The following is a 115,343-nucleotide window of genomic DNA, read 5'->3' on the forward strand; positions in this document are numbered from 1 at the left end:
GGTGCAAAACCTGCAACAGATTCTGCAAACAAAGACCTACCATACCCTGCAATTTACGGTATTGGTGACAGCTTAATCTATTTCATCGATGTATTCGGTGATAAAGGCTCTATCTTCGAAAATGACTTTGAAGATTTAGCTGAGCAAAATATTGTTGAAGATAAAGGTTTCCTTCGCATTGACCACCTAACAAACAATGTTTACAAAGGTACAATGGAAACATGGGCTAACTTCTATAAAGGCGTATTTGGCTTTGAAGAAGTGCGTTACTTTGACATCAAAGGTCAAAAAACTGCACTACTTTCATACGCGCTTAAGTCGCCTTGTGGAACTTTCTCAATTCCTATTAACGAAGGTAAAGACGACAACAACAACCAGATCGATGAGTACCTAGATGAGTACAATGGTCCGGGTGTACAGCACCTTGCGTTCTTAACAAACGACCTTGTTGGTTCTCTAGACAAACTAGACAAAACAAACATCGCGACGTTAGATATTGTTGATCACTACTACGATACAATTTTCGACCGTGTTCCTTGGGTTGCTGAAGATAAGCAAAAGATCAAAGAGCACCAGATCTTAGTAGATAGCCAAAGCGAAAACTGTTACTTACTACAGATCTTCACTAAGAACCTATTCGGTCCTATCTTCATTGAGATGATCCAACGTGTAGATGACGGTGGTTTCGGTGAAGGTAACTTCCAGGCTCTATTTGAGTCAATCGAACGTGACCAAGAGCGTCGTGGTGTGATTTAATCACTTACCAGTTAAGACAAAATAAAAAGCAGCTTTCCTAAGCTGCTTTTGCTATTTAAACTTGGCCATATTCTGGCGAAAGCACAAATTAAAATGCATAGTCATATGCAGTTTGTATAAAAAAGGAAAGACCATGTCTTTTATCAATGAAACACACGATATAAATTTAAAAAGCTGGGTAGTAAGCGCAAACCAAGCAGGTACTGATTTCCCTATTCAAAACTTACCTTTTGCGTCATTTCGTCGTAAAGGAAGCAGCGAAGAGTTCCGCGGCGGTGTGGCAATTGGCGACCAAGTATTAGATCTTGGTGCGGTTGCTGCTGCAAATATCTTTGACGGTGTTGCGCAAGAAGCGGCTGAAGCTGCAAACGCACAAGCGCTTAATGAATTTATGGGCCTTGGTAAAGCACATTGGTCAGGTCTGCGCCTTGCACTTTCTCGTGCACTGCGTGAAGGCTCTGAGCACCAAAGTACGCTGGAAAGTGCACTTGTAGCACAAAATGATGTTGAATATGCATTACCATGTCACATCGGTGACTACACTGATTTCTATACTTCAATCTATCACGCGACTGCAGTAGGTAGTTTGTTCCGTCCAGATAACCCGCTTCTTCCTAACTATAAGTGGGTGCCAATCGGTTACCACGGTCGTGCATCATCTATCGATGTTTCTGGTCAAACTTTCCCTCGTCCAAAAGGTCAAACTAAAGCGCCTGACGCAGAAGCGCCGTCATTTGGTCCATGTAAGCGCCTTGACTATGAGTTAGAGCTGGGTATTTATCTAGGTAAAGGGAACGAGCTTGGCGATGCAATTGGTATTGAAGATGCAGAAGATCACGTATTTGGTTTCTGTCTATTCAATGACTGGTCAGCACGTGATTTGCAAGCTTGGGAATACCAGCCGCTAGGTCCATTCCTTGCTAAAAACTTTGCTTCAACTGTATCCCCTTGGATTGTTACAACAGAAGCGCTTGCACCTTACCGCACTGCATGGCATCGCGATGAGAACGACCCTCAACCTATGAGCTACCTTGAGTCTACGCAAAACCGTGAAGCAGGTGCATTTGACATTCAAATGGATGTACTTATCGAAACTGATAAGATGCGCAGCGAGAACGCAGCACCGAGCAAGGTATCTGAGTCTAGCTTTAAGCACAGCTACTGGACAGTTGCACAAATGGTCACTCACCACACGGTGAATGGCTGTAACTTCTTACCAGGTGACATGTTAGGTTCTGGCACGCAATCAGGTCCTGAGCATGAAGAAGCAGGTTCATTACTTGAGCTATCTCGCGGTGGTAAAGAGTCAATCACGTTAAGCAACGGCGAAGAGCGTAAGTTCCTTGAAGATGGTGACAAGGTTATCATGCGCGGCTGGTGTGAAGCAGACGGCTTCAACCGTATTGGCTTCGGCTCTGTGGAAGGCACGGTACTTCCTGCAAAATAATTGAATAGTATAATTCTATTTAAATCAAAGGCGTGCATAAACACGCCTTTTTTTTGTATTTTTATACTGGCTTTTTGTATAAAAATTGTTAGAGTTAAGCGTTATCTAAATTTTTGAGTGTTATGTTAAGCGTTATCAAAAGCCTAATAGTTCAGCTATTTCAACCTAAACAACTTATGTTGCGTCAAAACGGCAGAGTGTCACTGTTGACTGTGCCAACTTGGCTACAAATCACTTTGACAATAAGTGTTTTTGCAACTTTAATTTGGCTTGGCTTTGCAACAGCTCAATATTTCAAACAAAAACAAGGCATATCACAATTAAATAATTCAGTTGCCTTACGAGAGCAAGATTGGCAATCACAAAAAGCCGCATTAGAAGCCAAGCTCGCGCAACAAAATACTCGTATAGCGCAGCTAGATGCTCAACACGCTGTTTTGAATGAACTGATGGCTTCATTGCCAAGTACAATCACTGAAGAAGCGATTGCTGAACCTGAAGTTCAAGCAGAGCAAACCGATAACGAGCGCCCTATCGAAGCAGAGCATACCCATGAAAGTGACTTTCATCATCACGCTGTAGAGCTTGATGACGCTCAAACCAAATTGCTTAATCAACTACACGGACTGATTGCTAGACGTAATCAAGTCTTAATTGCCAGTATGCAAGAGGCTGGGATTCAAGCTCAGACGTCAACGCAAGCACAAGGTGGTCCGTATCATCAAGTGCAAAGCAACTTATTACCACAAGCCTATTTAAAGGCAATTGATAGCTCAGTGAAGCTTAACCAGCTAGAGAATTTAGTTCAAACACTCCCAAAAAGTATGCCAGTAAAAGAAGACAAATATTATATCTCTAGTGCATTTGGTTACAGAAAAGACCCAATCACGGGTAGGCGTGCTTATCACAAAGGGGTTGATTTGGCTGGCTGGCATAAAACTCAGATAATAGCCCCTGCGGATGGCAAGGTCACCAGAGCTGGAAAGAATGGCGGCTATGGTAAGTTTATAGAAATTCAACACGCTAACGGTGTCACTACACGCTATGGCCATTTACACACGATCAAAGTTAAAAAAGGTCAGCTTATTAAACAGTCTGATGTTATCGCTTTGATGGGCAGCACAGGAAGAAGTACTAGTACACACTTGCACTATGAGGTATTACAGGATAAAAAGCATATTAACCCTGTTAAACTTGCAAGAGTACTGGAACGTGTTCAATAAACTTAAAAACAATAAATCCACTGCGTTATACGTAGCAATGATCTCCCCCAACACCCAAGTTATTGGTGATATCAAATGTGACGGTGAAATCCAAGTCGATGGCACGATCACTGGCAACTTAGAAGTTGAGCACTTAGTGATTGGTGAGCACGGTATTATCGAGGGCAATATTACTGCCACTCAAGTTGAAGTCAAAGGGACTGTGAATGGTTGTATAACAGCCCAACAGGTACGTTTAGAGCCTTCAGCTAGAGTCCATGGCGACATCGTCCATGATACGCTCAGTATCGAAGCTGGCGCGCATATTGAAGGCCAGTTAAAGCACAACACTGACCTATCAAATGTCACCCCTATCGAACAGCAAGAGCAAGCTTAGCTTTTTTCCGTAATATACATCGTGATGTCGGCGTGAAATACTTTTACGCCTTCACTGTTGAACAACTCGACTGGCACGATGAGGTCTTCTTTGTCCCTCCACTGACGAGGCATGGGAATTTGTGCCTGCGCTTTTAAATCCGAGTCCGCTTTTTTCAAATATTGAACCGTCATTCCTTTAGGGATCCACCTATGCGTATGGTTTGGCACCGTAGCGTCAGTCACTACACCTGCACATAATTCCGCAAGGTTGCATTGCGCAATCGCGTGCACAGTCCCTATGTGGTTGTGAACAGCTCGACGATTAGGCATTTCGGCACAGATCCGACCGCTACTTAGGTGCGTTACTTTCGGTTTGATAGTCGCAAAGTAAGGCGCTCTTTTGCATATTGCTTTACTGAATAGCCAATTACCAAAAGGGAGCCACTTGAATTTTTTATACGTTTTTAATAGTGAGCTAGCCATACACTATCCTGATGATTGTTTTTAGCCAAACTAACACATCAGACCAGTTAAAACTAGCGTAAAAATTGACAGTAAATACTTTTGACTTACTCGCTTTGAAAGTCACTGACTTTAAGTCTGTACGTTTTGCTCCTGACAATTTTAATCATTCGAATAAAATATTTTCCAATTTCGGCGTTTTGTCCTGTCTTTTTGCTATCTGCACAATACAATAGCGTCGAAAAGGAGACACCATGCAACACCGTACCAGCAAATCTTTAATTTTTATTCTCGCCCTGCTTGTCATTTTTTGCCCGCTAGGCATTGATTTATACCTGCCTGCCTTTGTCGACATGCAAAATGCCTTGGTCGTTAGTGAGGCTAAAATTCAGCAAACTGTCAGTGTTTACATGCTGGCTGTAGGCCTTGGGCAATTAATTGCTGGCCCGCTTGCAGATAAATACGGCCGAAAACCCATTGCAATCTTTGGTATTGCTCTGTTTATCGCGGGTGCTATTTTGGCAACACTCGCACAAACGTGGGAATGGGTCATGATGGCTCGCGTATTACAGGGCCTAGGCGCTTGTGCCACATTCGTTAGCGCGTTTGCCATTGTCAGAGATAGTTTTGGCCATAAAGGCAGTGGTCAAATGATCACTTACCTCAATGGTATTGTTTGCTTTATCCCTGCGCTCGCGCCCATTTTGGGCGCTTGGTTAACAGTCGAATTTGGCTGGCGAAGTAACTTCTTGTTTTTAAGCGTCTTTGCCGTAATCGGCTTAATGGTGATATTTGTGATGTTTAAAGAAACCAAGCCCGAAGACTCTATTTATCAAGGACACATATTAGATTTTCGCCGTTTCACGCCAATGTTGAGTAGCTCAAAGTTTATGTTTAATGCCTCCATCACCATGGTATGCATGTCTGCGATGTTAGTTTTCGTCGTCGGTGCGCCGGGTTGGATCATGTCTCATTTGAGCAAACCGATGTCTGACTTTACCCTGTGGTTTGCCATCAATGCCGCCATTAGTATCGTATCGAGCTTTATTGCACCACAATTCATTAAGCGTAACAGTCGCAGAGCTCTGCAGTTTGGACTGACACTATTCTGCGGCGCGGGTGTTATTACCTTTGCCTTGCCTCAGACAGATGTCATCACTTACATGCTCCCCATGTATATCGCATCTATAGGGTTTGCCTTTACTCTGGGTGCAGCTGCTGGTAACGCACTTGCAGAATTTCCAAAGCAAGCGGGTACAGCCTCTGCACTGATAGGGTTAATGCAAATGAGTGGCGCCGGCTTACTCGCTGTCGCAACACAACCTCTGGGTTTGATTGCTCCTTGGCAGCTGGCATTACACTTGATTATGGCAATGCCGTTTTTATTACTTTTGTTTTCAAAGTATCGTCATACATTGCACAGCGCGGCTTAATATAAATAACCAAAATAAGTCGTAAAATTGTCACATAGCAGAGGCATACTGTACCTCAATAGCTTACAGGCTGTTGTTTAGAAGACTTTTGACTTCTTTTAGCATTGTTTAGATTGATAGACTCAAGATCCCCCAACCTTGTTATGCGGGCTTAATAACCCGCATAGTTTTTATAAATTACAATAAAACATTTTCAAACTTTTCTTAACACATTAAACTAGCCCCGAAGTTAAAAAAAGAACAACTCCCTATGCTGAACCCCGAATACTTAATTTCTTTCGCTGTAGCAAGCCTTGTTATTGCTGTTGCCCCTGGCCCATCAAATGCATTTTTAATGGCGCAAACCTTCACCAATGGAAAAAGTGCTGGTTTGCAAAGCGCGCTTGGCTTCGCATTAGGTGGAGTAGTACATACTTTATTCGCGGTTATCGGCCTCTCCGCTATTTTGAAGGCTTCAGAGACGGCTTACAGCACAGTACAATACTTGGGTGCCGCTTATCTCGCTTATTTAGGCATTATGACACTCAAAGATACTCTGGCGAGTCAGTCGTCAAACGACCAACAAGATGAACAGGTAGATACCACTAAACCGAATAAAAATGTCACCTTTCAAGCAATGATGACCGAAGTGCTCAATCCTAAAGTTGCGCTATTTTTCATTGCGTTTATTCCTCAATTTGTTGATACCTCTTTGGATGCCTCAACCACATTACAACTGGCTATATTTGGCCTCCTCTACCCCATATTGGCTTTTCCAATCGATTGTGCTTATGTATATGGAGGAGATAAAATTGCAGGGTATTTTCGGGCCCACCCACAAGCACCGATATGGATAGACCGAATATCGGGTGCCATATTTATAGCTCTGGCGATAAACCTCTTGTTATAGAAGGACTTGCTAATGGAACATAAACTATCAATGATTCCCGCTCAAAAACACATCGCGTTAGTCGCACACGATGGTAAAAAACAAGCAATGGTTGATTGGTGCGCCAATCATGTAAATATACTGAGCGGGCACAGCTTATCTGCAACAGGAACAACAGGTAATTTGATAGAAGCTAAAACTGGCTTAGAAATTACAAAATTACTCAGTGGTCCAATGGGAGGAGATCAGCAACTCGGCGCAAAAATTGCTGAACAGCGTGTAGATATGCTGATTTTCTTTTGGGACCCGCTCTCATCTCAGCCACATGACCCAGACGTGAAGGCCTTGCTTCGCCTAGCCGCAGTTTGGAATATACCCGTCGCGTGTAATGAAGCGACCGCCGATATGCTAATGACATCAACTTTTATGGATAGCGAGTTGCCAAGACAACAACCCGACTATAAAGCTTACTTACAAAACCGACTTAGTTAACGATATATACGCTCAGCCCACTTTGTGAGGCCTGCGGTGACACTACCAAAGTTATCACCATTCAACATAGGGATTTCTCCTAAGGCTTCACGTAAAGCTTGTTTTAAGAGAGGTGACTGGGCGCTGCCGCCGGTCAAATAAATGGTGTCAGGCTGCGCGCCAGCATCAATAATCGCTTGCTGAGCTAAATGTGTAATTTGCGATAAACTCGATTGTACAGATTCTTCAAGCTGGGTAACGTTGAGAGATTGAGATAAATGTGTTTCAAGAAAAGACAGATCTGAGCAGTGTTCAACTTGTGTGCTGAGCGCTATTTTTGCCAACTCTGCCTGTCTAACAAATTGATGCGTCATTTTATTTTTATGTATAACTTGTAAGCGAGCCAGTTTTTGGGCCTCTTTCACATCTCGCTGCATTGTTACCAACTCTCTCCCAAAAGCACTACTATAAAAGTCGCTTTGCATTTGAATGTCATTGATTTTGCATGCTTGCCAAAATATTTGATGAGGTAAAGGCAGACCTGACTTAAATTCACTGCCTAAGCCACATATCGGCATCAGTTGATGAAACGCTAAGGCAATATCTAAATCATTTCCACCAATTCGCTTACCTGTGTGCGCGAGGAAGTCATTACTGCGGTCGAGTGCGCCTCTAAAACTAGGACCCATTTGTACAAACGAGCAATCACTGGTCCCGCCTCCAATGTCCACAACTAATACTTTTTGGTCCTGCTGTAAATTAGATTCAAAATCAATACCAGCAGCGAGCGGCTCGAACAAAAATTCGACCTCCTTAAAGCCAGCTCGCTTTGCCGCCGTACTCAAAATCTCTAATGCTTGACGGTTACTCTCATCTCCGCCCACAGCTTGGAAGTTAACCGGTCGGCCAATCACTGTATGAGTCAGTGTTTTTCCTAAGTGGAGCTCTGCACGGCGCTTTAACTCAATGATCATCGCACTGGCAATATCTTCAAAAAATGAGATTTGCTCTGGTTTCAGGCCAATGGCACCAAAGAAAGATTTAGGAGATTTAACAAAATACCCTTCCTCAGGCATTGAAATATATTCTTCAATCGCCTCTTGTCCAACGAAGACGCCACTTTCAGTGCTCTCTAAATCCAGATCATGTCGAGCAAATTGCGCACTTTTAAGAATGCCCGCTCTCGTTTGACGATACGCGTTTTGCGCATTTGTATCTAGCGTTTTGGCAACCGTATCGGATATCAGTGAATTGTGAAGTGCGTATAATGTCGAAGGTAGATAGTGCTTACCTTGTTCCAATGGCACCAAGTTCACCTTGTTTTGCTGCAATACACCCATTGCACAATTTGAACTACCATAATCAAAACCGACAACCATTGCGACCTCACAACTGTTAGGAAAAAGGCCGCGAAATGTAGCATAGCCCGCAAATAATTTAAAGAGGCATTAAGTGGCTCTTTACTGCAGCGACTCCCTTATTCTCAAAAAGCTTGCAAATCTAGGCTTACCGTATTTGGTCTTACCTTGGTATTGAAAAGTGATGGTACTGCCTATCGGGGGCGGAGCCTGTCGCTGCATATCACTAAAACCCGTGCCAATATTAAACGTTACACCGGATGGCATGCGGACTTTGATTGCCCCCATCATCCCCTCATATTTGCCCTTTCCCGGTAAGTGTGCAATAACAACCGCTTCGGCATCAAATTTAGGCTTATACTTCAAGATTCGCGCCGTTCGGCCATTTGAGTGCATGGCATGCTTCTCATGCAACATCACTCCTTCTCCACCGCGTGCTAACACGCTCTGATAAAATGCGTCCAGCTCCAACTTATTATTAAATTGCAACTGCTCAACAGCCTTGACGTGCATACTAGGTAACTCATCAATCAACTTTCTATACGATTGATATCGATTTTCAAAAGACTGTTTGTCATCTGGGGCATCAAATACAAGATATTGTACTTGCAACCAGTTTTCATGATCGGGGACTTTTCGACGAATTAGACTACTCACAAAAGCAAAATTGTTATACCCGGCCCAAAGCTCTCCATCTAGCCAGCGATTGGGCAATACAGCCGTAAACCAAAAAGGCGCATGAATGATGTTGCCTTTGCGGGTTTTGAGATGTTTACCATCCCAAATTGCCCTCACACCGTCATATTTCTCACTGACTAAGTAACGGTGGACGGGTTGTTGTTGAGCGTAGACTTTGGCTAGCTGAACATCTGGTGCTTGTTTAGCGAAAAGAGGGGTCGTTATAAACGCGACAATGATGGCAATAGGCCAAATGATAGGTTGTTTCATGCTACTTCCCTTTGCAGATAAAAACGTATATCCCGTTTAAAAAGTAGCACTTTCAGCTTATTTGTACAGACTATCCACCCGTTATTACATTTTTATAAGCGGACTCTAGATTATCACAAAGCCAAGCAGCCCTTGAAAAGTCTTGATTCTTTGAATGTTTATGAGGAATAACTATCGTTTTTACACCGGCTTCGACGGCGGCCAAAAGCCCTGTATGAGAATCTTCCAATGCAATTGCCTGATCCGGCGATATATTAAGCCGCTGCATAGCTTGTAGATAGGGTTCAGGATTGGGCTTAGGATGCGCTACATCATCTTTGCAAATCACACAATCAAACAGATCCAATAAACCATAATAGGACAAGACAGGGACTGCCTCTGCCGTTGTACTACCAGTCACCAATGCCAGTTTAAATTTCTGGGCACACAGCGACAAAACGTCCCTTGCATGAGGCATCAGTACAGGCTTGTGAACTTTTGCAGTCTCTATAAATTGAAGGTTCTTTGCTTCAGCCAGTGCCTGTGCGGTTTTCAGTAGAGAATAGCGTTGTTGCAATATCTGGCCAGTTTTCACGGTGGGAACACCTGAAAACTCATTGCAGAAAGTCTGCTCCTCAATGTGTACCTTAAGTGGCTTTAAGACCTCACACCAACTCAAGTAATGAAGTGTTTCTGAGTCTACCAATGTACCGTCAAAATCAAATAATAACGCTTGTATACCCATAAACACTCCTTTTCTTTAAATGTAAGTTAGCCTTTTAGCGCAGCTGGCGGCTCAGCATAGGCTTCTTCACCAGTTTCAACCTCGACTAGCTCGTAACCACGTTGTTTTCTAACCACCTTTAATACTGGCTTTTCAAAAGCAGATTTCAGCCTGTCAGCGTCTGCTTGTAAATCTTCAATGGTATGTCCAAAAGGAGCGGCGCCAGTCTCTGACCAATTCGTTACCTTTCCGTTGATGTTATACTCAACTTCATGAATTTGGTATAGCGCTGACTCGTTGTCTTTGCCTTCACAATAAATCACGCGATAGTTCCAAAATCCAGACATGTTTAACTCCTCTTACTAATTACTACGCTGCGACTGTACCAACTAATTCGGTCAGTTGCATTAAAGAAATAAAAAACCCGCGCTATTTTATCAATAACACGGGTTTATAAAGGTTTGCTTCACTTCAGTTAATTAGAAGAAGCGAACCTTAAATTCAGCACCAATGAAACGTTCTTCATTCAACATACCTGTTAGGTTGTTGAAATCAACGCCACCAATGACGCGCTGTGTATCAAATAAGTTTCTTACGAATACAGAAGCTTCATATTCGTTATCACCAGAAGCCCAAGCGTAACCAGAACGTAAACCTACTTCAAATAACTCTTTACCAGTAAACTCGGCTGCTCTGTATAAGAAGAAGTCAATTTTGCTACGATAAGACGCATCTGCATACGTGAAGAATTCACCTTCACCAAGCTCTGTTGAGTAACGTAAAGTAGCATTTGCAATCCACTTAGGCGCATGAGGTAAAGAGTTGCCATCAATATTTGCAATCTCATCCATACCATCGCCATCTGCAGCAAATTGGTTAGGTATTTGACGGAACGGGTCTTGAATTGTACACGCAGAACCACATGCACCGACTTCAAGGTCAGCATCATCTAACTCTGTCTCATTATAACTTAGGTTAAATGTTGCATTCAGTTCGTCAGTTAAAACCCACTCGGTATCAAGCTCAAAGCCGTAACCGTTCGTTTTGTCAGCGTTAAGTAGGCGGTTAAAGTTTGCACCACCACCAACAGCCGTTAGCTGCTGATCGCTCATTTGATAATAGAAAACAGTTGCGTTTACACGGCCTTGGCCATCAAGTACATCAGATTTTACACCAAACTCAATTGAATTGGTTGTTTCTGACTCAGCAACAGTGACGACATCGCCAAATAGGATACGACCCTGAACACTCGGTGCACGGAAGCCATTCGCTAAGCGCGCGAACAAGTTAACGTCATCTGTCAGTTTATATGTAGCACTTAAGTCCCAGCTTACATGGCTGTCACTTGGGTTTGCTGTGCCAACCAAAGAGTCAGCTCTACCTACAGGGCTCTTTGTGCGTTCTGCACGGAATTCTTTTTCATCGTCAGAATAGCGAAGACCTAAAGTCACGTCTAATTTGTCAGACACTGTGTAGTCAAATGAACCGAAAACAGCCCAAGCTGACGTGTCTTGAGTTTGCACTGCATAACCGTTTTGAACACCGTAATTGCCCGCGGCAGTATCGAACGCCAATGTATCATAACTAAAGCTTTCGATTGTCATGTCCTCTTCAAACAAGAACACGCCCACTTGGTAATTAAAGTCACCAGAGTAGTTACTAGACAAACGCAATTCCTGAGTATATTGATCGTGCTCTGGTAAACCATCTGCAGTTTCAGATGGGAAAGCTATCAACCCAGGACCTGACTGAGGTAAAAATACAGCGCCATATCCACCATCGATATCCGCGCGCGAGTATATTTCAGCACTTTCCCATGCAGAAATCGATGTTACTGTGTGTTCAGCAAGATCCCACTCTAACTTCAAACTCAACCCTTGTGTTTCTACCTGTTGAGTTGCGCGAGAGGCTGCGTCGTGGTAGACAACGTCATTGTCATATGCAGGGTTGATATTGTTTGAACCTTTTTCGATCAGGTTCGCACGGAATGGAATTGGACGACCATCTAGATCACGAACGTGATAATTTAATAGACCTGTAAAGTCATCGCCTTCATATAAAAATTGAACGCGAGCAGCTTTTTCGCTGTAACCACCTAGAGAGTCATCTTTTGCGAACTCATTGGTTACACCTTCAGGTGAACGCACATCGATGTAGTCTGGCTGTTCTTGCCACAATACAGATACACGCGTAGAAATTCTATCAGTCAGACCTGTGCCTACAGCACCTTCAAAGTCAACAGACTCACGGCTACCGTATGAAACTGATGCATAACCATCAAATTCTTGACTTGGTTTTACAGAGTCAAATTTAACAAGACCGGCTGGAGTATTACGGCCAAATAACGTTCCCTGAGGACCTCGAAGTACTTCAATACGCTCAATATCAAATACAGGGAAGCCTTTTAGAATAGGGTTTTCTTGAACAACTTCGTCAACAACCAAAGAAACAGGCTGTGAAGCATTTAGATCGAAGTCGGTGTTGCCAAGACCGCGGACATAAAAGCGCGGGAATGTACGTCCAAACGAAGATTCTACCGATAAGCTCGGGATCTTAGCGTTCATAAAGCGGATATCCATACCAGCTGAACTGTAGGCGTCAAGATTGTCGCCTTGTAATGCAGACACTGAAACTGGCACTTCTTGTGCATTTTCAACACGCTTACGTGCTGTAATTTGGATCACTTCCAGTTGATTACTTTTTGCTTGCTCTTCTTCAGCAAGCGTTGTGAATGAAGTACCTGCCACAGCAGAGAACAACGTTGCATTGATCAAAGTTGCTAACGTAGATCTTTTCATTGCTTTCATGTTGGTTTTTGACCTTTTTTATGCACTCTTTGAGTTCAACGGTAAATTGGGCGCCGTTTCACATTGGCTATGGCGTTCAATTTTGCGCGTTAATGACAAACAACGCGGACCTCGTACTCGAGAGTGCAAAGCGAAAAACGAGGCTGAACGCAACGGGCGTAATTATAGCAGCAAATTTTTAAAATGCTTCAAATAAACACATAAATTACACACATTTTTACAACGTTCGACGACGTTAGGTCAAACTTTACAACTTTTAGCAACAAAAAGCGGACATTTGTCCTTATAAAAAAATAAATATTGTGGTCAGGAAATAGTTTTTTACCTATTCTTTAAACAAAACATCAATATTTCGTTGATGTTTCAAAAATAGCTAAGCTATGCACCAAAATGGACAACCTAGCAAAAAATTAATTATAACCGGTTACAATCGCCCAAAATGGTAACCGGTGTCATGAAAGCATGCGCATTCTATCTAAGCCCATTCAACTAAGAGAGGACATTAGACCGCATATTTGAAACATATGCGCCTAGCACAAGTTTATAGAGTACGAGAATTTAAATAGGTTCCAAAAAAACGTTTTTAATTGAACGCGTATAGTTAGATTGCTTGATCTGCCCCAATGCATCAGCAGGTGTCACCTGCCAGATGCCATGAAGAGTGGGTGTAATTAACTGAAGGGGTTATATGCTTGGAGAATGCAAACCCACATAAGAGGCCTTATGCGTATCTGGGTCATATTTCAAAACCGCCACACTGGCTGTGGCAAAAATAGGCATCTCGCCGGGCACTAGCTGATCTACCATGTAACTCACTATCGGCATATGCGCGACTATCAACCAAGAATCAATTTCTTCATTCATGCTTATCAAGGTCTCAATATAATCTACCGCAAATGAGGCACTGCCACTTGGCACAATATCTGTGCAAGTTTCTTCGAACACAAAGTGATTGCTTTGCTTGACTTCAAGTGCCGTTTGCTGTGCCCGAGTATAAGGGCTAACCAAAACAGCCTGAGGAGCGTGGGTTTCTAACAACCACTGACCCATCTCAAAAGCTTGGGCACGTCCTCTATCAGTCAACAATCGAGCTGCATCATCCGCTTGCATTGGCCCAGCTTCGCCATGTCGCATAATCAATAAGGTTTTCATAGCTCTCCGAAAAGTATCGAAATTTTTATCTATATCAGTAGTAAACCTAGTTATTTGTCCGCTATATTAAAACAAAAGATTCATAACCGTTAGTAATTTACGTATTCGACAGACTATCTCACTTATTTATATATCGGCGGCGCACATTTGAAATTAAGTAACAATGATAATAAACAATATAAACACCTGACACTGGACAATGGTCTTAGGGTGCTACTTGTTAATGATCCAAGCAGTGAGAAGTCTGCATCCTCTTTGGCAATAAATATAGGCCATTTTGACGACCCTATCGATCGACAAGGTATGGCGCACTTTATCGAGCATATGCTGTTTTTAGGTACAGAGCAATACCCTAACCGAGGAGAGTTTTCTCAAGTCGTCAGCCAATTTGGTGGAAACGCCAATGCATGGACTGCTACCGAGCACACTTGTTACTTTTTTGATGTACGTGCAGACAAATTTGCGGACATATTGCCACGCTTTGCCGATTTTTTTGTTGCACCACTGTTTGAAGAATCAGCCCTTAACGATGAACGAAATGCCATTGACTCTGAGTTTAACCTCAAAGTCAAAGATGACAACAGACGGATTATTCAAGTACACAAAGAGACTGTCAATCCAGCGCACCCCTTCACAAAGTTCTCTGTAGGGAATCACGATACACTGGGCGATAAAGACGGACACATTCGTAAAGAAGTTACGCACTTTTTTACTGCTCACTACCAAGCTCAATGGATGACGCTGGTGCTGGCTGGGCCACAGTCCCTTGCAGAATTAACCGAGTTAGCACGTATTAATTTCAGCGCGATTTTAGGCTCTGATACTAAAAAGCCCCCTATCAGTGCATCTATGTACCGTCAACAAGACCTTGGATTGCTGTTACATATTCAGCCCCGCAAACACTTACAAAAACTGATTGTAAGCTTTGCCATGCCGGATATTAAAAACCTGTATCGTTATAAAAGTTTAAGTTTTCTTGCACATTTATTGGGTTATGAAGGGGATGGCTCGCTATACGCTATATTGAAAAAAAATGGCTGGATAAACGCTTTATCGGCAGGCGGCGGAGTGAATGGCAGTAACTTCAAGGATTTTAATATCAGTTTCGCACTGACAGATGCTGGCATTGAATATTATGAAGACATTGTCGAAATGCTATTTGAATACATCAGTCTGATCAAAGATAAGAAAGCTTCTTTACCCGCGCTCTATTTAGACAAGAAACGCTTGTTGGAACTGGCTTTTGATAACCAAGAGGTCAATAAACTGATCGACTGGGTTAGCAATGTAAGCGTGAACATGCATCACTATGATGATGAAAACGTGCTCTATGGTGATTATTGTATGGAAGGGTTTAACGAATCACTCCATGAACAGTTATTGGGCTATTTGTCGCCACATAACATGCGTTTGGTCATGATACACCCAAGTGCTACACATGAAACCGAAACGATCAATAAAATTGCTCAATGGTACAACACCCCTTATCAGGTAGAAAAAATTAGCACGGAATGGTTGAATGCATTGGCAAATATCCAATCTCCACTTCCTGAGATGATGTTACCCAGTGTAAATCCGTATTTAGCACACGACAACACCCTATTTGCAGTCGAATCCACAGCACAGTCTCCAACACAGCTAAAAGATAAACCTGGCTTTGAGTTCTGGTTCAAGCAAGATGCTACTTTTAGGGTCACCAAAGGGCACTTTTACCTAGAGTTAGACTCCGAAATATCCATCGCTGATACCAAAGCGATGGCACTAACACGGCTTTTTGCAGATCTCTTTATGGACAGTGTGGCAGAACAATTCTACTCAGCGGAATTGGCTGGGCTAAGCTATCACCTTACTTCTCATCAAGGAGGCTTAACCCTTCACACAGCAGGCTTGTCCTCTTGCCAGCTAAAACTAGCCTCACAATTAGTCGAAGCACTGCAAAAACAGCCTATCAGTGCAACAAGATTTGCAGAATATAAAAAGCAGCTCATTAGGCACTGGAAGAACCACAATAAAAATAAGCCTGTAAGTGAATTGTTTAGTATTTTGGGTGCTAAGCTCATGCCTTGGAACCCAACACCAGAGGCACTGGCGAAAGCACTTAAAAATGTGTGCTTTAACGATTTCAATGCGTTTCGCTCAGCATTATTTAGCTCAATACACGCCAAAGCATTTTTGCACGGGAACTGGCAACGCAAACACGCAAAAGCCATTCAACAGCAGCTATTATGTAACTTTGCGACCAGTGAAATACTAGAAGACCTGAAAAAGCCACTTAATACGATTGAACAACCCCTGTGCGAAGCGTATACCAAAGAAAATAGCGAGCACGCATTTGTTCACTATATACAAGCGCCAACACATAGTGTTGAAGACAAAATTAAGATCATGGCTTTTAATCAATTGGTTAGCCAGCACTACTTTGAACAACTGAGAACACAAAAACAGTTAGGGTACTTAGTCGGTGCGGGCTATGCGCCTTTTAATACAAGAGCTGGAATCGCTTTTTATATTCAATCACCTAAGTTTACAAGTGCAGATCTGCTGGCGCACCATGATTTGTTCATACAGGAATTTGTTGCACATATTGATGAACTAGAACAAACCCACTGGGAGGATGTCAAATCCGGTTTAAAATCACAAATTGCTGAAAAAGACAAAAACCTTCGATTGCGTTCTCAGCGCTTTTGGGTCGCAATTGGCAATGATGACCATACCTTCTCGATGCAAGAACAGTTATTAAAAAGCCTAAATGCACTCACTTTCGAACAGCTCAAGCTGTTTATTATTAAAGTCACTGCCTCTGACTTTCCAAGCCTTACATTAAAAATGAACTAGCGCACTTTATACCTGACCACATAAGGCGGCACTAACAAGCGATGGTGCCGCCATTGGCAGCCATTATGCGAAATAATCTCGTTCCCAACAGGTTTCTAACTTACTCTTTTTGTGTTTCATCAATTTTGCTTTGACTAAGACATGCTGTTTCGATTAGATTAGTGAAGATTACTTCGAACTCTTGCACTATGGTACATAAAAAAAATATAAGCATATTCACAGCTCTTATTGCCCTTTTTATTCTGAGTACTTCAGTGCATGCGCACCCATATGTAGAGCCTATCTTCAGTGACCCCATGCCATTTGTTACTGTGGCCATGGTTGCATTGGCTCCTTTTTTTATACTACTTATCTTAAATCGCAGAGCATCTCGATCTTTATCCAACTTACGTATGTCAGAAAAATGGCTAAAAAGCACGGTTGAAGGGAGTGGTGATACCCTGTGGGACTGGAATATTCAGTCAGGTGAAATTATCCGCATCAATGACAAATATGCACTCAACGAAGCTAAAAGTGAACATTTCATACCTAATGCCAGCCGGATACACCCTCAAGACATACCGATAGTGGAAAAACAGCTTAAACTTCACTTTGCTGAAAAAACAGCTTTTTTCGAAGCCTCTTATCGCCTGAAAGATAATCTGAATCAGTATCACTGGGTACTGGATAAAGGTAAGGTAATTAGCAAAGATGAAAATTTAAACCCACTCAGAATGACCGGCACTGTACGTGATATTAACCACTTGAAAAGTACCGAAGAACGTTTAAACCTGTTCGCTAAGTGTGTCGAATCGCTAACGGACGCGATTGCAATATATGATAATAATTTCAAGTTGGTCGATTTAAATCCCAGCTACTTACGCATATTTGGCGGTAAACGTACCCAATACCTTCATTCTGAATTTCAGCTACCCGGATACGACAGCCGATTTATTAGACAGATTAAGTCTGCTTTAAAAGAAACTGAGCACTGGCAAGAAGAGTTAAAAATATATAACCAACAGGGCTTGATGTTACCGATTGAAGTTACAATCGATGAAATCAAAAACAGTCATGGCCATATAACGAATTATGTTGTTGTCTTTTCAGATTTAACCGAAAGAAAAAAGGCAGAGTCTCAGCTGCATAACCTCTCCAATCGCGATCGCATTACAGGCCTGCCAAACCGCAACTTGTTTTTTACTAACCTTAAGAAGCTGTCTCAGCAAGGCACTCATCATGCCCTGTTGGTATTTGATTTAGATAACTTTAAAAAAATAAACGATTCTCTAGGCCACCAGCTCGGTGACAGCTTATTGTCTAAGCTCGCCATGAGACTCAATAAACTATGTCGGCAGCAAGACACGTTTTATCGCCTAGGTGGTGATGAGTTTGCGCTCGTTATGTCTGGTACTAACGATATTCACACCATAACAAAAGTTGCCAAGCAATTTCTTGCAGCCATCGCCACGCCCTTTAAAATGGCGAACCATGAATTGGTTATTACCTCATCCGTCGGTATCGTGCTCTTTCCAGAAGACGGCAAGACTCCTGAGATCCTACTCAAAAATGCTGATACCGCTATGTATCATGCCAAACAGAAAGGAAACCACTATCTGTTTTTCAATGATTCGATGAACGAGCAGGCAGTTAAACGCCTACAAATAGAAAACTTAATGCGATTTGGTCTAAAAGAAGATCATTTTGTCGTTTATTACCAACCAAAGATGGACATTCGTACTGGTAAACTTGTTGGCATGGAAGCACTGGTTCGCTTTATAACACCAAAGAAAGGCATTATTAGTCCCGGGGTATTTATTCCGATAGCCGAAGAAACAGGCCAAATCATCGAAATAGGTGAAGTTGTTTTAGATAAAGCTTGTAAAGATGTTAAGCGTTGGGTGGACAAAGGGTTGTTTAATGGCCGCGTTGCAGTCAACTTATCCGCTAAACAGTTCAGCTTACCGGACTTAACTGCACGCATTGATATTATCTTGCAAAAAAATCAACTACCTTCTTATTTTCTAGAGCTAGAAATTACTGAAGGGACAGTTATGGACGACCCTCAAGAAGCTATTTCAATTATGCGTTCGTTAAACTCGAGGGGAATCCATCTTGCTATGGATGATTTTGGCACAGGTTACTCTTCCCTCGCTTACTTAAAGCAATTTCCACTGAACACGCTGAAAGTAGATAAAGCATTTATCGATGATATGGGCAGTGATCGAGGCCGTAACATGGTCGATTCAATAGTGACTATCGCCCATAACCTCGATTTGCATGTCGTAGCAGAAGGCGTTGAAGAAGAAGAGCAACTCGCCTTGCTCAAACAACTAGACTGTCAAACATTGCAGGGATATTATTATTCTAAGCCATTGTCTAGTGACGAATTCGAGAGATTTTTAGAGTCTGAATCTGAGCACAAACCGAGCCTACAACTCGTTAATTAAAACTCATTCAAAAGTGCCGAATTACCCAACTAACCTCTATATTACAGTCATTACAGCATAAAAATCGCCAACACTTTTCTCGCTGCTCACATTTAGAACAAAACGCTCATTTATCAATCGAACCAGCCGTATTTAGAGTGGAAATCAGCCAAAATGACATAAATTGTTGCAAAATATTGCATTATTTAATTTAATACCAGCCTTGAAGATACAAGTATTTGTAGGTATTTAGTTCTAGAAATAGGTACTCCAACAGATAAATCAAGAAAACTTCATAAAAAACAACTTTTTATGATTTGCTCAATGATTCGCCTGTTGGGATTGACTGCAATTCGTTCCTTTTCCATGACGGGCGCTTTATCTCACTGACTCTGGGTCAAAGATAAAAATGTTTGGCAAAGCTTTGAATTGAATAAATCGTCAAAAGCCCTATTACTGTAAATCTAAATAGTGAAATCGCTTATACTAAGCTAAAGTTAGTAGTAAGTAGTCAACGCAGTACTTGTTAGATCATTTGGTCATGGTGTAGTTTGCAGCTAGGCCGGTTTGTGTAGTGTGTTTTTTACACACTTGAGGCGATTTAAAGTATATAAAGGCGAACTGAATAAAGTAACCATTATTCACTTGAATAACCGACGGTTTTTCAACAGATTATGAAATTAACTTGTTTAATAAAATCGCTAACGTGAATTTTTGAATACTTATTGAGCGCATACATCACATTGTTTGTGTGCATTAGACCTTACATATTACAGAAATCTCTCAATAGCTGCTAAAATTAGCCCCATGTTGTATTAATTAATATAGTTTTTTCAAGGACACGGGCTATGGATCAGAAGAGTGTACATACATATTTACAGGCAAAGCCTGGAACCTTTATTACAAAGCCGTTTGCACAAGAGGTAGACGTCTATAAAGTGCAACATAAAATGTTTGCGACTCTTTATGAAGGTAAAGAGGGTCAAACAAATGCAAGCGGTGAACCCGTTTGGTGGTTAAATCTTAAGTGCGATCCCGATGAGGCTTTGTTGCTGCGCGACAAATATTCGTCAATTGTACCTGGACACCACATGAATAAGCGCCTTTGGAATACCATAGTGCTTGACGGCAGCATACCTGAAGATGAGCTTAAACAGTTAATTGATGACTCCTACAACATTGTAGTGGACAATTTACCGACAGCTCAACGAGAAGAGTTAGCTCGTATCACCTCTGGTGATAATTAATTTGGCCTCCCTCGCACCTTGTGCGAGGGCCATTTTAACACGCCATAGCCAGCCTATATCCAAAGTTTAAAACAGCCTCTACCCTCTCAATATATTTGCTAAATCTGCAAGTCTGTAATCCTTTCGTCAAACCCCTGTGATTCACTTCTCAAGTAAATTTTTGCTTTAGGAGATATCTAATAATGAACAAACTAATACTGCCCCTTGCACTTTCTACTTTACTCATTGGTTGCGCACTGGATGGGGATGATGGCTCAAATGGCAAAGATGGTGCGGTAGGCGCACAAGGACAAACCGGTACGGCGGGACCCGCTGGCGAGAAAGGAAACACAGGAGATAAAGGGGAAACTGGCGCTACTGGTCAGCCTGCAACCATTCAATTAGTACCCACATTAGTCGGGCGTGCCGTATTGAATGCACAAAGTCCTGAAGGCGCAGCTGAAATCGTCGCTTATCACGCACAAAGCCAACGGATTTTTGCACTAAATAGCTCAATGTCACCAGCTACGATAGAAATCATCAATATTGCCCAACTCGATGCGGATACCCTGACGAAAAATACAGAAGGCGTGATCACCAATACAAACTTGCAGAGCGACACAACAATTAACCTCAGCGAATTCGAAACTGGTGATGCAAACAGTGTAGCGATAAGCGGTAATTTAATGGCCGTAGCTGTAGCCAAAGAAACAGGAACAGCAGGTAAAATTCTATTTTTCGAGATTGCACAAGACTCAGTCAAATTTATCAAATCCGTTACCGTTGGCGACTTACCAGATATGGTCACTTTTACCCCAGATGGCAATAAAGCGATTGTTGCTAACGAAGGAGAGCCCAAAGGTGACTACAGCGCTGATCCTGAAGGCAGCATCGCCATCATAGATACAACTAATGGCGAGATTGCGGACACTGCCACTATGCTAGACTTTAATGCATTTGACACCCAACAAGCCACACTAGAAGCACAAGGCGTTGTGTTTGCGAACCCAACTGGCAGAATTATAAAAGGCAAAACAATCACCACTACGGTTTCTATGGATTTGGAGCCTGAGTATGTGTCAGTAAGCAAAGATGGGCGATATGCTTATGTCTCTCTTCAAGAAAACAATGCGATGGCCATTGTCGATCTTGAAACCAACACGCTGGCTGTAAAAGGGTTCGGGTTTAAAGACTGGAGCAATTGGACACTCGATGCATCAGACAAAGACGACAAGATAAATTTTGCATCCTATCCTGGCCTTTATGGCATGTACCAACCTGATTCTTTAGCAACATATCAATGGCAAGGCGCAAACTTTATCATCTCGGCCAATGAAGGTGACGGAAGAGAGTATTTCTTTGACTCTCAAGATGAAGCCACTTGTCTTGCACAAGGTGGTATCGATTTCGACGAGGACGATGGATGCTTGGCATACACAGACGAGTCTCGTGCAGAAGACCTGACGCTCAGTAGCAATTTTTCATACTTAAATAACGACGACCAAGACATTGGCCGTTTAAAAGTGTCCACTGTACTTGGCGATGCCAATAATGATAATCAATATGAAGAGCTCTATACATACGGCGGTCGTTCTTTTTCAATCTGGGACCACAATGGTCACAGAATATATGACTCAGGTGATGATGTTGGCAAAATCACAGCCGCCATCCATGGTGAAGCATTTAATAATGATGAAGATGAAAACTCAGGAGACACTCGATCGGATGCGAAGGGTGCTGAGCCTGAAGCACTTGCCGTTGGAGAGATTGGTGAGCGCACCTATGCATTTATCGGTTTGGAGCGCATGGGAGGAATCCTTGTTTATGACGTTACCAATCCTTTCAACGTTACGATGAATACGTACATGATCAATCGTGGCCTGCAAAAAGATGCGGATATTAGCGGCGACTTAGCACCCGAGGGAATGGTGTTCATCAGTGCGCAAAACAGCCCTACTGGCAACCCATTGCTCGTTGTAGGCAATGAGATTTCTGGTAGTATTTCTGTGTGGTCTATCGCTCAGCAGTAATCGCTAAATCATTGACATTTAAGCATCGCTGTCTAGGATAAGAGCTAACAGCAAGCTATAGACACATTGGAAGTTTGCCATGAAAAGGTTAGCAATTATTACCAGCGGCGGCGATGCGCCGGGCATGAATGCCGCCATTCGTGCCATCGTGTTATCTTGTCACACAAAGGACATCCTGTGCTTTGGATTTTATCATGGTTACAATGGGCTGATGGAGGATGAATACCAGCTCCTCTCTCCTGAAGTCGTTAGGCCAATCACACAATATGGTGGCACGATTTTAAAAAGTGCTCGCTGCCCTCAAATGCATGATGACGCAGGCGTTAAACAAGTCGCCAGTACTCTAAAACGGCATAAAATCGATGCCCTTATTGTCATAGGAGGGGATGGTTCATTTCGTGGTATGATGGCACTACAAGCATTTTGGTCTGGACGGCTTATTGGCGTGCCAGCAACCATAGATAATGACTTGGCCTGCACAGACAGTACAATTGGCTTTGCAACCGCTGTCAATACCGCAACACAAGCCATAGATAAAATTCGGGATACCGCCAATGCCTTTGAACGCGTTTTTATCGTGGAGGTAATGGGCAGACACAGTGGCCATATCGCATTCAATGTTGGCCTAGCTACAGCGGCTGAGCGAATCTTATCTTTCGAAAACTGCCCTACCGATGATTTCAAGCATGTTGAGCATTCACTCATTGCGCAAATCCAAACGCAGCAACAGAATAACCACAGTAGCTTTGTTATTGTCCTCGCAGAAAACCTCTGGCCCGAAGGCCCACAAGGGCTCAAGAAATCACTATTCGAGTCCGCCAAAATTGAAAGTGCAGTGTGTGTCTTGGGGTATATTCAAAGAGGCGGGAGTCCTTCACCTGAAGATAGAATTCTCGCAACTGAGCTTGGTATTGAAGCAGTCAGTGCCGCTCTGACCGACTCTGGTGTCATGATAGGTAAAGTGAATGGTGTGCTTACCAGAAGTTGTATTATTCGAGCCACAGAACAAAATAAACCGGTAGACCAAGCATTACACTCAGTCTACAAACATTTAACCTATACCTAGGCGCTACATTGGTTTAGCCGTAGATATCGAATAAATCCGCATTTAACCATAAATGGACCATGATGCTGGCTGCATAACCTAGGGCGATAACTGGCGTCCACTTTAAATGGCCAAAGAAGGTATAATAACCTCTCGCTTGCCCCATTAATGCAACCCCCGCAGCGGAACCGATGGATAGTAAGCTTCCACCAACACCAGCTGTTAACGTAATCAACAGCCACTGGCCATGGGACATGTCTGGCTGCATAGATAATACCGCGAACATAACAGGAATATTGTCGATGACAGCTGAAATAACCCCCAAGAACACATTGGCCCCCGTCGTTGACCAACCACCATATAATACATGCGACATTAAGTTTAGATAGCCAAGAAAGCCCAGTCCCCCAACACACATAACGATGCCGTAAAAGAACAAGAGTGTGTCCCACTCCGCACGAGAAACTTTACTAAAAACATCGAAAGGTACAACGCTGCCCAGCTTTCTAAGTCTATCTTGATCGCCTTCTCGTTCAGCCATGGCTTTTTTGCGAGCCAAAGAGCCTGGCAGCGTCACGCGAAGAAAATACCCAAAAAACTGTAAATACCCCAACCCCATCATCATGCCTAATACTGGCGGTAAATGAAGTAGGCTATGGCACATGACCGCCGTTGCAACTGTGAGTAAAAACAAGGTTAAAATTCGTAAGGCACCACGTTTTAACTCAACCACTTCACAACTTGAATTGGGTTTTTTGTCGGCGACAAAAAAGCTCATGATTGCCGCAGGTACAACGTAATTGGCAACCGCGGGGATTAGCAAAACGAAGAACTCGTTAAACTTAACCATACCCGCTTGCCACACCATTAAGGTGGTAATGTCACCAAAGGGGCTAAAGGCACCACCTGCGTTTGCAGCAACAACGATATTTATACAGCTCAAATTGATGAACTTTTTATCACCCTCTGCCACTTTCATGACCACTGCACACATCAACAGTGCCGTTGTTAAGTTGTCTGCAATGGGTGAGATAAAGAAGGAAAGAAAGCCCGTTAGCCAAAACAACGTTTTATAGCTAAACTCTTTACGCACCATCCAAGTACGCAGTGCATCAAACAAGCGTCGCTCCTCCAACGCGTTGATGTAAGTCATAGCAACGAGCAAGAAGAGCATTAACTCTGCAAACTCTAGTAGATTATGACGAAAAGCATGCTCTGTCGCTTCTGGCATACCCTGTTCAACATAGTAGGCACCGATTAAAATCCATATAAGGCCAGCTGCAACCAATACAGGTTTTGATTTGCGCATATGGAGCTTTTCTTCGAGCATCACCAACGTGTAGGCAACGACAAAGATAGCGATGCAAATAAACCCAAGGGTATTTGCAGTTAAATCGAGTTGAGAAGTAGAAGCAAACGCTGAAAAACTCATTCCCAGCAGACAGAAAAATAGCAGGCAACCTATCCCTACATGTTTCATTTCAAGGCTTTTCCTAAATAAGTGAGCACATCTTCGCCAGAAGGTAACACACTTTTTACACCTGTGGCATTGTACACAAGTCTACATTTACAGTTATTTTACGATATGGCATGTAAAAGACTGTCTTTAAGAAATAAGACTTCGTCTGATGTTCAGCTTATAAAATCATTGTGAAAATAAAATTAAGGGTCGAAGAAGATTTAGAGTAGTCGATCGCACCCAACGTGCCCAACATGAAAATGCCGCAAATAGAGACCTATTTACGGCGATATTCGTCTACTAGAGAAAGCGTTAGTTTTTTTGACTAATACGGTCCAAAGTAAGAATTAATACCAAACCAGCTACAGCCAATGCAATGCATATCGCTAATTGCGCGTCTTGGCCAGTTAGATGTGTAAACTCCATTGGTGAGATATTTTTCTGCATCAGCGGCTTTTCAATACCACTGGAGTTTACATAAGTTGTGACTACTTTTTTCCATGGCCACAGCATATTTAACGAACCTATCAAAAACCCTGATAACAGTGCAAACGTGACTTGCTCATACTTACTTAGCAACCAAGATAAAAACCTTGAAAACATCATCAGTCCACAAATACACCCAAGTAAAAATAGACCGATTGAAACCACCTCTTTATTATTCAAAGCGGTTAGAACATGTCCATACATACCGAGTAAAAGTAAAATAAAACTGCCCGAGATCCCCGGTAATATCATCGCACAAACAGCAATGCTACCTGCAACAAAGTAAAACCATGTTTGCGCCTGTGCTTCAGCAGGGCTCATTGATGTAATCACATAGGCGATCGCTGCGCCTAATATACAACTCGCTATGTGGGTTGCCTGCCACTTATCAACTTTTTTGGCGATATAAACAAAAGACGCAATAATCAGCCCAAAGAAAAATGACCACACTAACAGCTGATGGTGTTCAAGCAAATACGTTATCAACTTAGCCAAAGACAGCGCACTGGTGATCAAGCCTCCGAATACGGCCAGTAAAAAACTACCGTCGACATGTTCCCAAGCCTCTTTAAACTGGCCTTTCAGTACCATTTGGAGCGCGCTCAAATCAACACTTTTAATGGCTGCCAATAAACGAGCATAAATACCCGTTATAAACGCGATTGTGCCACCCGAAACGCCAGGCACAACGTCGGCCGCTCCCATGCCTGCGCCTTTAAAAAACAACCATAAATAATCCCGTTTGCTATCTGTCTTATTTGACACCGATTTACCTCCAATAACGTCAACTTTCCCAGTGTATCAAATTCCCTCACCAAAATACTAAAGTTCATGGCTTTACTGTCGATACTTAAGTACAGCGGGTCACTAAAGCAATCTGTAATGAATGGTCTCCGATTTTCTCTTATCTCTTTATGCTACGTATGTTTTGGGTTTTTCACTACGGTGTGCTTCGCCGTCGAACATGTCGCCCCTTTAGCGAAGTCTGCAGTCATTGAATCAGACCTAAATCATTGGCTTCCGGCCGACACCTTTATCACAATTAAAGATGATGAAAGAGAAATCCCTGTTTTATATTCAGAATATATGAGTCACAGCAAACGCGGCATCATCGTCATGTTGCCTGGCATAGAACAGAGCCCTGTACAGGGGAATGGCTTAAGTTATTTAAGAGAAGCATTGAATGATGATGGCTATGATACTTATGTCATACCTTCGCCGAGCTTTAATCATGGCCCCGATCTGATGAAGAATGCGATTTCGAGTACAGACAACGAAGATACCAACAAAGCTACCGATGTTTCCGTTATAAGTGAAACCGCTCTCAATGACTATAAATCCGAACTCGTTGCAAGATTCTCGGCACTTTATAAAACGCTAGCCCTGAGAGAAAGTGAACATATTGCCATTCTAGCATTTGGAAACAGTGCAGGGCTCATCACTGAGTATCTCGCCACACTGCCAAATATTCGCGTAGATGCACTTATTACCGTTAGCGCGCAGTTAGCCAATCCAAATAGAAACAAACATTTGCCAGCGAGCCTTTCACTAGTGAGCCCAGCGCTGCTAGACGTGTATTATTCATATGACAACCCAGCGGTGCTACACACGATAAAAGCGCGTCGTAGATGGGCTAAACGCAATAGCAAGTACGACTATCGTCAAAGGCAGCTGTTCGGCCAGCATACCCAAGAGCGACAACATCAAAGGTTGAGAAAAGAGCTATCGGGATTCTTAAGACAGCTTTGAACTTACTTTTTTTTCAAAACCTCATACGCAGCTTGAATATTCTGAGACTTCGCTTTTGCTATTTCCATCATGTGCTCAGGCAAACCTTGTGAGACTAATTTATCCGGGTGGTGTTGCGCCATTAACTTCCGGTAGGCACGCTTTATGTCTTTTTCGTTGGCGCCCTGCTCTAACCCTAAAACAGCCAACGCCTGAGCTTCAGATACTTCTGACTGTGCAGGTGGTGTATGTGTTCGCTTATGTTCATATTGCCCTTTACTGCCAGACTGAGTGCGTTGCTGAGATTGCCACTGTGCGCGCTGCTGTCTAAACTTAAATTCAGCTTGATATCGCTTTAAGATAAACCGGAAATGCTTCTCACCAATCCCTAAGTGTTTACTTACCAACCTCAAAATATCCAACTCTTGTGTGGCCAAATGCCCGTCAGAAAAGGCCATTTGGATTTGGATCTCTAAAAAGAGCTGAAGTAAATCATACCGTCTAGCAAAGGCTTCTTTAAAATCATTCACTGATTCTTTAATTGAGAATTCAGCACTTTTCCCAGCATTAAAAGCATTCTGTGCCTCTCTTCGTTCCTCACCATGGAGGCGCATTTCATCCATAAACGCCGAAGCGGCTTGAATATGAATTTCACTAACTCGACCATTCGATTTGGCAATATGGCCCATGACAGCAAAGCAGCTAGAAAAAAACAAGGCCTGCCTCTCATTCAAGTCATCGCCACTAAAAAAACCTTGAAACCCGCCTGCTTTATCAAAATCTTGTTTTAAGCTTTTATCGAATAGATGACCTAGGTAAAAGCCCAAGATAGCACCTAACCATTTGCCAAATAAAAACCCAAACCCTGCGCCTAGCAGTTTACCCCACATGTTCAGACTCCATTTCACGATTGATCTGCTCTAGCCGCTCTGGTGTGCCAATGTCATGCCAAAGTCCCAGATATAACTCACTCGATACTTTGTTTTCTTGGATCCCTTCGCGCAACATTGGCCCTAATGGTATTTTACCCTGCCCAACTTGTTCAAAAAATGCTTTATGGTAGAGCCCTATACCGGAAAATGTATATTTCTGTTCATTCATAGGCTGATGTGTCAAACCAAAATCGCCTTCAGGGTTATGAGCGGGGTTTTCAACCAAAACAATATGCGCCTCCCCTTCGTGTAATTCCAGCTTGGTGAGTGCATGGACATCGTAGTCTGTAAAAATATCCCCATTGATAACAATAAATGTGTCTTCTTTACTACACAGCTTGGGGAGTGCTTGCTTGATACCACCCGCTGTTTCTAAGCCACCTTGGGGTTCATGACTATAGTGAATGTGCATTCCCAGCTGCGCTCCATTGCCGAAAAAGCGTTCTATTTTATCTCCCTGCCAAGCTGTATTAATAACAACTTCAACAATACCCGCATTTTTCAGACGCTCAAGGTGGTAGGCTATTAACGGCTTGCCTGCAACCTGTAAAAGAGGTTTTGGCAGTTCCGCAGTGAGAGGCATCATTCGCTGGCCACGACCAGCCGCTAAAATCATGGCTTTCATATTAACTCTGTAGTTTAACCTGTATCATAGGTATTATCTCGGATTGCAACCAAGTTGCAAGCCATTGAAAATCTTTGTAACTATTTCCTACCTCTACAACGTACTGCAAAGTAGGTATGATGTTTTGTAAATACCCGGGTTTGCCATCTCTGAGATACAAACGTACAAAAATACCCGCTGCTTTTAAGTGCCTTTGTAACCCAGTTAAATCGAAGTAATAAACATACTGTTCATAGGCCATATTTTCGAGCAAGTTCGCATGCTTTAGTCGCTGATAACTCTCTTTTCGCAGCGCGACAAACTCCGCATGAGGTAATTTTATATAACAATCCTTAAGCAAAGATACCGCGTCATAACAAACTGGACCGAGTACAGCATCTTGATAATCAATCAACCGCCCTTCCCCTTGGCAGTACATCACATTTCGACTATGAAAATCACGGTGCATAACCACTTGTGGTTGAGAGAGCATTTGCTCCGCCAATAGCATATTCAACTCGACCCATCGCGCGTTAGTCTCTTCAGAGAGGCTAACGTCCAACCAAGACTCAAGTAACCACTGCCGAAAAATATTGGTTTCTTGCTGAATGAACTCTGCATCATAAGGATTCATCCAAGGTGATTTTTCAACCCCGGCAATTTTTGGCAGCCAGCTGATTAATTCGCGATATTTATGCTCATCAAACTGCGTTTCGATTAAATCTGCAAGGTGAGTAGAACCTAAGTCTTCCAATAAAACAAAACCTTGCTGCGAATCGAAAGCGTGAATTTCGGGGACTGCTAACCCACTGTTTTTAAAATTTTCGTTAAGTTTCACAAAAGGCTGGACACTGCCTTTATCAGGTGTAACATCCATCAATATGTAGCGCTCTTGAGCTACCGTGATTCGAAAATATAAGCGAAAACTGGCATCTCCAGTGATTGCTTCTATTGTTGGTAAATCGTGTGCGCTTTCTCTTAGAGGCAAATACTGCTTGATAAACTGCATTCTGTCTTGATTTCTTTGCGCTGTCTCTTCTGAGCTTAACCTCGTCATTTTTCTCACCAATTACTGATCTTAATTACTGTATTTAACACGGTTTTCATTTATCATGTCTGGCTTGAATAGTGGTGCTAGGTAGACAAGGTTGATAAATGAGTAAAAATTGGGGCATTCTAGTCCTACCCCTGATTAGTACAACGGCTATAGCTAATTCGAACACTGTTGGCGGACTCTGTAAAGAGTATATTCAGCCTAAAGGGTGGCAACCAATTCCTGACTTGGTGCCTAACACTATCGATATTCAAGCAAATAAAGTTGAACTGCAAGGTACCGAAAGCGCTGAGTTTTCTGGTAATGTCGCAGTGAATACTGACGCAATGTCAATGAACGCCCAAAGTGCACTGATTGACAAAAGGCAGGGCTTGCTGAATGCCACTGGACCTTTGCTATTTCAAGATGGCTACACCTTAGTGAATAGCTCGGGCATGTATGCTGATCTCAATAATAGTGAATTTAGCTTGCTCGGCGCTGAATATCGCCTCACGCAACAGCAAGGGCGTGGTAAAGCAGAAAAATTACACGCATCTCAAAATCAAGTCGGACTATTCAATGCAAGCTTTACGACTTGCCCAAGCGCATCACCGTTCTGGGCAATTGAGGCGAGCTCCATTATTTTAGATAAAGAAAATGGCTGGGGTGAAACTTATAACACCGTACTTAAAATATTAGACACGCCGGTTATTTATGTACCCTACTTTACTTTCCCAATTGATGACAAAAGAAAGTCAGGTTTATTAACTCCTACTATCTCTAGCTCAAATAGGTATGGCCTTGAGCTTGTTACCCCTTATTATTTTAATCTCGCTGAAAATTATGATGCGCTACTCACGCCTCGCTATATGTCTAACAAAGGACTGCAAATTCAAGGCGAATTCAGGTATCTAACAGATCAACATAATGGCTTAATTGCAACTGAGTTTTTGAGCAATGATAAATCCGAAGCAAACCTTGATGAACGCTACTTAGTCCATTGGCAACAGCAAAGTTACTTTGATGATTTTTGGCGAGCCAGCATAGATGTCACAAATGTCAGTGATGATAATTATCTGACAGATCTCGGCTCTAGCTACGCGAACCAAACAGATACGCAACTTACAAGGAAAGGGCAGCTTAGTTATCTCGGTGAAGATTGGCTCATCGATTTACAAGTACAAGACTTTGAAGTGTTGGGTAATCACTCAGAGTCATACTCTACTTTACCAGAAATTACGATTAAGAACCGCACAGCAGAACAATACTTAGGGTTGGATTGGCGTTTTACAGGCCAATTGAGTCACTTTAAAAACAGCAATGCTGACATAACGGACGCGACTCGACTGCATTTAGAGCCCAGTGTGACCTACAACTTAAGTGAACATGCTTGGTCATTCGACTCTCGTTTTGCGCTGTTACACACGCATTATGAACAAAATGGTAACTTCAGCGCCAATCAGTACCAAGAATCAATTTCAAGAACGTTACCGCAAGTCAGGTTACATGGCCAGTTGAACCTTGAACGTAGTATGCACAGTATTCTTGAAGGTGGAACACAAACTCTTGAGCCTCAATTGCAATATCTCTATACACCAGAAAAGGATCAGAGCAAAATCGGCTTGTATGATACCGTTAAAATGCAAGATGACTTTTTTGGGCTGTTTAGAGAGCGACGATTCTCAAGTGTCGATTATATCTCGGAAGCGAATCAGTTCACGTTAGGCGCAACAACACGCTTTTTAGACAAGAAAAATGTTGAGAGATTCAGCTTTAGTGTTGGCCAGATCATTTACTTGAGCGAATCTGCAAAGCCTACCGTCGCGAACTTTAACAACACATTTCGAGAAAATAACTATAACGCATTATTTGCTGCGGAAACTAAAATACACTGGCACCCTCGTTGGTATTTTTCCGGTGGCCTACAATATGACGCCGATGAGAAGGATTTAATCCGTTCACATATGACTCTAGATTATCGTGGCAACAATAAAAAGCTGGTACAGTTGAACCATCACTATGCAAACGATGTCTCAGGTAACGAGATAGATCAAGTTGGTATTTTTACCAGCTTACCAATTGACGAAAACTGGCAGCTGGTTGCAAGCTATCACAGAGATCTGACAGCTAAACGAAGCGTTGAAGTATTCGCAGGTTTTCAGTATGAATCTTGCTGCTGGGCCATTCAGATTACGGGAAACAGAACCATTGAAACTGACTTGAATAACAATTCGCAAATTCAAGACCCTGTTTTTGACTCGAGCATAAATTTCAATTTTGTGTTAAAAGGGTTAGGAAGCAAGTCTAGATACGATGCCAGCCAATTGCTGAAGCAAGGTATCTTTGGTTACCGTAGACCATATTTTTTAAATAATTAACAACAAAGACTCTTATGAATTTCAAAAAGCTGTTACTAATTCCAATTTTGAGTGCCGCACTATGTCAGCAGGCACTTGCTGAACGTGTACAAATAGATAAAGTTGTTGCCACAGTCAACGAAGGTGTGGTTCTTCAAAGTGAAGTTGACCAAATCGTAAACCGAGTAAAAGAACAAGCTAATCAACAAGGAACTGAGCTTCCTTCTGATAAAGTGCTCAGTATTCAAGCTACTGACCGCCTGATTGACCAAGTGTTAGTCTTACAACTAGCAAACCGCATGGGTCTGGAAATATCAGACGCACATTTAGATCAGACTTTAGCTAACATCGCTAAAGAACAAGGCGGTACGATCGCAGACCTACGTCGCTCAATTGAAGCCTCAGGTGACAGCTTTCAAGCTTATAGAGAAGAAATCAGAAAAGAAATTACGATGAGTCAGGTCAAGCGTGGCGCTGTCGACAGAAGGATTTATATCAGCCCTCAAGAAGTCGACAACCTGAACAAAATATTAGCTGAACAGACAGGGCAAAGTGAAGAATACGACATTGGCCACATTCTAATAAAAGTAGATAGCAAAGCAAATCCTGAAGAAATTGCAGAAGCAAGAGAGCGTGCTGAGAAAGTGATCGAATTCCTGAATGAAGGCAAAGAGTTTAAGCGCATAGCAATTGCCTCTTCTGGTGGCGCAAATGCACTAGATGGTGGTCAACTAGGTTGGATGGGCATCAATGAAATGCCAACCCTGTTCGCTGAAGCAATCAAAGGTAAGAAAAAAGATGAAATTGTCGGCCCATTGCGCTCGGGTGCAGGCTTCCACATCGTAAAAGTTCAGGATGTGAGAGGTAGAGAAGTTGTAGAAACTGTTGAAGTTCGCTCACGACATATTTTATTAAAGCCTTCTATTATTCTTAGCGAAGAAAAAGCACGAGACATGCTTGCGGGCTTTGTAAAAGACCTTCGCGAAGGTAAAGCTGATTTTGCAGAGCTTGCCAAAGAACATTCTGAAGATCCAGGCTCTGCGCTTAAAGGTGGCGAATACGACTGGACCGATCCTTCAACGTATGTGCCTGCGTTTAGGGATACAATTCTTAGCCTTGAAAAAGATCAGATCAGTGAACCATTTCGTAGTACATTTGGATGGCATATAGTACAGTTGCTTGATAAGCGAGTGGCTGACAAAACAGAGCAAGCAAAGCTCAACCGTGCTCATCAGCTTTTATTCAGAAGAAAGTTCAAAGAAGAAAGCTTCAAATGGATGAGAGAAATGCGTGAGCAAGCTCACATTCAAGTATTAGAAAGCCAATAAGAGACACCCTATGTGCTTGAGAATAGCAATTACACCAGGCGAGCCTGCGGGAATTGGGCCTGACTTGGTTCTTAAGCTTGCGCAGCAGAGTTGGCCTGCGCAGCTTGTTGCTGTGGTTGACAAAACCATCTTGGAACAGCGAGCAAAAGAGCTTCAGTTAGATATTGAGCTGTTGCCATTCAGCCCAGAACAACCCGTACAACCGGCCAAAGAAAAGCAAATATACTATTTGCAAGTGGACAAAGGGGTGGATGTCATCCCGGGTCAACTGGATGAAAAAAATGGCCAATATGTGCTGGATACTTTGCGTATCGCATCTGAAAAGAACATGGACGGGACATTCGCAGCCGTTGTAACTGGACCTGTTCACAAAGGTATCATCAATCGCGCTGGTATTTCTTTCAGTGGCCACACTGAGTATTTCGCACATCAATCTAATACACCTGATGTCGTGATGATGTTAGCAACCAAAGGGCTTAGAGTGGCGTTGGCAACAACGCACATACCGCTGGCGTATGTTTCTAAAGCGATCACAAAAGAGCGTTTAACCAAAGTTGCTAATATTCTTTATCATGATTTACAAACTAAATTTGGCGTAGCGAACCACGAATCTTAGTTTGTGGCCTAAATCCTCACGCGGGTGAAGGTGGCCATCTAGGCAATGAGGAAATAGACACCATTACGCCAGTCTTAGAAGCACTGAACCAAGAAGGTAAAAACTTCATCGGTCCATTGCCTGCTGACACATTGTTTCAAGCAAAATATCTGGATAATGCAGATGCAGTGCTCGCAATGTATCACGATCAGGGTTTACCTGTGTTAAAATACAAAGGATTCGGTAACTCAGTTAATATTACGTTGGGGTTACCTTTTATTCGAACTTCTGTGGACCACGGTACAGCGCTAGATTTAGCAGCATCTGGAGACATAGAGGTTGGTAGCTTTGAACTAGCAATACACGAAGCAATTAAGCTTGCAAGCAAGAAATTACAGAATTCATGACAGATAAAGTACATTTAGGGCATCGTGCCCGCAAAAGATTTGGCCAAAACTTCCTTAACGATGACAGTATTATTGATAAGATTGTCACCGCTATCGATCCAAAACCTGGCGATAACCTTGTAGAAATTGGACCTGGTTTAGGTGCTATTACAGAGCCAGTGGTGGAGCTTAGCGGCAAATTAACGGTCGTTGAACTTGATAGAGATTTGGCCGAGCGCTTAATTGAGCACCCTTTTATGGGCAGTAAACTCACTGTGCATCAGGGTGATGCTATGAAGTTTGACTTTTCAAGCTTGGTAGACGAACAAGCGAAGCTAAAGATCTTTGGTAACCTCCCCTACAATGTATCTACTCCATTGCTTTTCCATTTGTTTGAGTTTGCAGACCAAGTTGAGCACATGCACTTTATGCTTCAAAAAGAGGTCGTTAACCGTATGGTGGCGGGTCCAGGTTCAAAAGCCTATGGCCGCCTTAGTGTGATGACACAATACTATTGCCATGCGATGCCCGTAATTGAAGTGCCACCAACCTGCTTTAAACCTGCGCCAAAGGTTGACTCGGCGGTTGTAAGGTTAATTCCAAAAGGTGCAGCTCAACGTAGTGCCAAAAGCACGAAGGTGCTTAATACAGTTTGTTTAGAAGCCTTTAACCAAAGACGTAAGACACTAAGAAATAGCTTGTCAAACTTGCTGACCGTAGAAGAAATTACACAACTGGGTATTGATCCGTCACTGCGTGCGGAGAATATCTCTCTTACTCAATTTATTGAAATTGCAAATTGGATTTATGACAACAAACAGTGAGATCGGTTCGCCGATAAAAGTATCGGTAGAAACATTTTATGTAGAAGCTCAGTCACAACCTGAGAAAGACAAGTACGTATTTGCCTATACCATCACAATCAAAAATCACAGTTTGTGCAGTGCCAAATTGGAAAGTCGCTACTGGTTAATTACCGATGCCAATGGTAAAGAAACCGAGGTCGAGGGAGATGGGGTTGTCGGAGAGCAACCTACAATTCGTCCAGGTGAAAGCTATCAATACACCAGTGGTGCGGTGCTCGATACTCCTGTAGGTACGATGGAAGGCTACTACCTTATGCGCAATGAATTCGGCTCAGAATTCAAAGCCCCCATTAAGGTGTTTCGACTCAACCGACCCGATATTTTGCATTAATAAATGGCAACTTACGCAATTGGTGATCTTCAGGGGTGCTATGTCCCGTTTAAAAACTTGCTTGATCAAGTGGACTTTAACCCAAGTCAAGATCACCTCTATCTAGTCGGAGACTTAGTTGCAAGAGGACCAGACTCACTCTCTTGTATGGACCTTGTCTATCAACTAAAAGATTCTGTCACAGTCACATTGGGCAATCATGACCTGCACCTGCTGGCAACCGCCCTAACACACAAGCAGCCGAACCCAAAAGATAAACTTGCCCCACTATTTGCCAGCGACAAACTTGAAAGCTATGTCGCCTATTTGCAATCTCAACCGCTGTGCTTTTACGACCCTCAATTTGATAGCTTTATTTCCCACGCAGGAATATACCCTCAGTGGGATATAAATACAGCACTCAGGCTTTCTGATTGGGCTCAAAAGTGTTATCAAGGTTCAATGGCAGCGAGCTACCTTAATGCCATGTATGGCAAGCAGTCCTCTGTTGTAGTAGAAACTGACGATAAGCAAGTTAAATTTAATTCGATTATCAATGTGTTTTCTCGTATGCGGTTTTTAACCCGAGACTTATGCCTCGACTTTGATAATAAAGGAGGCTTGGAACACGCCAATGAATTACAACCTTGGTTTTCACACCCGAGATTCAAAACAACCAGTACTCAGTTTATATTTGGCCATTGGGCAGCCCTTGAAGGTAAGACGACTTCGGATAAAGTGGTTGCTTTGGACACAGGTTGTGTGTGGGGAGGCCCGATGACACTGCTAAATTTGTCGACAAATGAACAAATATCCAGCAAATAATCGAAACCTGTCCATTTTTACTGAATTTTCTATTCACATCTGCTATAAAATACTTAACTAATGCGCAATAAATCCGATAAGTAGTTGTACTGCTTTAACTTGATGGTATACCTGTATGAATTTAACCGTTAGCCAACGTATTTGGGGTGGCTTTATAATTATTACCCTACTCTTATTATCCATCGGAGGGAACTCGCTGCTCAGGATCGCAAATATAGATAGTTCTACTCAGCTCGTCAACACGCTTTCATTACCAGCGCTAGACCGCAGCGCCGCACTGCAAATTGAGTTTACTCAAATGAGTAAAATTGCTCAGGCAAGTTTTTATACTCAATCAAGCGGAGATTTAAACAGTCTTAAATCTGCCTTTAATGAGCGCCAGAAAGCTTTTGAACGGAGTTACGCCGACTTAGACAATATCGTTAGTAACGAACCTAGTTTGTCAAGCAGCAGTAAGGAAGTCAGTTCCAGCTTTCAAACATTTTCGGCGTCAGTAAACTCGCTTTTTCAAGACAAAGCCCTCGAGCTAAGCTTGAATAAGCAATTAAAGTCCCAGCTTGAAGAGACTGAAATAGCCGCAGATGACGCCGCGACCGTTGTCGTGGATATCTTAGATTTGGAAGGCTTTGAAAGTATCAACCAAAGAGCCTATCAAGCAGCAAACAAACTTGAAAACTCATTTAGCTCTTTGGCCACCAGCAGTGCCGATATGCTAACCATTGACGAAAAAAGCACCTTAGAGATTGTCAAGAAAGAGCAAAGTTACGTGTTTGAAGATATTAACAGAAATATCGAGCTAATGCGTGCTACCGTCGCTGAGTTAGACGAAGACTTGCTGAATGACTTAGACACGTATTATCAAACGCTTTCAGAGCAACTTTTGAGTAGCAATAGCATACCGAATAATCGCGAGCGCTTGATCACGGCGAGAGAGAACACTCAAAACGAGCTAAACGTTGCTGAGCAAGCAACTGAGAAAGCACTTAAACAATTGGGTGATTTAGTCGCACAATCTAAACAGCTAGCATTTGAAATTCAAAATGAAGTCACTGAAGACGTGTCGTCTGCTAATATCGCCACATGGACTGGTATGATCGCTGCTGCTTTACTGGCAATCGGTATTGCTTATGTGACTGTAAGCCGTATTACTAAACCACTTGCTGAAGTGAACAGGGTTCTAGACATTGTTGCGAAAGGCGATATGACACACTCATTAGACGCTTCAGCGCAAGATGAATTCGGCGAGCTGGCACAAAGCTGTAATACGTTGATTGAAAGTTTAAAAGACCTAATTGCGGGTATTGTTTCGCGATCAACGCAACTTGCTGCGGCATCTGAACAAACATCAGCGATTACATCTGAATCAAGCCACGCGATTAAGAGTCAGCAATCTCAAGTAGAACAAGCTGCAACCGCGACCACTGAAATGAGCTCAACAGCACACGGTGTGAGCAACAGTGCGCATCAAGCGCTTGAAGAAATCAAGAACGCTGACCAAGAAGCTGAGCGTGTTAAAGGGATTTCCCATGACAACAAGCGCACTATTGAGCAACTTGCACATGAAGTTGAGGAAGTTTCGACAGTCATCAACAAGCTGCACCAAGATAGCTCAGCAATTGGTGGCATATTAGACGTGATCCGCGGTATCGCAGAACAGACTAACTTACTTGCGCTAAATGCTGCCATTGAGGCAGCTCGTGCAGGCGAGCAAGGTCGAGGCTTCGCTGTTGTAGCCGACGAGGTTCGTTCATTGGCCAGCAAGACACAAGAGTCAACTCAAGAAATTCAATCGATGATCGAGTCATTACAAGCTGGTGCAGAAGAAGCGGTAAGTGCGATGTCAAAAGGTCAGCAACAAGCTGAATCTTGTGTATCGCAAAGCGATATCGCAAATGAAGCACTTAACAGCATCACAGACGCGGTATCTAGAGCACATGATGTCAGTGAAGAAATTGCGACAGCAGCCAATGAGCAACAGCAGGTCTCTCAAGAGATCAGTGAAAGACTTGAGTCTATCGTAACGATTGCAGAGCAAACGGCGGAGGGCGCAAATCAGACCTCTATTTCGAGTTCTGAAGTCGCTAAGCTTGCTGAAGAGTTACGTCTGTCTGTATCTCAATTCAGAGTTTAAAACCAAACTGAAAGGCCATAATGTGCATTATGGCCTTTTCCTTTCTTTAAGATTCTTCTCCTTTAATTGTTCGCAAGTACTTTTCAAACCTTCTAACTAGAATCCACCTGTCTCTAAGATAAACTGTATAAAACATACTGTAATAGGCATAAAAAAACCGCCTGCAACTCAATGCGGCGGTTTTTGTAATAAGTATCACATGCACGCTAACGGTGACACATGATTTTATATATGCTTAGAAAAGCGCGTTTGCTTTAGCAACAACGTTCTCAACAGTGAAGCCAAAGTGCTTGAACAACTCACCAGCTGGAGCTGACTCGCCAAATGTGCTCATGCCAACAATTGCGCCATTTAAGCCAACATACTTGTACCAGAAGTCTTCAATGCCCGCCTCGACTGCAACTCGACGTGTTACCGCTGCTGGCAGAACAGACTCTTTATAGTCTGCCGACTGTGCATCAAATACATCCGTAGAAGGCATTGACACAACTCTTACTTTCTTGCCGCTTTCGCGTAATTGTTGAGCTGCTTCGACTGCTAACTGCACTTCAGAACCCGTTGCAATTAAAATTACTTCAGGGTTTGAATCACAGCTCAGTACATAACCACCACGTTTAATCGCCGCTACTTGCTCGTCTGTGCGGCTTTGTTGCTCTAGGCCTTGACGCGTGAATACAAGGGATGTAGGACCATCTTTACGCTCAATCGCTTGCTGCCACGATACCGCAGATTCAACCTGGTCACATGGACGCCAGCTAACTAGATTAGGTGTCAAACGCATATTAGCCAGTTGCTCTACTGGCTGGTGCGTTGGGCCATCTTCACCTAGGCCGATTGAGTCATGCGTATAAACAAAAATGCTTGGTTGCTTCATCAATGCAGCCATACGAACAGCATTTCTCGCGTATTCCATGAACATTAAGAAAGTAGCACCATAAGGTACGAAGCCTTTATGAAGCGCAATACCATTCATGATCGCTGACATACCAAACTCACGTACACCGTAGAAAATGTAGTTACCTGATGCGTCTTCAGCTGTAAGACCTTTTGAGCCTTCCCAAATAGTTAAGTTTGAACCAGCTAAGTCAGCAGAACCACCCATAAATTCAGGTAGCATTGGGCCGAAAGCGTTCAATGCATTTTGAGATGCTTTACGCGTTGCGGGGTTTGCTGGATTAGCTTGAAGCTGAGCAATGTACGCCTCTGACTGTTCAGTCCAATCGGCTGGCAGTTCACCTTTAGTACGGCGTTCAAATTCTGCCGCAAGCTCTGGGTAGTTAATTTGATATTCAGTGAATTTAACTAACCATTCGCTTTGGATTTGCTGACCATGCGCTGCTGCGTCCCACTTAGCATACACGCCTTCTGGAATTTCGAACGCGCCGTGCTCCCAACCTAGGAATTCACGCGCTGCTTTGATCTCTTCATCACCCAGCGGAGCACCGTGACAGTCATGACTGCCCGATTTATTAGGTGAGCCATAACCAATTACAGTCTTACAACAGATCAGTGTTGGTTTACCTGTCTCTGCACGCGCAGCTTCAATTGCGGCTTTAATCGCTTCACTATCGTGGCCGTCAACAGCAGGGATGACATGCCAGCCATAAGACTCAAAACGCTTTGGTGTATCGTCACTAAACCAGCCCTCAACTTCACCGTCGATTGAGATGCCATTGTCGTCCCAAAATGCGATTAATTTACCAAGGCCTAATGTACCCGCTAAAGAACACGCTTCATGGGAAATACCTTCCATTAAGCAGCCATCACCTAAAAACGCATATGTATAGTGATTAACAATATCGTATTCATCGCGGTTAAATTGTGCCGCAAGCGCCTTTTCAGCGATTGCCATACCCACAGCGTTAGTAATACCTTGACCGAGTGGTCCCGTCGTCGTTTCAATGCCTGGCGCATAACCATATTCTGGGTGGCCTGGTGTTTTTGAATGCATTTGACGGAAGTTCTTCAAATCATCAATAGAAAGATCGTAGCCGCTTAAGTGCAACAGAGAATAAATTAACATTGAACCGTGGCCATTTGATAATACAAATCTATCACGATCAACCCACTCTGGGTTATTTGGATTGTGCTTTAAATAGTCACGCCAAAGTACCTCTGCGATGTCAGCCATTCCCATAGGTGCCCCTGGGTGGCCTGATTTAGCCTTTTGTACAGCGTCCATGGATAGAACGCGAATTGCGTTTGCAAGTTCTTTGCGAGATGGCATGGATTCTCCTACCTTTAAATGTTTGCACGGTTGTTTTAAAGGCCCATTCTTACCTAATAAAATTACCACTGCAATTAAAATCATCAGAAAAGTAATAAATTCACATTGTTTTTAATGCATTAAATCTGTGGGCTTAAAAACAGACGTCTAGGCGTAAAAAAGCTATGCATAGTTCGATGTTTTAGTTAGAATATCCTCTTAATTTTTTAGCGCTGTTTTACGCATGTTCGCGAAGCGCACTATTGTGAGTATAAAATAATGGCGAAACACTTATTCACTTCAGAGTCAGTTTCTGAAGGCCACCCGGATAAAATTGCTGACCAAATTTCAGATGCAGTACTAGACGCAATTCTTGAGCAAGACCCTAAAGCACGTGTTGCTTGTGAAACCTACGTAAAAACAGGTATGGTCATGGTTGGTGGTGAAGTAACCACGAGTGCTTGGGTAGATATCGAAGAACTAACTCGTAAAACGGTTCGCGAGATCGGCTACACTCATTCTGACATGGGCTTCGATGCAGATTCATGCGCAATCCTAAATACAATTGGTAAACAGTCTCCTGACATTAACCAAGGTGTTGACCGCTCTCGTCCAGAAGATCAGGGTGCTGGTGACCAAGGTTTGATGTTTGGTTACGCATGTAACGAAACTGATGTTTTAATGCCTGCACCAATCACATACTCTCACCGTTTAGTTCAACGCCAAGCAGAAGTTCGTAAAGACGGTACACTTCCTTGGTTGCGCCCAGATGCTAAGTCACAAGTAACATTTGCATACGAAAATGGTCAGCCAGTGGGCATTGATGCCGTTGTTCTTTCAACTCAGCACTGTGATTCAGTATCACAAGATGACCTAGTTGAAGCTGTAATGGAAACAATCATCAAGCCAACCTTGCCAAAGGAATTAATCACTGAAGCGACTAAATTCTTCATTAATCCAACAGGCCGTTTTGTTATCGGTGGCCCGATGGGTGACTGTGGTTTGACTGGTCGTAAGATCATCGTTGACACTTACGGTGGCATGGCTCGTCATGGTGGTGGTGCATTCTCTGGTAAAGATCCATCAAAAGTTGACCGCTCTGCTGCATATGCAGGTCGTTACGTTGCTAAAAACATTGTGGCTGCTGGCCTTGCAGACAAGTGTGAAATTCAAGTTTCATATGCGATTGGTGTTGCTGAACCAACATCTATCAGCATCGATACGTTTGGCACTGGCAAGCTTGAAGAAGCACGCCTAATTGAACTAGTTCGTGAACACTTCGACCTTCGTCCATACGGATTAATCACAATGCTTGACCTTGAGCGCCCAATTTATCAGCCAACAGCGGCATACGGTCACTTTGGTCGTGAAGAGTTCCCGTGGGAAAAAACAGATAAAGCTGACGCACTAAAAGCGGCTGCTAACTTATAGTCCGAGCGATTTAAGTTAATTAAAAAAGGCGCATATCGCGCCTTTTTTAATTCTATTTTCCACCTCAATGTATTTTTATCCTATCAGAAATTCTTCTACGTCTTCTTTAATATCTGTATAATCGTCATCGCTTAAGTCCAATGACAACATCACATCATCTCGAAATGCATACCAATCCGCACAGCTTCTGAAATGCTTTATTTCAAACGTAAAATTTTCTGCAAGCTTCAAAATCGCCATTGTTTGTTTTTCTGATTCTGATTCATTATCTTGAAAAAACATCGCATCGTGATGCCGCAATATAATTTGGCAAACACGTTTTGGTAGGTGCCAAGAGCTAGCTAAATAATACCCCACCACCGTGTGATTAGTTGGATACTGTTGTTCTTCATACTGTAATAATGTGTGCTCGGGTCGCTGTGCTGCTTTTGATAACACATCCCCATAATCGTTAAACCTCATAGCCATGGCTGGAATACCCGCATCGTGAAATAGGCCAAGTAGTTGTAAATCTTCAATCGGCGTTTGCGCGCGCACTTTTTTACCGATTAACATTGCCACTTGAGAAATTTCAGACGCGCTGTCCCAAAAGCGCTGCAAAGAAATACAGCTATCATTTTGATCAAACGCGCTTTTTAGTAAGTGCCCTGTCACCACTTGGGTAATACAATTCATGCCAAGGAACATAACAGCCTGCTTAATGTCCGTAATGGTTCTAGACATACCATACGCTGGGGAGTTGATCACTTTTAAAACAGCGGCCGATGTCGCGACATCTACTGAGATAATCTCAGCAACTCGGTTTAATTCAGGCTCATCTTGATTTAGTTCATTTTGCAAACTCTGCAAAATCTCAGGCTTAGCAGGGAGGTTAAATCCAGATCGTAAATCCGCTAGAACCTTGTCATCAATATCTATCATAGGTCAACAATCAGGTGGCTTTGATTTTAGTGTAGTAGATGAAATTTCCTCTGTCGCCACTATTTCAAAATCCGTCACAATCACCAGGGGGTAACGTCCATTCACTTAACACATCTGGGCTTTCGGAAAGCTTTTTTCTAAGAGATTGCAGCATATTTCGGGTATTCTTGAGTGATGCGATATTTGCAATCCAATTGGGTACGGAGCCATTAAGCCTTGCTTGCGCTGTATAGGTAATATGAAGGTCCGAGGCATATTCTAAAAACGTCCATTTGATATCGACATCTGTAACTTGCAGATCTGATTTAGCGCGACTTCCACTCGCTGCGGAGCGAATTTTTAACACATACTTATTTTCTTCCTCTTGGCTAAAGCAAGATAGAGTCAACATTTCTCTGTCTGCGACAGGCCACGGGAGGTTTAGCTTGGTGTACACGAGGGATTGATTCGGTTCAGGTTGTGCTAACACAGTAACCGACCTCACATTGCTCACCCATGTAGGAATAGACTCTGTATCTGTGAGCGCATGAATAACGGACTTGGTTACTGCACCGCTTAACCTAGCTTGGCCTTTAACTTGCAGCAACCCATTTGGAAGTTTCTTGTAATGAATTTCTAACCATTTATTGGATTTGTACAGTGTCCATGATTCATTTCCATGTGCTGTACTCATCGTAATGGCGCAAATTAATGCGCCAAAAAAGTAAACATTACCAATATGGTTCACAATTAAGCGAAGCATGTCTACTCTGTTCCATTGCACTCACTAAAAAGTCCGCTTTTTGCTGCAACCAAGTGAGTATCTCCACAAACGAGGTTTCTTTTTGACCTTCGCATAGCTGTTTAAGGTAATGTAGCGTCTCTAGCTCATGAATACCAAAAACAATGTCCATCCAAGGTGCTCTAAAATCACGTCGTTGTGACTTTTCAAATAAGCTACCAAAGCAATTGCCGCTCAGCAACATCTCTTCCAATAACCCTCTAGCCTGTAAATACTCACCGACAGACAGAGCTTTATTTTCAGAAAAGGTATTTCTTAAACTTTTCCAGTCCGTATCAAATGTTTTTTTCGCTTTAGACTTCGCGCTGCTTTGCGCTGCCTTTATAGCATGTTGATCCCAATTTTGTCGCCAGCTTTTTTCCAATAACCAGCGTGTTAGATCAAGTATCAATCGATTATATCTAGAGCAATGAAATAGATCTTCAAGATCTGTTGGGGTTGGTTGCACATCTTTGAGGTCACCAATCACTTGCGCCAGTTCTGGTTCACTGTTAATACGCTTGTAATAAGCATGGCGTTTAGAAGTGTAAGTTTTCAGATAGCTCGCACTTTCAACCCACTGCAGCTCACCTAATAACCATTTGAGCTCTTTCTTCAGTGATTCAGTCGATTCTTTTGCAACAAACTCATCGAATAACCAAAAGGCATGCCTAATTAAACGTACCCCATCAATGATCCGCTTCAAAGCTTTTAAAGTGGGCTCATTAACGTAGCATTGCTCATGCTTTTGCACAAACTCGATAGCATAGTTTACGGTGGAAATCAGTGCCTGCTCTTGTGTACAATCATCAGCTAAAGGCACAAAACCAATTGCTTTGTCGACGGTTAATGGTAAATCATCTGCAAGCCGATAGCCTCTTGCTGCTTTTGAGTAAAAGCCTAATCTCAAGCCAATATGAGAGAGCAGTTGTTGAGCAAGCTCAAATAAATCGCCTCTATCGCCTTCTACGAGTTCAATTTCTAGTTCGCAGATCTGTTCTGTTTGGCCTCTCGCCGTCACCTCACCTTTATCCAGAACAACTTCGATCTTACCACCACTTTCAGTTTCGATTAGCCATGTTCGACGAATAAAGTTAGTACTGAATATGGGATAAAGGTTTTCTGCTATTGACTCTAGGCGCATGCCCATTGGCCAAATACTCGCATCAAAAGCAAAAATATCAGGTTTATTACCAGAAAGTGGTAAATTAAATTCTGGACGCTGATGTAGGCCTCCTACGACTTCCCCTGCGAGCTTTATCGTCTGTTCACAGTTATTATCGGCACACCTTGTACGTAGGCCAATATCTAACGCACGTAACTCTCGGCTTGGCGTATCGTAGTAAGCATTTTGAAGGTTTTTTGCTGGCTTATTGTTTACCCGCTTTGCAAATTGTGTGATTAAAGCCGGGATCAAGGGAACTTCATTATCTGAAACCAAAAACTTCAGTTCTATTTCAGTGTCCATTAGGGCGAGATTTACCTATAAAATTTAAGAACCCCCAAAATATACAAAGGTCTCAACATTTGCAATCTTTTTACTCCTCGAGCGACCCAAATTCACTAAAAATTACATCAAATTATCATCCTAGATACACACGTCACTTTCAGTGAAAATAAAGCGGTAATTTTTCCCCCAAATCCACTTATCTCAGTGCTAAACACTTAAGCAATATAAAAATAAATCAACCGTACCAATCGTCAGTTGATTACATATGCGCTAAAAGGGGTCGTTTATGCTTTAAGCCCTTGCCAAGCGCGACTTAAATCCATACTATTTTGATAATTGTATATAAAACCTAAAAATAAAGGCTCGCGAATGTTGAAAAAGCTCGCACTGCCATTTTTGTTTGTTTTTGCTCCTCTTTCATTGAATGCTCAAGATTTAGACGAGGCAAATCCACAAGAACAAACGGCACAGCAAAGTACACCGAACGGCTATATCGTTGATAACCTCTACTTATACATGCATTCCGGTCCTGGTAAGAACTATCGTATATTAGGCTCCGTTGAGGCTGGCACGGCTGTAACAATCACCAATGAACAGAGTAATGAGTTTGTTCGGGTCATTGACAACAAAAATCGCAATGGCTGGGTTGAGTCAAAATTTGTAACGGCAGATCCCGGCCTAAAGCATCAAGTTAGTGAGCTCAGTCAAAAATTAACGGTGTCACAAGCGCAGCTAACCAATTTACAAACGGCAATGCCACAATTGCAAAGCGACTATGATGTGCTGGAAACACAAAATAGCGAGCTACAAAAAACAATAAGAGATTTAAATCAGCAAATCGAATTACAAGCTCAGCAGAATCAAAACAAAGTTGAGCGGGAGCAACATCAACTTTTGACCTACGGTGGTGCAATTGCCTTGGGCGGGGTTTTGCTTGGCGTGATACTTACCTTGCTACTTTCTCGTCGTAAAAGGTACGATGGTTGGAATTAATGAGGAACCCACTTTGACATCAAAGTGGGTTTTTTATTTAAAGTACGAGTATCAACAGAGAAAAGAAAAAAATAGCACCTAACGCAAAAAATATACTTCCTACATCAGCGAAATACTTATCTAGTAGTAACTCTTTTAACCTCGTGTCATCTAAATTGTCTATTTTGCCTTTGAGAGAAGGCTCGGATAAGTTAAAAGCAAACGCCTCCGACTGTCCAATATCAAACCTATCCTCTGAAAGCTCATAGTAAAAGTTCGGGTATGAAGAAAATAAGTAATTTTTAATTGTCATTAATTTATAATTACTTGCTTTTCGACAATACAACCCACCTAAAAAACTACCAATAATTAAAAACAGGTAACCCAAGTATCACCTCCTTGCCATTGACGATACCTGTACCTATTTAAATCACATGCAAATCAAAAATCAAGCGTCACCTGACAAATTTTACAGTCTTATTACTGAAAAAGATGAAAGTGGCCTATTTAATCTCGATTAACTCGACTTCAAAAATTAATAAAGAACCCGCACCTATCTTGCCAGCAGCACTATCTCCATACCCGAGTTCTGGATGTATATATAAACGGAACTTGTCGCCTTCTACCATCAGTTGTAGTGCTTCTGTCCAGCCACTAATAACTTGTTTTGGGCTAAAAGTAAGCGCTTCCCCCCTATCGACCGAACTATCAAACACCACACCACTGAGTAATGTGCCATGATAATGAACCGTCACAGAGTCATTTAATGAAGGTGACGTTGTCCCCTCTCCTTTGTGAATAATTTCATATTGCAACCCACTCTCGGTGGTAACAACTCCCTCTTTCTGGGTGTTTTTTGCCAAGAATTCTTCTGCATCTAGGCGGTTTATCTGCGCTATTTGTTTTTGTTTTTGATTGCCACTATATATGAACCATGCAAGTCCTATCGCTAGTAAAGTGACAACAATACTCGTTACTGACATACCTACCTCTATTCGTCTTCTTCTGTAGTTTCTTTATCTTCACCATTTACAACTTGAGCGATTTTCTCAAGTCGAGTCAATGCTCGCTGATTTATTGAGCCATCTGAATACACGTCATTTTGCGGCTCTCCTGCCGGAACGCCCATCAACAGCTCTAATGCTTCATCGACATCTTTCACAGCATAAATTTGAAACTTGTTGGTTCTGATAGCTTCAATGACCTCGTCTTCAAGCACCAAGTTAATCAGATTAGAATGAGGAATGATAACGCCTTGTTTGCCGGTCAAGCCGCGTATTTTACAAAGTTTAAAGAACCCTTCTATCTTTTCATTCACTCCACCCACAGCTTGAACTTCACCATGCTGATTAATTGACCCTGTGAGCGCCAAAGATTGTTCGATAGGGATCTGGGTGATGGCAGAAACCAATCCGCACAACTCGGCTAAAGATGCACTATCGCCATCGATATATCCATAGCTCTGTTCTATTGCTATATTGGCACTCAACGTTAAGCTAAAGTTTTGTGCATATTTATTCCCTAAATACCCCGTTAAAAGCATCACCCCTTTAGAGTGAATTGATTTACCAAGTTCAGCTTCTCTTTCAACGTCAATAACACCATCAGAACCGGCATAAACGGTCGCAGTGATTCTTGCGGGGTTGCCAAATGAGGTATCGCCGATATGCAGCACAGTTAGGCCATTCACCTTACCGACAGCTTTCCCCTGCGTCGCAATTAACGTATGACCCTCTTCAATATCGCTCAGCATATTCTCGCTTAGCTGGCCTGTTCGGTATTGCTTGCCTACAAGTGCTTCATTTATATGATGGGCATCGATTTCGTCTTCACCATCTTGCTTCGTGTAATAGCTTGCTTCAGCAACCAGCTCTAACACATCGGCGAACCGCGCAGATAGCTTGCTTTGATGCTCAGCTTGGCGATAACTAAACTTTAATAATCGCGCTAATGCTTCTGCCGATAATCCACATTTGAGTGTTTGCTCGCAGTAATCCAAGACCTTTGACACAAATTGATATTGCAGTCTATCGCTTGAGGGCAAATAGTAATCAAAATCAGACAACACTCTAAACAACTCACCAAACTCCTCATCGTATTCACTGATCGTGTAATACAAATCTCTTGAGCCTAGTAAAATGATTTTGACATCCATCGGTATCAATTGTGGCTTGAGCGTGAAACTACTGCCAACAGAGCTGTCTTGATACGGCAGATCATTCTTAATTTGATGCGTCTTTAAGGATAGTTTTAATCCATCCCACACTTGTGGTGATGAGATCACCTTATCTGCATCCATGATCAAATAGCCGCCATTGGCTCTGTGTAACGCGCCAGCTTGAATGGAACGATAACTGGTGATCAATGACCCCTGTGCACTTTCATATTCAATTTTGCCAAATATGTTTCCAAATGTAGGGTTGGGCTCATAAACAACGGGGGCAGGTGCGCCTTCTTTGTATTCAATCAAGATATTTGGTGCAAAAAAGTCCGTCAACATGCCTTTTGCATCAAAATCGTCTTTTTGATCTTCTGAAGTTGCAGAATCATCGTCTAACCAATCTAGCACAGCTTCAACAATTTCAACTCGCAAGTCTTTTAAATATCGAATAACACCAATATGGCTAGCATATTTATGTTCAAGCGCTTTGAGTAATGGTTTAGTTGCAAGTTCAATGGTGGTTTTTTTCAGTTTGCGTAGTTTTTCAGAAGACTCTCGTTTCCAGCGTGGTAACTCAATAAGCGCCTCAATAAGCCCATCCTCCAACTCATCTATCGAGTCGTAGAACTGCGCTTGCAACTGCTCATCCAAAGCCGCAAATTCATTATCATCCAACTGCTTACCATTGATAACCGGCGCAAAACTGACCACGCCGTTTTCTTCCATCATGACAACACTTTTCTCGACGGCCATTTGTTCAACAGCCGTCAGAGCTGCATTGTATTTATTATCAAAATCTCTATCTATCGACTTTTTCTTTCGCTGGTAGCCCGGGTTGTCAAATGCAGCCGGAAAAGTATCAACAACTTCGTCCAAAAATGCGTCAACATCATCTGCAAGCTTACGGCTCTCACCTGGTTGCATGAACATTGTGATCGGCTCGCGGTGATCTTCATAATTATTGACGTAAAGCCACTCTTTAGGGGTTGGCCTAGATTTGCTATGAGCTTCAAGCTTCTCCTTTACCATCGTAAAACGACCGGTGGCAGCTTCCCCCATCACAAATACATTGTAACCGGGTAAATCCATGCCAAGCGCAAAATCCAGTGCACTTTGAGCGCGTTGCTGACCTATGAAGGGCAAAGACTCTGGGTAAGGGTTTTGCATGCACGAACGAATGTGTTGCAAAGAAACACTCGGTGCAAGTTGCTCCGAGAGCAGCGGCTTTATTGTCTTAGTCATTCCTGAATTCTTTATTGTTAATACCCGATTGGTATCGAGTTTTTAGGGGGTCAGCGCCTTGCGATTAAAACTATCATGACCACACTCGCTACAAGCAGTGATCTCAATGGCGTGATATATATCAATTTTATTGCCGCAATTCTTACATACTAATTGTCCCAAAGCTATCCATTCGCCCTGTTTATAAACCCCATCATGCTCAAAATCAGACATCAACGCTTGCCACTCAAGCTGAGTTCGATCTTCTAGATAAGCCAGCTCGTACAAAATGGATGCTTTAAACTCTTCCCAAGCAACGCCTTCGTAGTGATCGTGATGAACATTGATATGCTCTAAATCTCGTTTGAAATAATGGCGGTAATCATTAATTTTGTTCTGGCCAAACTCTTTCCATTTCTCTTCTTCTTGAATAAAATTTTCTACGAGCTTTTTTAACTCATGCTCTTTAATATCTTTCATCCAAGTCGAAAAATCGCTTAGCCACTGCTTGTAATCAGCCATTGCGCCTCCTTATCACTCGCCCAAAGTTTCAATAGGCGAATAGGTGGGTTGAGTTTGGCGCTCTCATAGTATCAATCATCAAAGTAAAACGTTTGCACCTAATAAGAAGGTGACGCTGGCTTGCATTCAATACATTTATTGAGAACATCACACATGTAATAGTATAGAACAGTCCCTCAAAAGAGCCATTTTCTCGGTGCCGATGCAACACATAACAGGTCCACCAAAAGGAAAACTGTATTTCTGCCAAAAATCTCATAATTACTTGTAAAATGACCATCAGAAACTGTGATCAGGGCAAGTTTTCGGGTATGCTATTGGCCAATTTTTATTATTAGTTTGCAAGAAGTCTGGAAACGTCAATGCAAGAGCAATACAACCCACAAGAAATCGAACCCAAGGTTCAGTCCTATTGGGAAGAAAACAAAACATTTAAAGTAGTCGAAGACGAGAATAAAGAAAAATACTACTGCTTATCTATGTTCCCTTACCCAAGCGGTCGACTCCATATGGGTCACGTTCGTAATTACACAATCGGCGACGTAGTATCACGCTTCCAACGTTTGCAAGGTAAAAATGTCATGCAGCCAATGGGCTGGGATGCATTTGGTCTACCAGCAGAAAATGCGGCTATTAAAAATAATACTGCTCCAGCTAAATGGACTTATGAAAATATCGATTACATGCGTAACCAATTAAAGCAACTTGGATTTGGTTATGACTGGGATCGCGAAATTGCCACCTGTCACCCAGAATACTACAAGTGGGAACAGTGGTTCTTCACCAAGCTTTATGAAAAAGGTTTGGTTTACAAGAAAATGTCGACTGTAAACTGGGATCCAGTTGACCAAACTGTACTGGCCAATGAGCAAGTTATTGATGGCCGCGGCTGGCGTTCAGGTGCATTAGTAGAGCAAAAAGAAATTCCACAGTGGTTCATTAAAATCACAGACTATGCTCAGGAGTTATTAGATGATCTAGATAAACTAGAGCACTGGCCTGAGCAAGTAAAAACAATGCAGCGGAACTGGATTGGCCGTTCTGAAGGTTTAGAAATAGATTTCAAGCGTGCCGACAACGATGAAAGTTTCACGGTTTACACGACGCGTCCTGATACATTTATGGGGGTAACGTATGTTGCAGTAGCAGCAGGCCACCCAATTGCATTAGAAGCAGCAGAAAACAACGCAGCGGTTGCAGAGTTTGTAGAAGAGTGCAAAAACACCAAGGTCGCAGAAGCAGACCTTGCGACGATGGACAAAAAGGGCATCGCAACAGGCTTTACAGCAGTGCACCCTCTAACAGGTCAAGAAGTACCAATCTGGATCGCAAACTTTGTGCTGATGGATTATGGTTCTGGCGCAGTCATGGCAGTTCCTGGCCACGATCAACGTGACTATGAATTCGCAACGGCATACGGCCTTGAGATTAAACAAGTTATCAGCCCTGCTGAAGGTGCTGAAGAAGTGGCTGATTTAGAAAACGCAGCATTCACCGAAAAAGGCGTTCTGATTAACTCTGGTGAATTTGACGGCTTGGACTTTGACGCGGCATTTAATGCCATTGCGGATAAATTGGAAGGTTTAGGCGCTGGTAAACGTAAAGTAAACTTCCGTCTGCGTGATTGGGGTGTAAGCCGCCAGCGTTACTGGGGTTCACCGATCCCAATGCTCAATAAAGAAGATGGTTCTGAGCTGGCTGCCACAGAAGACATGCTACCTGTTCGTTTGCCAGAAGACGTTGTCATGGACGGCGTAACTTCGCCAATCAAGTCAGATCCTGAATGGGCAAAAGCGACAGTAAATGGTGAGTCTGTATTCCATGAGACAGATACTTTCGATACCTTTATGGAGTCTTCTTGGTACTATGCGCGTTACTGTAGCCCACGCTACGATGAAGGCATGCTTGAGCCAGGTGCTGCAAACTATTGGCTGCCTGTTAATCAGTATATCGGTGGTATTGAACACGCGATCTTGCACTTACTATACGCGCGCTTCTTCCATAAGTTACTGCGTGACTTTGGTCTAGTTAACTCTGATGAACCATTTGAGCGTCTACTATGTCAAGGCATGGTTTTGGCTGACACCTATTTCCGCAAAGACGAGAAAGGTGGTGATATCTGGATCTCACCATTAGATGTAGAAACAGAGAAAGACGACAAGGGCAGAATCACCAAAGCTTGGCATAAAGACGATGGAGAACCTGTATTCTCTGCGGGCATGAGCAAAATGTCTAAGTCAAAAAATAACGGTATCGACCCTCAAACTGTAATTAAACAGTACGGTGCAGATACGGTTCGCTTGTTTATGATGTTTACCGCACCGCCAGAGCAAACACTTGAGTGGTCTGATTCAGGCGTGGAAGGTGCTCAACGATTCTTGCGTCGTATTTGGAAATATGCAGTAGATGTGAAAAGTGCAGGCACGGCTGAGCTAGACTTAGCAGCACTGAATAACAACCAAAAAGCACTTCGTCGTGAAGTGCATAAAGCAATTGCTAAAGTGACCGATGATGTAGAGCGTCGTCAGACTTTCAATACGGCAATCGCAGCTGTCATGGAGCTTTCTAACAAGCTTGCAAAAGCGCCATTAAATGACGCTCAAGACATTGCACTTGCGAATGAAGCACTGAATGCAATTGTGATTATGCTTGCACCAATTACACCGCATATGTGTCATGAGTTGTGGGAGCAACTAGGCCAAGAAGGTGACGTGCTTGATGCTGCTTGGCCTCAAGTAGACCAAAGTGCGCTTGTTGAAGATGAAAAGCTTATTGTTGTTCAGGTAAACGGCAAACTTCGCGCCAAGCTAACGGTTGCAGCAGATGCGACAAAAGAGCAAGTTGAAGCACTGGCATTTAGCGAAGAAAACGTAACTAAATTTACCGAAGGTAAGACTATTCGTAAGGTTATTTACGTACCGGGTAAATTGCTCAACGTGGTTGCCAACTAATGGTCGCCTTAACGCCGCGAGTAAAAATAGCAGCAGGCCTTCGTGGCTTAGCTGCTTTGCGTGCGCTACGAAATGGACTAGCAATGTTGCTAGTCTGTTTCCTCATTACGGGGTGTGGGTTTCATCTCAAACAAGCCTCGTACATTCCCGAAGACTTGAGAGCCTTACAGTTGACTGGTGATGACCAAAAGTCGGCGCTATATGAGCAACTAAAATATGAATTGCAACGTGCTCAAGTAACCGTCAGTGAGACTCAAAGTAACGGCCAGGCAACACCTGCTCCTCAACTGCATTTATACAAAGATGCTCTTAGCAGACAGCCATTGAGCTTATTTTCTAACGGTCAGGTAGCACAGTATGAACTTGCATATGTTGTTTCTTACCGCCTCACTAGACCAGGCCAAGAGCCCTATGAGCAAAGTTTTGAGTTATATCGTAACTATCAAGACGACCCTAGCAACTCGCTTGCCAAATCAAAAGAACTAGAAATCATTTTGAGTGAAATGCGCAAGCTAGCCACGAAACGAATCATTCGAGAATTGTCACAACTCTAATGCGCTGTTATGCAAATCAATTGGCAGGCCAATTAAAACAAGGCCTGCAACCATTCTATATTATTTTGGGCGAAGAACCTTATCAAGAGGGAAACTGTGCGTTAAGCATTCGTCAAACGGCTAAAAAGCAAGGCTTTGATGAAGTCATTAAGTTTGCAATTTTACCCGGCTTTGACTGGCAAGAGCTCGCTGCTCAATATAATAGTATGTCCCTGTTTAGCGCAAAAACACTGATAGAGTTAGACTTAAATCAGCAAAAGCCGCCGACACAGGGCACGACTATCCTCAAAGAGATAGCTAACAACATCAATCCAGATGTCATCTTAGTGGTCAAAGGCAATAAAGCGAGCCAAGACATACAACGTACAGCGTGGTTTAAAGCACTCGATAAGAACGGGGTGTTTGTTCCTTGTTATCCACTCACAGGCTATCACCTAGAAAAATGGCTCGATGAAGAGTGTAAACGACTCAAAGTCAACTTAAAGCATGATGCGAAACGTAGCCTTCTAGCTGCGACAGAGGGCAACCTACTTGCAACCTCGCAAGAGCTAGAAAAGCTCTCACTCATATACAAAGATAGTTTGATTGACCAGCAGCAATTAATGGGCGGTCTCCTAAATCAGGCTAAGTTTGATATTTTCGATTTAAATGAAGGGCTTCTAAAGGGCAACCCCGGATATATTATTAAAGTGCTCAACAAACTGGCGACAGACAATGTTGAGCCCACCAGCGTGGCTTGGACACTCCAGAATCAAGCAAACACATTGTTAACCATGAAACGCGGACTGGTTAATGGCCAGCCAATAAGCCAACTTTTCAAACAAAACAATGTGTGGAAAAATCAACAACAAGTGACTCAACAAGCACTTGATCGCCTTACTATCTCGCAACTAGAAAGAATCATTACTCTACTCGCGCAGTATGATTCTGCATATAAACGCAATGTGCTCGTAGCGCCCTATCAAAGTCTTGCACATATTGCTTTGAGTTTTTGCCAATCACTTCCTTTTGTGATGCCCTACGAAGGGGCGCTTGAAGAGCAAAACAATGGAGTGGGTAAGTCATGATTGCGATATTTGGAGGAACTTTTGACCCTATCCACCGCGGTCATTTAAATATGGCTCACCATTGTGTAGAAGAGCTATCGCTTGATGTTTTACATTTTCTACCCAATGCCGCGCCAGTACACAAACAAGGGCCGGGAATAAGCACCGCACATCGCATTGAAATGTTGCGTTTGGCCATTGCCAGTAACGCCAAGTTTAGACTCGATGACAGAGAAATTAAACGCGTCGAACCCTCCTACTCCGTGCTTACTTTACAAGAATTAAGAGCGGAAAATCCGTCGCAACCCATCGTATTTTTAATGGGCATGGACTCATTTAATAGTTTGAATAAATGGTTTCAATGGGAGACAATTACCCAGCTTTGTCACATTGTTGTGTATCGCCGCCCAGGGGAAGAATATGCTGCAAATGCGACGCTTGAAGCTTTTTTAAAAAAGGCTCAAGTACACACTCCTACTGCCTTACATACTCACCCTTTTGGAAAGTGCTATTTTCTCACCGGGATCCCTTTTTCAGCCGCCTCTAGTGACATCAGAAAAGCCATAAAAACAGGACAGAATGTTGAACCTTGGCTATGCCCTAATGTCCTAAACTATATAAATAAAAACAAGCTGTACGCTGATTAGTGTATAAATGGGCTTGGGAAATATAACGAAAAGCGTGTTAGAATTACGCCCTTATTTGTAAGTAAATGTAGCAAAGAGATTCAGATTTGGATTCAAAACAACTTTTAGACTTCGCCATCGATAAAGTCGATGATATGAAAGCCCGTGATATCGTTCAATTAGACGTACGTGAAACCTCTTCAATAACCGACTATTTGGTGATTTGTTCTGGTAACTCAAAACGCCATGTTCAATCAATTGCTGAGCACGTCGCAAAAGAGGCGCGTCATGCTGGTGAAACACCGCTGGGTCATGAAGGGCAAGACGCAGGCGAGTGGGTGTTAGTTGACTTGGGTGATGTCGTTGTGCATGTCATGCAGGACCAAACTCGCGACTTTTATGACTTAGAAAAACTTTGGGGATAATGTGAAAATCCAGTTGATTGCTGTCGGCACCAAAATGCCAGCATGGGTGGAAACAGGTTTCAAAGAATATCAGCGTCGCTTTCCCAAAGATATGCCACTGGAGCTCATTGAGATTTCGGCTGGTAAGCGTGGAAAAAATGCAGATATTAAACGCATCTTGCAGCAAGAAGGTGAGAAAACACTTGCGGCAATTCCTAAAGGAAACCGTATTGTTACGCTAGAAGTGACAGGTAAAGCGTGGGATACACACCAACTAGCGAGCAATATGGAAAAGTGGCAACTTGATGGGCGTGATGTCAGCTTGCTGATCGGTGGACCTGAAGGCCTTGCACCTGAGTGTATCGCTGCAGCAGAACAGAAATGGTCTCTATCAAACCTTACACTGCCACACCCGTTAGTGAGAATTGTAGTTGCAGAAAGCCTATATAGAGGCTGGAGCTTAAATAACAACCATCCATACCACAGAGAATAACAATAATATGCTCAAAACTAGGCCAACGATCCGCGATCATAGTGCAGAAGCAAACCTTTTTGCGCGCCGAGCTTTTGTTGGCTTTGTTTTTGTCGTCATTCTCATCGGCATACTCTTAAATAATATATACAGCCTACAAGTCGAAAAGCACGAAACTTACCAGACGCGCTCCAATGACAATCGAATTAAAGTGATCCCAATAGCGCCTAATAGAGGACTCATCTATGACCGAAATGGGATTTTACTCGCCGAAAACAGACCCGTATATAACTTGGAGGTCATACCTGAGCAAGTAACGAATCTAGAAGCCTCTTTGGATCTTCTCAATGGCATCATCGAGATTACTGATGCACAAAAAGCCGCTGTTATTAAGAGCAATCGCCGTTCACGGCGCTTCAAAAGTCAGGTTTTAAAAGCGCGGCTGAACGAAGAAGAAGTGGCGATTTTCTCCGTAAATCAACACCGATTTCCCGGTTTCAGTGTTGAGGCCAGATTGGCTCGCCATTACCCATATGGCGATGCATTAACCCATGCTTTAGGCTATGTCTCTCGCCTCAACAAGAAAGAACTCAATGAATTGGAGTCACAAGGACGGGCGAAAAACTACAGAGCAACCCATGATTTTGGCAAGTTGGGGATTGAGAAATTCTATGAAGAACGTCTTCATGGCCAAGTTGGATCGCAACGCGTAGAAGTCAATAACCGCGGAAGAATTATTCGCTCATTGAGTGTGGAGCCCCCAAAACCTGGTCAAGACTTAGTTCTTACGCTGGATATTGGCCTGCAAAAAATAGCACAAGATGTACTTCAAGGTGTACGGGGTGCCATAGTCGCTATGGACCCAAAAGATGGCGGGATCCTCGCTTTGTACTCTAATCCCAGCTATGACCCGAATTTATTTGTACATGGTATAAGCAGTAAGGATTATCGTGCTTTGTTAAACCCTGACAGACCTTTAATCAATCGTGCAACACAAGGCCGCTATGCACCCGCGTCAACTGTGAAACCGCATTTAGCAATTCTGGCGCTAGAAGAAGGCGTCGTGACAGAGCAAACCAAAGTATGGGACCCTGGCTTTTTTCAAATACCAAACGTAGAACACCGCTGGCGAGACTGGCTTCGCTGGGGCCATGGCCACGTTGACGTGTACAAAGCGATTGAAGAGTCATGTGATACGTATTTCTATGAAACCGCTTATAAGCTCGGGATAACCAAGATAAGTAATTTCATGAGTCAATTTGGGTTTGGAGATTTATCAGGCATAGACATACATGAAGAAACGCCAGCTATTTTGCCTACGACAGATTGGAAACGTCAACGCTTCAATGAGGCTTGGTGGCCAGGTGATACCATTTCTGTTGGCATTGGCCAAGGTTATTGGACAGCAACCCCCATGCAAATTACAAATGCGGTCTCAATATTGGTCAATAAAGGGATACACCGACCGCCTCATCTAGTACAAGTTGCAAAACAAAACAACGATGTAGAACAAATGTACACCGAAGAAAAGCCGCCCGTCGTCTTAAATGAGCCTCACAATTGGCAAATCGCACTGGATGCGATGCACAATACAGTTAAAAAAACGACGGGAACGGCCAACAAGGCATTCAAAGGCGCAACCTATGATCCAGCCGGAAAAACCGGTACTGCTCAAGTCGTGAGCATCGCTCAGGGCGAGAAGTATGTTGCAGAAAATCTTAAAGAAAAGCATCGTGACAATGGTATCTACGTTGGCTTTGCGCCTTTTGACAACCCTAGAATTGTCGTCACCGTGATTGTTGAAAACCAAGGTGGTGGTTCAGCCATTGCAGCTCCCATCGCACGTAAGTTGATGGACTACTACTTTGAAACTTACCCAAGTGACACGGAGGGCAAATGAACCAACTAAGAAAGCAACGTTCATTTTGGCAACGGATTCATATCGATCTGCCTCTTTTAACTGCCCTATTGATCATGATGCTGGGTAGCTTAGCGGTTGTGTACAGCGCGAGTGGACAAAACATGGACATGATGACTCGTCACGCGACGAGAATGCTTGGCGCGCTTATCGCGCTTGTTGTCATGGCTCAAGTGTCTCCTAATACCCTTAAAAGGTTAGTGATCCCCCTTTATTTTGTTGGACTAATTACGCTGATAGGGGTATTTTTCTTCGGCGTCACCATCAATGGTGCCAAGCGCTGGTTAGACGTTGGCATAACACGCTTTCAGCCTTCGGAGATCATGAAACTAGCAGTACCCATGATGGTTGCTTGGTATATCGGACGCCAGCAGCTCCCCCCAAAAATTTTGCATCTTATCATCGGTTTTGCGATTGTCATCGTCCCAACAGTGTTAATACAAAAACAACCCGACCTTGGCACCTCTCTACTCATTGCAAGCTCTGGTGTATTTGTCCTCTTTCTGTCTGGGCTGAGTTGGAGATTAATAGGATCTGGCATCTTATTGGCTATTCCCGGCGCGTTTGCTATGTGGCACTTTGTGATGCATGAATATCAAAAACAAAGAGTACTTACGCTGTTAGACCCTGAGAGCGACCCTTTGGGTGCCGGGTACCATATTATCCAATCTAAAATTGCCATTGGCTCTGGTGGCATAGAGGGTAAAGGCTGGCTTCAAGGTACCCAATCCCAACTTGAGTTTCTTCCCGAGCGCCACACCGACTTTATATTTTCCGTTTTAAGTGAAGAATTTGGATTACTCGGTGTTGTCATGTTATTGAGCGTTTACCTATTTATCATTGGGCGAGGGTTATATATCGCCGTCAATGCGCAAGAGGCGTTTAGCAAGCTACTTGCCGGCGCACTCACCCTCACTTTTTTCGTCTATATTTTTGTTAATATTGGTATGGTGTCAGGATTGTTACCTGTAGTAGGTGTTCCTCTACCATTAGTCAGCTATGGTGGCACTTCAATGGTAACCCTTATGGCTGGTTTCGGTATAATCATGGCCATAGCTACAGATAAAAGAATGTTATTAAAATAATGAAACCTATCCAGCTTACATTGATACTTTTTGTATTATTTACACTGGCCGCGTGCAGTAGCCGTTATCATACTCGTCAAGACAAAGCACCTTTGCGTGCGCCGACGCAATTGGAAATGCGAGATGCGAAAGTCACCAACGAAGCCAAAAGTGTGAGTGCTGGGCGCCCATATAAAGTGCTAGGAAAACACTACGCGCCTATCTCAGATGAAAAAGGGTTTGTGCAAGAAGGTACAGCTTCTTGGTATGGCAGAAAGTTTCATGGTTACTACACTTCCAATGGCGAGACTTTTAACATGTTTGATATGACTGCGGCACACAAAACATTACCGCTGCCCAGTTTTGTCAAAGTGACTAATTTAGCAAACAATAAGTCTGCTATAGTGAGAGTGAATGATCGCGGACCGTTTCACGATGACAGAATCATTGATTTATCGTATGCAGCCGCCTACAAGTTAGGCTATCACTTACAAGGTACAGCGCAGGTTAAGATAGAGGCGATTACTATTGACCGTAAAACTCCTCGACTAACCTATGTGCAAGTTGCAGCAGCAAGCAACGAAACCAACGTGCAGGCACTTGCAACTAAGTTGGCAGGTCAATTTAACCTTGGTGCGCCCATCGCATATGAAGATAATCTCTACAAATTGCGACTTGGACCCATTTTGGATGACCAAAAGGCGCAAAAAGTGCTAAAAACCTTGCAAGAGGGTGAATTTAACAAAGCTTTCTTGCTTTACACGGAGCAGGAACTTTAGAATAGCCTAAAACCAATTAAATGGTTCTTGTTCAAAAATACAGTGTCTGCAAATTATATGAAAACACACTTTGAACAAGAAAAAAATCAGCTGGCCCGTCAAAGAATAAGAAGGAGCCAGTACAAATTAGAAAAGCGAGCATGATGACAGTATTTAAACCAAAAATTGTTAAAAAAATCCTTGGTGTTGTGTGTTCTTTGTCACTGTTTTCAGCAAGTGCACAGATCATCCCTTCCCCACCTCAAATTAACGCCAAAGGCTATTTCTTGGTTGACTTTACAACTGGTAAAGTAATCGCAGAAGGCGAAGCCGATACTAAGTTATTGCCCGCCAGCTTGACTAAAATGATGACCAGCTATGTAATTGGTACAGAGATTTCTGCTGGCAATATCGCCCCAACAGACATGGTCACAATCAGTGAAAATGCTTGGGCAAAAAACTTTCCGGGTTCTTCTGTTATGTTTATCGAAGTTGGCAAAAAAGTCAGTGTCGATGACCTAAACCACGGCATCATAATACAATCAGGTAACGATGCATGTGTTGCAATGGCTGAACACATCGCAGGAAGTGAAAGCGCGTTTGCCGATCTAATGAATGCACATGCCGAAAAGTTAGGTATGAGCAACAGCTATTTCGTTAATAGCCATGGTCTAGATGCACCGCAACAGTTCACAACACCTCGTGATATGGCAACACTTGGCGCGGCACTAATCAGAGACGTCCCTGAAGAATATGCACTCTATAAGCAGAAGTCATTTACATTTAACGGTATCAAACAATATAACCGAAACTCTCTCCTTTGGGATGCAAGCTTAGATGTTGACGGTATTAAAACAGGCCATACAGCAGAAGCGGGTTACAGCCTAGTAACCTCAGCAACTAAAGGTGACATGCGCCTGATTGCTGTCGTGATGGGTACAGCCAGCGAACGCGCTAGAAAAGTAGAAAGTAAAAAACTTCTAAACTATGGTTTCAGATTCTTCGAAACGATTACACCTTATAAAGCAGGTGACAGTTTTGCAGACCAACAAATTTGGATGGGTAACAAGAAAACAGTATCTCTTGGGATTACACAAGATACACCTATTACCATCCCGCGTGGTCAACGTAAAAACCTTCAAGCGCATTTTGAGCTTGACCAGACTTTAACTGCCCCTTTAGCAAAAGGCAGTAAAGTAGGCACGTTATTCCTTCAACTTGAAGGGGAAGATATTGCAGAGTACCCATTGGTAACGCTAGAGGAAATTGAAGAAGGTAGTTTCTTTAGCCGCATATACGACTACTTACGTTTACAGATCATGCAATAACCCTGAGTTAAGTAAGTATATAAACACATGACGCCTCTCTTAGAGGCGTTTTTTTTGCTGCAAAAATGATAGAATGCCCGCCATTATTGAGGTGATGATGCCTAAGTGAAAACGATTCACATTACACAATCATTGCTTAGTATCTGTAGTGAGGAAACCGTCGTGGTAAAACCTGTAAAAAACACTAAGTTTGATGAGTACTTAGAATTTCCATGTCCATTTACTTTCAAGATAATGGGCCTAGCTAATGTCAATCTTACGGATCAAATTCTAGCTAAACTGCAAACTATTGCACCGGGTGATTATGCACCTAAGGTCAAGCCGAGCAGTAAAGGCACTTATGAATCAGTAACGCTAGTTGCGACAGTGACATCTAAAGAGCAAATTGAGCAAATTTACACAGAACTTGGCAGCATTGAAGCTGTTCGTTACGTACTGTAGTAAGTAAAGGAAGTCCATGAGCAACCATAGCGTCATCATTCGCCAACTTGGGCGGCAAAATTATGAGCCAATCTGGCAAAAAATGCAGGCATTCACTGACCAACGTGATGAGTCTGACGCCGATGAAATCTGGTTAGTCGAACACGAGCCGGTCTTTACACAAGGTCAAGCGGGCAAGTCAGAGCACCTGCTTGCACCGGGAGATATTCCAGTTGTTAAAGTCGACCGTGGAGGCCAAGTCACCTATCATGCCGGGCCAACAAATGATGTATGTGTTATTTAACTTGCGTCGCTTAAAGATTGGTGTTCGTGAGCTTGTTACTTGGCTTGAAGAAACCATCATCGACGCTTTGCAAGAATACAACATCAATGCCTATGCGAAGCCAGATGCACCAGGGGTTTACGTAGATGATTGCAAAGTTGCTTCTCTGGGTCTAAGAGTTAGAAGAGGCTGCTCATTTCATGGGCTAGCACTTAACGTTAATATGGATCTGAGCCCATTTCTGCGAATCAACCCTTGTGGGTACGCAGGTATGCAAATGGTCCAAACGAGCGAAATTAATGGTCCAGCCTCGCTTGAACAAGCAGGCCAAGGGCTAATAAAACATATGCTTAAGCGAATAAACGCCGAGCATGTTGTACACACTGAAGGGTTTGAGAACGAATGAGTAAGCCAGTCAAAATGGAACCGGGTGTAAAGCTGCGTGATGCCGAAAAAATGGCATTAATCCCGGTAAAAGTCCTACCAACTGAGCGCGAGCAAATGCTGCGTAAGCCTGAGTGGCTTAAAATCCGTCTGCCTAAATCAAGCGAGCGAATTGAAGGGATAAAAAGTGCCATGAGAAAACATGGCCTCCATTCAGTATGTGAAGAAGCATCTTGTCCAAACTTATCGGAGTGCTTCAATCACGGTACAGCCACATTTATGATATTAGGTGCGATATGCACTCGTCGTTGCCCATTCTGTGACGTAGCGCACGGCAGACCGTTAAAACCAGATGCTGCGGAGCCAGAAAAGCTAGCACTGACTATTAAAGATATGAAGCTGAAATATGTTGTGATCACATCAGTAGACCGAGACGATCTGCGTGATGGCGGAGCACAGCATTTTGCGGACTGTATCAGAGAGATCCGTAAGCACAACCCAGGGATCACTATTGAAATCCTTGTGCCAGACTTCCGTGGCCGTATGGATCGCGCACTTGAGATCTTAACCGAGACACCACCAGACGTCTTCAACCACAACCTAGAAACAGCGCCAAGACTTTATAAGCTTGCGCGTCCGGGTGCAGACTATAAATGGTCACTAGAGTTGCTTCGCCGCTTTAAAGAAGCGCACCCAGAAGTGAAGACTAAATCCGGGTTGATGGTAGGCTTAGGTGAAGAGATCTCTGAGATTGAAGAAGTGTTAAGAGACTTGCGCGAACACAACGTTGATATGTTGACCGTAGGCCAATACCTTGCGCCTTCCAAACACCACTTACCGGTAAAGCGTTATGTGCCACCAGCCGAGTTTGACGCATTAAAAGAGTATGCCGATGAGATTGGCTTCTCTCATGCCGCTTGTGGTCCATTTGTGCGTTCGAGCTACCACGCTGACCAGCAAGCAGCGGGTAAAGAGGTAAAATAACCTTTTAGCCGCTCTCAATCCCAAAAGCAAGCCCATTGGGTTTGCTTTTGGCTTTTTGGAACTGCTATTTAATAATGAGCTGATCTTCCCAAGTATGAATAAGGTTTGGGTTGGTTAAGTTAAACACTTTGACAACCATCGTTTTACCAGCAGCATTTTCGCACTCAATGATCTGATAAAGTACAGGCTGTGCATGATTTACGATCATATCACTTTTCACAAAAACGTCTGAATGAAATGGCCCTTTTCTGTCCTCGCCATTAAACAAGCCAAGAGATACCCCTCGGTTAGCCAAGGTTGTACAGTAAGACTGTGTGTTTTGATTATTCACCTTGAGTAAGCTTTTTATTTCATATGCAGAGTGATAGCCAAAAGAGTAAGGTTGGTGAATGAACTCTCCTGCTGGCTCCAAAGAGATTTGCCAATCAACTACGGGCGCGCCTGGTATGTTTACCTGTACCTTATAATCAACACCTTGCGAATCCGTACAATTTATATGCACTGATTTAGGTTCTTGCAATACAGACTCATCATTTAGATCAGATTCCAGGGTTAAATTTTTTGGGTCATTAGCATCCACCGAAACTCGTAATCCACTCAAGTGTGAATAAGTTTTGCTCGAATACACATTAGCAAATTGACAATCATTCTGGGTGTCTCGTAAACGTACGCTGAGAGACAACGTATGAGCCCGCTCACTGGTAATGGTCGCTGATTGCACTGGACCGTAGGCATAATGTGTTACGCGCTCAAATCCATCTGTATCGATGATGATTTGCTCTGACGCATGTAGACTGGAGTTTGAAAATAGAGCAGCTAAAAAAAACATTCTTGAATAGTTCATATCAATTTCCTTTCGCAGTGAGTGTAATAACAATACCGAGCAGCAATTGACGCTGGTCATTGGCAAAAAAGCTAACAAACAACTCTGGTACCTGCAAAAGTCATGTTTAATCACATGCATTACCCAAACCATCGCAGGGTATCTATGTAATTCATCAAGTTATAGACAAGTTGGAATTTTTAATCACGATTCCTCAACCGCCCATAATGCTTTCTCATTGCTCCCAAAATAAAGCCGATAATCTCCTATTCAAAACTTTGATAAAGATAACTGAAACTGAGATATCAAGTGAGGCATTGTTTGTGTGAATCGCAAAAATTCACTTTGTTGCCTGATATATCTCACTTGTTTATTACGCACCATCTGCAGTGCGTAATAAATTGAATACTGTACATGACATTTACGTTGCTCAAAAAATTACGCAGCCAGCTCAGGGTTATTACGCACACCATCGATAGCTTGGGTTATATTCATCAAATAGACATCTTCAATAAGTGAAATCACATCATTCCAACGAGGGTTATATTCATTATTTTCCCAGCGCCTGAGCGTACGCTCTTCAATTCCATAACAAGCTGCTGATTCAGCTTGCGTGAACCCCCTGCATTTGCGTGCGTACTTAAGTAATTGCGCACCTTTGGGGGTGCGAACACGTTCGCTTGACCCTTCTCTTTCATCAGAGCTTTGCTGAGCTGCTACCAAGTTTTGAGACAGTCTTACTTTCATCTGGGTATTAAAGATTGATTGTTTGGCCATTTCCACTTTCCTTATTTTATTACGCAAGTGAATTAAAGTGACTACTGTTAAACGTTATAACCCACTGCTGTTAATACATCCTGAATCTAAAAGCATCAGTATGCGTAATTTTTTAAGAATTATAGATCAACTTTTTACGCACAACAACCTAAAAGTGACCTTTTTTTGCGTAAAAAATTGCATTGAGTTTATTTTTAAAGCGCTTTATAATGCACCTATTACTGCGTAATAAGATGTAATGTAGGACTTAGAAACCATATATGGACGGATCAAATACCTTAAATAGCTTATCCTTACGGGTAGAACATGCTATAAAACCACACAGCATCAGAGCGTTTGCGTCAAAAATTGATGTATCTGAGGGCACATTACGTCGAATCTTGAAAGGCGAAGACCCTAAACTGAGTATTGTAGAACGTATAGCAGAAGAAGCAGATGTGAGTTTGCTTTGGCTTATAACGGGCGATGAAGATATCGCAACTGCAGACTCGCCTGCGTCGATGCACCCGATAGTTAAACTAGAAGAATTTAACGAAGCCTTTGTACTTGTGCCTGGTTATCACGTGTCAGTTAGTACAGGCCATGGCGCTTTCAATGGTCATACGCAAATAGCAAGGCACCTCGCGTTTAGAAGAAAGTGGCTGGAATATAAAAACCTAGAGAAGAGTGAACTGGCCGTTGTTTTTGCTAAAGGCGACTCAATGGAACCGACAATCCATAATAACAATACGATTCTGGTCGATCTTTCAGATAAGAAGCTCAGCGAAGGGCTGATTTATGTCGTTCGTTTGGGCGAAGAGCTATACGCAAAACGCCTGCAACAGTATTTAGATGGCTCTGTCAGGTTAATCAGCGATAACAAAGAGTATGTGGAGCAAGTGGTTAAACCTGATGAAATGGAACAGCTAGAGATTATTGGTAAGGTTGTTTGGATAGGTAAAGATCTAACTTAAATAGTCTTTTGAAAAGCAGCCTAAGTGGGTATCACGCCCACTTAGGCGATTATTCAATTACAGCTTTTGCCAAGCACTGCTGTTGCCAGGCTCATCTCCTTTAGTCCACCACAACGCTTTGTAACGCGCACATTGGTTTACCGAATCACAATAAGATACTTCAGTCCCTGTATCGTATGCTACACTCACATGCCAAGGAAACTCTGCTTGGCTTAACAATTTCCAGGCATCAGCAAAACGCGTCGGTTCGACACCTGATACCCAATATTTTGCCTCCCAAATCAGTGTCTGTTTGACCTCTTGGTCAAAGTGGCTCACTTTATCACCTGTGTTGTACACAGCACTCGCATCATATACAAGGTGGCCATCAGTCCCTTTTGGCGTCACAGTAACAACAACTGTATCGCTGTAGGTATCTACACCATTGTCTGACACGCTTAATCGAAAGACTAACTGCTCTGCTTGATTCACGGAAGGAGCAATAAAGATTGCTTTGACTGAATCTGACGCTGATATTGTCACTGTCGAACCTGAGACTTGTACCCAGCTGTACGTCAAAGTGTCGCCATCTGCATCTGTTGTGTTACTGCCATCTAAAACAACTTTGCTTGCAGCAGACTCAACTTGCTGATCGGCACCTGCGTTGACAACAGGTGGCGTATTAACTTTGCTATCTGTCACGATGATTTGTACTTCATCGCTAGTGCGACCGCCTTTGCCATCAATGGCACTAAAACGTAGCATGACCGTTGCCTCACCGACTACATCAGGCGCAACAAACTCAGCGTCTAAATTCGTCGCAACCCCCAAGATAACGGCTGGCCCAGATACTTGTTGCCACTGATAAGTCAGTGCGTCTTTATCCGCATCAATTGCTGTTGCAGCTAGCTGAACCACAGAACCTGACAATACACTTTGATCCACACCCGCGTTAACGACAGGTGCACGGTTAGCACCATCGACTTGAGGGTGGCCCAGCGACTCATGCATCCAGTTTAAAATATCGCCATTGTCAGTATCAATTTCCCAACCAAACATGCCACCCAAGCCTTCTTTTTGAACAAGCTGTCCTTTGGCTGTAATAGACCTCTGATCATCATATGAGATTAAATCTCCGGTACTTGGGCGATAAATATAAGCAGCCTGTGCAACAGTGTCATAATGAGATTCCCAATCTGGGTGCTTTGCCCACTGCGCAATATTGGCATACATAAGCGTCCCAGGCTCTAGTTTAAAGGCATCCGTTGGCGCCGACGGGCCTGTAGCCTTACCTTGCATGTGGTGTGTCCCGGGCATATAGTCAACACCCGTCCAACCTCGACCGTACATTGCCACACCAGCCACAAGTTTGTTTCCAGGTACACCTTGCGCTTTTAACAAATCAATACCCGTTTTCAAGTTGTAGTGAGTGGTACGCTTATCAGACGGTTTAAAATCTGATGGATAGACCGCTGTTTGGTGACCAAGCCCTGCCAAATCCCAAGCCCCAAAGTAGTCATAAGACATCATTAGGATGTAATCCATATACTTGATGGCTTCGCCGTAATTTACTTTCTCTAACTTATCATAACCAACATTGATAGCAGAGGTCAGTTCATACGTTCGTCCTGTGCGCGCTTCCTCCTCATCGAGCATGGTGCGTAGCTCGCGCATTAATTTGATGTAAGTTGCACCGTCGCTCGGTGATCCTAAGTTAGGATTGGCGGCAGCGACTCCTGGAAACTCCCAATCAATATCGATACCGTCCCAGAACTGCCATGTTCTCAAGAATTTACGACACGACTCAACAAACGTTTTACGCTTGGCGTCATCTGCCATAAAGTAGAATGGATCTGATAGCGTCCAGCCCCCAATAGAAGGGATAATTTTAAGATCTGGATATCGCTGCTTTAACGCCATCATTTGACCATAGTTGCCTTTGACCGCATCTTGATTGACCTGATCACCTATCGGTTTCATATACGCCGCCCATGGATCGGGTGGCGCCAATTCAAAATCACTTAATCCTGCGGTGACTTTTTGGAATGTGTTGTAACCAGTTGGGTTCTCTGTTTTAAAGGAATCGTTAGGGCCAGTTATTGCCACAAATCCATAGAAGATATGCGTTAAATTTTCAGCTGGAATATTATCTATGTAATAGTCCATACCTTCCACACGGTATATTGACCACTCTGCGGCGTATGCCGCGACCATCTTACCTGTTGTATTGACGTATGACCGGTTGGTCATTTCGATTGGAAACCGAGGATCGTTCACTTTCATAGCTAATGGCTCTAAATGAGTTCCCGCTGTATCAGCGACAATTAAGGTCTTTGAATTGGTACTCTGCGTGCAACCATTGACATTACACAGTTGTACCGCCAGTTTGAATTTTCCACCTCTATCAAAAGTTAAAGTCTCTACACCTGACTGTGAGCTGCCAACGTCTGTTAAAACTCGGCTGTGAACAACTTTACCATTCAATAAAATATTAACCGTTTCTCCAGGTTCGCCCGTCCATTTGGACCATGGTACTGCGACCTCAACACTCGGTGCGACCACAACATCTTTATATGCAAGTGAATCAGTAATTGTCACCAAACTGTGCTTTTCAACCATCCACTCTAACTTAGGGGCCCCTGGTAGTGCCGCCAAAGTTTGAGTAGAGGCAACTAAACCTGCAAATATTAAGGCTTTCTTAACATGGCTGAAAACCTTGTTGTTCGCATTTCTCATTAGAATTCCTTCTACATGTTATTGTTATTTTTACTGTTGTTTAGGTAATTACTTACCCGCTTTTTTAAATTTCAAAGGGCCCTTTTCTCCCCCTGAAAAGTATTCTCCTACTAAGTACTGACCATCTTCAGAAAGTGTCAATGTGTGCACACCTTGCGTAGTCCAACCCGGAATTTGCTGAGTTACCTGAACTTTGATGGTAATGGTGTCTTTTTCTCTAATACCACTTCCATGCTCCACAAAGGGGATCCCCTTAAACTCTAGATAGTGGGCTGTAAAAACTTCTCGCCCTTGTTGCGATACGATCAAATGCCCATTCGCGAAGTTGCTGTTATTTACTATTTACATCGTGCCACAAGCCAGCAATGCGCCTGTGTTCTTTTGCATTTTGACCAGCACCAGTCACCGAGACAGCGCTGTCACTTGCATGCAAAAAGAAGGTAGAGCCTAGTATCAGTGACATGAAAAAAAGAATTTTGGCTCGAAGCATATTTCGATATCCCTCAAATTAATTGACAAAAAACGCCTAAACATCAACACCAATGTACCTAATACTTCTAAAAAAACAACTTAAATTGTTACAATATGGGTACAAATTTATTACAAAACTTGAGTGCAGTTGTCTTTTGTTGATTTAAAACCAAACGCCAATTAAATGAAAAACTGATTTATTTTCTTTCTCTCGAATTGAAAGTTGGGGCAATACAACCGATAAAAAATCAAGCTAAGCGTGTCGTGATAACTCAGCTAAATTCGTCATAGGGCATTATTTTTATTCACCTACTTTTATCTGTGGGTCAGCTCAACTCCGCGTTTGAATAAAGGGCTCGACTATTTTTGAGCAGTCGTCTTGAGTGTATTTAGTTACATCCTCGGTCTATTCACCACAAGACTTAGTAATAACTCCACTTTTACCAAAGGAATCAGCATGTCTAATCAAACCTATTCACCAGATAAAGTATGGCAATGGAAAGAAGGCAATGGTGGTAAATTTGCCAATATTAATCGACCCACATCAGGTTCAAGATTTGAACAACCTCTCCCTCAAGGTGAGCACTCTCTACAACTCTATTCACTCGCGACACCAAATGGCATCAAAGTGACTATTTTATTAGAGGAGCTGATTGAAGCGGGGATATCAGAGGCCAATTATGATGCATACACAATTGATATTATGGAAGGAGAGCAGTTTTCCAGTGGCTTTACTCAAGCTAATCCTAACTCGAAAATTCCAGCCCTAATTGACTTGTCTCAAAATCCTCCCTTAAGGGTCTTTGAGTCAGGTTCAATTTTGCTTTATCTCGCTGATAAATTCGCAACATTCTTGCCAAAAGATACCATGACCAAAACTGAATGCCTCAATTGGCTTTTCTGGCAAATGGGCTCAGCCCCTATTTTGGGCGGTGGGTTTGGTCACTTTTATGCCTATGCCCCTGAAAAGTTCGAATACCCCATTGATCGCTATACCATGGAAGTAAAGCGTCAGCTAGATGTACTAAACAACCACCTTGCGAACAATAAGTTCATGTGTGGTGACACTTATACCATTGCAGATATGGCCATTTGGCCTTGGTACGGACAACTCGTTGAAGGCCGTTTATATGACGCCGCAGAGTTTTTGGGTGTCAATGAGTACACTAATGTATTGAGGTGGAGTCGAGATATCTCTGCTAGACCTGCAGTCAAACGTGGTTGCATCGTGAATAAAACTTGGGGTGAACCCCATGAACAGCTGCACCAACGCCATCACAGTAGTGATTTTGAGCTTAAAACTCAAGATAAACTGATCACAGAGTAGGTTCTATACCGCGTCATCGAGGGCCAATTTCTCTGGCCCTTGGAATGCTATGACTGCTTTGACATAAACTCACTCATACGCTCTTGTAACTCTAGCTCACTGAGATCTTCAATATGTGTTCCAATCGTCCAAACATGACCATATGGGTCTTCCAAAGTACCAGCTCGATCCCCATAAAACTGGTTTTCTACCGCTTTCAACTCTTTAGCCCCCATTGCTAGAGCCTGTGCAAAAACCGTATCGACATCTTCTACATAGTGCATCAAGCTTACCGCAGTTCCACCTAGTTGCTTAGGGCCTTTAAAATGCATATCTGGGCATTCATCACTGATCATCAAGTGCGAGTTTCCAACCTTAATTTCCGCATGCGCTATACGGCCGTTGGGTAGATTCATTTGCATTACAAGCTGGGCATCAAATGCTTTTTGATAAAAGTGAATAGCATCCGCTGCGCCATCAACTATCAAATACGGAGTCAAAGAGTGGTATCCTTCCGGTATCGCTTTTACACTCATAATTAGTACCTTGATTTATAAGACTGTAACTAAAATTAGCCGATAAATACCAAAGTACAAACTTCTGCGCGCCTCTAATAAAGTAAACTTCTTTGCCAGAATCAGAGTTGCTCTCTTTTTTTCCCTATAAAACACGCTAAACTATGCGTTTTTATCATATCTAGGTAGCAACATGCAGCGTAAAAAACTAGTCAATCAATTAACTGAATTACTTAAGCCCTTCCAGATAAATGACTATTGTCCAAATGGACTGCAAGTTGAAGGCAAAGACGAGATAAAAAAAGTGGTCACTGGGGTTACTGCTAGCCAAGCGCTCATTGACGCAGCCATTGATAAACAAGCTGATGCTATATTGGTTCATCACGGTTACTTTTGGAAAGGTGAAGACCAAACAATCACAGGCATGAAGCAACGCAGAATTAAGCGCCTACTTGAACATGACATTAATCTATTAGCCTATCATTTGCCACTGGATGTCCACCCTGAACTTGGCAACAATGCGCAGCTTGGTGAATTACTTAACCTGACCGTAGAGCGCCCACTTGAGCCTTGGAACAAAAATAGCGTTGCTGTAAAAGGCAAACTAAAAACCCCGATGTCGGTGGATGAGTTTTCGGCTTTAATTGAGCAGAAACTTGATAGAAAACCCTTGGTAAATAAAGCGGGCGACCATGAGATTAAAACGATAGCTTGGTGCACCGGAGGAGGTCAAAGCTTTATAGACCTTGCAGCCAGCCAAGGAATAGACGCTTATTTAACGGGTGAAGCCTCTGAACAAACAATTCACAGCTCAACTGAGCAAGGTATTCATTTTTTTGCAGCGGGACACCATGCAACAGAACGATATGGCGTCAAAGCATTGGGCGAGTACCTAGCTGATAAGTACGACTTAGATGTCGAGTTTATTGATATTCATAACCCTGTATAAAAAGTATGTCTAAGAAGAAAAAGCAGCGTGTAGTCACCACCCCCCGAGATCGTAACTTTAGTGATATCGCTGGTAAGTTTAAAAACAACATCTATGGCACAACTAAAGGAAAAATACGTGAAGCAGTACTTCAAAGGGATTTAGATGAAGCCTTAGCAACAATAAAACCTAAAAGGGCACTTCGCGTGCTTGATGTAGGTGGAGGGCAAGGTCAACTTGCCCTGTACCTTGCACTTCAAGGGCACCTAGTTACTTTGATAGATGTCTCAGAAGAAATGCTGGGGTTGGCTCGTGAACGGGCAGTAAACGCCGACGTTTCACAGTCCATGGTTTTCATACATGCACCTTTACAAGCCATTCCTGAATTAGACTTGGGACAATTTGATTTAGTCCTTTGCCATGCCGTCCTAGAATGGGTTGTAGACCAGCAATCTGCACTCAGTATTTTACGCTCTTCACTCGCGCCTGAAGGCATTTTGTCGTTGATGTACTTCAATAAATCAGCACAAAGATTGGCCAACATGGTCTATGGTAACTTTGATTATGTTGCCAATGGCCTAAAGGTGAAACAAAAGGTGGGATTAAGCCCCAATCAACCTCTAGAGAGTCATCTGGTTGATAAATGGCTGCAAGAACTGGATTTGAATCAAATTAGTAAAACCGGTGTAAGGTGCTTCCATGATTACCTTCGCGAACTGGATAAGGCTGAAAGCCAATTTAACGCTTTATTGGATATGGAACTAAAATATAACCGCACTGAGCCTTACGCTTCGATTGGACGCTATACACACCTTCTACTTGACCATAAACGTCTTTAGAGCGCGCGGCAATAAAAAAATGGCCTTAACAAATTATACCCACCACAGTACAACCGTTAAGGCCAGGACATGTGCTGAAAGAGAGCAGCAACTCCACGTTGCCATAGCTGCACGAATATGTCCCTTGAATCCCTTTGATTTAAATTGAAAAGCATATATATCATAAACTTAAAAAGGGTTATTTATAGGATTTCATTATGAAAATGCAGTAATACTAGCTCATATAAATCCAACTTTTTTGTCGCTACCCCTTGGCCACCAGCCGCTTTTATCACATGGTTTTGGTTTTCTGATTCAACCCAAGTGTATACATAAAATGGTGTATCATCCCCCCTTGAGCGCATCGCCCGTAACAACTTCAATCCAGCAAGCGGTTCTCCTTGTCTGCCCATATCAGAAATAACGACATTATATTCGTACATACTCAGTAATAGCAGCGCTTCTTGGGTCGACGTTGTGTTATACACGCCAATTTTATGCTTTAAAAAGTACCCTTGCTCTTTTTTGTTATTAACTGGGTTATCATCGACCCACAGGATCCTACCTATTGCGTCTAGCGGCTCGCTTGCTTTAAATTCTCTCTCTTCTAAATGTTCGAAAGAGTGATTGATGATCAACCAAATACACACAGAGCACATTAGGAGCGTTACACCAATCCAAAATTTTAAATGCGCGCCATCTGAGCGATGCTCTGCACTCAACAATTCGATATTGAGCTGTGTGTCATCTTCGACGCTCTGCTGAAAGACTTTCAATTCGGGATTAAATTTATAGCCTTGGCCTCGCACTGTCACAATCACATCTTGCTCAACGCCTAGACGATGCAACAAACTGCGAGTGTCAGAGACCAGCCGAGGTAACGACCATGGTGAAACAACAGAATCAGGCCAGAGAAATGCGACTAACTCTTGTTGGTTACATACTTTTGGGCGAGTATCCAACAAGTACAAAAGCAAATTAAATACGCGTTCTTCAAGCACTACTTTTTTATCTTGTACGTCTAGTGTTTGTGTCTTCGCATTTAAAGTTACATTAGAAAATCGATACTCCATATCACAGCCATTTCCATTTAATTTACTAATAACTAAAAGAATTAATAGACTATACCAAACTCAGCAACAGAGCTACCCCTATAACTTAGTAATAATGTCTAATGGAAAAAGCAAAGACATCGTACCTTATATGGAACCTTTCAATAGCCAGTACATTAAACTGGTTTTATAAAGAATCGCGTCGAGCAACGATCACTCATCGCTTATCTGCACACATCAATGAGCAGCTGATGAGCGATATCAGAAATCACCTTTGGTTCCTTTTGTGCCTGTGAATACGTTCTTAGTCCATATATGCCTACAATCAGACTTTGTGCCCTTTGCTCGGCAGAGCGCTCGCCTTCTAACGAGCCCTCTCGCTCCATTTGCGTAAATACATCACACATGAAGCTTTGCCAGAGTTTGCATTGATTGCTCAACACGCCCTGCGCCTCTTCATCTTGTTGCGCAATTTCATTAATGGCTTTTTGGCTCAAGCATGTTTGGGTTGGATCACCACTTACACACTCAGATACAATGCTGTCTAAATAAGCCTTTAGTCCACCTATTGCACTACTTTGCGCTGCAAATATGTCTTTTAATTCTGCCGTTCTATCTTGGTTATATTGTTCCAGTGCCGCTAACAGCAAGCCTTTTTTATTTTCGAAAGCACAGTAGATAGAGCCCGGGTGTAAGTTTGTAGCCCGCTTAAGATCTTGCATACTGGTTTTGTTGTAGCCTTTTTCCATAAAAGCATTCATTGCCGCTCTCAAGACTTGCTCACGGTCAAATTCAGCACTTCTCATATCTTGTCCAATTAACGTAATAGAATTTCATTTTAAACAATTTTGAATAAATGTTCAAAATAGGGGTTGAATGATCGTTCAAATATATATATCTTGAATGAACATTCAAATTAACGAGCTAGAACCCCATGACAAAAAGATTACTTCAACCTTATCGCTTAAACAGCTTGATAACCATGCAAAACAAACTATTGATGGCTCCATTAACACGGTGTATGGCGGATGACAATTTAGTGCCCACAGCAGAAATGGCACAATATTATGCACGTCGAGCAGATTCTGGACTCATTATTTCGGAAGCAACAATCATTCGACCGGATGGCCAAGGATACCCCAACACACCAGGGCTGTTCAGCCCAGCGCAAATCGATGGTTGGAGAAAAGTTACAAACGCTGTACATGAAAAAGGGGGTAAGATTTTTGCTCAGTTATGGCACACAGGTCGTGTTGCTCACCCACACTTTTATGGTGGTGACGAGGTGCTTGCGCCCAGTGCAGAAACGGTGGAGGGCACTGTGCCACGTATGCGAGAACTTACTTACATTACCCCTACTCCGGCTTCACCGGAACAAATTCAACAGCTTATTATCGATTACGCACAAGCCGCTGCGAACGCCATTGACGCAGGTTTTGATGGTGTTGAGATCCATGGTGCAAATGGCTACCTCATCGACCAGTTTTTACATTATGACAGTAACAAACGCACTGATCAGTATGGTCAATCCCCTGAAAATATGAGCCGTTTCGCACTGGAGGTCGTGGACGCGATAGCCGCGCGTATTGGCAATGAAAGAACGGCCTTACGTATCTCTCCGGGCGCTTATTTCAATATGGCACCAGATGTTAAAGACAAAGCAGTCTTTGATTATTTATTGCCGGAATTGGAAAAGCGACACCTCGCCTATTTACATATTGGGATCTTTGATGATGAGATGCAGTTCGAACATTTAGGTGGACGTGCTTCAGATTATGTCCGAGCACGTTATAACCAAACACTTGTTGGGAATGGCGGTTTCACCGCTGCCTCTGGTGAACAAGCAATTGAGGACAAGCGCTTTGATTTATTAGCAATTGGCCGACCCTTCATTGCTAATCCAGATTATGTAACGAAGGTAAAAAACAACCAAACATTAACGCCTTACAGTGAAGAAATGCTCTCCACGCTCTATTAATCCCTACCCTCATGCTCAATTACTTCGAAATAAGTGGTAATTGAGCTGCTTTCCACGCGAGAAAATCACCATCAAGGTGTTTTAGGTCAAATCCTCTTTGCAGCAAAATATCTTCAAATATGCGGGCCCTTCTACCGGAACGGCAATAAACGACCAACGTGTAAGGCTTCAACTTTTGTAATACTGCTGTTTGCGCTTCTATTTGGTCGTAAGGAATATTGATGGCCCCTTTAATATGCCCAGAAGCATATTCTTCCGGCGTTCTTACATCGATAATTTTAAACTCACTATCAGACATTTGATTTATTATTAGCTCGTGTGCAGAAATAACTGGTGTTGCAGCCAGCGTCGAATGTGACACGATTAAAAATAACCCAACAAATAAAAAGTTGATAAGTTGTTGCATTCAAACACGCCTCAATACATTTGATATCATCGTGACTCTTACTTTAATTCATCTCAACCGTACTCGCAAAATATTCAAGTCCAGTTTTCACTTTTAAAAGCACGCCAAAGAAACAAATAAAAACTTAAAATACATACAGTTAAAATCAAAAACCAACTTATCACTCCGTCTACTATCCATTAGTCTAATACCGAAATTACAGATTAAGACTATTACTTATTGCACGCGCGTTAGGGCTTACAAATCTTAGTCTTGTATTTGTTAGAAACTAAAATTTGAGTTTTTACTCTAAAGTACTAGACTCTTTTTTAGCTAATGAGCGAGTTAAACGCGAAGTGCCTAAAACACATACAAAATAATGATACTTTGTCTTTTATATTAAACAAATTGGTTATTATTTCGTCATAAAAGGCATGAACAATAGCGTTAGTTTCAACCCTACATGAGCACTGAGTGCTCTAGTTATTTGTGGCTTAGTAGTCCAGTAGTTTTGCCACTACATGTTCGGAAAAGCACATATGGAAAATACAAAAATAGCAGTTGTTACAGGCGCCCTAGGTGGTATAGGAACAGCCATTGTCCAACAATTAGTCGAACAACATTATCTCGTTGTCGCTGTTGCAAGCACGCGAAGAAATGAGTCAGACTTCGACAGATGGTGCAATGAATCTAATATCAATCCAAATCTAGTGGAGCCGCTGTTTCTTGACGTTACCGACGCCGAAGCTTGCCTAAACGGTGTAGAGTCTGTAATTGAGAAGCACGGTAGAGTCGACGTATTGGTTAATAATGCAGGGATAACGCGCGACTCTTCTTTCAAGAAAATGAATGTTCAGCAATGGCGTGAAGTCATAGATACTAACCTCAACTCCATGTTTAACATGACACAACCGCTGTTTGCACACATGTGTGCCAATAAGTCAGGCCGCATCATCAATATCTCCAGTGTAAACGGTCAGAAAGGTCAATTCGGTCAGGCTAACTACGCTGCGGCAAAAGCCGGCATGATAGGCTTTAGCAAGTCTTTAGCATATGAAGGTGCTAGAGCAGGAGTCACGGTTAACGTAGTTGCACCTGGATATACCGAGACACCAATGGTTGCCAAGATGCGTGAAGACGTGCTTGAAAGTATTAAAGCGCAAGTGCCAATGCAGAGACTTGCAACGCCTTTGGAAGTTGCTCAGACAGTAACTTTCCTTGCATCTGAAGGTGCGGCGTATATTACAGGTGAAACCATAGCCTTAAATGGCGGCCTGTATATGAATTAGTAAACACAGTGACTCCATTTAGAAAAGTACGCTTTTCTGCAGTAGGTGGAATTTGCATTTTTTAACGGAATAACTCTCAATAGGAAGCAAGCCATGTACAACGACTTTTTCAAATCAATCACTGAGCAAAGCGAAAAGTTTTTCTCTCCAGCAATTCAGTTCAATCAATTAGTTGCTAAGAATATTGAGCAATTAGCGAAGATCCAACTGGATGCTGCGCACTCTTTCACTGAAACTTCTGTAGAGCAACTAAAAACTGCGGCTGAAGTGAAAGATGTAAAGTCTTTCATCGACTTCAATGCTAGCCAGCTAAGCGCTGTGAACAAACTAAGCCAACAGCTTATCGAAGATGGTCAAAAACTAACTCAACTAGGGCAGGATTTTAAAGACAACCTAGAGACCATTTCAAAAGAAAGCGTTAAAGCAGCAAAAGCTTAATGCATTCAGCAGCCTAGTCAATATTTATTGTGCTGGGCTGACATACAACTTGGTAACACCGTGACATTAGATTAATGCATGCCCGTGCGAGTAAACATTAACTTTAAGCAATTTATTAGACAGGTCATTTTTAAACTCTAGTTTGAGCAATATAAATTACCAAGTTTTACACAAGGACACATTTGACTTTGCTTTTCGAAGCGACAACTAACCTGTCACACCTAAGACTAGGAAGCAAAAAATGGATATCGACAATAAAGATTTTACTCAGACCATGACCGCTTGGTGGCAGTATAATCAAGATCTCTACAACATTTTTTCCAGCAATTTATTTAAAAACAGCCCTGTACAAAAAGCACTCAACGAGCAAAGTGCCGAAGATTTTGGCCAATGGGCTCAAGAAATTACCAAGCAACCAGAGTTATTCGCAAAACAACAGTTAAACTGGTGGCAAGAGCAACTTAAAATTGTTCAGCAAACTTGGGAGCAAAGTATTAACGCTTCCTCAGAAGAAGTTATCTCTACTGAACGAGGTGACAAACGCTTTTTGGCCAGTGAGTGGCAAGAAAACCCTTGGTTTAGCTACATAAAACAGAGCTATCTACTATTTGGCCAGTCATTACTCGAGTCAATCCGCCAAACACCTGGGCTCGATGAAAAACTAAAAGAACGTCTGGAGTTTTTTGCCAGACAAGTCATTAACTCTATTTCTCCAAGTAATTTTATCACCACAAATCCAGAGTTATTGAAGCTAACTATAGAGTCGGAAGGGCAAAACCTCATCAATGGCTTAGAGCTATTTAAGAAAGACATGGCAAAAAGTGGTGACATGCTAAGGATAAGCATGACCAATGAAAATGCTTATGAGTTAGGAAAAGACTTAGCAACAACACCAGGGAGAGTCGTTTTTCAAAATCACTTGTTTGAGCTGATTCAATACAAAGCGACAACCAAAGACGTATACAAAACACCGCTGTTGTTTGTGCCGCCATATGTAAACAAGTACTACATTCTCGATTTAAAAGAAGAGAATTCCTATGTTAAATGGGCCGTAGACAACGGCCACACTGTCTTTATGATGTCTTGGAAAAACCCAGATCCAAGTATGTCAGAAGTCGGGTTTGAAGATTATGTGGTTGATGGTGTTATCGCCGCACTAGACGAAATCGAAAAGCTCACTGGCGAAGCATACGTTAACGCAATCGGCTACTGCATTGCAGGAACATTGGTTGCCACCGCGATGGCCTACTTCACATCCAAGCGCATGAAGCAAAAAATTAAAAGCGCAACGCTGTTAACAACATTGCTCGATTTTTCACAGCCCGGAGAACTCGGGGTCTTTGTCAACGAAGGGACAGTTTCAGCCCTAGAGGCGTATAATAAACAAAATGGCGTAATGCATGGGCATCTGCTTGGCGTATCATTCAGTATGCTCAGAGAAAACAGCTTATACTGGAACTACTACGTCAACAATTACCTAAAAGGTCAGCCTCCAATGGATTTAGACCTACTATATTGGAATGGCGATAGCACTAACCTGACAGCTAAGTGTCATAACTTTATGCTCAGAGATCTCTACTTAGAAAATCGTTTGATCGAAACCAAAGAAGTAGACGTCCGTGGTACTAAAATTGACTTGTCCAAGGTCAAACAACCTATTTACGCACTGTCTACCAGAGATGACCATATTGCTCTTTGGCAAGCAACATTTAAAGGCTTCCAATTTACGAGCTCTAAAACCACTTTTGTGCTTGGGGAGTCAGGACACATTGCAGGGGTGATAAACCCGCCTAAAGCGAACAAGTATGGCTATTGGAGTGGTCCAAGCCCAGAAGGGGAAGCCAATGCTTGGCTTGAAAAGGCTGATCATAGTAAAGGCTCTTGGTGGCCTCACTGGGGCAAGTGGATAACGCAATTTACTGAAGAAAAAGTGCCAGCCAGAGCAATTAAAACCAAAGCGAATCCAGGAATTTATGACGCACCTGGGGAGTATGTAAAAGCTAGGCTATAAGTTTTACCCATCGCTTTATTGCAGGCTCTGGCCAATCTGAGGATACACATTGATGAGCAACGCAAGTTGCTCATCGTCTATTTCGGGAAAGTGCTTGGTGGTTCTATAGCGCTCGTACAAAGGTAAAAATATCTTTTTACCCGATAGACTGTCTAACCTTGTGACAAACTCTCTCGCACTATAAGATGCCCCCTCACTTTCTTTCGCCCGACAACATGTTTGGTACTGAGCCAACAGCTGAGCAACATTGTAGCGAGACCCTGACTTTTTCAGTAAAGCATCTGCTTCAATAAAAAATGCCGCTCCCGTCCAATAAACGCGCTGGTATGCGCGTAAACGCCACATATTCAGTGATACCTTGTCCAATCGTCCAATATGAGTGCGTGTAGCCGCTTTTCCTCTTTCTAGGCCAGCCCGCATACGAGCCACAAACTCCTCTTGGCTATAAATTGCATTTTGCAACATTACGATATTTTGAAAGTAGGTCGCTAATCCTTCCGCCAACCAAAAATCTCGATATGCGAATAAGGGATGGTATAAATGTGATAGCTCATGATAAAGCGTCCAATCAGACTTTAACTCTTCTAAATGGTTAAACTGACCTATTCGCATTTCAATCCCATCGATTTTGCCTCTCACAACTTGCCCCCATGGGACAGGTTCGCTGGCTGAGGTCGCAGTAATTTTGATGGGTACGGATTTTTGAGATATTGGTCCGAGTGTGTTTGCGACTGCATGTAAGCCGTAATTTAGCCACTGTGATACAACAGCTTGCTGCTTTGAACTTAATGGCTGGCTGTCAAAATCAACAATCACCTCACGACTAAACACGGATAGGGGGGATATCAGTATGCACACTAGCACAGCCAGACTATGAAATAATATTCCCTGTTTGGTCATTTGCATCCTCGGCAGGTTAAACGCAAAACAATAGACCAAGTTAAGCATGCATATCTTTCATTCGATATACATGCCATGTTTTCTGTTTAATGAGCTACTTGCAAACCATCGTAAGAAGCTTCAGTATGCGCCCCTTTTTTAATGGTAAAGTGTCTACCACCAAATCTTACTCTGCCCCTTTTACGTTCAATAATTTTTTCGGCTAAACTTTTATCGTCCACCAAATCAACAAACTGCTTTCGGGCGCGATGGATTTGAATATTAATATGGCTTTCGCTGATCCCCAAATCCTTTGACAGTTGTGATACTGAAACCCATCCCCTCTCTTGCTCTTCATCTACCGCAGCCTCATCACGCGCCTTATATCTAGCAAGCAATGCAGTTAAGTAGTGATGTGTTCGGATATCAAAGTCGAGCGAGGCACCATTGTGGTTGACCTTCAGCTCGGTTATCTCTTCATCCAAGCTAATATCAAATAAAAACTCCAAACTCGATTGGTGCGCATTATCAATCGGCATCGTTGCTTCTTGGGAACCAGCCTCAACTTGGAATAAATACCATAACTCATTGGCTACACAAAAGTTGTCGCTGTCTGTCAAAGCAACGATTTTTCCTGACTCTAGATGCTCATAACACCAACACATCTTTTCATTATCATAGAAAACAACGATTTCAGGGTCACTTTCTGAAGGAAGGAAGTGATACTTTTCAAGAGAAATAACGTCGTCGGGCTGTTCTTTATTGGAGGGTATCAAAAGGTCTTTAGGCGGCGAGGTAGAATCGACGATAAATGTTTGCGGGTGCATTTCCGAAAATGTAATTTCGTCATCCACTTTAAGTGCGATTGCCTGATTATACGCAATCCGCTGCCCGTTCATCCAAACGCCATTCTTACTAAGGTCTCTAAGCTCCCAGTTATCACCATTGTGCTCAATCACAGCGTGGATACGAGATATTTCTACGCCGCTAACTTGCGTATCGACAGAATAAGTCAGTCTACCAAAGCGATGAAACGCCTTAAGATAAATAACTTCTGTACTATCCTTTACTCTGAGCTTTGCCATAAATCACCTTGCTTCAATTTCTCTATAAGACACTCGTATCGCGTAGTGTCTTTTTAGACTATCTTATAGGTTCATTCTAGCTACTAATGCTTCGCAAATAAATTACGCCTTATTACAGAGTTGAAAGTTTACCCAACAGCCTGAAATAACAACGAATCCCGGTAACTCTGGCAATCTGCTTTATAATTGCCTAAAGTTATCAATGACTCCCATCAATTGATCATCATTATGCATGCTTTATTGCGTCAGTTTTTGATACTTAACTTTCTCATTGCGATGACATGCCCTAGCTTGCACGCTGCTCAAAGACACATAGACGCCAAGCCTAGAGTAACCATTTTAGTTGATGACAGTTACCCACCCTATTCGTATGTTAGCAATGGTTACTTATATGGTATTTATGTTGAACAAGTGAAATTAGCCGCACGGCAACTCTCCGATCACTATCAAGTCACACTCGAAGCTATACCATGGAAAAGAGGCGTCGCTGCAATGGAAAGTGGCGAAGCATTTGCACTAATGCCCCCATACATTCACAAGGATAAGCGCCCATATATCTGGCCATATTCAGTGTCTTTGGGTGAAGAAGCGGTCGTCGCATTTTGCAATGAAGGCGTGACATTGGACAATATTCTTGGTCGTAAGCCGAGCTCTAGACCTATTAATATTGGTATTAATGCAGGGTTTTTAATTCTGGATGATGAACTTGCCAGCGCGAGGCAAAAAGGCCTAATAAAGATCTGGGAAAATAAAGACACCACTTCGAATATAAGAAAGCTGGCGAAAAACCGTCTCGACTGTTACTTGAATGATAGATTATCTACTCAAATGGGCATTGAGTCTTTGCAATCAGAATTTAAGACATTAGATATTAGTCAATTCAGAGAGGACCGGGTTGTCCTCACTCGCACAGCTCATATTGGTTACACTAAGGAAAATGGGGATAGATTCCCTTACAAATTAGACTTTATTGAAAAGATGAATAAAGCACTCCAAACCGTACAGAGAAAAAGTGCCCGTTGATTTACATTGCCTAGTTGACGCTCCAAAACTAAGCAAATAGTATTAAGTTACTCAATCAAGATTTGAGTCTGTATTCACTCATAGTCGCGATTTAATTGTCTTAATATATCAAGCGAGACGTGAGTGCGTACTTTAATATTTAAGTGAGAGCAAGGATATATTGCTCATTTTATTTATAAGGAAAGTCAATGAAACTTTTACTGAAAAAGAACAAGCTTAAAAACCTTAGCAACATCAACACGCTTCAATTTAACCACACGCCCAAAGTAGCAGGAGGCTTCGACCTCACCGCAGGTGGCTGTATGTCAAACAAATGCCGATTATCAAAAGAAGTCTGCCCTGTCTCTGAAGTTGGGGATTGTCATACTAAAGATCTCGATTGCGTGCTAGTGACCCTAGTGACCTGTAAGTGTTAAAGCTGCCTACAGTCACTTTTAAAATGTGAGAAAGGCCGAAGCCTTCTCACTTTATCGCATCCAAACTTTAATCTCAGCCAAGCCATTGGATTGTAAAAGTTGCAATTGAGATTCAACATTCTGACTATGCTCGAACTCAAATGCATCTAGCTCATCATCAAATATCACTGTCGCAGCACCGTCACCACCACTGCGCTTCACCTGATGCAATGCAATATCAGCTAAATTAACAGATGCTTCCCACCCAATTACGTGCCCACCAAGCATTTGTAGTGGATAGAATGACCAGCCTACAGACACTGTCATGTTTGTCGCTCTGCCATTAGGCAATGTAAAATCAAATTCGCCTATTGCCTTACAGAGGTCTTTAACGTACTCGTCTACATCATTACATTGGAAGTCTCGCAGCAAAAGAAGGAATTCATCGCCACTCCATCTGGCAACATAATCTGAACCTTGCGTTCGGGTGTTAAGCAAAGTCGCAAGCTGTTGCAAACAACTATCGCCACCAATTGGTCCATTCGCATCATTTACTTTACTAAATTTATCAATATTGAGGATCATCAATACAAGGCTCTTTCCTTGCTCTCGCAAGGACTGTGCATTTCTTTGATAATGCTCGATATCCTTAGGCAATTGGTCAAACAAGAAGCGCCTACTTTTTAATCCAGTTAATTCGTCAGAGTGACTCACCAATTTAAGCTGCGTGTTGACTTTATTTAACTTCTCATTGGCTTTTCTAAGTTCAGTGGTACGCTCTGTAACCAGTGCTTCTAATGCGGCCTGCTTTCTCCTTTCTTGTGCTCGGAATACCCAAAATACAAGATAAAATAGGAAGATAAATCCACAGGTAATAATGAGCCTAAAGAATACAGTTTCGTCAAAACGGCGTGGCAGAGTCAGCTTTACCGTTTTCAAATGGGCTTCTTGCCAATCTTCGCCGCGACGTTTGACCTCCAACTTAAAAGTAAACTCACCTGGCGGCAAATTCGTATATATTGCCTCTCTACGCGCCAGTGCATCTCTCCACTGATCGTCATGCCCTTCAAGTTTATAGCGAAATTCGATACTTTGCGGTGCATAGAAATCGATTGCTGTGTAGCGAATCGTCAAGTCCCGTTCATTAGTATCTAATGTAATATTTTCAATGATTTTATTTGGGGTAAGCTCTCTACTGGGTGTGGTGATCCCTTCAAAGCGCGGCTCAAGTTCACTGTCACTAAATAACTTAACGCTTTTAGGGATACGTACGACGCCCTGCAAGCTCGGATATAGCAGCACATCATCCACTTCAACAACGGAATCATGTCCTAGCCCAGTACAACACTGGCTGGGCATGCCATCCAATTGTCGATCAAACGGGTTAATGACTTGTTCAACTTTTAGGTTCTCTATTTCGCTGGTGAACTGCTCTATCGACATACGATAGACACCTTTCATTGAACTCACCCAGATAAAATTTTGTTTCTTGTCGTAGTGAAGAGACAAAATAGGGCCATAAGGTAACCCATGGGAAGCATCCAATTGATACCAGTCGCCAGTTGCAGTTCGGTAGTAAAGGCCGTCGTAAAAAGTACCAACTAAAGTCGTGTAGGTATCAACATGCAAAATGCTGGTAACATAGGCAGACTCTAAAGAGGTTTGCCCGCCAATTTTTTCAATGCCCCGTTCATTGTACTTATACGCACCTTTATCTGTGCCAATGAATCCAAACCTAGGGAAATCGACGACGTAGGTGACAAATTGGCTGCCTAAAAATGCATTATAGGTAAAAGGTGTTAAGCCATTGTAGTCAAGCCGATATAATCCCCTGCCAGTACCGATCCAAAGACCACCTTGATTGGATGGACTAATTGTAAAGACTTGCGTTTGGCGGAATTCTCGATTCGGTATAGCAAGTAGCCGGCCATTATCATAGATAACCACACCCCGGCCTGTGCCAAGGTATAAACGGTCATCCAAAAATTCCATATCGTGGACTTCAACGCCTTTCAATTGAGCTGGTGTAATAATGGGCTGATAGTTATCATCTTGATCTAGCATCCCTACGCCTTCGCGGGTCGCAACCCACACATTCCCTTTGGGCCCCATTGTCATCGCTGAAATGGCCTGCTTCCCTCTCAGACCTGCTTGAAATCGCTCAACTCGCCCAGCATGAGCCAACCATAGCCCCTCATTGATGCTTGCAAGCCATACATTGTCACTCTTGTCTATAAATAAGTCTGTAAACCAAATTCCTTGATCCAATTGCACCAAATCTACTGACTGCCACTCACCACCGCTTTCTTTGTAAAGCAAGCGGCCATATGTCGAGATCCACAAACCACCTTGGTCATCACTTAAAAACTTGTAAACTGCACTGTTTCCAATCTCATCAAAGCGCCTTAATACTTCATCGAAGTCTAAAAAAAATGCACCGATCTGAGACGCCAAATACAGCTTGCCATCTACCCATGCTAAGTCATGAATATTCGTTTGAGCCAATTGCCTTGGTAGGGAGATTTTACTTGAAAGCTCTAGCCTCATGCCATTTGAGCCAACAGATTGTGCTTCACCAATGCGTAAAAGATGGCGTTCATTTACAAGCCAGATCCCATCGGGAGATGGGGCCATTTTTGTCACTGCGCCGACGATTTGGCTAATATGAGTAAGAGAAAGCTTGCTGTCATCTAAATTGTTTTTGTCCAACATCAGTCGCTTGGCTGAGATGTAATACAATCCGTTAGCGGCCACCCAAATATTGCCCCGAGTGTCTTCGATGATATCTTTGACATCCGCTTGGATCTTAAACTGTTGCGCTTTCATTGTTTGCGGATCAATGCGCAACACGCCGCGGCGTGTACCCACCCAAAGCATACCAAAGCGATCAACAAGCAGCTTATTAATCGCATTGCTCACCAAGAAGTTGCTATTTTGTGTGTTGTAATTCACAAACTGGTGGCCATCAAAGCGACTCAGACCAAACTGGGTTCCCAACCAAATATAACCTTGCTGATCTTGCACCACACTTTTAATACTTTGCGATGGCAAATCATTTTGCATATTCCACTGCTTTACAACATAGTCGTTAATCGCACCATACACATTGGTTGCGATCAGCATAACTAACAGTAGAAAAAACTTGTGCATAGACTCCCTCTTACTCAAACGTTCTTTTAGCCGCCAAGGACACCTGTTTTAAACAAAGCCTGGATACAAATTAATGAAAATATACCTGCAAGTACATCGTCTGCCATTATACCTCGACCACCATGCAGCTTTTTATCTAGCATTCTAATCGGTCCGGGCTTTGCAATATCAAAAAAGCGGAACAAAGCAAACCCCACAAGGAGCGACTGCCAGCTGATCGCTGCACCTATCATGGTGATATAAAAACCGACTACTTCGTCCCATACTATGGCTGGGTGATCATGAACGTCAACATCACGCGCAGTTTTTCCACAAATCCACACGCCAAATACAGTCATTAGGATAGCTAAACTAATTTGAAACCAAACGGGTAACGTCATAGTTGCAAAAATAAAAGGCAACGCTGCTAACGTACCCACAGTACCCGGTGCCTTTGGCGCCAAACCAGTACCAAAACCCAACGCAAAAAATTGATGTGGGCGTTTGAGATTGAACTTCAACGGCTTATTCAAACTCGCTCCTAATTAAAATGTTCATATCCAATTTGCTCAGGCAAAATATACTTTTCACCATGCTTAAGCAGCTCAATATTGCCAACATTACTGGTTACTTGACCAATACATTTCGCTTCGACACCATACTGGCTCAAACGCGCTTCAACTGCGCTACGATTACTGTCATTGACCGTAAATAGTAACTGATAGTCATCTCCATAAGACAGGCTCAGCATATCAATAAGCGCTTGGTCTTCAATAGACTTTAAATCATCTGAGATTGGTACACTGGCAACATCAATGTCAGCGCCAACCGTCGAGTGATTTAATATATGCTGTAAATCTGCCAATAACCCATCTGAGACATCAATACACGCTGTCGCCAACCCTCGGAGCACTTGCCCCGCTGCGACATGTGGCTTTGGATAGTGAAGTTTTTCCGTCACACGTTTGGCTTGCTCAGGCGATAATTCGATCCCTCGCTTTCTAGACTCGATAGCCAGTGCAGCGTCACCCACCTGCCCAGTTAGATAGATCCAATCACCTACATTTGCGCCGGAACGGGTTAACGCTTTGCCTTTGGGAATGATTCCCTTTGCACAAATAGTAATCGTTAAAGGTCCTTGAGTTGTGTCTCCTCCGATTAATTGCACATTATAGTACTCTGCAATTTCATGCATCCCTTCTGTAAACTGCTCTAGCCAAGTCATATTCACATCGGGTAAAGTCAGGCCAATCGAGACCCAAGTAGGCTCAGCGCCCATTGCCGCCAGATCACTTAAGTTGACTGCAAGGACACGGTGCCCTAATGCTCTAGGTGGGATATCAGGAAAAAAATGAACACCTTCTACTAAGGTGTCAGTGGTGACTGCTAATTGACAGTTTTCAGGGACTTCAACAACAGCACAATCATCACCAATGCCAATGGCCACATCACGACGCGTAATGCCACGACCTTTGAAGTAATGATTTATTAACTCAAATTCCTTCATACATTAAAAAAGCCGGCCAATGCCGGCTCTCCTCATGACTGTAATTATTTGCGGATTTTCTTAACTGCTTTGTCCAACACGCCATTTACAAATTTATGGCTGTCTTCTGCACCAAACATCTTGGCCAGTTCAATCCCTTCATTAATAGCCACTTTATAAGGCACATCTTCACGGAACTTAAGCTCGTAAGCACTCACGCGCAAAGTCGCCAATTCAACCATGTCTAAATCGTCAAATGGACGAGACAAATGAGGTTGAATAGCCTCATCTAACTGTTTATGGTTTACTGCAACGCCACGCGCTAAGTCTTTAAAATACTCAACGTCTACTTTCGAAACGTCATTTTCAATTAACATTTGCTGTTCAATATCGGCAATCGGGTTGCCGCTAAGCTGCCATGAATAGACCGCTTGCAATGCAAGTACGCGTGCTTTACGTCTAGCTGCTGGTTTCACTGAGATTCCTCTTAAATTTGCTCAAGTACGTTAACCATCTCTAATGCGCCAAGTGCAGCTTCGCCACCCTTGTTACCCATTTTAGTTCCCGCACGTTCAATAGCTTGCTCAATACTTTCTGTCGTTAATACGCCAAATGCAACAGGAATATCGTAATCTAATGAAACGCTTGCTAATCCTTTGTTAGACTCATTGGCAACAAGGTCAAAGTGAGGTGTACCGCCACGAATGATGACACCCAATGCAATGATAGCATCATGCTCTTTTTTCATTGCTAGACGTTTTGCTGCAAGAGGTAACTCTACTGCGCCTGGTACGTATACCACTGTGATGTCTTCCTCTTTAACACCACCAGTGCGCTTTAGTTCATCCACTGCACCCTCTAACAAGCTACTGCCGATAAAGTCATTAAAACGAGAAATGACAATGGCAAATTTCTTACCAGGTGCGAATTTGTTACCTTCAATTATTTTCATTAGATGATTCCTAATCAGTATTAGCAATAGCCAAATTGACGCGCATGATAGCACATCTTAAAGAAAAACACCTACTGTCCAAACCAGTCAGCAGGTGTAAAAAGAGTTAAAGCCCAGTTTTATTGAGGCTCTACATAATCTACAACTTCCAGGTGGAACCCTGACAATGCGTGATATTTCTTTGGTAAGCTCATTAAGCGCATTTTTTGGATCCCGAGATCCGCCAAAATTTGTGACCCAACACCCACGGTACGAGAAGTACCTTGGAACTTACGGTAATTAATTTTTTCACCTTGGTCCTCTGCCGCAAATGCTTTGACAAGTTGTTCAAGGTCTTCTGTTTGTTCATTTTTACCTAGAATAACCAACACGCCCTCATTTTCCGCGATGTACTTCATGGCACCGTGTAAAGTCCAGCTTCTATCAGCACTACGATCAGACAGCAAAATATCATTAAACGTGCTTTGTAAGTGCACACGTACTAACGTGGGGTCGTTCTCTTTTATCTCACCTTTTTGCAGAACATAGTGCAGTTGGTTATCAATTGTGTCTTTATATGTAACTAAATCAAATTCACCAAACTCAGTAGGTAGCTTACACTTTGCTACTCTCTCGATTGTTGTTTCGTTTAGGTTACGATACTCGATTAAATCTGCAATTGTGCCGATTTTAATATCATGTTCTTTGGCAAACACTTCTAGCTCAGGGCGTCTTGCCATGGTGCCGTCTGGGTTTAAGATTTCAACAATCACAGATGAAGGCTCTAATCCAGCTAAACGAGCCAAGTCACAACCCGCCTCTGTATGTCCGGCACGAGTTAAAACACCACCTGGCTGAGCCATAATAGGGAAAATATGACCAGGCTGAACAATATCTTCTGGCACAGCGCCTTTGGCAACCGCGGCTTGCACTGTACGTGCTCTATCGGCTGCTGAGATGCCTGTTGTTACACCTTTTGCAGCCTCAATTGACATTGTAAAGTTAGTAGAAAACTGAGCGCCGTTATTTCTAACCATCAGCGGAAGGTCGAGTTGCTGACATCTCTCTTGCGTCATAGTTAGGCAAATCAAACCTCGGCCATATGTCGCCATAAAATTAATCGCCTCGGGCGTGATATGCTCTGCCGCGATGATTAAGTCGCCTTCATTTTCTCGGTCTTCATCGTCCATCAAGATAACCATTTTACCGGCTTTAATATCTTCGATGATTTCTTTTGCGCTGTTTAAGCTCATAATCTTCCCATTATTTACTTTGTTTGTATGGCAATTATTTTATAAAGCCAGCTTGTGCCAACAAACTGGTTGTGAGAGTCGATTCACTGGCTGGCGCTTGTGTACCTTGAATCAAGCGCTCCAAATATCTTGCAATTTGATCAACTTCTAAGTTAACCATAGTACCCACTTTAAAGTCAGCGATGGTTGTTTCTTGCGCTGTATGCGGCACTATCGTAAGTTTAAATTTATTACCTTCTATGGCATTGACGGTAAGACTAATTCCGTCGATTGCCACAGAACCTTTGTACGGTATGTACTTGAGTAGCTCACTCGGCGCAGACAACCAATAGTCTGTAGCGCGCGCGTTGGTTTCAACAGCAACAATCGTGGCAATACCATCGACATGACCAGACACCAAATGGCCGCCCAACCGAGATATCGGCTGCAGCGCTTTTTCTAAATTCACTTTCTGCCCTACGCTATATTCACCAAAGCGGGTCAGCGACAAAGTTTCGTTAGATACGTCAGCACGAAAGCCATCTGTGTACTTTTCAACCACGGTTAAGCATACGCCGTTCGTTGCAATGCTGTCTCCGAGCGCGACATCAGCCATGTCTAGTGAGCTTGATTTTACACGCACACTTAAATCACCCTGTTTCAAAGTTAATTCAGCGAGCGTACCTGTTGCTTCAATAATGCCTGTAAACATAGTTTCTCTTACTTTTTAATCGCGCTAATACGAATGTCATTACCAACTTGCGTACAATCTGTTATTTGGAGTTCTTGGATTTGGTCCATTTCAGTTAACATGTGACTTTTAAATAATCCCTTGCCATCATCCCCAATTATTTTAGGTGCAAAGTACACAATATACTCATCAATCAAGCCTTGCTCATGCATCACCCCACACAGAGTCGCCCCCGCTTCTAGCCACACAAGGTTAATGTCCCTGCTCGCTAGAAAACTAAGTACTGCCTTTAAATCAAGCTTATTATTTATCGTTGGAAGACAGACTTGTTCTACAAAGTGAGGCCAGTTGTGCTGATTATCAAGCTTTGAACGTAAAATAATAACTTTAGAATGGCTTTCAAAGAGCGCAAGACTCGGCAATAGACGATTTTGAGTATCAATGATAATTCGCAGTGGCTGTCGGACATCAACACTGTCTTGCGCTGGGATTAAACTAGGCAATTCCTCAGCTCGTACATTAAGGCGGGCATTATCGGTCAAGACTGTATCAGCGCCAGACAAAATCGCGCAGCTCTTAGCTCTAAATGCTTGGACATCACGCCTTGCATCTGGTCCGGTTATCCATTTGCTTTTGCCATTTTGCAATGCTGTTTTGCCGTCTAAGCTCGCAGCGAGCTTTGCCACCACGTAGGGTAGGCCATGCTCCATACGCTTGAGAAAACCTTTATTAAGCGCCCTAGCTTCTTGCTCTAAAAGCCCAGAAGCTGTTTCAATACCTGCCTGTTGCAACATTTTTAAGCCGTTGCCAGCCACTTCAGGGTTCGGATCTACCATGGCGCAAATGACTTTACTTACACCAGCATCAATTAACCCCTTAGCACACGGGGGGGTTCGACCATAGTGGCTACACGGCTCGAGAGTGACATAAGCCGTAGCGCCACGTGCTTGTTCTGCTGCTTCACGCAGTGCAAAAACTTCTGCATGAGGGCCACCAGCTTGGACATGAAACCCTTGACCGACGATTTCACCTTCTTTTACGATGACACAGCCTACATTTGGATTTGGCGTTGTAGTGTTAAAGCCCTGTTTAGCAAGCGCGATGGCCATTGCCATATAATCGTGATCTGCCTGAGTGAAATTCATCAGTCGCCAAGCCTCGCTATTTCTTCGCCAAACTCTTTAATATCTTCAAAACTACGGTACACCGAAGCGAAACGAACATATGCCACTTTGTCCAATTTTTTTAACGCTTCCATGATGCACTCACCAATCATTTGGCTATTAACTTCACGTTCACCGGTGGCTCTGATTTGAGATTTAATCTGATGTACTACTTCTTCAATTTGCTCTGTACTGACAGGACGTTTTTCCAATGCTCGGTGTAAACCATTTAATAATTTATCTTCATTAAACGGTTCTCTTGTGCCATCTTGCTTAATGACTCTGGGCATGAGAAGCTCCGCGCCCTCAAAAGTTGTAAAGCGCTCATGACAAACAATACACTCACGACGACGACGTACTTGGTGACCTGAGGCCACTAATCGCGAATCAATAACTTTGGTATCTTTCGCCGTACAAAAAGGACAATGCATATATTCTCACTGTATAGTCAATCTCTACAATGCGGCGCTTTGTGGTTGGCAGCTAACATTTAATCCGTTGAGTTAACTCTCGTTTTAAATGCAGCGCGTGATATTTAACAATAAAAAAGGCCGCATAATTGCGGCCTTAATGATATCAAAAATAACACTAATTGTGTCTTAAATTATGCGTAAACTGGTAATTTAGCGCAGATAGCTTTTACTTTTTCTTTCACTTCAGCTTGCACAGACTCATCATTGATGTTGTCTAGTACGTCACAGATCCAACCTGCTAGTTCACCCGCTTCCGCTTCTTTGAAGCCACGACGTGTAATTGCTGGAGAACCAATACGCAGACCAGACGTTACAAATGGAGAACGCGGGTCGTTTGGTACTGAGTTCTTGTTTACTGTGATGTTTGCACGGCCAAGTGCTGCATCAGCATCTTTACCTGTGATATCTTTGTCGATTAGGTCAAGAAGGAACAGGTGGTTATCAGTCTTACCAGAAACCACTTTATAACCACGCTCTTGAAGTACCGCAACCATCGCTTGTGCGTTCTTAACAACTTGTGTTTGGTAAGCTTTAAATTCTGGCTCTAGCGCTTCTTTAAATGCAACCGCTTTAGCAGCGATAACATGACATAGAGGACCACCTTGACCGCCAGGGAATACCGCGCTGTTTAACTTCTTGTAGATGTCTTCATCGCCACAAGCAGACACAATCAAACCACCACGAGGACCAGCCAGAGTTTTGTGAGTTGTCGTTGTTACTACGTGCGCGTGAGGTACTGGATTTGGGTATACACCAGCAGCAACAAGACCCGCTACGTGTGCCATATCAACTAATAGATATGCACCTACTTTATCAGCAATCTCACGGAATTTAGCCCAATCAACAATACCTGAGTATGCTGAAAAACCACCGATGATCATTTTTGGCTTGTGCTCAAGCGCTAGCGCTTCAACTTGTGCGTAGTCAATTTCACCAGTCTCTTCATTTAGACCGTACTGAATAGCATTGTAAGTTTTACCAGAGAAATTAACATGAGAACCGTGCGTAAGGTGACCACCGTGAGCAAGGCTCATACCTAGTACAGTGTCATGTGGCTGAAGTAGCGCTTGGAAAACCGCAGCGTTTGCTTGAGAACCTGCGTGCGGTTGCACGTTTGCGTAATCTGCGCCAAATAGCTCACACGCGCGATCAATTGCTAACTGCTCAACAACATCTACGTGCTCACAACCGCCATAATAACGCTTGCCTGGGTAACCTTCAGCATATTTATTTGTAAGCTGTGACCCCTGCGCCTCTAGTACACGTGGGCTACAGTAGTTTTCAGATGCGATTAGTTCGATATGCTCTTCTTGACGAGTCGTCTCTGACTGGATCGCTTGATGTAATTCAGGGTCAAAATCTGCAATATTCATGTTACGTTCTAACATGGTTTCTCCTAGGTGCACGTATGATTAAGTTTATCGTCTGCAATTGTACGCAATTTACGGTCAGTTGCCTACGAAATCTGCGTGAGCATATTTAAGCAGGGATTGAATTTATTTCACAGTCTTTATGGGATGATATTTTTTTATTTAAACATAAAATTTATTTATGCAATATCGGGATTACATTTGAAATTGAAATGCGCATGCACATAATAAGTGGCTTTATGTGCATGCTAATTCAAAAATTAGTGCGAGATATTTTATGCTAACTTGGCAAATATACGTTGTTTAAGCTGAGCATAATCGGCATCAATCGTTTCAGCTAGGCATGGCTTAGCCAGTGCGTCAGACAACACTTCTGGCATTTCAAGCTGTTGTTGTAAAACGCTTTCTACAGACTCTTTAAACTTCGCAGGATGTGCTGTTGCTAAGAAAATACCCGTTTCGCCAGCCTCACAGTTCAAATCGAGACCTTCATAAGCGATAGCGGTATGAGGTTCTGCAATATACCCTTGCGAGTTGATTTCCTGCATCACTTCTCTTGTCCGTGACTCCGATACAGAACTTGAATAAAAGTAATCTTTATTGAACACACCGTTTTTGATCATGCTTTCAACGCGTGGCCAGTTATTAGGTTTACTCACATCCATCGCATTTGAAAGTGACTCTAATGTGGCATTTGGATCCCACTTTCCAGACTGCAGGTATCGCGGTACGGTATCATTTTGGTTGGTTGTCGCACTGAGCTTTTTCACCGGCAGGCCGATTGCTGCTGCGATCATCGCCGCGCACACATTACCAAAATTACCGCTCGGTACTGAAATATGAACATTGTTGCGCAGGTCACGTGGCACTTGTGAAAATGCCTCGAAGTAATAGCAAACTTGCGCTAAAAGACGGCTAATATTAATTGAATTAGCTGAGTTAAGCCCCAGTTTAGTCTTTACTTCATCATCTAAAAATGCCTGTTTAACAAGTGCTTGGCAATCATCAAAGCTGCCATCAACGGCATAACAATGAATATTTTTGCCCAGCGTTGTAAACAGCTTTTGTTGCGCGAGGGAAATCTTACCTTTTGGATAAAGTATAACAACATCCACGTTTTCTTTTTCGTAGAACGCGTGCGCAACAGCAGCGCCTGTATCACCGCTGGTGGCTGTTAATATCGTGACTCGCTCACCTTGACTGAACAAGCTAATACATTCAGACATAAAGCGCCCGCCAAAATCTTTAAAGGCTAAAGTTGGGCCATGAAACAATTCCAAGCAATATTTATTTTCTTCAACTTGAACAAGTGGTGCTGGAAAGTTAAATGCACGCGCCACCATGTCATTAAGCGTATCTTCCGGTAGTTCATTGCCAATTAAATGTTGTAAAATTTTGCCACTGCGTTTTGCAAATGGGAGTGCCAATAACGCTTCAATGTCAGTCAGTTTGTGAAGCTCATCAGGAAAGAAAACCCCTTGATTTCGGCCCAATCCCACTTTAACCGCTTCTGTAAACGAAACCTGTTGTTCTGGGTCCATTAAATTTACTAAATTCATATTTATTCCTTAAGCAAGCTCTCGAGTGCCTTGATTATCAAATTTACAGATATGGCTAAAGCCATTTTCGTCTACATAGTTTGCGTTTAACCAGCCTTCACAGCGTTTAGCACTTTCAAAGGACGTACATAATGCAAATAATGTTGGTCCTGCACCGGAAATACTCACTACTTCTGCGCCAAGCTCAGGTAAGCTCAACTGCGCTTCTGCGAACCCCTTTATAAGCGGTACCCGACTTGGTTCTGCTATCGTATCCTGCATTAACGCCAATGCATTATTGAAACGCTTTTGCTGCAATAAGGCAGTATAAGTCGCTAATCGCTGTGCAAATCCTACACTCTGACCAAGACTTAAAGATGATGGTAAAACGGCTCTAGCCTGTGCGGTATTTAACGCAAATCCAGGGAACGCAACAACAATGTGCCAATCCGGTGACGTGGGTAATGCAATTGCTCTATCTGGCACTATCTCAGATGTCAATTGTAAACCGCCTAAATAGCAAGGTGTAATGTTGTCATAATGGCGCGCACCACTGACTTTTGCTTCAAAGTCAGCCATCAATTCAATCATTTGTACCTGAGAGAGTGCTGTTCCACTATATGCATTGAGCGCCGCAAAAGTCGCCACCACTGAGCAGGCGCTTGAACCTAACCCTGAGCCAATTGGTAAGCGCTTTTCAAGCGTGAGTGAGACACTCGGCATATCAGCTTTGACATGCGCTCTAAAATGAGTCAAACACTGAAAAGCCAAGTTTTCTTCCTGATTGCTTGGTAATTTATGGGCATATTCACCTATGCATTGAAATGTATCTTGTTCGGCCTCTTCGATATGAACAATATCTCCTAACAATTGCTCATCCACAGGCGCGATTGCGGCACCTAAAGAGTCAAAACCAACACAAAAGTTGCCAATAGATGCTGGCGCAAAAAACTTTCTCATGCTGCCTTCCTTATCTAGATAGAGTCTTTAGTATGTCTGCGAAAACACCTGCCGCTGTCACTTCTGCGCCAGCACCATAGCCTCGAATCACAAAAGGTTTAGGCTGATAGTATTGACTCAAAATAGCCAGTGCATTCTCGCCATCTCGAATGTCAAACAGTGCATGCTGCGCATCAACTGCTTCTATACCCACTCTGCATTTGCCATTCGTTATACTGCCCACATAGCGTAACTTTTTACCTTCACTTGCCGCGCTTTGTACTCTGTCAGAAAACGCAGCGTCTAGCTCTGGCAAACGCGCCATAAAGTCCTCAACACAGGTTCCCTCTGCAAAATCATCGGGGACAACAGGCTCTACTTCTATATCACCCAGCTCTAACTCAAAACCGGCTTCACGGGCAATAATCAATAATTTACGAGCGACATCTGTGCCAGATAGGTCATCTCTTGGATCTGGTTCGGTAAACCCATTGAGTTTCGCTTTTACCGTTGCTTCAGAAAGAGATAGCCCATCTTCAATTGCACCAAACATATATGACAGTGAGCCTGATAGTATGCCACTGAAAGAGAGCAGTTCATCACCCGCACCAAACAACAGTTGCAAGTTATCCAATACAGGCAGTCCCGCGCCAACATTGGTTTCGTATAAAAACTTTCTGCCCGAATTAACAGCCGCTTGCTTTAACTGCCTGTAATAGGCCATATCGCCAGTATTGGCTTTTTTATTAGCGGCAACGACGTGAAACCCGGCTTCTAAAAATTGGCTGTATTGGTCTGCCAGTACTTGAGAAGAACTACAATCCACAATCACGGGGTTAATTAAATGGTTGGCTTTGACAAATTGCTCCAGTTTGTCAATAGAGAGTGACACCTCAGACACGGCTAACTGCGACTGCCAGTCCTGAAATTGAATACCATCCGTTGACAATAAACACTTTTTCGAATTGGCAACGCCATACAAATTCAATTTGATATTTCTGTTAGCCAGCCAACTTTGTTGCTTTTCCAATTGTTTGACCAACTCTGTGCCAACTAACCCACAACCTAATAGGAACACGTCTATGGATGGGACATGAGTAAAGAAATTTTCATGACAAACCTTCATCGCGTCTTTACACAGTTCACCTGACACAACCGCAGAAATCGCGCTTTCAGTTGAATCTTGTGCAATCGCTACAATGTTAACTTGCGCTTGCGCCAAAGAAGCAAAGAACTTGGCGGCCAACCCTTTGTGCGAGCGCATGTTGTCTCCCACTAGGGTGACTATCGCAAGATCCTTTTGGACCTCAATAGGTTCGATAAGACCAGCTTTCGTTTCTAATTCAAAGGCTGACTGTAACGCCTGCATTGCAAGTGGTAAGTCTTGCTCATAAACACAGAAGCTAATACTAAACTCACAAGAAGATTGTGTAATAAGTACAATAGATACGTTGTCATTTGCCAGTGCCGAAAATACCCGAGCAGCCATCCCCACTTTGCCTTTCATGCCTGGCCCAGAGACCGTTAGCATCGCAAGTTTATCTAAACTAGATAGCGCTTTTACAGGCGAGTCATTATCACTTTGCGCTGAAATCATGGAGCCAGGAACGTCAGGATCATGCGTGTTTTTAATTTCGCAAGGCACATTCGCTTTGGCACATGGCAAGATTGTTTTAGGGTGCAGTACTTTTGCACCAAAGTACGCCAGCTCCATAGCCTCCTTATAAGACAACTTAGCTACTTTCGTTGCTTTTTTGATAAGGCGAGGGTCCGCACTATAAACACCGTCCACGTCCGTCCATATTTGGCAGATCTCTGCATTAATACTTGCAGCAATTACGGCTGCTGAGTAATCAGAACCGTTTCGACCGAGCGTCGTCAGTTCACCTAATTCATTGCTGCCAGTAAAACCAGCTACGATGTATACACCCGCGCCTTTTGAATCTATGTGTTTGGCAAGCGCAACCTTGGTTTGCTCAAGGTTCACTTCTGAGTCCAAGTATTGTGATTGAGTTTTAATGCACTGGGTAGCGTCTAAAGCTTGTGCGCTGTGGTTTTTTAGCATAGTGACCATCAGTGCAACACTGATCCGCTCTCCAAAACTAATCACAAAGGCGTTAACTGAATCAGGACATTGCTTAAGCAACTTGACGCCGGCAAGTTTGTCTTTCAGTTCATTCAACTTTGGCCATTCAACCAAAGTACCGAACTCAGACTCCACCGATGCTTTAAGTGCGTTGCAACGAGACTCAAATACTTCCCATAGTGCTTCATAGTCTTGGCCGTTAGCAGCACAATCCGCTAATTCCACTAATTGGTCTGTCATACCACCAGGCGCTGAAAGCACGACCACTGCACTGCCATTGCTGTAATTTGATATCAGAGACTGTACTCGTTGCAGACAATCAAAATCCGCCAATGAAGAGCCCCCAAACTTTAAAACTCGCATACTGTGTTTTTCCTCATTCCTAAAACGAAAAAAGGCCTGTGCTCTCGGTGAGCACAGGCCTTTTATGATTACGCACGGACCTATGCCACTATCCAGTATGGATGGTGGTCGTAATAATAATTGTCACGTTACGTGTAATTCGGTTCATAGTTTCTTTGACTAACCTAATTCAAAGTTGTTTAAAAATTGCTTACCTAAACTAGACTGCCTGATCCTTGGGCAATCTGTCAAGCAGCTGGAAGCAAATTAAATATGCAAAAAGTTCAAGATACAAACAAAGAAAGGGAAAGACTATCTAACGAATTCCATATTCGCTTAACAATGTGAGTAATTGTTCTGCTCTGACTGGTTTTTCCAAAAATTGAATTGCGCCGAGTTGCGCTACTTTGGTTTTCATTTGAGCTTGGATATCCGCTGATATCACAACAACAAAAGTTTCGATTTTGTGCGCTTTAATTGCTTCAAGTACACCCACGCCATCCAATTCGGGCATTGTCAGGTCCAAGCAAAGCAGATCAATTTGCGATTTTTGCAATATTTCGACTGCCTCTCGACCATTTTTAGCCTGACACACATCTACATCAAGGTTTGATGTTAGACAACGCACCACTTGCTTCCGGGCAACAGTAGAATCGTCGCACACTAACACAGAATAGCTCATATGAAGGTAAATCTTTATTGTTCTAGTAACAAATAAACGTTATTGTTGTTCTAATCTTATAACACAATAATCAACATCCAGTAAGTTTTTTATCTCTACTTGTATGTTGTAAAGATAGCAAGATAAACATTTATTTTTAGCCATTTATTGGCTAACTTTAAGTTTAACACGCGCGCATTAATTTGGTTGTCAGGAGCTAAGAATACTCCATGCTACAGAAAAGTCTGTCGAAAAAACTGCTCACAAATGTTCTGTCAGTTTACTTCCTACTAACGTTTGTGGTGACTTGTGGACAAGTTGTCGCAGAATACGTAAACACCAAAGATTATATTCGCAATGAGCTAACCATGCTGCAAAAAACGTTCAGTCGCAGCCTGACCCGTGCCATTTGGGAACTCAACACGAAACAAACCGTTACTACAGCTGAAGGCCTGTTAGCTATTCCTATGATAGAAGGGATAATCGTCCGGGATGACAGCGGAGAAATAATTTCCCAACTCGGTCGCTCACTGAATATCCATGAACTATACAGCCAACAGCTCGTCCAAGAAGAAGCCTTAATTGAAGACACTCCTTCCGGCTTATTTGGTTATACATTTCCGCTTATATTCGAATTTTCTGGCAGAGCCACCCAAGTCGGTGATGTCACACTTTTTTCAAGTAGAGAAGTCGTTTTCAGCCGAATAATGATCTCAATTTACTTCTTAATTGGTAATGCGATGGTGAAAACCACCTTCCTGATCATTTTATTTTTACTTGCGTTTAGAAAGCTACTAACCGAACCGCTCACCGACTTAACGGAGCAGATTGAAGACTTTGAAGTAGATAATGTCGACGGCCACAAAATAGAAATAGATACCACCGAGCGCAATGAATTAAAAGTAATGGAAGAAGCGTTCAATAAATTGATAGATAAGGTGGCCGAGTATCGAAAGCAATTAGATCAAACTCAAAAAGAGCTCATTATCAGCAATGAAAAGCTCGACCAGCACAATATTCAACTGGAACAAGAAGTCGCCCGCAAAACTTCAAATTTAAGTCAGGCTATGATGGACCTGCAACAACAAAAATATGAACTAGAAAAACAAAAACTGACGTTAACAGAAGAAATTGATTTAAGACGTCAAACAGAAGAAGAGCTGCTAACCAAACAGAACGAGCTTGAAAAATATGTTGAAGAACTCAACATGGCGCAAGAACGCTTAGTTGGCTCAGAAAAAATGGCTGCATTGGGTGGCTTGGTAGCAGGTATTACCCACGACATCAACACACCGGTTGGTATAGGTGTCACCGCCACATCATTCTTACAAGAGCGTTTAGACCAACTAGAAGCGGCCTATAAAGAAAAAACACTATCGCCTAAAGCACTTGAAGAATTTATGCATGAAGCTAAACAAAGCACAAGCTTATTAACCAACAACTTAGCGAGAGCGTCAGAGTTAGTTGCTAGCTTTAAACAAATTGCGGTAGATCAGGCAAGTGAGGCTGTTAGGACAATCAACTTTAACCAATATCTCGGCGAAGTATTACGCTCCTTACAACCTAAGCTGAAAAAAACAGCCCATGAAGTGAACATCGATTGCCCTGCAGACTTGACCTTAAACTTGCCCGCAGGCGCCATTAGTCAGATATTCACAAACTTGATTATGAATTCCTTGATCCACGGCTTCGAAGGCATAAATAAGGGCGTCATTGATATTCAAATAACCGATGACAATGATGATGTAAAAATTGTGTATAAAGATAATGGTAAAGGTGTGTCGCCCGCTCAGTTAGAGAAATTATTTGACCCCTTCTTCACGACTAAGCGAGATCAAGGCGGTAGTGGCCTCGGCACACACATCACCTTTAACCTTGTTAAACAAACATTAAATGGCGATATTGAAGTGAGTTCCGAGGAAGGTAAAGGGTTAACTTACTACATCCGTTTTCCAAAAGAGATGCAAGCACAACAAGCCATGTTTAGTTAGTGGACTTTAGGTGGGCCTCAAACATGCGGCTCACCACATTCACCCCCAATGAGATCATCAAATCAGTCAATTTAACCATTTTAGCCTTTGCTCGCGACATTAGAGATTTGCTATGATGCAGTTCGTTTTTTCACACTCGGATTTTAAATGATATGTGGTTCAGCAACCTAATCTGTTACCGTTTTAAGCAAGATGTTTCGTACACACAAGAAGACTTTGAAAAAGCACTAGAGCAGGATATTTTTCGCTCTTGTGGCAGCCAAGATATGAGCACATTTGGCTGGGTAAACGCATTAGGCAAACATGGACAGACTCTGTCACACTTTTCACAGAATAGCATTCTATTGTGCGCCAAACGTGAAGAAAAAGTGCTACCTGCGGCAGTCATTAACGACATGGTCGCCGAAAAAGTTGAGCAAATTGAGCGCGAAGAAAACCGCCCAGTTAAAAAGAAAGAAAAAGACGAGTTAAAAGAAAATATTCTCGCAACTTTACTGCCACAAGCATTCAAAAAGTCGAGTCTACAATTTGCGTTTATCGACCAAGAGAGCGGTTGGGTCATTGTTAACAGTGCAAGCTTTAACAAAGCCGAAGAAATGATGGCACTGCTACGTAAATCACTGGGTACACTGCCAATCGTGCCAGCATTTGCCAATTATGATTTGGATGTATTCCTAACTGACTGGCTAACAAAGTTCGAAGCGCCTGAAGGCTTTGCCATAGGTAATGACGCAGAATTGCAAGACGCTACAGACGAGGGTGCGCAAGTGAAGCTCAAGCAGCACGACCTTGCCAGTGATGAAATTAAGCTTCACCTAGAGAATGGTAAACGCGTCACCAAGCTGGCCCTTGATTGGCGCGAGCGCGTACAATTTTTATTGCAAAACGATGGTTCAATTAAACGTGTTAGTTATAACGATGCGCTGAAAGAGCAAAATGCAGATATTCCAAAAGAAGACTTGGCCATTAAACTGGATGCAGATTTTATTTTGGTATCAGAAGAGGTCAAAGAGCTGCTAGAAGACTTAACAAAAGAGCTTGGCGATAAAGACGATTTGTAAAAAAAAGGGCCTGTAGGCCCTTTTTTATTATATTTTGACTATGCAAACATGGATTTCACATCCGCTAATAGCTCAAGGTAAGCGTCATCTGTAAACGTATCAATTGAGCGTAGCACGCCCTTTTCTTCATAGACGCCCAAAGCAGCCGCTTTGTCTGATACTTGCAAAATACCTTCTACAATGGCACCTGCACGAATAAAATCTACGTAACACACATGTTCAGGTTTATAATTGGGATTAGCCCAGCTTTCTGCAACTTCAACAAATTCATCCGTAAAGCCCCACTCACGCATAATTGCGCCGCCAATTCTGCCGGCCAACTTTTGAATTGCATGAGCTAAAAAGCTTGGATTTGCAAACACTTCTGGGTGTTTCTCGGCTTCCGTTAAGATGGGTAGTACACCAATATTAAAAACCAAAGATGCCAAAGTGATGGTGTCTTTATTCAATGAGGTGTGTTTGTTAATCCGCAAATAAAACTCCATCGTCGAAATAGCTTGGCACGCGACCTTCAGCGTTTTTTGCCAAGCCTTATCCATGTAGGTTTTTATCAGCTTGTTATTTGAGACAAACAATTGCTCCATCGCCATCGCTGTCGCTATATTTTTTATTTGCCGTAAGCCAATTCGAGTAACCGCCTGATTTAGCGTATTCACTTTGATGGAACGGCCCATAAAACCACTGTTTGCCACTTTAATCATGCGCGCGGCAAGAGCGGGGTCATGCGAGATCACATCCGCCATTTGAAGTAAGTTTACCTCAGGATCATCAGCAGCTTGGCGGACTCGCACTGCAACTTCAGGTAAAGTCGGTAAGACAAGTGTATCGTTATTAATTTTATCGACAAGAATGGTAAGTAATGCGTTTTCTGTAGACATATGGTCAAGTCCTTTAAATTCGCCACTTAGCTATGGCCTTATAATTTTTAGCTCATTTAAGTATCGTCTAACTTCTCGATAAAGTTAAGAAAAGTATAAAAATTATTCTTACAAAAAATTATAAAATAATACTTTGCCTCAACTGTTTGCTCAAAACGCCTTTTTTCAGCATCATAGAGCCTCACAATCATAATAACTAAAAACTCAAGGGTAAATGATGAAACTTTCTAAACTATCCAGTGCAATTTTAGTCGCCTCTGGTTTGCTTGTGAGTGCTTGCTCACAACAAACAGAAGAGTCTACAAACACTCAGCAATCTGCAGCACAAGGGGCAAGCTATACACTGCAAAACATAGATAAACAGCGTTTAGATATTTACACCGAAGTCACACTAACAAGCGACTTAAGCCACCTCAATGACAATCAAAAGAAAATGATTGGTATCTTGATTGATGCCTCGAAAATCATGGATGATTTATTCTGGAAACAAGCATTCACAGAGGATAAAGCAGCGTTCTTGTCACGAATTGAAGACCCTGAAGTACGTCGCTTTGCTGATATTAACTATGGCCCATGGGACCGTTTGGATGGCGACAAAGTGTTCCTCAGTACTTTTGGTGAAAAAGCACCGGGTGCACAATTTTACCCTAATGACATCACCAAATCAGAACTTAACAATGCGGATTTCAAGGACAAGCAGGGCTTATATTCGATGGTCAAGCGAGATCAGCAAGGTAACTTGTACAGCACAGCCTATGCCACAGAGTTTAGAGCCGAGCTAGAACAAGCAGCTAAACTACTACGCCAAGCGAGTAATTTAGCCGTTGATAAAGACTTTGCAAACTACCTGAACTTGCGCGCTGATGCATTGCTCAATAACAGCTACCAACCATCTGATTTTGCTTGGATGGACATGAAGAATAACCCAATCGATGTGGTCATCGGGCCAATTGAAACTTATGAGGATCAGTTGTTTGGTTATCGTAGCGCCTTTGAGTCATATGTCTTAGTGAAAGATCTCGCTTGGAGTGAACGCCTTGCAAAATTTGCAGCGTTTTTACCTGAGTTACAAACAGGCTTGCCCGTAGACCAAAAATACAAACAAGAAGTACCAGGTTCAGATGCTGACCTCAATGCCTATGATGTTGTTTATTACGCAGGCCATTCAAATGCAGGCAGCAAAACGATCGCGATCAACCTGCCCAATGATGAGCAAGTACAGCTTGAAAAAGGGACACGTAGATTACAATTAAAAAATGCGATGCGTGCAAAGTTTGACAAAATATTGGTACCTATAGCAGATCAGTTAATTGTGCCTGAACAGCGTAAACATATTACCTTTAACGCGTTTTTCGCCAATACGATGTTTCATGAAGTCGCCCACGGCTTAGGTATCAAGAATACCATTACAGGAAAAGGTACGGTCAGGCAGTCGCTTCAAGAGCATGCCAGTGCCATTGAAGAAGGCAAAGCTGACATTCTTGGCCTGTATATGGTTGAACAACTACTGAAAAAAGGAGAGATCACTGAAGGCACGCTAGAGGACTACTACGTTACATTTATGGCGGGTATTTTCCGTTCGGTACGATTTGGTGCTTCAAGCGCGCATGGTAAAGCCAACATGATCCGCTTTAACTTCTTTAAACAAGAAGGCGCTTTCTCTAAAAATGCCCAAGGACTATATCAAGTTGATATGGAAAAAATGGGCGCTGCAATGGCGAAATTATCTAATCTAATTCTGACTCTGCAAGGTGAGGGGGATTACCAAAAAGTTGATCAGCTCATCGCCACCCATGGTGATATCAAAGCTGAGTTACAGGCAGACTTGACTAAACTCGCTCAGGCGAACATTCCTGTGGATGTCACCTTTAAGCAAGGTAAAGCGGTGCTTGGACTTTAACTTCTCGAGGGCGCTACAAAGCTAGCGCCTTTTTTAGCTCCGCCAATTGCGCTTCCGTATATGCCTTAGCTGGGTTTACACCCCATACCGGTTTAGGCCATGCCGCATCATCCTCAAAACGTGCGATATGATGAACATGTAGTTGAGGTACCATATTACCCAGTGCTGCTACATTTAGCTTGTGTGGGGTAAATACAGACATTAGCAGTTCGCTTAACTGCTTTGACTCTTGCCAAAACTGAGTTTGCTGCTGCTCGTCAAGATCGATAATCTCTCTCAGCCCAGGCACTGTTGGCACTAAAATAAACCACGGATACTGACTATCATTCATAAGTAAAACTTTGCAAAGGGGCCAATTAGCCAGTTCAATACAATCTCGTTGTAATTCTGGGGCCAATTCAAAAGTCATCATTAAACACTCCAAATAGAAAAGCAGATATCAATGATATCTGCTTTTGAATTAAAAAGTAGTGACTGAATGTGTTTTCAGGCACTAGATGTTGCTTATAAGCAGTAGCGAGCGAATAAGCTACTTACTGTTGCTGCCGTTGGCTTACCATGTTGCCAATCGCCCCCTTCCACACCACTGCCTGCAATGTCCATGTGAACGTATGGGATCGGTTGCTCAGAGTCACAACCATGTTTGTCTAAACCACCTACGATGGCTAAGAATGCCATGGGGAACTGGTGACCACGTGCGGTTACGGCTGAAGGCGCATTATTGCTAGATAGTACGTCATCAGCTAAGGTGCGTGGTTTAACAAAGTCATAATCTTCACGGCGACTGCGTGACACTTCAGCACAATCAGCCCATAGATCACCTTGATCAGCGATTAAACGAGATACAGAGTTTGCACGTGCCGGTCCATTTTCAACATATGCGCTATAAGGACCCATTGCGCGTGCGGCATGGCCCGTCAGTGTTGCCACGGTAAATAGCTCAGGGTTAATCTCAGACTTGGCAGCGTCTTTTATTTCACTTAATAGATCGCCCATTGCCAAGCGCCCTTCCGCATCCGTATTACCGATACGTACACGAACACCTTCACGCGTTTCTATGATCTCATCTGGTACAAAACAATCTGAGCCAATCGAGTTTCTCACCACGGCCAAGTAGGCAACCACTTTGACACCTTTAGGTTGATACTGAGCAACCGCTTTCATAAAGCCTGCCACAGATGCTGCGCCGCCTTTGTCACGGCTCATACCAGCCATAAAACCACCCACTTTAAGGTCGGCACCACCTGTGTCATACACAAGTCCTTTACCGACGAACATCAAAGTGCGCTCCACGTCACCTTCTGGTACGTATTCCATCTTAACAACACGAGGATGATGACGCTCAACAGCGTAAGATGCACGCGCAACAGTACCAAGCATCGGATAGTCTCTATCGATTGTTGCCCTGTCAGAAATCACTTCAACGCTTACCGAAGTACCTGAGAATAACTCGACACAATAATCAGCAAAACGAGGCGGTGCCATACGCTCAGGCTCAGTACCACATAAATCGCGTGCCGCATATTGGCCTGCCGCAATCGCATTTAACTGTGAACAAAGTGCTTCGTCTGCACCAACCAAAAACGCTTGCTCTACCGGCTCAATCTGCGCACCACGATACTCACGCGCTTCAAGTGGTTGCCAAAGCATTTGACAGGCACCTAAAAAGGCAACCTGCAATGCGTTTGCATAGCGCGCTTCCTGCGGTACACCTGCAAGCACAATAACAGGTTTAACAGCACCCGCTGCTTTAGCTTGGGCAATACCCGCTTGGCCTGCTTCAAAAAAGCGACGTACGTCGTCGAAGTCTCTATTTAATGGACCGGTCGGTGCCACAATTAAACGCTTTCCTGGAACACCTTCAGCAAGTAAAACGTTTGCTTGGCTGCTTAGTCTTGCGTCAACAGCGAGGTAAGGTGCCACAGCTTCATTGAGCTGCGCGTCACCTAATTCTGCCACATTTGAAGTGATTACAATCACGGCGTCCGCGTCATTTTGCTGCCAGCTAGATGCAGGCAGAGCGAGAGGAAAAGACATAAAAAAGGCCCTTTTTCTTATAATGAAAGGGCCGATTATCGGCTATTTATGCCAAAGAACCAAGCTAGACGCTAGATTCTTTACTGTCTGGTGCGCTTTGCGGTGTATTTTTCAGTTTACTTACCACACTCCAGGCCTCAAGCATCACTAATACACTCACGACAAGTACCACAATATCTAGGCCTACGAGTAACCAATTACCTTTCTCATAGTATTCACCTAATTTAATCAAGCCTGCAAAGAAGGCCATCAAAATTACAAAAATCATCGGGATAAGCGTAAACTTCGCAGGTCGACCTAATTTGATGAGATAGACCGAGATAACCAACAGAGTCAAGCTGGCTAAAATTTGGTTGGTTGAGCCGAATAAAGGCCAGATGATCATGCCGCCGCTACCGGAGGCGCCACCAGCTCCAAACGCGAGCAGTAAGCAGCAGCCTACAGCAACCAAAGTCGCAATAATACCATTCTTAAGGACTGGCAATTTATAAATGTCGCCCCACTCTTGGATGATGTAGCGCTGGAGTCGCACACCAGAGTCCATTGTAGTGCCGGCAAACAATACAACCATCACAGCAAGTAGCGTGGATGCAATTTCAGCAGGTAGCCCCCAACCTGTACTAATTAAATTGGAACCGCCTTGAATAAATGCGCCTACAGAGCCTGCGCCTAAGTGGCTGTATATTTCGTGCCACTCCTCAGGCGAAACGGCCAACATAACACCACTCACCGCCACCAAAGTGATCAATGCCAAAGATCCCTCACCTACTGCGCCAAGGTAGCCAACAAAACGGCCATCGGTCTCTTTGTTTAACTGTTTAGAGCTAGTACCGGATGAAACAATGCCATGAAAGCCCGATACTGCGCCGCAGGCAATGGTAACGAATAAAAGTGGAATAATACTCGGTGTATCAATGGCAGTCTGGGTATTAAAAGCAGGCGCTGTGATATCTGGCATAACGACAAATACCGCACCGTAAAGCAAAACCAAGCCCACTAACAGCTGCATACCATTAATAAAATCACGGGGTTGAAGTAACATCCAAACAGGTAATAGCGACGCAACAGCGGCATAAACAAAGAGTATTAAAATCCAACTCGCTTTATCGGTTAAACCAAACACTTCGCTTGGCAACGCGATTGGCATACCACTGCCAGCATATATGGTGGCATACAAGATAGCGACCCCAACCAAACACAATGGAACCAATGGCACTTTACGTTTAAGCAGCTGACCAATAATCAGCGCCACAACAATGGCTGCCCAAGCTGGAAATACAGCATTGGGGTTTGCAACAAAAGAATTGGCAATGACCACTCCAAATACCGCATTCACCATCAACAGTACCAAAAACACCACTATCATAAATAACGCGCGTGTACGTTTGCCTATGACGCTTTCAGACAGCGCGCCCATTGACTTACCTTTGTGGCGAGCACTGGCCCACAGTGCACCCATATCATGTACACCAGCAAAGAATATGGTACCAATCACAACCCAAAGTACGGCGGGGACCCAGCCCCAATAAACGGCTATCGCAGGACCAACAATAGGTGCAGCACCAGCAACAGAGGTAAAATGATGCCCCCACAACACCACTTTATTGGTAGGTACGTAATCGACACCGTCATTAAATTCGTGGGCAGGCGTGACGAAGTCGTCATCCATTTTGAAGATCTTTGTAGCAATAAACTTGGAATATACAAACCAGCCAAATAGCATACCCAAGATACCAAACAACACTATCATTATAGATTGCATGGGATGTCCTCTGTGTTATTGTTGTATTAACATCACTTTAACACGTATAGACATAAAAGCAGTTATATTTTAGTCGCACTGTACCATTTCTATAGTTATTAAATGCTTGTAATTCCACCGTAATCAATTGAACAGCCCCATTTGTATCTGATTACTTGGCGCATCCCCCAAACCAATCTGCACGCCAATAAGCCTCACCGGTTTGCCACTGCGCGCCACGGCCTGTTCTAGCAATGTGCACAAAATATCTTGATCAATTTCACGACTTTGGCACTCTTTCGTCGTTTGAGTAAAGTCGTAAAACTTTACCTTAACCCCCAATTTAGTAAATTCGCGCTCAGCTTGATAAGCAGCGCTGCGCCGAGTGAGTTCAGGAATAAGTTTGTCACACAAAATGGACTTTAATTGGCTAAGGTCTTGAATATCCTTTTCAAACGTCGTTTCAACTCCGACGGACTTACGTACTCGCTCTGTCTCAACACCCCGCTCATCTATTCCCTGACAACGTCGCCACAACACCCTACCAAACTTACCGAAACGGTTTGCCATTTCATCTAAGCTCAGCGCTTTAATGTCTTTACCATGCACCAAACCACACGCCAGTAGCTTTTCATGGGTCACCTTGCCAACCCCGGGAATTTTTTTCAGTGGCAATGAATCGATAAATTCATCTACTTGAGACGGCGTGATAACACACTGACCATTAGGCTTATTCTCATCGCTGGCAATCTTGGCTAGAAACTTTATTGGTGCAATGCCGGCAGACGCGGTAAGGCCGGTTTGGTGGTAGATCTCAGCTCTTATCTGTTGGGCAATTAGGGTCGCGCTGCCCTGGCAAGCATCGCAGTCGGTCACATCCAAATACGCTTCATCTAACGAAAGGGGTTCGATTAAATCTGTATACTTTGCGAAAATAGCGCGGATCTGCTGTGATACTTCTTTATAAACTTGCATCCGCCCTGGAACAATTATCAATTGAGGACATAGCTGTTTGGCTTTGTAGTTAGACATCGCTGAACGCACGCCATACTCGCGCGCGATGTAATTCGCAGTAGATAACACTCCACGATGACTACGACCGCCAATGGCCATTGGAACATTCGCCAAAGCTGGGTTGTCGCGCATTTCTACAGCAGCGTAAAAACAATCCATATCAATATGAATAAACTTTTTCACAGGTGCGCCCCAACAAATAAACTGTTTATATATACAGTATAGTGACAGCTCAAGGTACATTTGTCTAGCGCTGTGCGTGATGTAAACTTTGACCTAAGCTCCCCCGATGCGTCGCGCTGTACAAATGCAAATTTCAGTTCACCAACCGATTGTTCGATACAAAGCTCTGCAGATCACTTTGAAATGCTCTACACTGCTGTTAGAACATTTTTGTATGTAGTGCAATTACATTACTGCATCAACAGCTTTAACCTGTCCACCTTTGCAAGGAGTATGTATGAAGTACAGCCAACTAGGCCACACGTCAATTGAGATTTCGCGTGTCTGTTTGGGGAGTATGACTTGGGGGTTGCAAAACAATCAGCATGACGCTGACGAACAAATAAACTATGCGCTGAGTCAAGGGATTAACTTTATTGATACTGCTGAAATGTATGCAGTACCGCCGTCACCAGAAACATATGGTAAAACAGAACAAATCATCGGCGATTGGATAAAACGTCACTCTGAAAAACGTCAAGAGATCATACTAGCGACCAAAATTGCTGGTGCAGGGCTTGATTGGATCAGAAATGGGCAACCTATTAATAAGCAAGCGGTGATCGATGCGGTCGACCAATCACTGGAGAGACTTAACACCGACTACATCGACGTATATCAATTACACTGGCCCAATAGAACTTCTCCTCACTTTGGTAAACACTGGCACGGTATGTTGGACTTACATGCTGTGAGCAAAGCGCAACAACTTGAAGAAATGGCAGATATCTTAGAGGGGATAAAGTCCTGCATCACAGCTGGGAAGATCCGACATTGGGGCCTGTCAAACGAAACGCCATGGGGCTTAAATACCTATCTGAACCTTTGCCACCAGCAGGGTTTGGAAAGGCCTGTTTCCATTCAAAATGAATTCAACTTGCTCCATGAAAAAGACTGGCCCTACTTACTCGAAAATTGTGTCAATGAAGATATTGCTTACCTTCCGTGGTCGCCGCTCGCAGGAGGTCTGTTAACAGGTAAATATCTTGGAGGGGCGAGACCAACTGGCAGCCGCTGGACTCTAATGCAACGGCATGGATTGTTCAGGGACACCCAGTACTCTCAACAAGCCACTGCTGCATATCAAGAAATTGCCCATGAGCACCACTTAACGACCGCCCAGCTGGCCCTTGCATGGTGCGATCAGGTTGATGGTGTCGCGTCGACGATTATTGGTGCGACGAGCATGAGCCAGCTTAAGGAAAACATCACCGCTTTTGACAAGCCTTTACCTCCGGAAGCGCTTGCAGAAATAGACACCATTCTCAAAACCTACCCAGTGCCTTTTTAATCATTGCAACAGCCAATCGTATGCAGGTGTGATAGTATCATCACCCTGCATTTATTGGATATTTTCAGCAATTTATGAGACAACTCAATTTATCTCCAGCTCAGCCCTTGGCAGGCTCTTGTTTTGAAAGGCTGGCTGCCCGTGCCATTGTGATACGTGGCAACGACATTCTGTTACTTTACACGGCAAGATATGATGACTACACGCTGCCAGGTGGTGGTGTAGATAAAGGCGAAAACATGGAAGACGCCCTAGCAAGAGAACTATTAGAAGAAACCGGTGCGAAATCCGTTATCAATTTTGAGCCATTTGGGGTTTACGAAGAATATCAGCACTGGCACAAACCAGATTTTGACAACGTAAAAATCGTTTCACATTGCTATTTAGTTGAAATCTGTGGTGAGTTCACCACACCTCAAATGGAATCATATGAACAAGCCAATGGCATGCGCCCTGTGTGGTTACCAATCAAAGACGCCATCGCACACAATCGCAGTGCTTTGGCAAATAGCGATAAAAAAGGTCAATCATTACAAAGAGAAACTATTATATTAGAAACCGTCGCCAAAGAGTTTGGATTGAACTAATCATATTATCTTAGGTCTTAAGCACTGCCCCATATCGCCATTAAGTGGTTGAAAATAATCATTCAGGGAAAGGAAGCCAGTGCCTAAAACACTAACAACGATATTGCTATCTATTACAGCCCATTTATTGTTGCTGTTTTTACTGAGTAAACAGGTAGTGATATCACCCCAGCCGGCACCAACTCCCGCAATGAAAACGTATCTTGTTTTTGAGGATAGCGAGCCTAAGCCCCAAGAAATAACCCAACAATCAACACCGCCACATTTTGATGCGGTCTCCAACCCCCCTGCACCTGAGCAAGTATCGGAACCTCAGACTCAGCCAAAGCAATCGATTAAAACGGCTGACCCGCATCATGCATCCTCCCCTAAACAGAAATCAGAGCCACAGACACTCAATGAAGTTGATTCAGCTGCAAGTGAAGCGTCAGAAAGCCTAACCGGCGCCCCCCACTTTAAGCAGTTAGACCCCTATTTAGGGTTAGAGTCTTTGCGGGCTCAGCAAGCACAGCTCAGCACAAACATCAGCGGACGGAATGTAAGCCCAACTAAGCATTCAACGTTACGGTTTACAGTCCCAGCAGACCATAAAAACATGCCCATAAATGGTCCAAAAGTCGTAACTAAAAACTTGCTTTTTACCGAATACCAAAAGGGTGACACCTGCTTCAAAGTCATGCATGCAGATCCTAGTACACCTGCTCCGGAGGGCTTTTCAAATGAATGGGTTTCTCTTGGGTATAAGTGTAACAATAATGTAATAAAAAATACCTATGACGCTGTAATGAACAAGTGGTTAGACAAATAACCTCAATAAATCCGACTTCACATTGGTAATTTATAAATTCTGTTCTAAGTTTTGTTGTTAGGAGCAACAAGGTTAAAGGAGTAGAGAATGACCATTCGCCAGACTTTTATATTACTTTCCTCGTTAGTTATGCTCGCCATGTTTTGTATGGTAGGCGTTTTGTGGTACGAAACAACGCACATTGCATCTCTTGGGCAACGTCTTGCTAAAAGCAAAGAAATCAGTAACGACCTACTCATGCTCAGACGCCATGAAAAAGATTTTTTACTGCGCAAAAAGGAAAAGTACGTCAGTAAATTTGACGCACGGATCAAGCAAATGCGAAATAACATTCGAGTATTAAGTACGCAATTGCCCGCACCTTTGCAACAAGAGCTTCAAATTGCAGAAAAGGATTTATCAGACTACGAACTTAAACTGAGAAACTTAGTCGCACTAGATCAAAAAATAGGCCTCACCCCCACGCAAGGCCTTCGAGGTGAGTTTAACCAAGCCGAGTTGGCACTGCACGAATCTCTTAACAATATTGGTGACATTACCGCAATGAGTAAAGCCCTCAGGCTTGTCTTATTAGAAAATGACTTTCAAACCAATTTGAACATGTCTACCAAGCAAGAAGTCACTCAGCAATTGGCAGTGATGAAAGTCTATTTCAACGACCAGTTTAGCGAAGGACAAAACGACCTAACTCAATTTGAAAATACCGCCCGTGCACTCACCGTCGCTCTGTTGGAGCGTGGTCTTGATGCAGAGTCGGGGTTACGTGGAGAGCTCAGAAACAGCATCCACAAAGTTGAAAATACGATGACGCAACTGTCTGGCCAAATTGACCAAAACATTCATCAAGAATTGGGCACTGCGAAAAGTCAGGGGATGGCGCTGGCCACTATTCTGACTGCAATTATCGCTGGGCTGTTGTTGTGGAAGGGCTATAAAATAGTCAGTCGATTAAAAGTAGCCAATGACAATATGGCCACCATTAGCCACGGCGCGGGTGATCTCACCCATCACATCGAGTTGAGAGGACAAGATGAAGTCACCGAGTTCACTGGCTCTGTAAATCAATTTATTGATACTACCGCCAATATAGTACGAGAAATTAAGCATACTGGTGTGAATGTCGAATCAGGTGCACATCATTCCGTAGAGGTCACAAAACGCTCGCAACAAGCCATTGAAGAGCAAAAAAATAATACCCATGCGGTTAAAACCGCTGTAAGCGAGTTGGTCCAAGCGGTATCACTTATCGCGGAAAACAGTGTCGCCGTGCAGAATAATGTTAATGAAGCAGACGAAAACATGGCTAGAGGCTCTGACATCATGCATAAAGCGCACAGCAACATGTCTGAATTAACTGGCCATATAAATCAAAATAGCCAGCTAATGCAGCAGCTTTCATCAGCGAGTGGTGAAATTGAAAGTGTTACTTCGGTAATACGAGGGATAACAGAGCAAACCAACCTGTTGGCGCTCAATGCTGCTATCGAAGCTGCTCGAGCAGGTGAAAGCGGCCGAGGCTTCGCGGTCGTCGCAGACGAAGTCAGAACTTTAGCAAAACGCACCCAAAGCTCTACCGTTGAAATTGAACGTATGATCCATAGTTTACAAAGCTTGGTAACGGAGTCTGAGCAGGCAATGCAAACCAGCTTAAACTTGAGCGAAAAGATGTACGAGGGGATCACTGAGGCCCAGCAAAGCATGGATGAAAATAAATTAGCTATGGATAAAATTCGTGACATGGTCATTCAAATAGCTGGGGCAACTGAAGAGCAAATGGCCACCGTGCAAGGCGTCGAAGATGCCGCAGCAAATATATCAGTGTCTGCTGAGCAGTTGTATATAGACTCGTGTGAGAATTGCAAAAATTGTGAAGCATTAGAGCACGATGCACACCGAATGCAGGAGGATGTCTCACGTTTTAAAGTTTAGCTAAAATCCAACAATGCATTTTAGCTAAATCAGTCTCTATTTTCTGGGTGGATAAGCGTACTCTGGCTAGCCAGATCAAAGTAATTCGCTTATCTGCTCGAATTATCCCGCAAAAATGTTAAAGTCATAGCCCAGCGCATACATTGGTCGCTTATAAATCAAAGGAGTAGGCATGAGTGTAAAACGCATAGGGCAATTTTTTAATCCGCGTTCGGTCGCGGTTATTGGCGCATCCAGCAATCCAGCCCGAGCGGGTAACGTAGTCATGCGTAATTTACTACAAGGTGGGTTTAAAGGGCCTATTATGCCTGTCACGCCTAAGTACACCGCAGTCCAAGGTGTACTCGCCTACCCTAACATTGAAAGTCTCCCACATACGCCTGATTTAGCTATCCTTTGTACAAACAAGAACGCAGTTTGCCAGCTCATTAAAGAATTAGGACAACTCGGATGCCGCCATGCCATTATCGTAGCCGCTGGCCTAGATAACCAACACAAGATACAACTGAAAGCGACTGCACTTGAGGCTGGCGTTACCATACTCGGCTCCAATAGCCTTGGACTCATGCTGCCTCATATCGGCCTCAATGCAAGCTT

General features: G+C 43.0%; 101 protein-coding genes and 2 pseudogenes (2 of these 103 cut by a window edge). 53 read left to right on the plus strand and 50 right to left on the minus strand.

Going from position 1 to position 115,343, the window contains the following annotated elements; genetic code table 11:
• From hppD to A7985_RS15240, 4 genes are all read left to right on the plus strand, one after another.
• A protein-coding gene (hppD, locus tag A7985_RS15225) for a 4-hydroxyphenylpyruvate dioxygenase (protein ID WP_065791318.1) crosses the window boundary here: on the plus strand, window positions 1-756 show its 3' portion. 291 nt of this gene lie to the left of the window's left edge; the window shows 756 of its 1,047 coding nt (coding positions 292-1,047); the start codon falls outside the window, past its left edge; it ends in the stop codon at window positions 754-756.
• Between the two features lie 133 nt (window positions 757-889).
• Entirely contained in the window at window positions 890-2,203 is a 1,314-nt protein-coding gene (gene fahA / locus A7985_RS15230; protein WP_065791319.1) for a fumarylacetoacetase, read from the plus strand.
• Between the two features lie 122 nt (window positions 2,204-2,325).
• Window positions 2,326-3,426 carry a M23 family metallopeptidase gene (locus tag A7985_RS15235; RefSeq protein ID WP_065791320.1) on the plus strand — a complete coding sequence of 367 codons (1,101 nt, stop codon included), beginning with the start codon at window positions 2,326-2,328 and terminating at the stop codon, window positions 3,424-3,426.
• Entirely contained in the window at window positions 3,416-3,802 is a 387-nt protein-coding gene (locus A7985_RS15240) for a bactofilin family protein (RefSeq protein ID WP_065791321.1), read from the plus strand. The genes A7985_RS15235 and A7985_RS15240 overlap by 11 nt, the downstream gene beginning before the upstream one ends.
• Here the strand turns inward: A7985_RS15240 and A7985_RS15245 are convergent.
• On the minus strand, window positions 3,799-4,266 hold the full coding sequence (locus A7985_RS15245) for a hotdog fold domain-containing protein (RefSeq protein WP_065791322.1): 468 nt from the start codon (window positions 4,264-4,266) through the stop codon (window positions 3,799-3,801). The genes A7985_RS15240 and A7985_RS15245 overlap by 4 nt on opposite strands.
• Before the next feature lie 233 nt (window positions 4,267-4,499).
• On the opposite strand from A7985_RS15245, the gene A7985_RS15250 reads away from it, so the two are divergent.
• The 3 genes from A7985_RS15250 to A7985_RS15260 all read left to right on the plus strand — a co-directional run bounded on the left by A7985_RS15250 (window position 4,500) and on the right by A7985_RS15260 (window position 7,038).
• The gene (locus A7985_RS15250; RefSeq protein WP_065791323.1) at window positions 4,500-5,678 is read left to right on the plus strand and encodes a multidrug effflux MFS transporter; all 1,179 of its coding nucleotides are present in this window, start codon (window positions 4,500-4,502) and stop codon (window positions 5,676-5,678) included.
• A gap of 250 nt (window positions 5,679-5,928) precedes the next feature.
• Window positions 5,929-6,567 (plus strand): LysE family translocator, encoded by a 639-nt coding sequence (locus tag A7985_RS15255; RefSeq protein WP_065791324.1) that lies wholly within the window; start codon window positions 5,929-5,931, stop codon window positions 6,565-6,567.
• Between the two features lie 12 nt (window positions 6,568-6,579).
• Window positions 6,580-7,038, plus strand: coding sequence for a methylglyoxal synthase (locus A7985_RS15260; protein WP_065791325.1), 459 nt, complete (start codon window positions 6,580-6,582; stop codon window positions 7,036-7,038).
• On the opposite strand, the gene yegD is transcribed toward A7985_RS15260, so the two are convergent.
• The 6 genes from yegD to sixA all read right to left on the minus strand — a co-directional run bounded on the left by yegD (window position 7,035) and on the right by sixA (window position 13,985).
• Window positions 7,035-8,396 carry a molecular chaperone gene (gene yegD / locus A7985_RS15265; RefSeq protein WP_065791326.1) on the minus strand — a complete coding sequence of 454 codons (1,362 nt, stop codon included), beginning with the start codon at window positions 8,394-8,396 and terminating at the stop codon, window positions 7,035-7,037. The genes A7985_RS15260 and yegD overlap by 4 nt on opposite strands.
• A gap of 81 nt (window positions 8,397-8,477) precedes the next feature.
• Window positions 8,478-9,323 (minus strand): DNA ligase, encoded by an 846-nt coding sequence (locus A7985_RS15270; RefSeq protein ID WP_065791327.1) that lies wholly within the window; start codon window positions 9,321-9,323, stop codon window positions 8,478-8,480.
• Between the two features lie 70 nt (window positions 9,324-9,393).
• The gene (locus A7985_RS15275; protein WP_065791328.1) at window positions 9,394-10,047 is read right to left on the minus strand and encodes an HAD family hydrolase; all 654 of its coding nucleotides are present in this window, start codon (window positions 10,045-10,047) and stop codon (window positions 9,394-9,396) included.
• Window positions 10,048-10,073: 26 nt separating this feature from the next.
• Window positions 10,074-10,373, minus strand: coding sequence for a hypothetical protein (locus A7985_RS15280; RefSeq protein ID WP_065791329.1), 300 nt, complete (start codon window positions 10,371-10,373; stop codon window positions 10,074-10,076).
• A gap of 132 nt (window positions 10,374-10,505) precedes the next feature.
• Window positions 10,506-12,833 (minus strand): TonB-dependent receptor, encoded by a 2,328-nt coding sequence (locus tag A7985_RS15285; protein WP_065791330.1) that lies wholly within the window; start codon window positions 12,831-12,833, stop codon window positions 10,506-10,508.
• 684 nt (window positions 12,834-13,517) lie between these two features.
• Window positions 13,518-13,985, minus strand: a complete 468-nt coding sequence (gene sixA / locus A7985_RS15295; protein WP_065791332.1) for a phosphohistidine phosphatase SixA — start codon at window positions 13,983-13,985, stop codon at window positions 13,518-13,520.
• A 147-nt stretch (window positions 13,986-14,132) separates the two neighbouring features.
• Between sixA and A7985_RS15300 the strand changes: the two genes are divergently transcribed.
• From A7985_RS15300 to A7985_RS15320, 5 genes are all read left to right on the plus strand, one after another.
• Window positions 14,133-16,820, plus strand: coding sequence for an insulinase family protein (locus A7985_RS15300; RefSeq protein ID WP_065791333.1), 2,688 nt, complete (start codon window positions 14,133-14,135; stop codon window positions 16,818-16,820).
• Window positions 16,821-17,116: 296 nt separating this feature from the next.
• Entirely contained in the window at window positions 17,117-19,249 is a 2,133-nt protein-coding gene (locus A7985_RS15305) for a bifunctional diguanylate cyclase/phosphodiesterase (protein ID WP_141685381.1), read from the plus strand.
• An 827-nt stretch (window positions 19,250-20,076) separates the two neighbouring features.
• Complete coding sequence (locus tag A7985_RS15310) at window positions 20,077-20,475, plus strand: MmcQ/YjbR family DNA-binding protein (protein WP_065791334.1); 399 nt, start codon at window positions 20,077-20,079, stop codon at window positions 20,473-20,475.
• Between the two features lie 179 nt (window positions 20,476-20,654).
• Window positions 20,655-22,484 carry a choice-of-anchor I family protein gene (locus A7985_RS15315; RefSeq protein ID WP_176716760.1) on the plus strand — a complete coding sequence of 610 codons (1,830 nt, stop codon included), beginning with the start codon at window positions 20,655-20,657 and terminating at the stop codon, window positions 22,482-22,484.
• Window positions 22,485-22,563: 79 nt separating this feature from the next.
• Window positions 22,564-23,550: a 6-phosphofructokinase gene (locus tag A7985_RS15320; RefSeq protein ID WP_065791336.1), complete on the plus strand. Its 987-nt coding sequence runs from the start codon at window positions 22,564-22,566 to the stop codon at window positions 23,548-23,550.
• A 13-nt stretch (window positions 23,551-23,563) separates the two neighbouring features.
• Here the strand turns inward: A7985_RS15320 and nhaD are convergent, their stop codons facing one another.
• Window positions 23,564-24,961: a sodium:proton antiporter NhaD gene (gene nhaD, locus A7985_RS15325; protein ID WP_370671171.1), complete on the minus strand. Its 1,398-nt coding sequence runs from the start codon at window positions 24,959-24,961 to the stop codon at window positions 23,564-23,566.
• A gap of 339 nt (window positions 24,962-25,300) precedes the next feature.
• The gene (locus tag A7985_RS15330) at window positions 25,301-26,239 is read right to left on the minus strand and encodes a DUF368 domain-containing protein (protein ID WP_370671169.1); all 939 of its coding nucleotides are present in this window, start codon (window positions 26,237-26,239) and stop codon (window positions 25,301-25,303) included.
• A 117-nt stretch (window positions 26,240-26,356) separates the two neighbouring features.
• Here A7985_RS15330 and A7985_RS15335 point away from each other — a divergent pair, with 117 nt between their 5' ends.
• Window positions 26,357-27,223, plus strand: coding sequence for a DUF3530 family protein (locus tag A7985_RS15335; protein ID WP_065791338.1), 867 nt, complete (start codon window positions 26,357-26,359; stop codon window positions 27,221-27,223).
• A 2-nt stretch (window positions 27,224-27,225) separates the two neighbouring features.
• Here the strand turns inward: A7985_RS15335 and djlA are convergent, their stop codons facing one another.
• Genes djlA through A7985_RS15350 form a run of 3 tightly spaced genes read right to left on the minus strand, consistent with a single transcriptional unit; the run spans window position 27,226 to window position 29,795 of the window.
• Window positions 27,226-28,092, minus strand: coding sequence for a co-chaperone DjlA (gene djlA / locus A7985_RS15340; RefSeq protein ID WP_065791339.1), 867 nt, complete (start codon window positions 28,090-28,092; stop codon window positions 27,226-27,228).
• A complete protein-coding gene (murU, locus tag A7985_RS15345) occupies window positions 28,082-28,759 on the minus strand; it encodes an N-acetylmuramate alpha-1-phosphate uridylyltransferase MurU (RefSeq protein ID WP_065791340.1) in 678 nt (225 codons plus the stop codon). The genes djlA and murU overlap by 11 nt, the downstream gene beginning before the upstream one ends.
• Before the next feature lies 1 nt (window position 28,760).
• On the minus strand, window positions 28,761-29,795 hold the full coding sequence (locus tag A7985_RS15350; RefSeq protein ID WP_065791341.1) for an aminoglycoside phosphotransferase family protein: 1,035 nt from the start codon (window positions 29,793-29,795) through the stop codon (window positions 28,761-28,763).
• Window positions 29,796-29,893: 98 nt separating this feature from the next.
• On the opposite strand from A7985_RS15350, the gene lptD reads away from it, so the two are divergent.
• The 7 genes and pseudogenes from lptD (at window position 29,894) to A7985_RS15385 (ending at window position 38,569) form a co-directional block, all read left to right on the plus strand.
• Window positions 29,894-32,149 carry an LPS assembly protein LptD gene (lptD, locus tag A7985_RS15355; protein WP_065791342.1) on the plus strand — a complete coding sequence of 752 codons (2,256 nt, stop codon included), beginning with the start codon at window positions 29,894-29,896 and terminating at the stop codon, window positions 32,147-32,149.
• A gap of 14 nt (window positions 32,150-32,163) precedes the next feature.
• Entirely contained in the window at window positions 32,164-33,456 is a 1,293-nt protein-coding gene (surA, locus tag A7985_RS15360; protein ID WP_065791343.1) for a peptidylprolyl isomerase SurA, read from the plus strand.
• Window positions 33,457-33,466: 10 nt separating this feature from the next.
• Window positions 33,467-34,458 (plus strand): annotated as a pseudogene (gene pdxA / locus A7985_RS15365) (4-hydroxythreonine-4-phosphate dehydrogenase PdxA).
• Window positions 34,455-35,261 carry a 16S rRNA (adenine(1518)-N(6)/adenine(1519)-N(6))-dimethyltransferase RsmA gene (gene rsmA / locus A7985_RS15370; protein WP_065791344.1) on the plus strand — a complete coding sequence of 269 codons (807 nt, stop codon included), beginning with the start codon at window positions 34,455-34,457 and terminating at the stop codon, window positions 35,259-35,261. The pseudogene pdxA and the gene rsmA overlap by 4 nt, the downstream one beginning before the upstream one ends.
• Entirely contained in the window at window positions 35,245-35,634 is a 390-nt protein-coding gene (gene apaG, locus A7985_RS15375; RefSeq protein WP_063355384.1) for a Co2+/Mg2+ efflux protein ApaG, read from the plus strand. Before rsmA ends, apaG begins: the two co-directional genes overlap by 17 nt.
• A 3-nt stretch (window positions 35,635-35,637) precedes the next feature.
• The gene (locus A7985_RS15380) at window positions 35,638-36,438 is read left to right on the plus strand and encodes a symmetrical bis(5'-nucleosyl)-tetraphosphatase (protein WP_065791345.1); all 801 of its coding nucleotides are present in this window, start codon (window positions 35,638-35,640) and stop codon (window positions 36,436-36,438) included.
• Between the two features lie 115 nt (window positions 36,439-36,553).
• On the plus strand, window positions 36,554-38,569 hold the full coding sequence (locus A7985_RS15385; protein WP_065791346.1) for a methyl-accepting chemotaxis protein: 2,016 nt from the start codon (window positions 36,554-36,556) through the stop codon (window positions 38,567-38,569).
• Window positions 38,570-38,804: 235 nt separating this feature from the next.
• On the opposite strand, the gene tkt is transcribed toward A7985_RS15385, so the two are convergent.
• Window positions 38,805-40,796: a transketolase gene (gene tkt, locus A7985_RS15390; protein ID WP_065791347.1), complete on the minus strand. Its 1,992-nt coding sequence runs from the start codon at window positions 40,794-40,796 to the stop codon at window positions 38,805-38,807.
• A gap of 258 nt (window positions 40,797-41,054) precedes the next feature.
• Between tkt and metK the strand changes: the two genes are divergently transcribed.
• A complete protein-coding gene (metK, locus tag A7985_RS15395; protein WP_065791348.1) occupies window positions 41,055-42,206 on the plus strand; it encodes a methionine adenosyltransferase in 1,152 nt (383 codons plus the stop codon).
• 75 nt (window positions 42,207-42,281) lie between these two features.
• On the opposite strand, the gene A7985_RS15400 is transcribed toward metK, so the two are convergent.
• The 3 genes from A7985_RS15400 to A7985_RS15410 form a co-directional block, all read right to left on the minus strand.
• A complete protein-coding gene (locus A7985_RS15400; RefSeq protein ID WP_065791349.1) occupies window positions 42,282-43,127 on the minus strand; it encodes an HDOD domain-containing protein in 846 nt (281 codons plus the stop codon).
• A 64-nt stretch (window positions 43,128-43,191) separates the two neighbouring features.
• Complete coding sequence (locus A7985_RS15405) at window positions 43,192-43,869, minus strand: START domain-containing protein (RefSeq protein ID WP_065791350.1); 678 nt, start codon at window positions 43,867-43,869, stop codon at window positions 43,192-43,194.
• Window positions 43,838-45,355, minus strand: a complete 1,518-nt coding sequence (locus A7985_RS15410) for a CYTH and CHAD domain-containing protein (protein WP_065791351.1) — start codon at window positions 45,353-45,355, stop codon at window positions 43,838-43,840. The genes A7985_RS15405 and A7985_RS15410 overlap by 32 nt, the downstream gene beginning before the upstream one ends.
• Before the next feature lie 351 nt (window positions 45,356-45,706).
• On the opposite strand from A7985_RS15410, the gene A7985_RS15415 reads away from it, so the two are divergent.
• On the plus strand, window positions 45,707-46,330 hold the full coding sequence (locus tag A7985_RS15415; RefSeq protein ID WP_065791352.1) for a TIGR04211 family SH3 domain-containing protein: 624 nt from the start codon (window positions 45,707-45,709) through the stop codon (window positions 46,328-46,330).
• Between the two features lie 37 nt (window positions 46,331-46,367).
• Here A7985_RS15415 and A7985_RS15420 read toward each other — a convergent pair whose 3' ends face one another.
• The 4 genes from A7985_RS15420 to A7985_RS15435 form a co-directional block, all read right to left on the minus strand.
• Complete coding sequence (locus A7985_RS15420; protein ID WP_141685382.1) at window positions 46,368-46,622, minus strand: hypothetical protein; 255 nt, start codon at window positions 46,620-46,622, stop codon at window positions 46,368-46,370.
• A 190-nt stretch (window positions 46,623-46,812) separates the two neighbouring features.
• A complete protein-coding gene (locus A7985_RS15425) occupies window positions 46,813-47,292 on the minus strand; it encodes an FKBP-type peptidyl-prolyl cis-trans isomerase (protein ID WP_065791354.1) in 480 nt (159 codons plus the stop codon).
• Window positions 47,293-47,300: 8 nt separating this feature from the next.
• Window positions 47,301-49,712 carry a Lon protease family protein gene (locus A7985_RS15430; RefSeq protein ID WP_065791355.1) on the minus strand — a complete coding sequence of 804 codons (2,412 nt, stop codon included), beginning with the start codon at window positions 49,710-49,712 and terminating at the stop codon, window positions 47,301-47,303.
• A gap of 42 nt (window positions 49,713-49,754) precedes the next feature.
• The gene (locus A7985_RS15435) at window positions 49,755-50,213 is read right to left on the minus strand and encodes a zinc ribbon-containing protein (protein WP_065791356.1); all 459 of its coding nucleotides are present in this window, start codon (window positions 50,211-50,213) and stop codon (window positions 49,755-49,757) included.
• A 362-nt stretch (window positions 50,214-50,575) separates the two neighbouring features.
• On the opposite strand from A7985_RS15435, the gene leuS reads away from it, so the two are divergent.
• The 13 genes and pseudogenes from leuS to lipA all read left to right on the plus strand — a co-directional run bounded on the left by leuS (window position 50,576) and on the right by lipA (window position 63,405).
• Window positions 50,576-53,164: a leucine--tRNA ligase gene (gene leuS / locus A7985_RS15440; protein WP_065791357.1), complete on the plus strand. Its 2,589-nt coding sequence runs from the start codon at window positions 50,576-50,578 to the stop codon at window positions 53,162-53,164.
• A gap of 83 nt (window positions 53,165-53,247) precedes the next feature.
• Window positions 53,248-53,718 (plus strand): LPS-assembly lipoprotein LptE, encoded by a 471-nt coding sequence (locus tag A7985_RS15445; RefSeq protein WP_370671172.1) that lies wholly within the window; start codon window positions 53,248-53,250, stop codon window positions 53,716-53,718.
• A complete protein-coding gene (gene holA / locus A7985_RS15450) occupies window positions 53,718-54,785 on the plus strand; it encodes a DNA polymerase III subunit delta (RefSeq protein WP_065791359.1) in 1,068 nt (355 codons plus the stop codon). The genes A7985_RS15445 and holA overlap by 1 nt, the downstream gene beginning before the upstream one ends.
• Complete coding sequence (gene nadD, locus A7985_RS15455) at window positions 54,782-55,411, plus strand: nicotinate-nucleotide adenylyltransferase (RefSeq protein ID WP_065791360.1); 630 nt, start codon at window positions 54,782-54,784, stop codon at window positions 55,409-55,411. Before holA ends, nadD begins: the two co-directional genes overlap by 4 nt.
• Before the next feature lie 86 nt (window positions 55,412-55,497).
• The gene (gene rsfS / locus A7985_RS15460; RefSeq protein ID WP_063370839.1) at window positions 55,498-55,815 is read left to right on the plus strand and encodes a ribosome silencing factor; all 318 of its coding nucleotides are present in this window, start codon (window positions 55,498-55,500) and stop codon (window positions 55,813-55,815) included.
• A 1-nt stretch (window position 55,816) separates the two neighbouring features.
• A complete protein-coding gene (gene rlmH, locus A7985_RS15465) occupies window positions 55,817-56,287 on the plus strand; it encodes a 23S rRNA (pseudouridine(1915)-N(3))-methyltransferase RlmH (RefSeq protein ID WP_065791361.1) in 471 nt (156 codons plus the stop codon).
• Window positions 56,288-56,294: 7 nt separating this feature from the next.
• On the plus strand, window positions 56,295-58,166 hold the full coding sequence (gene mrdA / locus A7985_RS15470; RefSeq protein ID WP_065791362.1) for a penicillin-binding protein 2: 1,872 nt from the start codon (window positions 56,295-56,297) through the stop codon (window positions 58,164-58,166).
• Window positions 58,163-59,269 carry a rod shape-determining protein RodA gene (gene rodA / locus A7985_RS15475; RefSeq protein WP_065791363.1) on the plus strand — a complete coding sequence of 369 codons (1,107 nt, stop codon included), beginning with the start codon at window positions 58,163-58,165 and terminating at the stop codon, window positions 59,267-59,269. Before mrdA ends, rodA begins: the two co-directional genes overlap by 4 nt.
• The gene (locus tag A7985_RS15480; protein ID WP_065791364.1) at window positions 59,269-60,027 is read left to right on the plus strand and encodes a septal ring lytic transglycosylase RlpA family protein; all 759 of its coding nucleotides are present in this window, start codon (window positions 59,269-59,271) and stop codon (window positions 60,025-60,027) included. Before rodA ends, A7985_RS15480 begins: the two co-directional genes overlap by 1 nt.
• Window positions 60,028-60,170: 143 nt before the next feature.
• Window positions 60,171-61,334, plus strand: coding sequence for a serine hydrolase (locus A7985_RS15485; protein WP_065791554.1), 1,164 nt, complete (start codon window positions 60,171-60,173; stop codon window positions 61,332-61,334).
• A 162-nt stretch (window positions 61,335-61,496) separates the two neighbouring features.
• Window positions 61,497-61,775, plus strand: a complete 279-nt coding sequence (gene ybeD, locus A7985_RS15490; protein WP_065791365.1) for a DUF493 family protein YbeD — start codon at window positions 61,497-61,499, stop codon at window positions 61,773-61,775.
• A gap of 16 nt (window positions 61,776-61,791) precedes the next feature.
• Window positions 61,792-62,443 (plus strand): annotated as a pseudogene (gene lipB, locus A7985_RS15495) (lipoyl(octanoyl) transferase LipB).
• Entirely contained in the window at window positions 62,440-63,405 is a 966-nt protein-coding gene (gene lipA / locus A7985_RS15500) for a lipoyl synthase (RefSeq protein ID WP_065791366.1), read from the plus strand. Before lipB ends, lipA begins: the two are co-directional and overlap by 4 nt.
• Window positions 63,406-63,469: 64 nt before the next feature.
• On the opposite strand, the gene A7985_RS15505 is transcribed toward lipA, so the two are convergent.
• Together A7985_RS15505 and A7985_RS15510 are read right to left on the minus strand one after the other, a co-directional pair.
• Complete coding sequence (locus A7985_RS15505; RefSeq protein WP_065791367.1) at window positions 63,470-64,249, minus strand: hypothetical protein; 780 nt, start codon at window positions 64,247-64,249, stop codon at window positions 63,470-63,472.
• Window positions 64,250-64,666: 417 nt separating this feature from the next.
• The gene (locus A7985_RS15510) at window positions 64,667-65,005 is read right to left on the minus strand and encodes a helix-turn-helix domain-containing protein (RefSeq protein ID WP_247684815.1); all 339 of its coding nucleotides are present in this window, start codon (window positions 65,003-65,005) and stop codon (window positions 64,667-64,669) included.
• A gap of 260 nt (window positions 65,006-65,265) precedes the next feature.
• On the opposite strand from A7985_RS15510, the gene A7985_RS15515 reads away from it, so the two are divergent.
• A complete protein-coding gene (locus A7985_RS15515) occupies window positions 65,266-65,958 on the plus strand; it encodes an XRE family transcriptional regulator (protein ID WP_065791368.1) in 693 nt (230 codons plus the stop codon).
• A gap of 57 nt (window positions 65,959-66,015) precedes the next feature.
• Here A7985_RS15515 and A7985_RS15520 read toward each other — a convergent pair whose 3' ends face one another.
• The 3 genes from A7985_RS15520 to A7985_RS26535 are packed head-to-tail and all read right to left on the minus strand — an operon-like array spanning window position 66,016 to window position 69,163.
• The gene (locus A7985_RS15520; protein WP_065791369.1) at window positions 66,016-68,673 is read right to left on the minus strand and encodes a glycosyl hydrolase family 18 protein; all 2,658 of its coding nucleotides are present in this window, start codon (window positions 68,671-68,673) and stop codon (window positions 66,016-66,018) included.
• Between the two features lie 48 nt (window positions 68,674-68,721).
• Window positions 68,722-68,982 carry a hypothetical protein gene (locus A7985_RS15525; protein WP_141685383.1) on the minus strand — a complete coding sequence of 87 codons (261 nt, stop codon included), beginning with the start codon at window positions 68,980-68,982 and terminating at the stop codon, window positions 68,722-68,724.
• 22 nt (window positions 68,983-69,004) lie between these two features.
• The gene (locus A7985_RS26535; RefSeq protein ID WP_176716757.1) at window positions 69,005-69,163 is read right to left on the minus strand and encodes a hypothetical protein; all 159 of its coding nucleotides are present in this window, start codon (window positions 69,161-69,163) and stop codon (window positions 69,005-69,007) included.
• 438 nt (window positions 69,164-69,601) lie between these two features.
• On the opposite strand from A7985_RS26535, the gene yghU reads away from it, so the two are divergent.
• A complete protein-coding gene (gene yghU / locus A7985_RS15530) occupies window positions 69,602-70,471 on the plus strand; it encodes a glutathione-dependent disulfide-bond oxidoreductase (protein WP_065791371.1) in 870 nt (289 codons plus the stop codon).
• A 47-nt stretch (window positions 70,472-70,518) separates the two neighbouring features.
• Here the strand turns inward: yghU and A7985_RS15535 are convergent, their stop codons facing one another.
• A complete protein-coding gene (locus A7985_RS15535; protein ID WP_065791372.1) occupies window positions 70,519-70,986 on the minus strand; it encodes a VOC family protein in 468 nt (155 codons plus the stop codon).
• Between the two features lie 172 nt (window positions 70,987-71,158).
• Between A7985_RS15535 and A7985_RS15540 the strand changes: the two genes are divergently transcribed.
• Window positions 71,159-71,914 carry a Nif3-like dinuclear metal center hexameric protein gene (locus tag A7985_RS15540; protein ID WP_065791373.1) on the plus strand — a complete coding sequence of 252 codons (756 nt, stop codon included), beginning with the start codon at window positions 71,159-71,161 and terminating at the stop codon, window positions 71,912-71,914.
• Window positions 71,915-71,919: 5 nt separating this feature from the next.
• Complete coding sequence (locus A7985_RS15545) at window positions 71,920-72,732, plus strand: methyltransferase domain-containing protein (protein WP_065791374.1); 813 nt, start codon at window positions 71,920-71,922, stop codon at window positions 72,730-72,732.
• Window positions 72,733-72,914: 182 nt separating this feature from the next.
• Here the strand turns inward: A7985_RS15545 and A7985_RS15550 are convergent, their stop codons facing one another.
• Together A7985_RS15550 and A7985_RS15555 are read right to left on the minus strand one after the other, a co-directional pair.
• A complete protein-coding gene (locus tag A7985_RS15550; protein ID WP_065791375.1) occupies window positions 72,915-73,784 on the minus strand; it encodes a winged helix-turn-helix domain-containing protein in 870 nt (289 codons plus the stop codon).
• A gap of 203 nt (window positions 73,785-73,987) precedes the next feature.
• Window positions 73,988-74,569: a TetR/AcrR family transcriptional regulator gene (locus A7985_RS15555; RefSeq protein WP_065791376.1), complete on the minus strand. Its 582-nt coding sequence runs from the start codon at window positions 74,567-74,569 to the stop codon at window positions 73,988-73,990.
• 128 nt (window positions 74,570-74,697) lie between these two features.
• On the opposite strand from A7985_RS15555, the gene A7985_RS15560 reads away from it, so the two are divergent.
• Complete coding sequence (locus tag A7985_RS15560) at window positions 74,698-75,741, plus strand: alkene reductase (protein ID WP_065791377.1); 1,044 nt, start codon at window positions 74,698-74,700, stop codon at window positions 75,739-75,741.
• 19 nt (window positions 75,742-75,760) lie between these two features.
• Here the strand turns inward: A7985_RS15560 and A7985_RS15565 are convergent, their stop codons facing one another.
• A complete protein-coding gene (locus A7985_RS15565) occupies window positions 75,761-76,147 on the minus strand; it encodes a rhodanese-like domain-containing protein (RefSeq protein WP_081310600.1) in 387 nt (128 codons plus the stop codon).
• Window positions 76,148-76,665: 518 nt separating this feature from the next.
• Here A7985_RS15565 and A7985_RS15570 point away from each other — a divergent pair.
• From A7985_RS15570 to phaC, 3 genes are all read left to right on the plus strand, one after another.
• The gene (locus A7985_RS15570; RefSeq protein ID WP_065791378.1) at window positions 76,666-77,415 is read left to right on the plus strand and encodes an SDR family oxidoreductase; all 750 of its coding nucleotides are present in this window, start codon (window positions 76,666-76,668) and stop codon (window positions 77,413-77,415) included.
• 93 nt (window positions 77,416-77,508) lie between these two features.
• The gene (locus A7985_RS15575) at window positions 77,509-77,853 is read left to right on the plus strand and encodes a phasin family protein (RefSeq protein ID WP_063355347.1); all 345 of its coding nucleotides are present in this window, start codon (window positions 77,509-77,511) and stop codon (window positions 77,851-77,853) included.
• A gap of 241 nt (window positions 77,854-78,094) precedes the next feature.
• Window positions 78,095-79,864 carry a class I poly(R)-hydroxyalkanoic acid synthase gene (phaC, locus tag A7985_RS15580; RefSeq protein ID WP_065791379.1) on the plus strand — a complete coding sequence of 590 codons (1,770 nt, stop codon included), beginning with the start codon at window positions 78,095-78,097 and terminating at the stop codon, window positions 79,862-79,864.
• Between the two features lie 15 nt (window positions 79,865-79,879).
• On the opposite strand, the gene A7985_RS15585 is transcribed toward phaC, so the two are convergent.
• On the minus strand, window positions 79,880-80,764 hold the full coding sequence (locus tag A7985_RS15585) for a M61 family metallopeptidase (protein ID WP_141685384.1): 885 nt from the start codon (window positions 80,762-80,764) through the stop codon (window positions 79,880-79,882).
• 86 nt (window positions 80,765-80,850) lie between these two features.
• Entirely contained in the window at window positions 80,851-81,828 is a 978-nt protein-coding gene (locus A7985_RS15590; protein ID WP_065791380.1) for an FHA domain-containing protein, read from the minus strand.
• A gap of 228 nt (window positions 81,829-82,056) precedes the next feature.
• Between A7985_RS15590 and A7985_RS15595 the strand changes: the two genes are divergently transcribed.
• Entirely contained in the window at window positions 82,057-82,851 is a 795-nt protein-coding gene (locus tag A7985_RS15595) for a substrate-binding periplasmic protein (protein ID WP_247684814.1), read from the plus strand.
• Between the two features lie 188 nt (window positions 82,852-83,039).
• Window positions 83,040-83,267, plus strand: coding sequence for a hypothetical protein (locus tag A7985_RS15600; protein ID WP_065791381.1), 228 nt, complete (start codon window positions 83,040-83,042; stop codon window positions 83,265-83,267).
• Between the two features lie 51 nt (window positions 83,268-83,318).
• On the opposite strand, the gene A7985_RS15605 is transcribed toward A7985_RS15600, so the two are convergent.
• From A7985_RS15605 to A7985_RS15670, 14 genes are all read right to left on the minus strand, one after another.
• A complete protein-coding gene (locus A7985_RS15605) occupies window positions 83,319-86,396 on the minus strand; it encodes a ligand-binding sensor domain-containing diguanylate cyclase (protein ID WP_065791382.1) in 3,078 nt (1,025 codons plus the stop codon).
• A 26-nt stretch (window positions 86,397-86,422) separates the two neighbouring features.
• Entirely contained in the window at window positions 86,423-86,908 is a 486-nt protein-coding gene (locus A7985_RS15610; RefSeq protein ID WP_065791383.1) for a phosphatidylglycerophosphatase A family protein, read from the minus strand.
• 8 nt (window positions 86,909-86,916) lie between these two features.
• Entirely contained in the window at window positions 86,917-87,882 is a 966-nt protein-coding gene (gene thiL, locus A7985_RS15615) for a thiamine-phosphate kinase (RefSeq protein ID WP_065791384.1), read from the minus strand.
• Window positions 87,883-87,926: 44 nt separating this feature from the next.
• Window positions 87,927-88,337 (minus strand): transcription antitermination factor NusB, encoded by a 411-nt coding sequence (gene nusB, locus A7985_RS15620; RefSeq protein WP_046356678.1) that lies wholly within the window; start codon window positions 88,335-88,337, stop codon window positions 87,927-87,929.
• A gap of 11 nt (window positions 88,338-88,348) precedes the next feature.
• A complete protein-coding gene (gene ribH / locus A7985_RS15625; protein WP_065791385.1) occupies window positions 88,349-88,813 on the minus strand; it encodes a 6,7-dimethyl-8-ribityllumazine synthase in 465 nt (154 codons plus the stop codon).
• Between the two features lie 119 nt (window positions 88,814-88,932).
• A complete protein-coding gene (ribBA, locus tag A7985_RS15630; protein WP_065791386.1) occupies window positions 88,933-90,045 on the minus strand; it encodes a bifunctional 3,4-dihydroxy-2-butanone-4-phosphate synthase/GTP cyclohydrolase II in 1,113 nt (370 codons plus the stop codon).
• A gap of 34 nt (window positions 90,046-90,079) precedes the next feature.
• A complete protein-coding gene (locus A7985_RS15635; protein ID WP_065791387.1) occupies window positions 90,080-90,736 on the minus strand; it encodes a riboflavin synthase in 657 nt (218 codons plus the stop codon).
• Window positions 90,737-90,744: 8 nt separating this feature from the next.
• Window positions 90,745-91,860: a bifunctional diaminohydroxyphosphoribosylaminopyrimidine deaminase/5-amino-6-(5-phosphoribosylamino)uracil reductase RibD gene (ribD, locus tag A7985_RS15640; RefSeq protein ID WP_065791388.1), complete on the minus strand. Its 1,116-nt coding sequence runs from the start codon at window positions 91,858-91,860 to the stop codon at window positions 90,745-90,747.
• Window positions 91,860-92,309: a transcriptional regulator NrdR gene (nrdR, locus tag A7985_RS15645; protein WP_063370806.1), complete on the minus strand. Its 450-nt coding sequence runs from the start codon at window positions 92,307-92,309 to the stop codon at window positions 91,860-91,862. Before nrdR ends, ribD begins: the two co-directional genes overlap by 1 nt.
• A gap of 173 nt (window positions 92,310-92,482) precedes the next feature.
• Window positions 92,483-93,739, minus strand: a complete 1,257-nt coding sequence (glyA, locus tag A7985_RS15650; protein WP_063370805.1) for a serine hydroxymethyltransferase — start codon at window positions 93,737-93,739, stop codon at window positions 92,483-92,485.
• 257 nt (window positions 93,740-93,996) lie between these two features.
• The gene (gene thrC / locus A7985_RS15655; RefSeq protein WP_065791389.1) at window positions 93,997-95,280 is read right to left on the minus strand and encodes a threonine synthase; all 1,284 of its coding nucleotides are present in this window, start codon (window positions 95,278-95,280) and stop codon (window positions 93,997-93,999) included.
• Between the two features lie 9 nt (window positions 95,281-95,289).
• Window positions 95,290-96,219: a homoserine kinase gene (gene thrB, locus A7985_RS15660; protein WP_065791390.1), complete on the minus strand. Its 930-nt coding sequence runs from the start codon at window positions 96,217-96,219 to the stop codon at window positions 95,290-95,292.
• Window positions 96,220-96,229: 10 nt separating this feature from the next.
• Window positions 96,230-98,647 (minus strand): bifunctional aspartate kinase/homoserine dehydrogenase I, encoded by a 2,418-nt coding sequence (gene thrA / locus A7985_RS15665; protein WP_065791391.1) that lies wholly within the window; start codon window positions 98,645-98,647, stop codon window positions 96,230-96,232.
• Between the two features lie 295 nt (window positions 98,648-98,942).
• The gene (locus tag A7985_RS15670; RefSeq protein WP_065791392.1) at window positions 98,943-99,308 is read right to left on the minus strand and encodes a response regulator; all 366 of its coding nucleotides are present in this window, start codon (window positions 99,306-99,308) and stop codon (window positions 98,943-98,945) included.
• A gap of 209 nt (window positions 99,309-99,517) precedes the next feature.
• Here A7985_RS15670 and A7985_RS15675 point away from each other — a divergent pair, with 209 nt between their 5' ends.
• Both A7985_RS15675 and rdgC read left to right on the plus strand, forming a co-directional pair.
• On the plus strand, window positions 99,518-101,278 hold the full coding sequence (locus tag A7985_RS15675) for a sensor histidine kinase (protein WP_065791393.1): 1,761 nt from the start codon (window positions 99,518-99,520) through the stop codon (window positions 101,276-101,278).
• 152 nt (window positions 101,279-101,430) lie between these two features.
• Window positions 101,431-102,339: a recombination-associated protein RdgC gene (gene rdgC, locus A7985_RS15680; protein ID WP_065791394.1), complete on the plus strand. Its 909-nt coding sequence runs from the start codon at window positions 101,431-101,433 to the stop codon at window positions 102,337-102,339.
• A gap of 38 nt (window positions 102,340-102,377) precedes the next feature.
• Here the strand turns inward: rdgC and A7985_RS15685 are convergent, their stop codons facing one another.
• Window positions 102,378-103,217 carry an HDOD domain-containing protein gene (locus A7985_RS15685; RefSeq protein ID WP_063370798.1) on the minus strand — a complete coding sequence of 280 codons (840 nt, stop codon included), beginning with the start codon at window positions 103,215-103,217 and terminating at the stop codon, window positions 102,378-102,380.
• 217 nt (window positions 103,218-103,434) lie between these two features.
• Between A7985_RS15685 and A7985_RS15690 the strand changes: the two genes are divergently transcribed.
• Window positions 103,435-105,117 carry a dipeptidyl-peptidase 3 family protein gene (locus A7985_RS15690; RefSeq protein WP_065791395.1) on the plus strand — a complete coding sequence of 561 codons (1,683 nt, stop codon included), beginning with the start codon at window positions 103,435-103,437 and terminating at the stop codon, window positions 105,115-105,117.
• Between the two features lie 13 nt (window positions 105,118-105,130).
• Here the strand turns inward: A7985_RS15690 and A7985_RS15695 are convergent, their stop codons facing one another.
• The 4 genes from A7985_RS15695 to dinB form a co-directional block, all read right to left on the minus strand.
• Window positions 105,131-105,526 carry an HIT domain-containing protein gene (locus A7985_RS15695; RefSeq protein ID WP_065791559.1) on the minus strand — a complete coding sequence of 132 codons (396 nt, stop codon included), beginning with the start codon at window positions 105,524-105,526 and terminating at the stop codon, window positions 105,131-105,133.
• Between the two features lie 95 nt (window positions 105,527-105,621).
• Entirely contained in the window at window positions 105,622-107,154 is a 1,533-nt protein-coding gene (locus A7985_RS15700; RefSeq protein WP_065791396.1) for a M17 family metallopeptidase, read from the minus strand.
• A 64-nt stretch (window positions 107,155-107,218) separates the two neighbouring features.
• Window positions 107,219-108,916 carry a carbon starvation CstA family protein gene (locus A7985_RS15705; protein ID WP_065791397.1) on the minus strand — a complete coding sequence of 566 codons (1,698 nt, stop codon included), beginning with the start codon at window positions 108,914-108,916 and terminating at the stop codon, window positions 107,219-107,221.
• Window positions 108,917-109,039: 123 nt separating this feature from the next.
• Window positions 109,040-110,092: a DNA polymerase IV gene (gene dinB / locus A7985_RS15710; RefSeq protein WP_065791560.1), complete on the minus strand. Its 1,053-nt coding sequence runs from the start codon at window positions 110,090-110,092 to the stop codon at window positions 109,040-109,042.
• 277 nt (window positions 110,093-110,369) lie between these two features.
• Between dinB and A7985_RS15715 the strand changes: the two genes are divergently transcribed.
• The 5 genes from A7985_RS15715 to A7985_RS15735 form a co-directional block, all read left to right on the plus strand.
• Complete coding sequence (locus A7985_RS15715; RefSeq protein ID WP_065791398.1) at window positions 110,370-111,422, plus strand: aldo/keto reductase; 1,053 nt, start codon at window positions 110,370-110,372, stop codon at window positions 111,420-111,422.
• Window positions 111,423-111,496: 74 nt separating this feature from the next.
• Window positions 111,497-112,009, plus strand: coding sequence for an NUDIX hydrolase (locus A7985_RS15720; protein WP_065791399.1), 513 nt, complete (start codon window positions 111,497-111,499; stop codon window positions 112,007-112,009).
• A 79-nt stretch (window positions 112,010-112,088) separates the two neighbouring features.
• Window positions 112,089-112,817 carry a hypothetical protein gene (locus A7985_RS15725; protein WP_065791400.1) on the plus strand — a complete coding sequence of 243 codons (729 nt, stop codon included), beginning with the start codon at window positions 112,089-112,091 and terminating at the stop codon, window positions 112,815-112,817.
• Window positions 112,818-112,904: 87 nt separating this feature from the next.
• Window positions 112,905-114,746: a methyl-accepting chemotaxis protein gene (locus A7985_RS15730; RefSeq protein WP_065791401.1), complete on the plus strand. Its 1,842-nt coding sequence runs from the start codon at window positions 112,905-112,907 to the stop codon at window positions 114,744-114,746.
• 172 nt (window positions 114,747-114,918) lie between these two features.
• Window positions 114,919-115,343: the 5' end (the start) of a bifunctional acetate--CoA ligase family protein/GNAT family N-acetyltransferase gene (locus A7985_RS15735; protein WP_065791402.1), read on the plus strand. Its footprint extends 2,263 nt past the window's final position; 425 of the gene's 2,688 nt are visible here — the first part of the coding sequence; its start codon is at window positions 114,919-114,921; its stop codon lies beyond the right edge, outside the window.

The organism is Pseudoalteromonas luteoviolacea (assembly GCF_001696455.1).
Taxonomy (GTDB): Bacteria; Pseudomonadota; Gammaproteobacteria; order Enterobacterales; family Alteromonadaceae; genus Pseudoalteromonas; species Pseudoalteromonas luteoviolacea_C.

Bases quoted from the DNA above. Each gene is read 5' to 3' on its own strand.
- fahA (WP_065791319.1), top strand. From the start codon at position 890: ATGTCTTTTATCAATGAAACACACGATATAAATTTAAAAAGCTGGGTA.
- A7985_RS15235 (WP_065791320.1), top strand. From the start codon at position 2,326: ATGTTAAGCGTTATCAAAAGCCTAATAGTTCAGCTATTTCAACCTAAA.
- A7985_RS15245 (WP_065791322.1), bottom strand. From the start codon at position 4,266: ATGGCTAGCTCACTATTAAAAACGTATAAAAAATTCAAGTGGCTCCCT.
- A7985_RS15250 (WP_065791323.1), top strand. From the start codon at position 4,500: ATGCAACACCGTACCAGCAAATCTTTAATTTTTATTCTCGCCCTGCTT.
- A7985_RS15255 (WP_065791324.1), top strand. From the start codon at position 5,929: ATGCTGAACCCCGAATACTTAATTTCTTTCGCTGTAGCAAGCCTTGTT.
- A7985_RS15260 (WP_065791325.1), top strand. From the start codon at position 6,580: ATGGAACATAAACTATCAATGATTCCCGCTCAAAAACACATCGCGTTA.
- yegD (WP_065791326.1), bottom strand. From the start codon at position 8,396: ATGGTTGTCGGTTTTGATTATGGTAGTTCAAATTGTGCAATGGGTGTA.
- A7985_RS15270 (WP_065791327.1), bottom strand. From the start codon at position 9,323: ATGAAACAACCTATCATTTGGCCTATTGCCATCATTGTCGCGTTTATA.
- A7985_RS15275 (WP_065791328.1), bottom strand. From the start codon at position 10,047: ATGGGTATACAAGCGTTATTATTTGATTTTGACGGTACATTGGTAGAC.
- A7985_RS15280 (WP_065791329.1), bottom strand. From the start codon at position 10,373: ATGTCTGGATTTTGGAACTATCGCGTGATTTATTGTGAAGGCAAAGAC.
- A7985_RS15285 (WP_065791330.1), bottom strand. From the start codon at position 12,833: ATGAAAGCAATGAAAAGATCTACGTTAGCAACTTTGATCAATGCAACG.
- sixA (WP_065791332.1), bottom strand. From the start codon at position 13,985: ATGAAAACCTTATTGATTATGCGACATGGCGAAGCTGGGCCAATGCAA.
- A7985_RS15305 (WP_141685381.1), top strand. From the start codon at position 17,117: ATGCCATTTGTTACTGTGGCCATGGTTGCATTGGCTCCTTTTTTTATA.
- A7985_RS15310 (WP_065791334.1), top strand. From the start codon at position 20,077: ATGGATCAGAAGAGTGTACATACATATTTACAGGCAAAGCCTGGAACC.
- A7985_RS15320 (WP_065791336.1), top strand. From the start codon at position 22,564: ATGAAAAGGTTAGCAATTATTACCAGCGGCGGCGATGCGCCGGGCATG.
- nhaD (WP_370671171.1), bottom strand. From the start codon at position 24,961: ATGAGTTTTTCAGCGTTTGCTTCTACTTCTCAACTCGATTTAACTGCA.
- A7985_RS15335 (WP_065791338.1), top strand. From the start codon at position 26,357: ATGAATGGTCTCCGATTTTCTCTTATCTCTTTATGCTACGTATGTTTT.
- djlA (WP_065791339.1), bottom strand. From the start codon at position 28,092: ATGTGGGGTAAACTGCTAGGCGCAGGGTTTGGGTTTTTATTTGGCAAA.
- murU (WP_065791340.1), bottom strand. From the start codon at position 28,759: ATGAAAGCCATGATTTTAGCGGCTGGTCGTGGCCAGCGAATGATGCCT.
- A7985_RS15350 (WP_065791341.1), bottom strand. From the start codon at position 29,795: ATGACGAGGTTAAGCTCAGAAGAGACAGCGCAAAGAAATCAAGACAGA.
- lptD (WP_065791342.1), top strand. From the start codon at position 29,894: ATGAGTAAAAATTGGGGCATTCTAGTCCTACCCCTGATTAGTACAACG.
- surA (WP_065791343.1), top strand. From the start codon at position 32,164: ATGAATTTCAAAAAGCTGTTACTAATTCCAATTTTGAGTGCCGCACTA.
- rsmA (WP_065791344.1), top strand. From the start codon at position 34,455: ATGACAGATAAAGTACATTTAGGGCATCGTGCCCGCAAAAGATTTGGC.
- apaG (WP_063355384.1), top strand. From the start codon at position 35,245: ATGACAACAAACAGTGAGATCGGTTCGCCGATAAAAGTATCGGTAGAA.
- A7985_RS15380 (WP_065791345.1), top strand. From the start codon at position 35,638: ATGGCAACTTACGCAATTGGTGATCTTCAGGGGTGCTATGTCCCGTTT.
- A7985_RS15385 (WP_065791346.1), top strand. From the start codon at position 36,554: ATGAATTTAACCGTTAGCCAACGTATTTGGGGTGGCTTTATAATTATT.
- tkt (WP_065791347.1), bottom strand. From the start codon at position 40,796: ATGCCATCTCGCAAAGAACTTGCAAACGCAATTCGCGTTCTATCCATG.
- metK (WP_065791348.1), top strand. From the start codon at position 41,055: ATGGCGAAACACTTATTCACTTCAGAGTCAGTTTCTGAAGGCCACCCG.
- A7985_RS15400 (WP_065791349.1), bottom strand. From the start codon at position 43,127: ATGATAGATATTGATGACAAGGTTCTAGCGGATTTACGATCTGGATTT.
- A7985_RS15405 (WP_065791350.1), bottom strand. From the start codon at position 43,869: ATGCTTCGCTTAATTGTGAACCATATTGGTAATGTTTACTTTTTTGGC.
- A7985_RS15410 (WP_065791351.1), bottom strand. From the start codon at position 45,355: ATGGACACTGAAATAGAACTGAAGTTTTTGGTTTCAGATAATGAAGTT.
- A7985_RS15415 (WP_065791352.1), top strand. From the start codon at position 45,707: ATGTTGAAAAAGCTCGCACTGCCATTTTTGTTTGTTTTTGCTCCTCTT.
- A7985_RS15420 (WP_141685382.1), bottom strand. From the start codon at position 46,622: ATGACAATTAAAAATTACTTATTTTCTTCATACCCGAACTTTTACTAT.
- A7985_RS15425 (WP_065791354.1), bottom strand. From the start codon at position 47,292: ATGTCAGTAACGAGTATTGTTGTCACTTTACTAGCGATAGGACTTGCA.
- A7985_RS15430 (WP_065791355.1), bottom strand. From the start codon at position 49,712: ATGACTAAGACAATAAAGCCGCTGCTCTCGGAGCAACTTGCACCGAGT.
- A7985_RS15435 (WP_065791356.1), bottom strand. From the start codon at position 50,213: ATGGCTGATTACAAGCAGTGGCTAAGCGATTTTTCGACTTGGATGAAA.
- leuS (WP_065791357.1), top strand. From the start codon at position 50,576: ATGCAAGAGCAATACAACCCACAAGAAATCGAACCCAAGGTTCAGTCC.
- A7985_RS15445 (WP_370671172.1), top strand. From the start codon at position 53,248: ATGTTGCTAGTCTGTTTCCTCATTACGGGGTGTGGGTTTCATCTCAAA.
- holA (WP_065791359.1), top strand. From the start codon at position 53,718: ATGCGCTGTTATGCAAATCAATTGGCAGGCCAATTAAAACAAGGCCTG.
- nadD (WP_065791360.1), top strand. From the start codon at position 54,782: ATGATTGCGATATTTGGAGGAACTTTTGACCCTATCCACCGCGGTCAT.
- mrdA (WP_065791362.1), top strand. From the start codon at position 56,295: ATGCTCAAAACTAGGCCAACGATCCGCGATCATAGTGCAGAAGCAAAC.
- rodA (WP_065791363.1), top strand. From the start codon at position 58,163: ATGAACCAACTAAGAAAGCAACGTTCATTTTGGCAACGGATTCATATC.
- A7985_RS15480 (WP_065791364.1), top strand. From the start codon at position 59,269: ATGAAACCTATCCAGCTTACATTGATACTTTTTGTATTATTTACACTG.
- A7985_RS15485 (WP_065791554.1), top strand. From the start codon at position 60,171: ATGACAGTATTTAAACCAAAAATTGTTAAAAAAATCCTTGGTGTTGTG.
- lipA (WP_065791366.1), top strand. From the start codon at position 62,440: ATGAGTAAGCCAGTCAAAATGGAACCGGGTGTAAAGCTGCGTGATGCC.
- A7985_RS15505 (WP_065791367.1), bottom strand. From the start codon at position 64,249: ATGAACTATTCAAGAATGTTTTTTTTAGCTGCTCTATTTTCAAACTCC.
- A7985_RS15510 (WP_247684815.1), bottom strand. From the start codon at position 65,005: ATGGCCAAACAATCAATCTTTAATACCCAGATGAAAGTAAGACTGTCT.
- A7985_RS15515 (WP_065791368.1), top strand. From the start codon at position 65,266: ATGGACGGATCAAATACCTTAAATAGCTTATCCTTACGGGTAGAACAT.
- A7985_RS15520 (WP_065791369.1), bottom strand. From the start codon at position 68,673: ATGAGAAATGCGAACAACAAGGTTTTCAGCCATGTTAAGAAAGCCTTA.
- A7985_RS26535 (WP_176716757.1), bottom strand. From the start codon at position 69,163: ATGCTTCGAGCCAAAATTCTTTTTTTCATGTCACTGATACTAGGCTCT.
- yghU (WP_065791371.1), top strand. From the start codon at position 69,602: ATGTCTAATCAAACCTATTCACCAGATAAAGTATGGCAATGGAAAGAA.
- A7985_RS15535 (WP_065791372.1), bottom strand. From the start codon at position 70,986: ATGAGTGTAAAAGCGATACCGGAAGGATACCACTCTTTGACTCCGTAT.
- A7985_RS15540 (WP_065791373.1), top strand. From the start codon at position 71,159: ATGCAGCGTAAAAAACTAGTCAATCAATTAACTGAATTACTTAAGCCC.
- A7985_RS15545 (WP_065791374.1), top strand. From the start codon at position 71,920: ATGTCTAAGAAGAAAAAGCAGCGTGTAGTCACCACCCCCCGAGATCGT.
- A7985_RS15550 (WP_065791375.1), bottom strand. From the start codon at position 73,784: ATGGAGTATCGATTTTCTAATGTAACTTTAAATGCGAAGACACAAACA.
- A7985_RS15555 (WP_065791376.1), bottom strand. From the start codon at position 74,569: ATGAGAAGTGCTGAATTTGACCGTGAGCAAGTCTTGAGAGCGGCAATG.
- A7985_RS15560 (WP_065791377.1), top strand. From the start codon at position 74,698: ATGACAAAAAGATTACTTCAACCTTATCGCTTAAACAGCTTGATAACC.
- A7985_RS15565 (WP_081310600.1), bottom strand. From the start codon at position 76,147: ATGCAACAACTTATCAACTTTTTATTTGTTGGGTTATTTTTAATCGTG.
- A7985_RS15570 (WP_065791378.1), top strand. From the start codon at position 76,666: ATGGAAAATACAAAAATAGCAGTTGTTACAGGCGCCCTAGGTGGTATA.
- A7985_RS15575 (WP_063355347.1), top strand. From the start codon at position 77,509: ATGTACAACGACTTTTTCAAATCAATCACTGAGCAAAGCGAAAAGTTT.
- phaC (WP_065791379.1), top strand. From the start codon at position 78,095: ATGGATATCGACAATAAAGATTTTACTCAGACCATGACCGCTTGGTGG.
- A7985_RS15585 (WP_141685384.1), bottom strand. From the start codon at position 80,764: ATGACCAAACAGGGAATATTATTTCATAGTCTGGCTGTGCTAGTGTGC.
- A7985_RS15590 (WP_065791380.1), bottom strand. From the start codon at position 81,828: ATGGCAAAGCTCAGAGTAAAGGATAGTACAGAAGTTATTTATCTTAAG.
- A7985_RS15595 (WP_247684814.1), top strand. From the start codon at position 82,057: ATGCATGCTTTATTGCGTCAGTTTTTGATACTTAACTTTCTCATTGCG.
- A7985_RS15600 (WP_065791381.1), top strand. From the start codon at position 83,040: ATGAAACTTTTACTGAAAAAGAACAAGCTTAAAAACCTTAGCAACATC.
- A7985_RS15605 (WP_065791382.1), bottom strand. From the start codon at position 86,396: ATGCACAAGTTTTTTCTACTGTTAGTTATGCTGATCGCAACCAATGTG.
- thiL (WP_065791384.1), bottom strand. From the start codon at position 87,882: ATGAAGGAATTTGAGTTAATAAATCATTACTTCAAAGGTCGTGGCATT.
- ribH (WP_065791385.1), bottom strand. From the start codon at position 88,813: ATGAAAATAATTGAAGGTAACAAATTCGCACCTGGTAAGAAATTTGCC.
- ribBA (WP_065791386.1), bottom strand. From the start codon at position 90,045: ATGAGCTTAAACAGCGCAAAAGAAATCATCGAAGATATTAAAGCCGGT.
- A7985_RS15635 (WP_065791387.1), bottom strand. From the start codon at position 90,736: ATGTTTACAGGCATTATTGAAGCAACAGGTACGCTCGCTGAATTAACT.
- ribD (WP_065791388.1), bottom strand. From the start codon at position 91,860: ATGAATTTCACTCAGGCAGATCACGATTATATGGCAATGGCCATCGCG.
- nrdR (WP_063370806.1), bottom strand. From the start codon at position 92,309: ATGCATTGTCCTTTTTGTACGGCGAAAGATACCAAAGTTATTGATTCG.
- glyA (WP_063370805.1), bottom strand. From the start codon at position 93,739: ATGTTAGAACGTAACATGAATATTGCAGATTTTGACCCTGAATTACAT.
- thrC (WP_065791389.1), bottom strand. From the start codon at position 95,280: ATGAATTTAGTAAATTTAATGGACCCAGAACAACAGGTTTCGTTTACA.
- thrB (WP_065791390.1), bottom strand. From the start codon at position 96,219: ATGAGAAAGTTTTTTGCGCCAGCATCTATTGGCAACTTTTGTGTTGGT.
- thrA (WP_065791391.1), bottom strand. From the start codon at position 98,647: ATGCGAGTTTTAAAGTTTGGGGGCTCTTCATTGGCGGATTTTGATTGT.
- A7985_RS15670 (WP_065791392.1), bottom strand. From the start codon at position 99,308: ATGAGCTATTCTGTGTTAGTGTGCGACGATTCTACTGTTGCCCGGAAG.
- A7985_RS15675 (WP_065791393.1), top strand. From the start codon at position 99,518: ATGCTACAGAAAAGTCTGTCGAAAAAACTGCTCACAAATGTTCTGTCA.
- rdgC (WP_065791394.1), top strand. From the start codon at position 101,431: ATGTGGTTCAGCAACCTAATCTGTTACCGTTTTAAGCAAGATGTTTCG.
- A7985_RS15685 (WP_063370798.1), bottom strand. From the start codon at position 103,217: ATGTCTACAGAAAACGCATTACTTACCATTCTTGTCGATAAAATTAAT.
- A7985_RS15690 (WP_065791395.1), top strand. From the start codon at position 103,435: ATGAAACTTTCTAAACTATCCAGTGCAATTTTAGTCGCCTCTGGTTTG.
- A7985_RS15695 (WP_065791559.1), bottom strand. From the start codon at position 105,526: ATGACTTTTGAATTGGCCCCAGAATTACAACGAGATTGTATTGAACTG.
- A7985_RS15700 (WP_065791396.1), bottom strand. From the start codon at position 107,154: ATGTCTTTTCCTCTCGCTCTGCCTGCATCTAGCTGGCAGCAAAATGAC.
- A7985_RS15705 (WP_065791397.1), bottom strand. From the start codon at position 108,916: ATGCAATCTATAATGATAGTGTTGTTTGGTATCTTGGGTATGCTATTT.
- A7985_RS15715 (WP_065791398.1), top strand. From the start codon at position 110,370: ATGAAGTACAGCCAACTAGGCCACACGTCAATTGAGATTTCGCGTGTC.
- A7985_RS15720 (WP_065791399.1), top strand. From the start codon at position 111,497: ATGAGACAACTCAATTTATCTCCAGCTCAGCCCTTGGCAGGCTCTTGT.
- A7985_RS15730 (WP_065791401.1), top strand. From the start codon at position 112,905: ATGACCATTCGCCAGACTTTTATATTACTTTCCTCGTTAGTTATGCTC.